Here is a 105,786-nt window from a genome sequence, read left to right on the forward strand (position 1 = left end):
TGCATTCACGCTTCCTCGTGAAGTCAATTATAATGAGCATGGGCGTTTACTATGCACACCAATTACTGAGCTAGAACAACTTAGATCAGATTATAATGCTTTGAAACCATTTTCACTAACCAATATGCGTGTAGGTTTAGCAACGCAATATCAAGAGTATAAAATCTCTTTTGATTTAGCTAAAAGCACTGCTGAACGATATGGGTTTACCATTGGAGATGGCGCAAAAATATTTATCGATTCACAATCTAAACGCCTCGTTCTAGAACGCTTAAGCACAGATTTAACGCTGAATACAGAGCGAAGCATTCCTTTGATTGCATGCTCAAAAATTAATTTGCATATTTTTGTTGATGCTTCTTCTATTGAGATCTTTGTGAATGATGGAGAATATACTTTAACCAGTAATTTCTATCCAAGTGCTGGAAATAATACAGTAACTTTTTATACAGAAAACGGTAAAGCTGTGGTCTCTAGTGTAGAATGTTGGAAACTTGCTAATATTTTTTCTAGCTGTTCAGAATAAATATAGATAATAAATAGCCCCTCTCTTTGATAAAACTTACAATAGAGAGAGGCTATTAATTATAATTTCAATTGAGTTTCCATATATCGTTTTACGAAGATTTAATAGCATCGTGTTTGCTTGAAAAAGAACCAAAATAAATCGTAAAAAACAAGCAAATAAAAATACAAAAAATACCAACCCATCCAAGCAAAGACACATGTTCATTAATCAACGTAATCGCCAAGAAAATAGCAACGACTGGTTTAAATAACGTTAAAGTGGTTGCAATACTTGCTTTCACTTTGCGAAGACCATAACCAAAACAAACATGTCCCAAAAACATAGGGATACATCCTATATAAAGCCCCGTAAATAGATTATGCCATGAAGTTAATAATGGTCTACCTGTTATGAATAACAATGGAAGCAATAAAATTCCTGAAATACCTACACAGCTTGCCACGACAACATTAGAGGGAATATTCTTTTGAATAAGATGCTGTGCAATCCATGAATACAGAGCATAAGCAAACCCTGCAAATATACCTAATACAACACCCACTATCAAATATGGATAGCTTTGCAAATCATGGACAGAATTTTTCGATATTGCCAATAAAATAATACCGATTACTCCTAATCCAGCACCAGCGATTTGATGGTACGTAATACGTAATCGACTTATAACGGCTTCAATAACAATGGACATAATCGGTGTAGAGCCAATTGTAACACTGTTCCCTATAGCAACCCCTGATAAATGCATAGATGTGTAAAATACCAATGGATAAACAGCCAAAGCGATACTGCTAACAAGAATTAAAAACCAATATTGCCGAATAATATTATAATTTTTTCGAATAGCATTATGGTTAAAAAGAAATTGCAATATTCCACTTAAAACCATAGCAACAGCACCAATAGCCAGGGGACTAACTTGTGGGGAAAAAGCCGCAGCCACCCCTGTCGTCCCCCATAAAGCAGATGCTATCAAAATACACAAAATTCCAGAAAATTGATATTTTTGATCAGAATTCATGATGTATAATCAGTATGTTGTTTATTTATGAATATCAGCTTTCATTTCTTCCAACATCAGCGTCATAGAGGCTTTGGCCCAGTTTAATGGCGTAATCGGACTTGGAGCTTCCCAAAGCTCTCCGTTATCTGCAATAAAATTATAGCTTTCTGGCAAAGCCATTGCTGCTACTGGTTTTGCATTTGCACCGATCATATTCGGCCCAGTAATTTGTGCCAAAGCATGATTCATAGAGCGAAATGCCAATGCTTTGTAATGGGGATTTTTATTTTCTTCATAAACCATCAAAGCAGCCTTTGCATACCAAGAATCAAAAAACCATTGTGCCTCGGTTCCTGGGACAAATTGTTTTTTTCGTTCTGCGTGACTAGCACTGTCCGTATCGGTTTTAATATTATGAAACCAGAAATTAGCAGACTGATAATTATCATTAAAATAACGACGAATACCAATATCGCCCATTAAAGGTGCCACGATATCTAACACTTGTTCTTTTTGTTTAATCGTTAAGCGATGCAAACGAGCAGGATAAATTAAATTCAATAATGCTGCATCAGCCTGACGATAACGGGGATCCGTTTTAGGATAATCAGGGGATTCCCCACCCATTGCTAATTGTTTATCAATTCGTAAATATCCCAAATCAACCAAACGCAATAAATTTTCAGAATTGATAAAATGTTCTAATTTAAGGGTTTTAGCACGGTCTTGCAAAGACTCAACAAAAGGCTTTTCAACATCTGATGGTTTGGCAATCATTTTTTGTAGGTTTTCTAGAGCAGATGTTACCAATGCTACAGAAGACGTATTTAACCGCGCGTCCTCTTCCCATGCACCAGAATCTTCCATTTGATCAAAACGCGCTTTATCCAAATACCCTACTAAATAAATTAATGCATCCAAACGCTTATCTTTATTCCATTCATCAGCTGTAATTTTATGATCTTTGACTTCTTGCAACGTCGTATCCAAGAATAGCCCCAAAGCATCATTTTGTTTATGAGTCCAGGGCTGCGGTTTACCCTTTTCTTGTACATCTTCAAATTGTGCGGATGCACTGTTAAAACGTATATGGGGCACATTCATTTGACCATCTTTATCATTAACCAACGCAGGATTAAGAATAATGGATTTCATTCTGTCAATTTGATGAGACGTTGCCATGTAATCCCACAAAGTTAACAAGACTTGATGTGCTTCAGATCTTGTGTCTGCTTGACTATCCAAGGCTAAATACCCCCAAACACTATCTCTTAACCAAATTGCATCATAATTGGTTTCAGATGCCATATCCTGAGAAGCAAAACTGGCCGCTTGTACAAATGTCCCCCAAGGATGTTTCGTCACGGCAATTTGACGTGTTTCTTGAGTCATTTTAATAATGGCATTTAATAATACCTCGTCGTACTGATTTTTTAAAAGGGGAATGACCGATGGAGAATGCACAAACAAAGAATAAGGCTGTACATCGCCTTGGCCTGCAAACATAATTACACTATGCGCTGATGATTTTTGCAATTGTTGTACGTATTTTGAATATACTAAATCTGATGAAACTTGATTAGATTTAGCCATTGCAAAAGAAACAGTTCCTATCAACCCAGAACAAGCCAAGCGTTTTACAAGGCAATAAAATTCTTTTATATTCCACCGTTTTTCCCTTTTAATATATTTATTTTATTGACAAAATTTACTTTAAATATGCTCTGCCTTTTTAGAAAACAAGTCAATATAAAAGCATGTTATGCCATGATTAATTCCTTGATCTGCCATAAAATTTTAAACTTAATTTAATCTATTATTCGTTATCATTCTTCAATTTTTAAGGGGAAAATCACAAAATATTTAACATGAAATAAAGACCTATCCTTATTTTATATGATAGTGTTAGCAATAAGGTCTTAATTTATAGACCATACATATATAACTAAGGAAAAGATCATGAGCTTTAATAATAAAACAATTATCATCACTGGTGGTGCCAGTGGTATTGGCAAAGCAACCGTCGAACAATTTTGCAAAAAAGGTGCCAATGTTGTTATCGCAGATTTAAATGATAAAGAAGGACAAACCCTATCCGATAACCTTAATAAATCTGGGCATAAAACCCTCTTTGTAAAAATAAACGTAACCAGCGAAGATGAAAACAAGGCATTAATTGAAAAAACTGTAAAACATTTTGGTGGTTTGGATATCGTGTTTGCTAATGCTGGCATTGCTAATGATGGCCCTATTGATAAACTCGATTTTAAACATTGGCAAAAAACAATTGATATTAACTTAACGGCTGTTTATTTATTAGACAAATATGCCATCGAATATTGGTTAAAACAGAATAAACCTGGCGTTATTGTCAATTGTGGCTCTATTCATTCATGGGTAGGAAAACAAGGCGTTACAGCCTATGCTGCCTCCAAAGGTGGTGTCAAATTATTAACTCAAACTTTGGCTATTGACTATGCCGCCAAAAATATCCGCGTTAATGCGGTTTGCCCTGGTTATATTGATACACCATTATTAAGTACACTACCTCCTGATATCAAACAATCCCTTGTAGATTTACACCCCATTGGTCGCTTGGGAAAACCAGAAGAAGTTGCCAATGTTGTTGTATTCCTTGCCAGCGACGAAGCAAGCTTTGTTAATGGAGCGGCCCTTCTTGTCGATGGCGGTTATGTCGCGCAATAAAATAATACATATTTGAATAATACTTCAATTAGGAACGGAAATAACTTATATTTTACTTTCTAATTGAATATAAATTCATCAATATTACTAATAAAACTCTAATTAAAATTACCTTTTTATATTTATCGATTACAATAATATGATTTTTTAAATTATTACTTACTCTTTATTATATATTTAATGCTTTAAGTATAATAAAGGAAACATACATGAAAAAAGCTTTTGGTGCCTCTATTTTCTCTATCACTATCTTGATGTCATTACATAATAATGTTGCCCTTGCAAATGTAGTACAACCACCAGAAACAAGACAAAGTGTTAAGGCTAATGCTGGGAATGGGTTCTACTATCCCGCCAACCGATGGGCATATCAACATATGCAACAACTCTATCCATCTGCCAACATAGATGGCCAACATTATTCAACTGGGTTACCAAAAACACCTCAAAACCTAGACGATCTGATCGTCAAAGACGGAAAAGGAAATCACGTCAAACTCACTCAATATTTGGCTGAAACTTATACAGATGCATTTATCGTAGTAAAAAATGATAAAATTATTTACGAAAAATACCTTAATGGACAAAATAACAGATCCCGTCATCAAATGATGTCTGTGACGAAATCCATCAGCTCCACCGCTATTCAACCTTTGATCGATGAAGGTAAAATAGATCCTAATGCAAAAGTCACCCAATATGTTCCAGAACTTGCAGATTCTGCTTGGGCAGATGCAACCGTTCAACAAGTCAGAGATATGTTGGTCAGCCTTGATTATACTGAAAATTATGACGATCCAAAATCAGGATTTAATAATTACCTAAGGGCAATGGGTTTTGCAGCCCCTGATGCTGAGCAAAATGATACAATCGGTATCCATAAATTCCTGCAAGGAATTAAAAAAGGCAAAGGTGAGCACGGAAAAATATTTAATTATGCAACCCCAAATACTGATGTTCTATGTTGGATCGCTCAAAAAGCCTCTGGGAAAAGTGCTGAAACCTTGATTGATCAAAATCTGTGGTCAAAACTATCAACGATACGGGACGCCTACATCCTTGTTGATCGTCAAGGACAAGCTTTCTGTGGTGCAGGATCTAATTCCACAGCAGTTGATTTAGCCAAATTTGGAATGATTATGGCAAATGATGGTAAATTAGGAAACCAACAAATTGTCAGCAAAAATTATGTTGATGAAGTTATCAAAGGTGGTTCTAAAGAAGCATTCGATAACAGCCATTACGCCCATTTTGAATCAACTAAAGGGTGGACATATAAAGATCAGTGGTGGATCAGAAATAACCCTAATCATGCTTTTGCCGCTGTAGGTATTTACGATCAAATCGTTTATGTTGATCCAACAGCAAAAGTCGTAGTCGTAAAACAAAGTTCCAGAAAAGTAGCTGAAAAAGACGATGACGATACCGCTGTATATACTGTTATTGATACAATTATTAGCAAATTAGATCATAAATAAGCTGTTAAAAGCAAAATACATATATATTATAGATTAATTTATTGTATCTTGATTTATATTTAGAGTGATAAAATATCAAATTTTTATCACTCTTTATTGATTATAAAATATATACAGTGCGTTTAATAAAAACTACAGAACATATTTGGTAAAATTATACGGGTGCAACTATTATGAAGACACCCATTACATCTATATTATTGATATTTTTGTTTCAAATATTTTTTACTGCTGCAGCTGTCTTATATTTATAGTAACGCTTAGGATTTTTATCATCATCCACGACACTATCCATTCCTGAAAAATTAGGATCAGCAGAAATATCTGTATCTATAACCAACTTTCCTTCTTTGTTTTTAGTATAAGCACGCATTTCATAAAAATCACAATAAATACCCAAATTACGAATTTCCCAATTTTGCATTACGAATATATAATTTTCCTTATGGATCTGAGAAAAAAACACTGAAGCAATCTCTACACAAGCTCCATTCTCCTCATATTCATCAACTTTTTCTTTTTAAAGTTTATTATCTTTTTTATATTCTAACATGAAGGCAACCGTCTGACAGCTATCATCAGGGGTTGCATCATTTTCTTTTTCAAAATAGATTTTACCCTCTGAGTATAAATTTGTTTTAAATGGGCCTTGAATAATCTCATTAGGTGAAACTTGAGCATAACCAAGAAAACTATAAATTAAACCAGCCAAAAAAAGTTGAATACACAATTTAACCGTTACAAATTTTATTCTCGCTTTTGACTATTTTTTTCCAAACAGTACAAAATGCAACACTATATTTTGTAAACATAAAAATATAGATCAAACCTTTATAAACAGTATTAAAACTGAAAAATTGTTTCTTATAATTTTTTTCACAACCTTAATAGTTTGATTGATCTATTACTTAAATAATTCATCTTCATCTGTATAAATAACAACTATTTATTCGCCTTATTTTAATCCTTACAAGACTCTCTTATGTCATGTCTATTTAAATCAAAATATCAGAAAACAATTCCTATTCATTCATCACAATTCGATTTATATTACCGCCATAAGTAATGTGAGTATCCATTGTGAATAATATTTTCAATTTCATTAATCAATTTTTTGCTTTATTAGCACCAATTACCGATGCCATTTGGGATTTTCCAACCAATATTGGTTGGTATAAAATGATCCCTATTTTAGGACAATTCTCCTTTCCTGTTCTTTTACTCATTGGTGTTGGAATTTACTTCACCATTCGCACTCGCTTTATTCAACGACACAGCTTTGGTCCTGCAATAAAAATAATGTTAGCCAGACAACCATCTCAACAAGGGGTCAGTGCTATCGGATCATTTATGCTTGGGTTGGCTATGCGTGCAGGACCAGGGAATATTGTTGGCATTACAGGAGCCATCTCCATTGGCGGGCCAGGCGCACTCTTTTGGATGTGGGTCGCGGCCTTTTTTGGAATGGCATCTGCGTTTACAGAATCAGTATTGGCGCAACTTTTCAAAGAGAAAAAAGGTGACGAGTTTGTGGGTGGCTTACCTTTTTATGGAAAACGTTTACTGGGAAATAAACGTTATGTTGGGTTATTTTTATCCTGTGCATTTATAACCTACGCACTGTTTAATATTCCAGCACAAACCTTTAATGTTTTCTCTGCCATCAGCAGTATAGCACAAGCAGCAACAGGTCAGCATTATAGCCATCAATCCACATTATATTATACGATTGCAGTCATCTTGGTCGTGGTATGCACCTTTATTATCTTTGGTGGCATTCGCCGTGTGGTTGCGTATTCTGATGTCCTCGTCCCTATCAAAGCTGTTATTTTTATTGGCATATCGATTATCATCATCGTGATTAATTTTCCTTTAATTCCTTACTTTTTCCGTGAAGTCGTGGTCGGAGCCTTTGCCCCTCATGCCATTTTTGGTGGAGCCATCGGTACTGCCCTTGCGCAAGGTGTAAAAAGAGGTCTGATGTCCAATGAAGCAGGTCAAGGAACCATCACGATGGCAGCAGCTATTGCCAATAACCGTCACCCTTGTGAGCAAGGATTAGTGCAAAGTTTTGGGGTCTTTTTTGACACGATGGTGATTTGTACAATGACGGGCTTTATCGTCATTATGGCACATGTATGGACTGGCTCTGTTGACGGTGTGATGTGGGAGTCCGTTAGAGCTTCAAAAATCACACTCTATTTGATTTCCGTTAAAACACTGGTGCCAACATCCCTCGCCAAGAGTGTTGAGATCATTATGTGTGCATGTTATGGATTATTTGCATTTACAACATTATTAGGCATGATCTCATTCGCCGAGATTTCAGCCAATTTCATTTCCAAGAAGCATGGCTTTATTATAGTCATTCGCATTTTGGGATCGTTGGTATTTGTTCCCTTTGGAATTTTAACCATCTTGGCTGGTCTAGAGCTGGGTAATTTATGGTATATCTCTGACCTCATGAATATCATTATGGTTTATATCAATATTCCTCTGTTACTCTTGGGATTACCGTTTGTATTAAAAGCATTAGCTGATTATCGCAAAAATAAAGTAACAGCATTTAACTCTGAAGAATATGGGTTTACGACTGAATGTTGGGATGGGAAAGATAATGGTACATAATAAAAAATTATGCTATAATTAGAGCATTATTAAAAAAATTGATTTCATACTATTTTACAATTTAAAATAAAACATTATATAAAGCGCATAAACATGAATATTTTGATACAAATAGCAAATAACCTGCTATACATATTACTACAAAGGAAAGGAGCTTACGATGTCCGAAACATTCTCTCATCACCCCATTCCTCATAACGGCCACGATGTGGCTGCAATTGCTAATGAATTTTTAAGATTAGCAAGAGAAGAAGGTATAACCTTAACCAATATGCAATTACAAAAATTGCCTTATATTGCACAAGGATGGAGCCTAGCCTTACGCAACAAGCCTCTTATTGAACAACCTGTAGAAGCTTGGCCTTATGGTCCTGTTTACCGTAAATTATACAACGCATTAGCACAGTACGGTTCTGGCCCTGTTAAGGATTTTATTCACGAAAATGATAGTAATCGAGATATCACAATAGAAACCAGAGGTCCTCGAATAACAGGTGATTTATGCGATGACGACCTTGCTTTAATTAAAGCTGTCTGGAATAATTATCGTGAATGCAATGCTTTTAAACTCTCTGCTTTAACTCATCAACCTGGTACACCTTGGAGTAAAACTCAAGAAAAAGGAAACAGAGAAATCCCCAAAGACCTTATCAAGGAACATTATGAGCAACTTTTAAATTGCGGTGCATAATAGAACGATGAACAATTCAACCTCTTCATCAAACAATCAAAAGAATAAGTATGAAGAGGCTATTGCCGAAGCACAAAAAAATGAAAATAAAACTCCAAGCCTAACGGAAAATCCAAAACATCAAAAAAGTGAAGAACTTTTTTATGATAATGCGGCAAAAGAATATGACAAATTTAAAAACATAAAAATATTATTTAAGAAAGTAGAAGAACTCCCTGAACTTATTAATCAAAGGTATAAAAGAAATACAAACCTCCGAAGCAAATGCGCTTTTTGGATGATTTTATATCTTTATCTATTTTCTCTTTCTTGTTTTGCTATTATCTTCCTACAAGCATTTCATTATAGAGGTTTTAATTTAGACAAAATCGCTATTACAACTTTAATTGGCGGCTTTGCAGCCAGTGTTATTGGGCTTGTACAAATCATCCTTAGAGGTTTGTTTTTATCAGAAGAGAAAAGTATCAACCAACAAATAAAAAACTCTAATAAAAAAGACAAATCATAAAATGCTTATCTATCTCTAAAAATAAGCACTTTAATACCAAACCTCTACACCCCCAACATCAGACGAATATTCTGTATCGCTGCACCAGAAGCACCTTTACCCAGATTATCAAAAATTGCTGTTAATACCACCATGTCTTGACGCGCATTACTATGTACACGTAATTCCATTTTATCAGTCAGTGCCAATTGATCGCCTGATAATTTTGCTGAATCTTCATCAATAAAAGCAACCGTTTCTGCATTTGTGTAATGCTGTTTTAAACACTGTCTAATATCACCAACACTGGCTTGCTTTGACAAAATATCCAAATGCAACGGAACAGAGACAATCATCCCTTGAGCAAAATTCCCTACAGAAGGAACAAATATAGGTTCACGGCTTAATCCTGCGTAATGCACAATCTCTGGCAAATGTTTATGTTGTAAATTTAAACCATACAACATAAAAGGCGGTGCATTTTTTTTCACTTCATACGAAGCAATCATTTGCTTGCCCCCTCCACTATACCCACTGATAGCATTGATCGTCACAGGATAGTTTTTATCCATGATCTCTGCTTGCACCAAAGGGTGCAGCAATGCAATCGCGCCACTGGAATAACAACCAGGATTAGCAACCAAAGGTGCTTTTTTAATTTTCGCTGCTTGATCTTGATCCAACTCTGCAAATCCATAAACCCAATCAGGATCAGTTCTGAACGCCGTGCTGGCATCTAAGACCTTGGGTTGATGTCCTGACAAAGATTGAACAGCAGCCACAGATTCTCGTGATGCATCATCAGGCAAGCATAAAACCACCAAATCCACTTGTGCCATCATGTCTAAACGGACATTCATATCATGTCGTTTCTCAACGGGAATAGAGCATACTTGCACAGGCAATTTTTCTAGTCGTTGACGAATGCCTAAACCCGTTGTTCCATATTCACCATCAATGAAAATCTTTGGCATTTTTGACATCATGCACCTTTGACTTTAAATAAATTGAATTTTAAATATACACAATAAAAAAGGCGGTGAAAAGTTTGACCCTTCCCCGCCCTTTTGAAATACAAAACTGTAAATCTTAACGTTTGCTGAACTGGAAAGAACGGCGAGCTTTTGCTTTACCGTATTTTTTACGTTCAACAACACGTGGATCACGTGTCAAGAATCCAGCAGCTTTCAATCCACCGCGTAATTCTGGCTCATAGTTACAAAGCGCACGGCTTAAACCATGGCGAACTGCACCAGCTTGACCAGAAAGACCACCACCGCTGACGGTACAATAAATATCGAATTGTCCAAGGCGATTTGCAACTTCGAAAGGTTGGTTAATCAACATGCGCAAAACTGGACGAGCAAAATATACATCAACAGCACGACCGTTTACAGTAATTTCACCTTTACCAGGCTTAATCCATACGCGAGCAACTGCGTCTTTACGACGACCTGTTGCATATGAACGACCAAATTGGTCACGTTTTGGTTCACGAATAACAGTTTCTTGTGCCAAAGGTGTATTTACAACAGCCTCTTTAAGATCTGCCAAACCACCAGTACGTTCTTGTGTTTCTGACATAATTCTTAGGCTCCAACAGCTTTGTTAATAGTGTTTTTGCGATTTAATGCAGCAACATCCAATTGTGTTGGTTGTTGTGCTTCATGAGGATGAGTTTCCCCAGCATAAACATATAAGTGTTTCATTTGTTTACGTTGTAACGGCCCACGGCTGATCATACGTTCAACAGCTTTTACCACAACGTGATCGGGATTTTTACCAGTCAAACGTTGAGTAATGCTACGTTCTTTAATTCCACCAGGAAAGTTGGTGTGATAATAGAACTTTTTTTGCTCAACTTTTTTACCAGTTAACGCAATTTTTTCTGCATTAATAACAATAACATGATCACCACAATCAACATGTGGTGTATATTGTGCTTTGTGCTTGCCACGAAGGCGATTAGCGATAATAACAGCAAGGCGACCTAATACGATGTCTTTTGCATCAATAAGGATCCAATTTTTTGTTACTTCCGCTGGTTTTATCGAAATGGTTGTTTTCATTAACTCTAAATTCCGTTAATTATCAGCATTATGAATTAGACCTTGTTTTAGCGTAAGAAAGGATTTCGTCAAGCAATTTTTAAAAAAATGTTAATTTTTATTGTTTTTCAGTGCTTTTTAGCGCGGTATCCTGATACCTTATCTTTAATTTTTCCTTATAAATCAATGTGAAACCCTTATGAATCTGTTCTTTTCCCTTCCACAAAAAATACATGTTATCGGTGCTTCTGGACGATCTGGTTTGGCTTTGATCAAAGAATTACAGAATCATGGCTGTACTGTCATCGCTTTGGTCAGATCTCCAGAAAAGTGGCAACAAACAAATATTGACTGCGAATTTAGGATAATTGATTTAAAAGGACCATTGAGCTTGTTAACAAGCGCTCTACAAGATGCCACACATATTGTTAGTACAGCTCATGCTCGTCATGCATCTATCATTATAAAAGCTGGCCCCAAAGAGGCAACTTATATCTTTTTAGGCAGCACTCGTAAATTTACTAAATGGCCAGATTCGCATGGCAATGGCGTGCTTGTTGGAGAGCACGCCTTTTTAAAAAGTGAGCGCACAGGCATTTTTTTACATCCCACAATGATTTATGGCAGCCAAGGGGAAAATAATGTGCAACGCCTAGCTAAGATCCTTAAGAAACTGCCTGTTATTCCTTTACCTGATGGTGGCAAAGCTCTTGTCCAGCCTATTCACCAATCTGATGTAACGAAAGCAATTTTATCAGCTTTATCCAAAGACTGGAAAGAAGCAAATAGCATTGTAATAGCTGGCGGGTCAGTCATCTCTTATAAAGAATTCATACAAATTATAATGTATCATGCCGGAATTAAGCCAAAAGCTTTTATTCCCTTACCTATTTCCTTGTTAAAAATAGCAGCATTTTTTACGAAATTTGTTCCATTTATTCCTACTATTGAACCTACAGAAATCCAAAGACTAGTCGAGGATAAAAATTTCGATATTACAGAAATGGAAAATAAGTTGAGCTTTACACCGATTCCTTTTTCAAAAGGAATAGAACAAACAAAGCTATAAAACTTTAAAGGGAAAAAAGATGGGGCGAACGACGGGGATCGAACCCGCGACCACTGGAACCACAAACCAGCGCTCTACCAACTGAGCTACGTCCGCCACAATCTGAGAAACCATTTACTATATTTCTCAGGTTGTCGTCAATTGTTTTTATTAAAAAAATATAAACTCAAGATAATTATCATGATAAAAGTTGTCTATCCGCTAAACAGATAGCCCTTATCATTAGATATTTAGCTAAATAACCTATGAAAATTTAAGTATTGTCACTTAAAATTTGTTGATAAGACTTACCACCAGCTAACTGATCTTTAACCATATTTAACCATATTTGACCATATTTAACCATGCGGTATCACTATCTGTAGCTGAACGTCCATAAATTTTTTGCAATAACTCTTTAGCCGCATAATCACCTAGAAAACCATGAGCTTCTTGTGATAAAAGCTGTTGATAGGTCATACCATTACCCAAACCATCTTTCATGGCATTCAACCATCCACTATCACCATCCGTAGCTGCACGACCTAATATACTGCTCATTAATTGCCTGGCCGCATAATCACCATGATACCCATGTGCGTGCTCATATCTTACCCACTGAGCATCTTTACCCTCAGCAAATCTGTCTTGTGACCAAGTAATATCTTGTTCCGAAGGATTAACACCCATATTCGTTAACATATTTACAACAGCTTCACGGACTGATGGACTAAAGGCAAAATCATTACGAATATCAGACATAGTTGATACCCGACTAACATACGCTGGGGACTTATCATATGTTATAAAATTAAACTGTGATAATTGAGACTGCTGATCTCTAATCGTCGATTCGCTTACATCGTGTCCCATTATTGCTTTATCCAACTGTGCAATTCGATTGTATGCTTCCTGAGAATAAACTACTTTATCAATCTCTGGCTTTAATTTACCTGTAAGAACAATTTTATTTGTATCAGCTTTTTTTATTTCTTGTTTAGTAGGCTCTCTTCCTAACACATCCTTGTAAATATCAGTTAATAAATTTTCATAAACGACTGACAATGGCTGCAGTTGTCCATCATAAAATCCCATCGGGGGGGGGAATAATTATAGGTTGACTCATTGGTGAGATTAACGTAAAATCTTTACCTTTAGCAGCAATATTTAAACTTTGGTTTTGTTCATTACTTGGTGTCAACGCAGTCGTATTCATTTCAGCACGCATCAGATTCGTTGTTATATGAGACAAATCTTTTTGGTACCAATCATTTCCTGATTGTAAAATTGTGATCTTTTGTGCTTCATTTACATCATTATGACCCATAATGAACGAATGCTCTTCAGATTGCTTGTTATCTACGTGAACAACAGATCCATCCATAGAATCTGATATTGATTGATGAGTTGGAAATAAAATAGATTCAGACATTATAAGCTCCTAGTTAATAAAAATTACCTCCATAATTTAAGATTACTTATGAATAATCAATCGAAATTATTGCATGTAAAATAATATTATAATATTAAAACAATTTGAGTTTTTTAAGCAACAACCCTATAATTTTCTATTAAATTGTACAGCTATTTATCATAAATAAACCGTAAAAGAATGGTCGTAACCTTTCCCTTACGGCTTAAACAATTCGTTTGATGATTATGAATAAATATTCTTTCTAAAAGTCGATCCGTGCGGTAACTTTGAAATAGCGTCCTGGTTGGCTGTAAAATTGTTGACGCATACCGCTTGCTGATTGTCCAATTGGTAAAGAGGTTGCATTATAATATTTTTTATCAAACATATTATACATCCCTGCTTGAATTTTCAGAGGCTTATAAAATGCAGGACGATACCAACCTGTCCAATCAAAAATTACATATCCTGGCGTATTCCACTGTTTGCTTGGAGTACCAGTACTGGTCATATATTTTGCATTGTCTCGTGCAATCGCAAACGTACTGGATAGATCACTTCCCCAATTTTCTTGTTTATAGCCAAAACCAACAATACCACGGAAAGGTGCAACGGAAGCCAGATTATAATCCATATCGGTATCTCTTCCCTTCGTATAAGCAAAAGATCCCCAGCTGTGCCAATGTTTATCAAATTCCCAATTAACATTCGCTTCTAATCCATAGATCCGCACAGATTTCAGGTTTGTATACCCAAAACATTGCATATAACTACATGGGGTAACCCCCATCATATCGATGAAGTTTTTATAATAATTGTCATAAAACGCAACATTAGCCCCACGTTTTGAATCACCATATTTTAAACCAACTTCCCATCCACGACCATTTTCTGCTTTTAGATTAGGATTGCCACTCGCAGAATAAAAAGGAGCAGTACTATAAGATAAATATTGCTCTGTTGCCGAAGGCGCACGATAAGATTGTGAATAAAGCGCATATGCCGTCAATTTCTTTGCCACTCTTGCCTCTGCCAAAAATTTTGGAGAATAACGAGAACCGCTGGCACCTGATGATGAGCCTGTATAACCTGGGTTATTTTGATAGTCTTTTGTATCGTGAGGATCTCTTTTATAATAATCAAACCGAACACCAGGGGTTAAGTGCAACCAATCATTTTTACCCAAAGAGATCCTATCTTGCAACATGGCACTTAAATCCGTACCATGAACATCTGGCATATCAGCATAATTATTATGTACAAATGGACTGGGGGTTGCACGCCAACCACGTTGCTTTTGACTTGTATCAGATAAATAAGCCTCTCCACCAAATGTAATCGCATGATGCACTGAACCCGTATAGGCATTCACGGTCGCAGAACCCAAAGCACCATAAGTTTGAGTATTCAGCTTCAAATCCTGCCATACATTACTTGCGGGGCGTTTAGAATTATAATTTGTTGTATTCGTCATGGTATTTTGATCTTGCCAATAGGCCGTAAAATGCCCTTCACCGAAAAGATCTTTTGGATTTTCAGCAATATAATCATAATTCGCACTAAACCGAGAGCGTTGGTTTTCTGTATTCGTATGATAATCTTGTCCAACAGCTGTTTGAGAGGTCAATGTATGTTCATGATTATTTAAATCATACCATTCCCCCGTAAGGTCTAAACGATGTCCACCAGAAAAATAATGCCTTATTTTACCCAAAAAGCTACCTTGGACATAATGTGCAGGATTTGCCTTGGTTCGGTTTTTCCCTTGCCCACCTGTTTCGCCTCTATTGCCAGTTTCGCTGCCATTTTGATAACCACCAGATAATAAGAATAACGTATTTTTATATCGTGCAGCAAAAGATTGATTTAAAATTGCAGCCTCTTTTTGCCCAGCATAAGTTGCTTTTGTAGAATTCCCGAATGTTTTTCCTGGTTTTAAAATATCCTCTGGGTTTAAAGTGCGAAACGCCAAAACACCACCCAAGGCCCCTGTTCCAAAAAAGCTGGAATCGGAACTTTTAATGATATCAATACCGCCCATACTATTAAAGTCGAAATAACCTACCCCACCTTGTTGAGTAGGCGAACCGCCTGCATAAGCACCATCATTCGAAAAAGGTTGTCTTATTCCATCAACGGTCACCAACACACGGTTGCGATCCAAACCACGCATATTTAAGCTGGAGCTATCCTCATTAAAATTAACAGAGGCATCAACACGTCGTGAGAAATCTTCCAAGTCATCAATTTGACGGTCAATTAACGTTTCTCTATTAATTGTTGTGGTTAAAACGCGTGATTTTCCAACATTTGTATAGTCTTTATCAGGATCGACTTTGGCTGCATCTAAGATAGGATCAGACTTTCCTTTGACCACAACTGGGCTAAGGTTAACATTGGTTGCTGTGTCGTCAGAACTTGATTGTTGCGTCGTTAAATCAGACGAACTTTGGGTTGTTTGCGCAAATGCACCAATTGATGTTAGGCATAGAAAACTAGATGCCATTAACCAGGATGCTTGTGTTTTTGCTAAGAAATGCGTTTTCATTTTAATCCACAGATTAGTTTATTTATTAATGAGAATGATTATTAGTATCAATGATTAGCTAAATTATATAAAATTGTCAAATTAAATGAGAATAATTATTAAATTCAATATATATTGCAAATCATTCGCATATACTATAAAGGTTATATGTAATTGCGAATCATTCTTATATTATTATGATTCAAACAAAAAAATTATTTACTTTCGGAAAGCTAAATATGTCAGAAGTTATGGAACCCTTATTAACCTCATCTTTACGCAATCGTACAAAAAGCGTTCATGGAAAATTGGACGAGCATCTTATGGGAATGGGCCTGTTTTCTGACAAAGAAAAATATAAGATTTTTTTAACCCTACAATATTATATTCATCGAGATGCTGATCACTTATATTCAAATTCTAACCTATCAGCAATTATTCCCAATTTGCACCTACGCAATCGTTTTGTAAAAGTCAAAGAGGACATGCAAGATTTAGGTGTGACCATTCCATCTCCTATCCAACCTCCTGTAATTACGAATACCTCTTCGGCGATTGGTTCATTATACGTTGTGGAAGGATCAAAATTAGGGGCAAAATATCTATTACACCATGTTGGAATGATTGGCCTTTCTGATGAATATGGTGCCCGACATTTGGGTGCAGATAGTGAAGGACGTGGTACGTCTTGGCGCAGTTTTCAATCCGCAATCGACAGCGCAAAAATAGATATTCCAGTAGCTGTAAAAGCTGCCGAACAAACATTTGAACGTGTTTTTTCTCATCTTCAAAACATCACTGGGTAAGTCTCAACTTTTACTTATCCGCATCAGGGATCTATGCCTCTTATCATAATGAAACTCACCCTGATGCGGTTTTTTATTAGCTTAATAAAGCCTTTAATTCCTTTACTGTTTATTGGAGAACATTCATGACGCCGATTTCTTTTTCACCATGGTCGATGTTTTTAGAAGCCAATATCGTTGTGCAAATCGTTATGGTCATTTTAAGTTTTGGCTGTTTATTAAGCTGGACTATTTGTATTGCTAAATCAATTGAGCTTTTTATTGTACATAGAAATCTTTATACAGAACAGGTAATCTTACAAAAATCTGGAAAACTAGAAGCAGAGCATATACAGAATAAAAAATGTGTTGTTGGTGCAATGATAATGGCAGTACTGGATGAATATCAGTCTTCCAAAGGAATTACCCATGATCTGACAGGGCTTAAAGAACGCATTGCCATGACTTTGGAACGCGTCGAAGCCAGCGAAGGACGCCGTTTATTAAAAGGCACAGGGTTGCTTGCTACTATTGGAGCAACTGCACCTTTTGTTGGATTATTTGGTACAGTTTGGGGAATTATGAATTCTTTTACAGGAATTGTTGCAGCCAAAGCCACCAGCTTAACCGTGGTAGCCCCTGGTATTGCAGAGGCTTTATTGGCCACTGCTTTGGGATTAGTTACAGCTATTCCAGCAGTGATCTTATATAATATATTCTCTCGGAATATTATGCATTGCAGAGCACACATCGCCGATCTCAGTACATTGATCATGCGTATTGTTTCTCGGGACGTCAGCCAAATGACTGCACAACAAGGCAAAGGGCAAGTTATTCAATTTGGTCTGCGTGCTGCAGGAGAATAATGATGATCCGTATGCGTCATAACGATGAAACTCCTAACGAAGTTAATGACATTAACGTAACACCCTTTATTGATGTTGTCCTGGTGTTACTGATTATCTTTATGGTTGCCGCACCATTAAGTACCGTGAATATTCCTGTTAACTTGCCAGGATCAACAGAAAAAACAACACCATCACCGACTAACCCTGTTTTTCTGACATTAAAAACAGATCAAACCTTATCTATAGGTGAAAATAAAATCAACAAAGATCAATTGGCCGCAGCTTTGGACACCGCAACAAAGGGCAATAAAAATGAGGCAATTTTCTTAAGAGCCGATAAAAAAGTTGATTATGAAAGCTTGATCTCTGTGATGGATCAATTACGCTCAGCAGGGTATTTAAAAGTTGCTTTGGTTAATCTGGCCAAAGAAGGAGCTACACCGTGAGCTCTTTTTTTTTAAATTTTTCTTTTTTTATCAATAAGGTGCCTGATTTGTCTTTTAATCAATGGCAAAGAGCATATCAACAATACCAACATAAACAAGACCGTTTACTTTGGGGAAGCTCCTTAATCGGCAGCTCTTTTTTTTTAATAGGGATTGCTTGGGTTGCGTTTCATATGCCTCATACGCATACGATTGCTTTACCCACAGACACGCCACCCGCAATCACACTTGATTTATCAACGGATCTTGCACCTGCATCTCCTCCTATGGCGGCAACACCAGAACCTCAACCCTTGGAAGAACAAACTTCTTCGATGGATGCACCCCCTGCCCCTTCTCCCGAAATTATTTTACCAAAAACTCAAAAACTCAAGAAAATTCAACCTGTCGAGCATAAACAAATTGCAAAAAAACAGGTTAAACCTATTCAACACCAACCTGTTGCACCTGTTTCCCAGACAACAAATACAACACCTTCAAACTCTCAGTTGCAATCAGCATCAACTGTGACATCCAGTAATGCAAATAGTGCGCATGCATCCTCTCATACAAAAGCATCAATGAGTCCTGCGTCATGGCAAGGCAGTGTATTAAAAAAACTTGAACGTTTAAAAAACTATCCTTCTGATGCACAAAATAATAGACAAGAAGGTGTTGCAACAATTAAAATCACCATTAATCGTCAAGGGAATGTTCTATCTTCTAAATTGGCAAAAAGCTCTGGATATTCTACATTAGACAAAGAGGCTGTTGCACTGGCTTATCGTGCCAGTCCTCTGCCTGCAGTGCCCGAAAGTATTAAAGGGAACAATATTACAATTAATGTGCCTGTTGATTTTCACATGTAAGTTGTTTTTTCTATTTTTAACTTACATATGTTATTTTTTATAATGATTAAATCTTCAGGATAAAGCTGAACTGGCTATAAATCACTTTGATCGTTTTTGTTATCATTCATAATTATATATTACGATCTGCGCCCCATAGCTATAACTGGCAAAATGACAATAGCTGGCAAACTACTTCAAACAATCTTCCTATTGGGAATATTATACCTACTATTGGTAACAAACCTTATCTTATAATAAAATAAATTAAAAAAACGGCGCTAGACTTACCTAACGCCGTATATTTTCAACTATCAAAGCTTTGATAAAACTTAATCAAAGATATAATGATTTACCAAGTTTTCTAAACGTTCTTGATCACCACTAACTGGTTGTGGACGAAGGTCATTACTTTCCACATGTTTAGCAATATCAGCCAATGTCATTTTACCAGCCAACATATCTTTACCAAATTGAGTATTCCATCCAGCATAACGTTTATCTGTATTGGCTTTTAATTGATCATCACTCATTATTTTAGCAGCACATTTCAATGATAATGCCATCGTGTCCATTCCACCAATATGACCATAGAAAATCGAATATTTATCAGTAGATTGACGTCTGACCTTAGAATCAAAATTCAATCCACCCGTTGTAAAGCCACCATTTTTAAGAATTTCATACATAATTAATGTATTTTCTTCGACACTATTTGGAAATTGATCAGTATCCCATCCCAATTGTGGATCACCACGGTTCGCATCCAAAGATCCAAAAATACCCAAAGAAAACGCCATTGCAACTTCATGCTGGAAAGAATGACCAGCAAGCGTTGCGTGATTGGCTTCAATATTAACTTTGATTTCTTTTTCTAAACCAAATTGTTTTAAGAACCCATAAATAGTTGCAACGTCATAATCATATTGATGTTTTGTTGGCTCTTGTGGTTTTGGTTCGATCAACAAGGTGCCTTTATAACCAATTTTATGCTTATTTTCCACAACCATTGACATAAAGCGACCCAGTTGCTCACGTTCTTTTTTAAGGTCAGTGTTTAGAAGACTTTCATATCCTTCACGCCCGCCCCAAAGAACATAATTTTCTCCACCAAGTTTATGAGTAACATTCATTGCATTCACAACTTGTGCTGCTGCATAAGCAAAGATTTCTGGATCAGGGTTTGTTGCAGCCCCACCCATATAACGAGGGTTGGTAAAACAATTTGCCGTACCCCATAAAGGTTTAATACCAGTGGCTGTTTGTTTTTCCAACATTATATCCGCAAGCACAGCAGAGTTATGTAAATATTCTTTAATATTTTTCCCTTCAGGAGCCACATCCACATCATGGAAAGCATAAAAAGGAACATTCATTTTTTGAAAAAATTCAAAGGCAACATCTGCTTTTGCTTTGGCATTGGTTAGTGGATCAGAACTTGCTTGCCAAGGATATTGAAAAGAACCCGTTCCAAACATATCCGTACCATTCCAGCAAAAAGTATGCCAGTAACAAATAGCAAAACGAAGATGTTCTGACATTTTCTTGCCCAAGACAATTTCATCAGGATTATAATGACGAAAGGCAAGTGGGTTTTTGCTTTGAGGACCTTCATATTGAACTTTTTGAACTTTGTCATAATAATTTTGCATAATCGATCTCCTAAATGATCAGTGTGCTTATTTTATAATTCACTATTCATGATGAATAATAAAATTATGAATTAACGATAAAGATAAATGGTTAAAGTTTATTTCCAGATAGCCTCTAGCTCTTCCAAAGATTTACCTTTGGTTTCAGGAACAAATTTAATCATAAAGATAGCTGCAGCAATGCTGATAACGCCATAAATCCAATAAGAGAAACCATGATTAAATGTTTGCACCAAATATGAATTTTTATCCATAATAGGAAACGTCCATGAAACCAGGTAATTAGCAACCCATTGAACGGCAACAGCTATAGAAAGTGCTTTACTACGAATAGAGTTAGGGAAGATTTCAGCCAATAGAACCCAGCAAACAGGACCCCATGAAATCGCAAAAGATGCAATGTAAAGAAGCATAGACATCAGGGCAAGAATTGGAGACATTTTTAAGAAAAATGCACATCCTAAAACAAGCATACCCAAAGCCATACCAAAGGCACCTATAATTTGCAAAGGTTTGCGACCAAATTTATCAACTGTAAAGATTGCAACTGTCGTAAAGGATAGATTAATAATCCCAACAATAATGGTTTGTAATAAAGCAGAGTCAGTACTCGCGCCCAGACTTTTAAAGACTTCTGGAGCATAATATAACACCACATTAATACCCATTAATTGTTGAAACGCAGATAATAAAATCCCAATAACAATAACCCCAGCCCCGTATTTAAATAATTTAGCTCCTGATTCTGACGTATTTGCCAAAGAAGTCATTATTTCTGATAATGCTGCCTTAGCACGTTCTGGATTTAAAATATTCGTCAACACAGATAGGGCGTGATCTTTACGTTGTTTTTCAACCAACCAACGTGGACTTTCTGGTACCGTAAATAACAGAATGAAAAACAAAGTTGCAGGAATAGCAAGTGATAAAAACATATACCGCCAACCAACCGTATGTAACCATGATTGATCACCAGAACTCGCGATAAAATAGTTCACACAATAAACCAATAATTGGCCAAAAATAATTGCAAATTGATTGAATGAAACTAGTTTTCCTCGAATTTCTGTTGGTGCAACTTCGGCAATATACATCGGGGACAACATGGATGCTAATCCCACCCCTATTCCACCAATAATACGGTAAATGACAAACTCAGGAATAAATCCTGATAAGTAAACAGGTAATTGTCCCGTTTCAACCTGGTGGAAACCAAACTCGGGATAGGCCGAACCAATAGCAGCAATAAAAAATAAAAATGCTGCAAATAACAAAGAGTTTCTGCGACCAAATTTATTACTTAAATAACCACCAATCAATCCCCCAATAATACACCCGATTAACGCACTGGCAATACAAAATCCCAAAAGGGAATTGGCTGCTGTTTCGCTGAGATGTTGAGGTTCAATAAAAACTCTGAAAATTGAATCAACGGTTCCAGAAACGACCGCTGTATCATAACCAAATAATAAACCACCCAGTGTTGCCACAAGAGTAATTCTGAACACATAAAGTGTATTATACTGCTTATTCATCGTTAATCCTTTTATTAGCCATGAATAAATCACCAAATAAGACATAAAAGCCTTTTCTAATGTTCAGAGTAAAAGATGTTATTATTTGAAAAGATGTAAATAAAATCAATTTATTACTGAACTAAATAAATTATACAGTGAAATAATTTATTTTCTCAATTATGAAATTTCATAAGTATTTTATGTTTTTTACTTATATATCGAGATTTTGATCAAATAAATGTGATCACAATTTTTAAATTGTAAATATTATAATAGAATTTATTACAACTTTACTTAAGCGAAAATTTCATCATCATGACCCTATCATTGGAAAAAGAAGCTCGCATTCTATTATTATTTAATGCAAACCAAGTTTATGATCGGCAAATTCTAAAGGGGATTGGCGATTTTCTACAAAACCATCACGTTAATTGGAATATGTATATTTCCGATAGCTTACGGTGGGATATAAATTATCACTCTGTTTTAAATTGTGATGGTATGATTGCTAATTATGATGACCATCATATTGAATCCATTGCCCATAACAGTGATTGCCCAATTATAGGTGTCGGTGCCTCTTTCCATAATAAAGCTGAATATCCTTCTATTCCTTATGTAGCATCTGATAATTATGCCCTTATCAAAACAGCCTTTGACCATTTATGCCATAAAGGGATTAAAAAATTCGCTCTTTACAGTTATCCTCCCAGTCGTCATGCACGTTTTGCCTATGAACGCGAGGTTGCATTTCAACAAATCATGCAACAACAAAGCTATCCTGGATGTGTTTATCAAGGTATAGAAATGAATTTAAATAATTGGCAAGAGGGATTACAAAACCTTGCTGAATGGGTTTCTTCTCTTCCACTGAATACAGGTATTATTGCTGTAAATGACTCACGCGCTCGCCATATTTTACAAGCTTGCAAACAATTAAATAAAAAAATCCCTGATGAATATTGTTTAATTGGAATCGATAATGAAGAGGTTATTAATTATCTTTCAAATAATTATATCTCTACCATTACCCAAGGTACCGAAGATATGGGATATCAAGCTGCCTCTTTGTTGCAACAAATGCTTGAAAATAAACCTGTTTCTGTAACACAAACCTTGATCGCACCTAAACAAATTATAGAGCGTCAATCCACAGACTATCGATCTATTGAAGACCCTTACGTCATTCAAGCAATGCATTATATACGTCAACATGCTTGTCAAAACATCAAAGTCGAACATGTAATCAGTGCCGTTAAATTATCAAGATCAAACCTAGAGACACGATTTAAACAAGAATTAAACCAAACAATGCACGCCATTATTTATGCTGAAAAACTCAAACGTGCTCGATATTTATTAAGTCACACTACGCTCTCTTTGACAAAAATATCAGAGCAATGTGGTTATCCGTCTTTACAATATTTTTATTTCTTATTTAACAAGGAATTTAAACAAACCCCCAAACAATACAGAGAAGATAAATCATATTCTTGGTCAGAAATAAGCTATTAAATAATAAAGATAATTTAATTATTGAAAATAATAAATTTAAAATTATTATAATTGAAGCGAATATTTTTATTATGAAAATTTAGGATCAAAATCATGGAAACAAACCCTGATTTCCAAACCACTTCTATAGATGCTTTTGATCCATATGAGATGGCAAGAAAAGCCGAAAAAATGATGGTGGCGAAAGTTCAAAAACCATTTTCAAAAGTATTTATTGCTTCCACTTATGGTGGTTTTTTTATTGGACTGGCCTTTATTTTTTTTACGTTAGTCACTACAGGATCCTCTACCATGCCTTATGGTATGGCAAAACTTGTCGGCGGATTATGCTTTAGTATGGGATTGATCCTCGTGATCGTATGTGGAGCCGATTTATTTACCTCAACGACACTGACCTTTATTGCCAAAGAAAGTAATAAAATCACATGGTTTCAGCTTTTTAGAAATTGGGGATTTGTTTATTTTGGTAATTTTATTGGCGCATTATTCTTAGTCTTCCTGGTTTACATGAGTGGACACCCATGGGATGCCGATGGACAAATTGCTTTAAATTATATGAATATTGTTGACCATAAACTACATCACACTTTTATAGAAGCCATTGCATTAGGGATCATGTGTAATGTGATGGTAAGCTTAGGCGTATGGCTGTGCTTCAGTTGCCGAACCAGTGCAGATAAAGTTTTGGTTTTGCTATTTCCTATTGCAATGTTCGTTGCTTGTGGATTTGAACATTGTGTTGCGAATATGTATGAAATCCCTATGGGAATTTTAATTAAAAGCACAACAGATTCTGAATTTTGGGTATCTCATGGGATTAATATTGCTAAATATGCAGATCTTACTTGGGGTAATTTTTTCTTACATAACTTAATTCCTGTGACCATTGGTAATATTATTGGCGGGGCATTACTCATAGGTTGGGGAAATTGGTTATTATTTCTACGTAGTTATACAACGAAAGCAGATAAATAATTCCTATTACAGTATTCTATTATCTCTTTCATGATCATGGTATATTATCATAACAAATGAACCAGTAATAGATAATAGATACCATCATGACAACTCAAGACGATCTTAATAAGACCTCAAAACCTATATCCATTACTATTCCAACGATGAATGGCGAGGATCTATCGATTGAGTTATCTGTTGGAAATGTATTCTTTATGCTAGGAGCCAATGGTTCTGGCAAATCATCATTATTATATAAATTACTGCATAATTTAGGAATCAAAAACTGTGTTTTAATGTCTGCCTATCGTCCAAACAATCTTGATGATAAAGCGTACAAGTATAATACACAACAGTACAACGAAGACAAAACGCACAAAAAAGCTTTTTATACACACACTACCATTCGATATAGTTTATATCCTGCTCAACAAGCTATCGAAAATCTTTTTTCCATTGAAACACTCATTCGTAATTCTTTGAATAATGCCACCAACCTTCAACAAAAAATAAAAATTGGTGAACAAGTTATCACTTCTGATGCCTTAACTGAAATAGATAGTCTTAACTCTATCTTTAAAAAAAGCGGTTTTGTCATTGAGCTTTTTCTTAGCAAAAAGCAAACATTAATGGCAAAAAATAATGCCTACTCTCCACCTAAAGAATACTCAATAGCAGAACTTTCTGACGGGGAACGTGCTGCACTTATGATCAGCAGTAATATCCTGTGTGCTAAATCTGGATCTTTTATTTATTTAGATGAACCTGAACGGCATTTACATCGGCGATTAGTCTCTTCATTACTATCAGAACTTATCCAGCTCCGTAAAGATTGTATATTTATTATTTCCACGCATGAAATTGCCTTACCAACATATGTGCATGATTCAAAAGTCCTATTAGTGCGTCAATGTGAATACGAAAATGATGAACCTATCCGTTGGGATGTTGATCTCATCAACCAACACGATGAACGATATTCAGCATTAGAAGAAACTTTAAAAGTCGACTTGCTGGGTTCCAGAAAAATCATGCTCTTTGTCGAGGGAACCTCTGCCAGTTTAGATATTCAATTGTACCAAACCCTCTTTCCCACTGTTTCGGTTATTTCAAAAGGGTCTTGTGAAATGGTGGAACAGTCTGTCAAAGGATTAAGAAATAATCAAGGAACCCATTGGGTTAAAGCATTTGGAATTATTGATAATGACAACAAAGCCCAAAAAGAAATCGAAAATCTAGCCAAAGCCTATATTTTCAGCCTTAATGTCTATTCCATTGAATCTATTTTTTATCATCCTAAAATCATTCAATGGGTATTAGAATATGCCAAAGAATTTAATGATATTAAAGATATAGAAATGACTTATGCAAAGATAACTCAGCTAATGCAAGACGAGCTATCCAAACAAAAAGATCATCTTTGCGGCCGATCTGTGAATATGAAAGTCAGATCAGAAATTATGGCCAGTCTGCCTAAACAAACAGATATTGAACAAAATATTATTTATGAAAAAACCGTCGATATTCCTTCGTTGCTTCATAAAGAATATCAACTATTTGATCATTATTTGGAAACTAAAAACTATGACGCGTTAATGACCCATTATCCGATTAGAGAGGCGAATTTATTAAATCCAATTGCCAAAAACTGTGGTTTTGCTGATCGACAACGTTATGAACATAATGTCATTTTAATGATTCAAAAAAACAACGATGCGCAAAAATTTATTCTCTCTTTATTAGGTGGAGCCTCCCAAGCAATTACTGCTGCCATTGTCAGAAATGACAATAACTTATAAAAAAAGCAGTATAAAATACTGCTTTTTACTCTTATTAATGTTGTTTTACACAGGCTTTTAAAATCAACTATTAATTTGATACGACAGAATTACCACCATTGATCGTATTTGCTTCAGGCCCACGAACCAATGTAACGGTTGAACTGTTCCCTGTGCCACTTTGTCCAGCACTTAGGAAGAATTCATTCAAAACTGAATAAGAATGATCAAAAATATCAGACTGAATTTCTTCATATTTTTTCCATACCACCGTATTACTAAAACAATAAATTTCTAGTGGAATCGCAGAAAAATCAGGTGCCATTTGACGAACCATACAGGTCATCCCACGATGAACAGAGGGATGCTGCTTTAAATATTCTTCTAAATAAGCACGATATAATCCAAAATTCGTTAAACGACGTCCATTTAACCGAGACACCTCAAGGTCATAATTCTTATCTTGGTTAAATTTATCAATTTCGGCAGCCCTTTGCACAATATAGGGTTTTAACAAAACACTTTTAGAAAGCGTTTCAATTTCTTCCTTGGTCAAAAATCTTATTGAATTCGCATCGATTAATACAGAACGTTTAATACGTCGACCACCGGATTCCTGCATGGCACGCCAATTAATAAATGAATCAGAAACAAGCGCATAAGTTGGAATCATAGTCATCGTATTATCAAAATTTTGAACTTTAACTGTCGTTAATCCAATATCAATAACAGTGCCATCAGCACCGTATTTTTCCATTGTTAACCAATCTCCAATCCTTAACATTTTATTCGCTGATAATTGAATTCCTGCTGCTAACCCTAAAATAGAATCTTTAAACACCAACATAATAACAGCAGCCATCGCACCCAAGCCACCAATTAATTTCCACGGTGACTGGTCAACCACTGTTGAAATCATCACAATACCAAAGAATAAAGACGCTAATAATTTAATTCCCTGAAAGATACCTCCCAAGGGTAAATTACTTGATATTCCTAATCTGTTTGAAAGATGATTAACAATGTTTAAAAATGAGAATATGGATAATAATATATATAATGATATCCATAATTTAGTACAAACAACTACGAAATACAAAATTGGAACGTGATATTGAACCCAAAATGTTGTTTGTGCCAACAGCACAACACCTTGAATAACAAACGCCAGACGATTAAAGAGCTGGTCTTCTGTTAAAACTTGTATCCAAACTTTAGAACTTTTTTTAGAAAACTGGTATAACTTTCTTAATACCAACCTATGTAAAATAAAATGTAAAACAACAGCTGTTATAATAATTATGGATACTGCAAGAATAAATAGCATGACACCACTTGATTGTATGCCAACTTTACTCAACAACCTCTCTATCCAATCCAACCCCTCTTGTTGAATATTATGTACTGCCCCACCTGTCGTTCGTGCATTATTAGCCAATGCTTTTACCATTTGCTCATCGGCCACTACTTTGCCTATTTGCTCGCCTATATTCGACATTAGAAATCCTTGTATCGTTTTATATATAAAGGCTCTTGAATAATCCCCAAAGAGCCATGCTTTTATACAGATTTATATTGTGAACAATAATGATTTCATTATCGTTATTGTAAATAATCGATCTCAATATTTGCTTTAAAGTAACTATGACAAAATAATATGGTGATATTTTGATGCTCTTAATATTATTTTATATTAAAATTGACGTCACGCCATCCACGAACACTATTTATAAAAGCAATTTTACTGCTTTCTTGAATATCTTTTTTATAAATAATGCGTTCTTTTATCTTGCCTTTTTGTAACAAATGTTGACGCATTGTGCCATTTAATAAACCACTCTGTAAAGGGGGGGTAAACCATTCACCATCGGAGTTTAAAACAAAATTGCCATTAACAAACTCTGTGACCTCCTCTTTTTCATTAAATAACAAATTCTCATGGTCTAAAGTAACTTTGGGATAGAAATCCCTTGTTGTCGTTTTATGATATAAAAAAACATTATCTGTTTGCATAGGTTGCGTGGCCCATGATGCAGTCAAAGAAGATGTTAAGGCCTTGATTGGTTGCGCTTCACAATCAAGCCTTCCTTTATTATCCAATAAAAGCCTTACTTTCCATAGCCCTTCTGAATGCTTTTGTTGTAATGCTTGTAGAGCAACAGCGATAGATACCTCATCAAAAATAAAATCGAAATATTGTGCCGATTCTTTGAGACGTTGAAGATGCTCTATGTATAAAAAATATTTTCCATCCCCTAATAATAACGATTCTAATAAATGCTCTGGAACTTTAGATTGATATAAAACCTGCACTTTGTGCAACACCTCTTCATATTCATTTTTTGGCGTAGAATCCCAAGTAATACCACCCCCAACACCATAAGTTGCTTGCCCATTTTGAATAACCATCGTGCGAATAGGCACTGAAAAAATTGCTTGTTGATTTGGTGTTATAACCCCCAAGGCGCCACAATAAACCCCTCTGGGACTTTTTTCTAACTGGTGTATGATGTTCATCGTATTTACTTTAGGGGCCCCCGTAATAGACCCACAAGGGAACAACGCTTTAAAAATATCTGTTAAAGCAATTTCTTTTTTTAATTGCGCTGTAATCGTAGAGGTTAATTGCCACACAGTTGGATATTTTTCTGCATCAAACAAAGAGGTTACTTTGACTGTACCTTGTTGTGCAATTTGTCCTAAATCATTTCTTAAAAGATCTGTGATCATCAAATTCTCGGCGTGATTTTTCTCATTATGTAAAACCTGCTGATTGATTTGATCTTGGATATTATTTACCCCTCGAGGAACTGTGCCTTTCATGGGTTTTGTCAGAATGATATCTTTGTTAATTTCAAAAAACAACTCTGGAGATGCAGAAAGAATTTGAAAAGTATCACTTTCCAAATAAGCACTGTAACGTGATTGTTGAGCTTGTAATAAATGCAAATAAAAACGATAAGGATTTTGTTGGAATTGGGCTTGCATTTGCAGTGTATAATTGACCTGATATGTATCGCCTTTGGCAATATGGTCTTTTACCGCATAAATAGCATTTTGATAGTCTTGCCATGAAATATTAGAGTGCCAGTTTGGATAAGAAAGAGCCTCTTTATGAGGCTCTGCTTTTCGCATCACATCAAAATCTTCAGGATGATCAAAAAGACCAAACCATAATAATGGTAACGAACCCGATCTGTACGTTGTTAAATAAGAGCAAAAAGCTGGAGCAGCCTCATAACTTATAAAACCTGCTGCATAATATCCTTTTTGTACGGCATTCTCAATAGCCTGCATGCAAGGAATAACATCATCCAGTTTATTTGCCTGAATAATTTGATGAGGGTTGGTAAAATAATAAGGACAATCTATAAAATCAAAGCGAAACTTCATTACACAACCAATGAGTAAAATAATCTTAGCAAAATAGGTAAGAACAATGTATTTCGTACGAACTACTTAATCCTTCTTACCTAACACATTAATATTGATTAAAAAGATTATTTTCTTTTAAAAGTAATAATAAAGCTGCTGTTTTATGATCTTTGGCAACTTGACCTACAACAACATTATTACTGTTATATACTTGGCCTTTTTTATCAACCTTACCAAGTAAAACATTATATTGCGTATAAATATTGCCTTTTTTATCTACTTTACCAACGGCATCATTTTTAGCATTATAAACAAAACCATTTTTATAAATTCTGCCTAAATTGGCATTGTTACCATTTAAAATATTACCATTTTTATCAATGGTTCCAATACAAATATCGCTACTATTAAATATATATCCGTATTTATCAACCTTGGTTAAATTCGTATTATATCCAGTTTGTGAACTCTTGGCAGAAGAATTACCAACATAGTTTTGTTGAGCAAAAGCATTATTGCTATTACTTGTACCAAGCATAACCCCAACAGATAAACATGTAACCACATATATTATTTTCATTCTTTAACCCTTTATCATACAATATATACTTATTAATCCGAGCAATAGAATAAATTCTTCTCATAGAGAACTGCAATATGAAGAATAATCAAATAAATTTATTATAATGATTTATTGATTTTCTATTGCAACAAAGATAATCCAGTCTCTTTGTGTTGCGGATCAACACGGCCTTTGTAATCACCATTACTATTATACACATTTCCACTTGAATCTATTCTACCACGATAGGTTCCAGAACTGTTATATACATTCCCACTTGAGTCCAAACGACCTTGATATGTCCCTGAACGATTGTACATTTGTCCGTTTGAATCTATCCGCCCTTGATAGCTACCAGAGTTATTATAAACCTGACTATTCGAACTCATACGCCCTTTATAAGCACCATTTTTATCATACATCTGGCCATTCGAATTCATACTTCCTTGATAAGCACCATTCTGATCGTATGCAGCTCCATTATTTTGAGCATACCCAGAATGAACCATCATCATGGAACTTAAAGCAAAACCAAAAGATAGCAATGTTAATTTCTTAAACATTTTAGAATTCTCCTTGTTTAATGCATATTCTTGTAATTTTAAATTATCTTATCAAATAATCTTTCAACATAGGATATGAAAATTCTGTTCTCGTTCCCTGTCAAACAATGATATAATTATTCTTCTTTGTATTTATCGAACCATGGGCGACTTATGACATTCATCTTTAATCCCTTAAGTATCATCAGCTGTGCACTAGGCCTTATAGTAGCCAGCCCTGCTTTTGCTCAAAGCGAACAGTGGCAACATCATACTACAAAAAACTATAGCACTTCTCCCGAAGGTCAACCCGCTTATTATAAAAACCCTGCATTGAAGACTGCAAAAAAGAATATGAATAACCCTTTGCGCCGTCAAGGATGGCATACAGCCCCTGATCCTTATATTGAAAAAGGGGGTGTTTACACCAATGAAACGCATCCAGCTGTTACTCAGCATGGCCAAAGCTTGCATCGTTACAGTAGTGGTTCACCCAACAGTTTTGTATCGCCACCATCCACAGTAACAAGCCCCTATCGCAATGGTTCCAGACAACAAGCGGTGCAAATTGAAAATCCCATACCTGGCAATGTTGCCCCAATTCCTTTGCCTCCTGTTAAACCCTAGAGCCAAACATCTTTAAAATCATTTTTAATCATGTTACATGCTTTGTTATTCCTTTATAGATTTTGTTGAGATTAAATCACCATGCATAAAAGCCCATTTTTACAAGAAGCCCAAGCCAGAGGGTTTATCTTTCAAATCACTGACCTCGAAGGGTTAGATGACATTCTCTTAAAAGGGCCTATTTCTGCCTATATTGGATTTGACCCAACCGCTGACAGCTTGCATGTTGGCTCATTAGTGCAATTAATGTTATTGCGTTTATTACAAAAACATGGACATCAAGTCATTGCTATGGTGGGTGGAGGCACAGCTCAAATTGGTGATCCTTCTTTCCGCGAAGAGGCCCGCAGCCTTATGACCCAAGAAGTCATTGATCATAATCTTGAAGGGATTGCTCAGAATATTCAGCAAGTCGTTAATTTTCAACAAGGCGGCAAAGATGCCATCATGGTTGATAATGCTGAATGGTTAAAAAAACTTTCATATATTGAGTTACTGCGCGACGTTGGTATCCACTTTTCTGTAAACAGAATGCTGTCTTTTGATTCTGTTAAAAGCCGTTTGGATCGTGAGCAAGGATTGTCTTTTCTTGAATTTAACTATTCTATTTTACAATCTTACGATTTCCGCGAACTCAATAAACGCTATGGCACGATTTTACAAATGGGTGGCTCTGATCAATGGGGAAACATCGTTTCTGGTGTTGAATTGGTGCGCCGTATGGAAGGCAAACAAGTTTTTGGTTTAACAGCACCTCTGTTAACCACCAGCTCTGGCGCTAAAATGGGCAAAACTGCCAAAGGTGCTGTTTGGTTAAATGCAGAAAAATGCCCTGTCTTTGATTTCTGGCAATTCTGGCGTAATACAGAAGATGCAGACGTTGGTAAATTCTTAAAATTATTTACTGATTTACCTGTTAAAGAATGCGAGCGTTTAGCAGCATTGCCTGGAGCTGAAATTAATGAAGCAAAAAAGATTTTAGCCACCGAAGTGACGACCATTTGTCATAGCAAAGAAGCCGCAGAGCAAGCCCAAAAAGCTGCTCAAGAAACTTTTGAACAAGGAAAACTGGTGCAAGTTGGGCTTCCAGAAGTGACTTTGTCAAACCAAGAATTAAAAGACGGTATTCCTGTATTTAAAATCTTTGCATCAAGCGGCCTAGTTGCCAGTAATGCCGAAGCAAGGCGTTTAATCCGTGGTGGTGGTGCCAAAATAAATGACGAAAAAATCGATGATGAAGGACTAATGATAACGACTGATCATTTAAAAAATGACGTAATTAAACTATCATCAGGTCGTAAGAATCATATCTTGGTTAAATTCGAATAAATATCATAAAGGAATTAAAAATGAAAATTAGCGCACGCAATGTTCTAGAAGGAAAAATTATAGCCATTAAAAAAGGGGCAACAACCGCTCATGTAAGCCTAGATGTCAATGGCACAACGGTGATGGCTGCTATTACTAATGAAGCAGTGGATGAATTAAAACTTGAGGTTGGCATGAAAGCTGCTGCTGTTGTTAAATCTTCTGATGTTATGATTGCAGTAGACGAGTAATTCTTTAAGTGATTAAAAATAAAAACCCCCTAAACAAAAAAGTTTGGGGGTTTTTATTTATAGTCTGAATTAAAAGTTAATATTACTAATCTTTATAGATTTTTCCATAATAAGCACATTTTAAAACTTCTTTTAGCTCTTCAACCAATGGATATCGTGGATTAGCTCCTGTGCATTGATCATCAAAAGCATCCAGTGCAAGTTGATCTAATTTCTCGACAAAATCTTTTTCAGGAACTCCAACATCTTTAAGACATTGTGCAATACCAATTTCTTTTTTTAAAGCATGTATCCATAATAACAGCTTTTCAACCTTAGTTTCATCTTTATCAGATGGCGCCGTTAACTCAAGATGATCTGCAATATAGGCATAACGAGTAATGGCTTGAGGATATCCATATTGACTGAATGTTGCCATCTTAGTTGGATTATTGGTTGCATTATAACGAATAACATTACTAATCAAAATCGCATTCGCAACCCCATGAGAAAGATTAAATGCAGCAGCAACTTTGTTTGTTAAAGATTGGCAAATCCCTAAGAAGGCTTGAGAAAAGGCAATACCTGACATGGTTGCCGCAATATGTACTTTTTCACGTGCAACAGGATCTTTTGCTCCGTCTTTATAGCTTCTAGGCAAGTATGTTTTTAACAAAGAAAGTGCGTGCAAAGCTTGACCATCTGAAAATTCATTTGCAAGCACGGAAACATATGCTTCTAGTGCATGAGTAAGTGCATGAAACCCACCTGACGCACATAAAGGTTTAGGCAAATCCATCACAAGATCTGCATCAACAATAGCCATATGTGGTGTTAATGCATAATCAGCAAGAGGATATTTCTGTCCAGTTTTATCATCTGTAACAATCGCAAAAGGTGTCACTTCTGAACCTGTTCCAGAAGTCGTAGGAACACAAACTAATTTCGCTTTTTTACCTAACTCAGGGAAATGACATACACGTTTTGTCATATCCATATAACGTAAAGCAAGTTCATCAAATTTTGTATCAGGGTACTCGTATAAAACCCACATCAGCTTGGCAGCATCCATCACCGATCCACCACCTAATGCAATAATTGTATCAGGTTGGAATTGGCGCATCGTTTTAGCACCTTTTTCCACAATGCTTAAAACTGGCTCTGCCTCAATATTGTAAAAAGGTTCACAAAGAACACCTTGGCGTTCTAATCTTCCCAAAATATGTTTTGCAAATCCATTCTCGAACAAAGACTTATCTGTTACAATAAAAGCTCTTTTTGCGCCTTGTTTAACAATATTATCCAAAGCAACGGGCAAAGAACCTCTACGGAAAATAATAGAGCTTGGGATATTTTGACACAGCATATTTTCTGCTCTCTTAGCGATGACTTTATGATTTAATAAATGTTTAGGGCCAACATTCTCTGATACAGAATTTTTTCCCCAAGAACCACATCCCAAAGTTAAAGATGGGGCAATATCAAAATTATAAATATCCCCAATCGCGCCATGTGCAGCAGGTTGGTTCACTAAGATACGACAGGTCTTAATAATGTTACTGAAATAAAGAATACGATCTGCATTTTGCTCTTGATTGGTATAAAGCACAGAAGTATGCCCCATCCCTCCCATTTCAACCAACTTTCTGGCTGTATTAACACCGTCTTCAAAATTCTTAGCTTTAAACATTGCTAAAACAGGAGAGAGCTTTTCATGAGCAAAAGGTTCGGATGAATCTGCATCTTCCACCTCTCCGATTAATATTTTCGTTTTAACGGGAACAGTAATTTTAGCAAGCTCTGCAATCTTATAAGCAGGTTGTCCAACAATATCAGGATTAATAGTTCCTTTTTCAGTTAAAATAATTTTACGAACAGCTTTAATTTCTTTGCTGTTTAAAACATGTGCGCCATACTCTTTAAATAATTGGCACACCTCATCATAAACTGACTTCTCAACAATCACCGCCTGCTCAGAAGCACAAATCATCCCATTATCAAATGTCTTGGACATCAAAATTGAAGCAACTGTTCGTTTTAAATCTGCTGTTTCATCAACCACCACAGGGGTGTTCCCAGCACCAACGCCAACCGCAGGGTTACCAGAGCTATAAGCCGCTTTGACCATACCTGTGCCACCTGTGGCAAGAATAATGGCAATATCCTCATGTTTCATTAACGTATTAGAAAGTTCGATAGAAGGTTCGTCAATCCACCCAATAATATCTTTTGGTGCGCCTGCCGCGACTGCTGCATCTCGAATAATTCGTGCTGCTTCTATGGTGCATGCTTTGGCACGAGGGTGTGCTGAAAAAATAATGGCATTACGGGTTTTAAGACAAATTAATGCTTTGAAAATTGCCGTAGATGTAGGGTTTGTTGTTGGAACAATCCCACAAACAATTCCCATTGGCTCTGCCATGGTAATTGTGCCAAACGATTTGTCTTGGGAGATAATACCACATGTTTTTTCATGTCGATATTTATTTAAAACATATTCTGAAGAATATAGATTTTTAATAACTTTGTCTTCGACAACACCCATTCCTGTTTCAAGAACGGCTTGTTGTGCCAAAGATATACGTGCTGTAGCAGCAGCTTTGGCCGCAGCAACAAAGATTTTATCGACTTGTTCTTGGGTATAAGTGGCGAAAACTGCTTGGGCTTTTTTAACCGTAGCAATTAGGTTATTGAGCTCAGACAAATTGGTTACTGACACAGAGAACCTCCTACCTGAAATATATAAAATATTTAATATTCGAATATTTATATTAGATTCGAATATTTATATGCATAGATAGTAATCGATTATTAGTATTTATCAATAGAATAAATCAATTAATATTGAGTTGATTTATTTGATTTTTTTATTTAATATAACTGTCTTTGACAATGTAAATTTAAACCCGAATTATATGTAAATAATTAAATTTTAGCTGTCGGATTTTACAAGCTCTCTACACTTTACGATGCAACATTAGAGCAAAATTTCAGAGCTTCTCCTTCTTAATAATCAATTTATTTTTAAGTGAAGTTATTATTTTAAATTCATTCGTGGGATAGCATTTATTTAACGATATATTACTTGTCTAATATTTTGATTACCTCAATATTAATTCTCCCACATTCATATTATGATGGCTTATGCATTATTGTAAGCCTGCTGAGAGTCACACCAACTAATACCAATAAGATACCTCACAAATTATCACGATATCAGTATAAGTCTGGTTTTATTCATTGCTCAAATCTAAAAATAGCCTTCTTTTAAAAAGAAACTTTACCTTTAAAGTTGCTCCATATTACAGCAAGCTGATCACCAACCCCTCGTTTTTCAAGTAATTGATCCCATTGATGATGCTTTTTCAAATCCCGTTTTGCCAATGCTGCTGGTAATGCGGCTGCAATCTTCTTTCGTCCTAGGGCTCTTGCATTACGTCCTGCTTTTAAATAATCCAGAGCTTTAGCTCTTAAAACTGTTCGAATAGCAACGATCGTCTCTGGCGATGCAGGAATACCATCATCCGTACGTTGTAACTGATGTTCATCAATTATATCTTGGGGTAACGGACAACGTCCAGAAGCTAAAACCTTAGGTAAGTTACGCGCTAGTCTGGTCACTTCGTATGCTACTCCCAAAGACGCTACACCTTGCAAATGTTCAGTCTCTTCAACCCCTAATATCTGTGCAATAGTTGCCTGTATTTTCCCAGAAGAACGCATCAAAAGGGATTCCCAATGTTCCCAATTTTTAATCCCATCCAATTCCTCTTCTTTTGCTTCGATTAGCTCTAGCAGCGACTGAGAAGATAATAACCCTTGAGATATAGCTTCACAAATAAAAGGAGCAATTTCATGTGTTCTATCTTTACCTTCGATCAATTCCCGCCACCATTGCAATCGAATAAAACCTGCCATTGGTCCAGCAACAGACCAAGATGAGGGCAAAGAAACAGCGCGTGTAATCTCGATATTAAACGCAAGCAGACGAAAAATCAGCTCTCGGTGAAATGAAGGAGCAAATAACGCACAGTAAAAATAATCTGGATCATATTTTTGAACATAAATCGCGCATAAAGAAAGTAAAGAAGATGTGTCTTTTTTTGTCATATAATCCTTATATAATAAATTTGAAAAAAATAAAATTTAAACAATTTTCGAATTTAACCTTTATAAAAAGTTCGATACATTTTATATATAAAGAATAATAAGAACCAAAATGGTCTTATATAATAAAAAATTGATATAAAGGAACAAAATAATGACTTTTGAACTTGGACAACTTCCATACCCTGAAAATGCTTTATCACGCGGTGGAATGAGCGAAGAAACATTGCAATATCATCATGGTAAACATCACCAAACCTATGTGAATACATTAAATGATTTGGTTGCAGCAAACCCAGCACTTCAAGGTAAAACCTTAGAAGAATTAATTGTTATGGCTGCTAAAGACGAGGCCTTAACTCCAGTTTTAAATAATGCTGGTCAACATTATAATCATACAATGTTTTGGAATTCTTTGAGCCCAACAGGCGGCCAAATGTCCGAAGCATTCGAAGCTCGTATCGTAAAAGATTTTGGATCTGTTGATAATTTCAAAGCAGAATTCAAAAAAGCTGCAACCACTCAATTTGGTTCAGGATGGGCTTGGTTAGTTCTTGATAAAAATGATAAATTGGTAATTACTAAAACACCAAATGCGAAAAGCCCTCTTTCCGAAGGTCAAGGCAAAGCATTATTAGTAGCTGACGTATGGGAACATGCTTACTACATTGATTTCCGTAATCGTCGCCCAGATTTTATTGACAATTTCTTGAATAAACTTGCTAATTATGATTTTGCTGAACAACAATTAAAAGCATAATTTTTCTATTAAAAAACCCGACTAAATGTCGGGTTTTTCTTTATTTTATTTCTCTTGAGTTTTATCTACAACTTCTGACTTATCTAGCTCAATTTCTTTTACAGGTTCTTCTTTTGCAGGTTCTGCTTTTACCGCAGCAGCTTCTTTTTTAGCAACGGGTTTTGCTTTTTTTACATTCTTATTTGCTTCAGTTGCTTGCAGTGCTTTGCTTTCCAAAACAGAACTAATTGTGCTGCGAAGAATTTTTACTCTGACATCATTAGAAAGATCGACTTCCATTTCATCAGAATCTTCTTGATTTTTCACAACGGTTGCAATAATTCCACCAGCGGTCAGAACCTTATCTCCTCTGCGCAAAGATTTCATGCTTTCACGTTGTTGCTTGGCTTTTTTTTGTTGTGGGCGAATAATCATAAAGTAAAAAATAAAAAAGATACCAACAAACGGTGCCAAGCTAATTAAAAAGTTTCCACTTCCGCCAGCACCACCAGCAGCCTGCGCATGAGCCGCAGGAATTAATAGTTCCAGTAAATTCGTCATAAGTTATTTCCTATTTTATCCAACGATGTATAATCACCAAAATCAACAATCTTTATTTCATATTACATATAGCGTCAAACGCCTACTAAAATTTATTGGAAAATAAAATGACAACGGATATTATCCCATTTTTAGAACGCATTGCTACGGCTTTGGAACAATTATCCCCTCCAAAACCACATATTGAAAATATAGAGCAAGCTAATGCGTTTATTTGGACAACACAGAGAAATACCCTGACCTCTGTGCCGGAAGTCAATTATGTTTCCATTAACTTACTCCAAGGTCTAGAATATCAAAAAGAACTTCTCTTTAATAACACGCTGCACTTTGCCAAGGGATTACCAGCCAATAATGTGATGTTATGGGGTGCCAGAGGTATGGGAAAATCTTCGTTGATTAAATCCGTGCATCAAGAAGCCAACCAAAAACTTGATGATCAACATCATCCTGTTAAAATTATCGAAATACCAAGGGATGATATACATTCTTTGCCTGTTTTATTACAGTTGTTAAAACCGCTTCCCCATCGTTTTATTGTTTTTTCTGACGATTTGTCATTTGAGAAAGAAGACAGAGATTACAAAGCACTTAAGTCCGTTTTGGATGGTGGTATTGCAGGGCGGCCAAATAATGTTTTATTTTATGCCACCAGCAATCGCCGTCATTTAATGCCACGTGATATGATAGAGAATGAAACATCTTCAGCCATCAACCCATCCGAAGCCATAGAGGAAAAAGTCTCTTTATCTGATCGCTTTGGATTATGGATTGGATTTCATAATTGCGACAAACCTCTTTATGATGCAATTATCCGCGCCTATGCCAAAGAACGAGCCCTGCCGATTGCTGATGAAGATCTGATTGCGCAAGGGAATGAATGGTCTGTTACCCGAGGTTCCAGAAATGGTCGTGTGGCATGGCAATTTATCGAGGATTTAACCGCTAGATTGGCCAAATAAATTTCAATATCAGACTTCATAACTAGAAATTATTGATCTTATTAGAGATAATTATTAATAGGTTAGTATCTTTGTAATTAATCTCTTCCGAAGCACAGTAAAAACTGTGCTTTTTTTATTTTGGCATACGTAAAATTAAATACTGCCAAAACTAACGCCATAACTGCGTTTACATTATCCAAATAACAATCCTGTTTTATATGAAAGAAGCGTCAAAATGCGCCAAAAGAAAACCTCTACTCAAGTCACAGCCAAAAATCTTATGAATGATTTATTATATATTATTTTTTAACCGTATAAATCATTATAGTAATTCTATAAGAGAAACACAGGTAATTTACTCAAATTTAAACCAAGTGCATTTAAGATAAAAGGAGTACAAGCTCCCCTTACCTCTGTTATCACACAGCAGATAAATGGGGAGCTTTTTTAAATTCTAGCCGATTTTCTCAATGCCACCCATATATGGACGCAACACTTCTGGAACGGTAATGCTGCCATCTGCGTTTTGGTAATTTTCCATCACAGCAACCAACGCACGCCCCACTGCAACGCCAGAGCCATTTAAGGTATGCACGAATTCAGGGGAAACTTTTTTACCTTCCTCTGCTTTTGGACGGAAACGGGCATTCATACGACGGGCTTGAAATGCGTTTGTATTCGAACACGAAGAAATCTCACGCCAAGCCTGTTGCCCTGGCAACCAAACCTCTAAATCCCAAGTTTTCGCTGCACCAAATCCTGTATCTCCAGAACAAAGCAAAATACGACGGTACGGCAATCCCAGCCTTTCCAACACTGTTTCCGCACAACGTGTCATGCGTTCGTGTTCGGCTTCACTTTCGTCTGGGGTCGTAATGCTGACCATTTCTACTTTGTAAAACTGATGCTGACGAATTAACCCACGCGTATCTTTTCCCGCAGCCCCAGCTTCACTTCTGAAACACGCAGACACAGCAGTCCTACGAATAGGCAGTTCTTCCACAGAAATCAATTCACCCGCTTGCATTGCCGTCAAAGGAACTTCCGCTGTGGGAATCAACCAGCGACCATCGGTTGTACAAAAAGACTGATCGCCAAATTTAGGCAATTTATCCGTATTATACATGGTTTGTTCATTGACCAACAAAGGAACAATATGCTCTTCATAGCCATGCTCACCCGTGTGTAAATCCAACATAAACTGACTTAACGCACGATCCAAACGTGCCAGTGCCCCTTTTAAAATACTAAACCGCGCGCCAGAAAGTTTAGAAGCCACAGTAAAATCCATCATGCCTAGTTTTTCACCAAGGTCAAAATGTTGTAGAGGCGTAAAGCCTAAATCTTTGGGCTCCCCCCACTGATGAATAACAATATTATCATTCTCATCCGCACCCACAGGAACTTCCTGTGCTAAACGGTTTGGAAGGCTGGCAAGAATTTCAAAAATTTTCGCATCCAACGCATCTGCTTTGCTTTGAATGATTTCCAACTCTGTGCGCAATGTGATTGCTTGGGCTTCTAGGTCAGCACTATCTTGTTTATCACGTTTTAACTGTCCAATTTGCTTGGATAAGTTGTTACGATCTGCTTGCTTAGTATGAAGCTCATTTAACAAAACACGGCGTTCTTCGTCATAAGAAAGCAATTCTTGACTGACGGGAGGTAACCCTCGACGTGCTAAATCCTGATCAAAAGCCGTTGGGTCAGCGCGCAGCGCACGAAAATCATGCATTATTCATCCTCCTCTGAGTGTTTTGGCTCTACTAAACGAGCGGAAAATATAGAAACTTCATATAAAATAATTAGCGGAATCGCCAATGAAACTTGAGTAATTACATCAGGCGGGGTCAAAACAGCCGCAATGATAAATGCAATCACATAGGCGTATCTTCTGAACTTTTTTAATTTTTGAGATGTAACAAATCCTACTTTAGCCATCAAGGTCAATAGTACAGGCAATTCAAATGCAATGCCAAAGGCCAAGATCAATCGTGTCACTAAACTAAGATACTCCGAGACTTTAGCTTGTAATTCAATATGCATTGCTGCATTCCCTGAACCACTTACTTGAAACGATAAAAAGAACTTCCAAGCCAAAGGAAAAACAAAGAAATAAGCAAGGCTAGCCCCAAGCAAGAATAAAATCGGCGTTGCAATTAAAAAAGGAGCAAAAACTTTCTTTTCTTTTTTATATAATCCTGGCGCAATATAAACCCATGCTTGAATAGCAATCATCGGAAAAGATAGAAAAGTAGCGCCAAAAAATGCGACTTTGATATAAGTAAAAAAAGCTTCATACAAAGCAGTATAAATCATTTGTGGTTGTTGGCCATCTGCACGCATTGCACTTTCTAAAGGATGTGCCAAAAACAAATAAATTTCTTGGGAAAAATGATAACAAATCGCAAAAGTCACTAAAAACGTCCCAATACACCACATCAAGCGACGGCGCAGTTCAACGAAATGCTCCATCAAAGGCATGGCTTTGTCGTTTAATCCTTCTGCTTGCTCTTGATCGCTCATAACCATCTCTGTTCTTTGTATTTGGAAATATGCGGTGGAATCATCGCAGGGGATGGTGGGGCTGCTCGCCTTACCTGTACTCTTTGTGCGACAGATGGGGGAAAGAATACTGGGGCTGGATCAGATTTTTCCAATGCTTCGTAATCAATATTTTCTTCTTTTTGCCAATCATCGTGAATGTCCTCAATCGTGCCTGGGATAGGTTTTATTTCCCCTTGAGCAACTTCTGAATAATCCGTGGCGGGAGAGCTCATCGCAGTTTCAGAAAAAGGAGAATCTCGTAATGTATTTTGCAAAGAACCATCCCGATCAATAGCGTTTAAAATGGCCCCTTTAACATTTAAATTTCGAAGTTGTAATAACTGATTTTTGGCTTCTTTTAAGTCAGGATCTTTAATAACCTCATCCACTTGGCTGTGAAATTCACTTGCCATTTTACGACATTTCTTGATCATATCAGAAAGCCACTTTAATATTTTGGGAAAATCTTTTGGGCCAATAAAAACCATACTGACCACACCAATCAATAAGATCTCTGCCCAGGAAAAACCAAACATCGTTTCTTTCGACCCCTTAACCCATCCATTTCATCGTGATGAAATCTCTTACCCTTATTCTTCTATACGGTTTCTGATCAGAAAATCCAAAAGAATTCGATCAATCTTGTGAAGTTTGATAGGGAATATCTGCAAATAGCTCTTCTTTCTTCGGTAAGTCACTCAATTCATTTAATCCTAAATAGCTCAAAAACTCTTGTGTTGTGCCCCACAAGGTTGGACGACCAGGCACTTGTTTGTGTCCACAGGGTTTAACCAAAGCACTTTCTAATAAACTATCCAAAATATTTTGACCCAAACTTACACCACGAATATGTTCTATGTCCGCACGCGTACATGGTTGATGATAAGCAATAATGGATAGAGTCTCCATTGCAGCTCTTGATAATCTCTTAGGTTTATTAATTACTTTTACCAAAAATGGCGCATATTCTTGGGCTGTACGAAACTGCCACCCTCCTGCTATCTGATATAACCGAAAACCTTTATTGGCATAATCTTGTTGTAAACGCCCCAACAATAGTCGCAGCTCAACTGAAAACTCTGTCATATCATCAGCAGAAATTCCATTTTTTTTCAAAAGCTCAATCATTATTTTCTCTGTTACTGGTTCTGATTGAGAAAAAATAAAAGCTTCAAGAATTTCTTTATATTGCGTAGGGATTAGGCTCATGATTCGTTTTCTTTTTCAATTATGGAATTTGTTTCATATTTCCTAAGTTGAATCCGACCAAATTGTTCCTGTTGATTCAATTGTATTTGTCCATCTTTTGCTAATTCTAACCCAGCCAATAACGTTCCACTCCAAGCAGCTTTAACTTGGCGAGAAACCATTTCTGGCGTCGTATCATTTTGTTGCAAAGATGTATAACTAGGCAAAAATGCATCCAATACATGCCAACCAGGCACATGACTTTGCCCCAAAAGCCGTTTTAACCGAGATAATGCATCACGCACTGTCCAAAAGTTAAAAGATCGCAATCGCCACGCTTTCTTTTTTGACTTTCTACGCGCAACCCCTACATAAGCACCCATAAAACGCGAAATATCTAAAACAACGCCAGAAGTATCAATTTCAGTATGGTTTTCATAAAACCCACGAACAAAAACTTCACTGCCCAACAAAGGGCGCTCACTCATCCATTTAGCTACCTGATTAATACGTTCAAGCTCTTCTAAACGTTCTTGCAAGATATCAACCGCTTGTTCTGTCTCCTCACCTTCGACAGGTTTTTCAGGAAGTAACAAACAAGATTTTAACCATGCCAACCAAGCCGCCATTACCAACCAATCTGCAGCCAATTCTAAACGAATTTTTCGTGCAGATTCAATAATTTCTAAATATTGCTCAACGAGTTGTAAAATAGAAATTTTCGCAAGATCGACTTTTTGTGTTCGCGCCAGTTGTAACAACAGATCCAAAGGCCCTTCAAAGCCATCTAGATGTACAACAAAGGATTCAGTTTCCTGAATCCTTTGTTCCAATTCGATATCAACCAATTCTGACATCAGCCAATAAAATCATTAATATGCAATAGTACAAGCAACACCTTTTGCTTTTAACTGAGCACAAACGCTGCTGACTTGTGCTTTTGAAGTCAATCCTTTAACACGCAAACGATAAACAGCACTTCCATTTACTTCGGCTTTTTGAATAGAAGGAGAATATTTTCCCAAGATTTCAGGTGCTTTTTTCTTCAATGTTTGCCATTGTTGTTGTGCTGCATCATGAGATTTCAAAGATGCTAATTGCAAGCCAAATTTACCAGATGAAGCCTGATGAGCCTCGGCTTTTTTGGTTGTTTTTTTAGGCTCTACTTTCTTAGGTTCAGCTTTTTTAGGCTCTGTTGCACGATGGGTTTGTTGATGTTTAGGATGCGCTGTATGCTTTGGAGTTTCCTCGGCCCCCTCATTACTTCCCCCTATATTAGATGAAGCTGATGGCACCGTTGTTGTATTATTGCTCGAATGCGTTTCAGATGGTGCTGTTGCGGTAGGTGGTGTAGGACGATTATACTGATCTGCCAATGCTTGAGGATTTGCTTGTTCTGGCCCCGATGCTAACCCTGGTTGTCCATTTGGTGCGCCACCATTATTTAAAGCATTCTCACCAATTCCCATACCAATAGTTTCAACATTTCCTGTGCTAACTGGTTTTACCTTGGCGACCTCTGCAGGAGGTTCAAAAACAGGAACTCCTTTATTTGATGAATTCAAGAACATCCACCCACCAATAAAGATCACCAATATTGCGCCAACGCCCCCAGCAGCATAAGCTAAACGGCGTGTTGCATTCCCATCGCTACTTCCACCACCAAAAGCATTCATAAATCCAAAACGTAATGGTTTTCTGCGATCATAATCTTGATCACCGTAGTCTTCTTCATCCTCATCATCATGATATCGGGACGTCATACGTTCACGATCATTATAAACACGTTGATCAGGATGAGGAGAGCGATTATTTCCCCCATCATCCAAAGAATCTTCATCAAAAAAAGACTTTCTTTTTGAAGGGTCTGGTGAATTTGGATCTATCATCTCATTTCCTCTACTGGTTCAACACCTAAAATCATCATTGCAGAACGAATAACACAAGCTGTAGCTTCTACCAACGCCAATCTTGCTTTTGTTCCTGACAAGTCATCTTCTTGAATAAATCGTAATGTAGCATCATCTCGTCCTGCATTCCACAGCGCATGAAAATCTGCTGCTACTTCCATTAAATAATAAGCTATACGGTGTGGCTCTCTAACCAAAGCTGCACTTTCAACAATTCTGGACCACTGAGCCAACCGACGCATTAATGATAGCTCTGCACTACTTTGTAAGTTCGTTAAAGCTTGCTGAGCCAACATAGCGGGCTTAACCGCATCTGCCCCAAGAGTTTCAACCGCTGAGCGCAATACAGAACGACAACGAGCATGCGCATATTGCACATAAAATACAGGATTATCCCGTGTTTGTGCAATCACTTGTTCAAGGTCAAAATTCATTTGTGCATCAGACTTACGGGTAAGCATTGTAAATCGCACAGCATCTTTGCCTACTTCATCAATCAAATCACGCAGCGTAATAAAAGTTCCAGCACGTTTTGACATCTTAACGACTTCGCCATTACGTACTACACGTACAATTTGACAAAGCACCACTTCAAAATCAACAGGATTTTGATCGGTTAACGCTTTAATCGCCGCACGCATTCGGGGTACATAGCCCCCATGATCTGCTCCCCAAATGTCGATTAAGATCTTGGCACCGCGTTCAATTTTATCGTAATGATAGCCAATATCATTGGCAAAATAAGTTGCTGTTCCATCGGACTTACGTAAAGGACGATCAACATCATCCCCATACTCTGTTGATTTAAATAAAGTTTGTGGGCGCTGTTCCCAGTCTTCAATGACTTTACCTTTGGGGGGTTCCAGAACACCCGTATAAAGCAAGCCTTTATCTGTTAAAATCTTTAATGCTTGATCTGCTTTACCTGAACTTAAAATAGAGCGCTCTGATACGAACACTTCCTGATGTACACCTAACGCGTCCAAATCTTGACGAATACTGCTCATCATTTGTTCAAGCACACATTCTTTCACAATATCAAACCAGGTGGGTAAAGGTTGTGCATCTGTACCTTGTAATAAAGCATCACCATGTTTTTTAACTAAAACCCGCCCTACTTCAACCAAATAGTCGCCTTGATATTGCAACCCTGATGCCATATAGGTTTTGAATTTTTCTTCGAATGCCTCGGCTGATAAATCCTGACCCAAAGCTTGTAAATAACGCCAATAAGCAGCCCAAGTTAGCGCCACCACTTGAGTGCCTGCATCATTAATGTAATATTCTTTGGTAACGTCGAACCCTGCTTTTGCCATTAAATTAGCCAAAACATCACCGACCACAGCTCCCCTGCAATGTCCAACATGCATTGGTCCTGTAGGATTGGCAGAAACATATTCAATATTTACCATTGTTCCTTGGCCAATTTGGCTAGCACCAAAAGATTCGCCAGTCTGTAATATCGTCGAAACTAAATTTTGAAAAACAGAAGCCGTAATCTTTAAATTAACAAACCCAGGACCCGCAGGCTCGGCATATTCTATTCCATCGACTTGTTTTAAATAATCCGCCAACTCCTGAGCAAGTTCCTGAGGGCGACGTTTAACCGCTTTGGCAATAATCAAAGCCGCGTTGGTCGCCATATCTCCATGAGCAGGATCTTTGGTCGGGGTCAGCTCAACACGTTCCAATAACGCTTCGGGTAAATCAGGCACGCTCTGCCGCAAGGCCTGTAATACATATTGGCGGAAGAAAACGTACAGATTATGGTCAATCATATAAAAACTATCTTTCTCACAAGCAAGGAAACTTTCTTATCTATTTACCGAACCCTCGGCAAAAAAGCCATTCTAACTTTTAATTTATCGCAGAAAAATTTTAAGCCAATATCGCAAGATCTGTCAGGCGTTGATATTCCTCCATAGCGTAACGATCTGTCATTCCTGCAATATAGTCAACAACAACACGCAATGCACCTGATTTTTGCTTTCTTTCCTGAGCTTTTTCTAATCGTCTTTGCCATTCTGTTGGCAATAAATCCATATTTTCAGATAATATTGTAAAAAGTTCGCAAACTAACTTTTGTCCCTTTCGGCTCATTCGATTGACGCGCCAATGATAATAGAGGTTTTTGTACAAAAATTGACGAATCTGTTGATTGGCTTGTCCTACCTCTGGACTGAATTGTACCACTCCCATTTGTGCATAGCGAATATCATCTGAATTTTTAGGATTAAGCTCTTTTAAATTTAATAATGTTTGTTTTTTTAAATCACTAACTAATAAGTCAATCACCCTCCTAATCATTTCATGACGCAACCGATTATCACGATGCTCTATTACCGTAATGTCTTGCATCACTTTTTGAGCCTTGTACAAGGCCTCACCAACTATGGGTAGATCTTTTAACTCATTAAATTGTAATAACCCTGCCCGCAAACCATCATCCAGATCATGACTATGATAGGCTATATCATCCGATATAGACGCAATTTGTGCTTCAATAGAGGCATAGCTGGTTATCTCCAAAGGATAATATTGATCATAAGCTTTTAAATAAGGATCAGGATTTAACACTGGGCCATTATGCTTTGCCAAACCTTCAAGGCTCTCCCATGTTAAATTAAGACCATCGAAAGCTACATAACGTTGTTCTAAACGTGTTACTTGACGCAACGATTGGTCGTTATGACTGAACCCATTATAGTCTTTCATACCCTCTTGTAAGGCATACTCGCCAGCATGACCAAAAGGCGGATGCCCCAAATCATGGGCCAGTGCCAAACATTCTGTTAAATCTTCATTTAATCGTAATGCTCTGGCAATTGAGCGTGCAATTTGTGCAACTTCCAAAGAGTGGGTTAAGCGTGTACGAAAAAAATCACCTTCATGATTTACAAAAACTTGCGTTTTATATTGCAACACACGAAATGCCGTTGAGTGAATAACGCGATCACGATCCCTTTGCCAAGGCGTACGCCCTGATGAAGATTCTGCCTCTGGATATAATCGTCCTCTGGCGGTTGCTTCTTGCACCGCATAAACAGCCAAATCCATGTTCATTACGCTTTCAGTTTTTTACATTATCAAGAAAAAATCATGATGTCATATAATAATCATGATATAATTCTTTGACATAGTAAAATTCTTTGTGCCTATTATTCAATCAAGAAACACTTTTATTTTAAGGTTCGTTTTAATGAAACTTGTTAGCTGGAATATCAACTCTATTCGGCAACGCCATGAACATGTTCAAGCATTTTTAACCAAAGAACAACCAGACTGGTTATTTTTACAAGAAATTAAATGCCAAAATGAACAATTTCCAAAAGAAACCTTTGAAGAAATGGGCTATCAAGTTATCGTACATGGACAAAAAGCCTATAATGGGGTCGCAATTTTAAGCCGACATCCTTATCAACTGAACCATGTTGTCTTGCCAGATCTGAATGAAGAAGAACCTCAAGCACGTTATCTTGAGATTGAATGCCAAGGTGTTATCTTATGCAATTTATACCTGCCTAATGGAAATTCTGGTGGAGAAGAAGGATTTCAAAGAAAATTACACTTTATCAATGCGTTAAGTAAACGTGCAGAGACCCTGTTAATAAACAAGCAAGATTTTATCTTTGCTGGGGATTTCAACATTTGCCCAACCGATCAAGATTTTGCACCCAAGACCTTATCCGAAAATGATGCCTTGATCCGCACCGAAAGTCGTAATGGCTTTTATCGTTTATTGTGGCTTGGACTTACCGATGCGTTACGTGCTTTATATCCCACAGAAACGCTTTATACTTTTTGGGATTACACCAGAGGAGCCTGGCAAAGAAATGCTGGCTTACGCATTGATCACGCATTGCTTTCGCCAAAAATGGCAGAGCAACTCAAAAGCTTTACAATTGAGAAATCAGAACGCGATAAAGAACAACCCTCTGATCATGTGCCTATTATTATCGAGTTCTAATAAAAAAAAGCGCTGTATCTACAGCGCCTTTTACTAATTAAGATGCCTGCCAGTGTGGCGTTGAATCTTTATAAGGCGTTTCAAAATCTGCAATGACGCTCCAAAACTTACGATCATTCAACAAAACAACAGATGGTTTTTTTGTTTCACCACGTAAAGAACGATAAAAAGTCCTATTTAAAGCGCGTCCAAAAATACCAGGGCCCGTTTTGTAAGCAATAAATAAACCTGTATGCAAATAACTATTACGATAAAGACTTAACATACAATCATTTAATATAGGACTATTTGGAACAGAACCGAAGAAATCATTATGAACTACATTATTATGAGTCAATAAAAACACATGCTCGTAACTAGAAGGAATAATAGAGCAGAATTTATCAATAGATTGAATCTTAATATCAGCATCAAGCCACCATCCACCATAATAATTAATGACATGGACGCGTAAAAAATCAGCAGCCTCTGCAGGATGACGCGCAGAAAGGAAGATTTGTCTAGCTTCTACACCATAGTTTTGATAAAGCCACTCTATTGCTTCTGCTTTGTCAAAAATTTTCAAATTAAAATGTGTTAATCCTTTATGATACTCGAAATTTTGAAGAATTTCAGCAGGTGGGTTTTGATCCCAATACATAAATAAATTATTGGGAATAACATTAAAGTCAGCTGCTCCAAAAGTCCTATCCTTGATACAAATCTCTGGATTAGGGTTAAACAAATCCATCATAATGGTTAAATAAATTGTATCTGCTTCTTCACCTGTATGGAACTCTTCAAAGCAATTTCCCATTAACCGAATTGCAGATAACGCATCGCCATTTTCTTTATATCGTTTCCATCCTTCTACAAAATTATATAAAGGAATACAAAGACCTTTCAGCTGGTTCATCTCATCTTCTTTGATAGGAAAATTTCCTTTCAACAGAGCAACAAGTCGAGCCATTAGTAAAAAGTGAGCCAAAGGAAACTGACCTGCACTTTTAGAATGCATATTAAAAGCAACTTTATAAAAAAAAGCTGCCTCAGCATAAAATTGATTAGTTCCTAGAATATTGGCTATATTAAAAGCATGTATTAATTCTGTAATACCGTGCTGTTGATAAAAATCTAATGCTTGAGAGCATATAGACAACATATCAGTATAATCAACATCTGGGTTAAGCTGGTTTTCTTCCATCACTTCTCACCTAAAATCAGAAAAGAACAAGTCCATACACTATTTAAATTGTTCAATAAAATATAGCAATCTAATATAAAAATATATTTGATAGTAATCTTTTATACAGCACTCCAAGTACCACCTTGCTTATATCCTACGGGGTATTGTTCTGTTACCTTATCAAACATTTTTTTATCCATTAATTTTAAAGAAGGGAAATCTTTACTGGCACCTTCCAAACAACGAAAATATGTACGGTTAACCGCACGCATAAACACACCAGGGCCTGTTTTGTAGGAGATGAAAAGCCCTCCATATTCATAACAGTTACGATAAATTGACAACAAACAATCTTTTAAAATCATATTATTAGCTGTTGCACCAAAAAAGTCGTTATGAATAAAATAACCATCAGTTAGCAACAATACATTATCGTAATTTCTAGGAATATATTTCTCTAAAATATCTTCTGAAACGATTTTAAGATCCGCATCAACCCAAAAACCCCCACATAAATCAATAATATGCACTCGCAAAATATCAGCAGCCTCTGCAGGATGACGTGCATTTAAGAAAATAGTACGCGCTTCTTTTCCATAATATTTGTATAACCACTCCACAGCTTTTTCTTTATCAAATACTTCAACAAAGTATTTTTGAAAATTTCTCTGGTGATATTCAATATTTTCTCGCACATCACCCGGCATATTTTGATCCCAGTAGAAAAATATTTTTCTAGGGATTTCTACTTTACGTACTCTACTAGGGAAATTACCTTGTATTAATCCATCATAAATCAAGTTTAAATAAATTGTATCAATTTCTTCACCCGTATGAAAATCCTCATACGTACAACCAATCTTTTTCAATGCCTCTACGACAGGAAAATTACCTAATCGATATTGTTTTACAGTAGTAATATATTCAAATAACGGTTCAGAGAGCTCTTTTAAATAGTTTAAATCTTCATCAGAAGGCTCTATATCCGCTTTTATTAAACATAATAATTTCACTTGTAGTAAAATTTCTACTCTTGGATGTCCTTGCGGATCTAGATTACGATATTGAATTGCCTCTTGATAAAATGCTGCTGCTTCTTTAAAAAAACTATGCATATGAAGATGATTTGCAATATTAAAAGCTGTCATTACATCATGACAGCCATGTTGATTAAATAATCCATTTGCGACAGGGCAATCTTTGACTAAGCTCTGCAAATCATCGTTATCTACCATCAAATCCAACCTTAATCCAATAATTTAATATTTTAATTTTTTAATTTTTTTTATAGTCTTATATTTCTAATTTTTAACAAATAAAAACAATCAACTATCAATTGAGAAAATTTATAAAACAAAACACATATAATAATCAAAGCTTTTTTGAAGTTATTTAGAATTAAGAATAAATTTAATACAGTCTTATCATAGTATAATCAGTTAAAGAACCTAGTAATAAAGAAAACCACTTTGCTTTCTTGTTATCTTTTCGTATTATACAGTGTTTTGACGAAATAAGGTATAAAATGCGAAAAAAATCTTTTCTTTGGGCTGCACCTGCTTTGATTAGCATGAGTTTGCTCACTTCTCATTTGTGTGTGGCACAACAACCTGTAACAACGACGTCCTCTTTACCTTTTCCAGTGCCAGCACTGTTACATGCAGATCACAGTTATAATGTTCAACATATTAACACTTATGGAAACTGGAGCATTATAGCAGGGCAACCTTATGCCAGTATATTATGGCAACAACCTAATAGCTCTATTAAACTATTTATTACGCCCTCAGATAATATGATTACTATTGATGTTGTTGCCAAGAAAAAAGAAAATAGAGCTTTTAAGCTACCCTTTATTACCTGGAACATCAAAAACGTCTCTGTAGCATTAAACAAAATCAGTGACCACAAAGGATGGGTTCAATTCTCAACTGCTGTTTATACACAAAATATTGATAAACTTGTTTCCGCTCTTGAAAGCGAGTCTCCTATGACTATTAGCCTTTCAACCTTGAGTACTATTCCAGTCAGCACCGATGGGTTACGCTCTACTATGGATGATTTTACCAGACTTATCCGTCAAAACAATCTGATCGCACCAAAGCCATTAGCAATCAATGAAATTAAAGATGATAATTTTGTGCCTTTAGATGGCATGTCCCCCGAGATTTTTCCACTTTATCAAGAAACCAAATATTACGTGCAACAATGTTTAACTATGACTAACCCTGGGCAGGAAAAAGCAAGAACAAATATCTGCATGAAACGTAATGATTTATTAAAACAAATGAAAAATAAAGGTTGGTGTTGGGGCAGCGGTGATTCTGACCAACATGACAAGGATAAAATCTGGAGAAAATGTATCATGAGCCCCAAAGGGGAAATCGAAAAGATTAAAGAAAATACAAAAGCAGATTTTGAAAAAGCCAAAGCGATGACAAATAATTAATTTTCATCTGTTGTATTATAACAGCATAATCGATATGATTAAACCAGTAAGAGGTAATTTATGATTCACTCCTTTATCAACCGTTGCAACATGGTCGGCCTGTTAACTGCCAGTTTAGTAACTTTTTCAGTTACTTCCTCTGCTGGTGCGATTATGCCGCAGCCATCTTCTGATACACAAATGACCAAATCTAATCCACTTTCATATCCTCAATATGGAGAGTGGCGCTATAATCCACAAAGCAATCCCCCAACATTGATGTGGTGGAATACGCGGATGGATAATGCGGTTCCAGTTTTATATATTTCATTCCTTCCAAATAGAATTATAATTGACGCAATTACACCTGTTTGGCCTGATACTGGAATTATTTTTTATATCAAGGACAAAACCGATAAATTAGGGTTAAACCTAACTTTACATAATAAAACAGAAAAAAATTGTTATTACAGGGCTATTATTTATGGGCCAGATCGTCAAAGTTTCTTAAATGATTTGGTTACCTCTCGTAAAGCAAGATTAATTACCCCATCTTCTTATTCTCAATCTTTATCTTTAAAGCAGGTCTATCAGGCAATGCACGATATGTTATCAATGCATCCCGATCTTCGCCTGACATTGCCTGAACCGACTAAATACTCAAGGTAAATATTTCTAACTAAAGCTTTACGATTTATATTTAAAATCTATTTTATACAGGATATTCATCATGACCGACCAAAAAAATACTCAGGCTACTTCCACAAATAAAACTCAAGAAATTATAGTTGCAGACATTGGTGGAACAAATGCACGCTTTGCAATTGCAAAAGTAGAAAATGGCAAAGTATTATCTATCGACAATGAAAATATTCTTAAAACCGCAGATTATGCAACCTTACAACTGGCATGGGATGCTTTTGGGCAAAAATTAGGGCGCCCTTTACCAAAAGCAGCTTCTATGGCAATCGCTTGTCCTATTCGTGGTGATATTTTAAAATTCTCTAATAGCCCATGGATTATTCGCCCAGCTTTATTAGCTGATCAATTACATTTAGACAAACTTATTTTAATTAATGATTTCGAAGCCGTCGCGCATGCTGCTGCACATTGTGGTAATGACTATCTAAAACATATTTGTGGGCCAAAACGCAAAGAAGCCCCAACAGGGGTCACTTCACTTGTTGGACCAGGCACAGGATTAGGCGTTGCATCTTTGATGTTTGTTGATGATACTTATCACGTTATCCCTAGCGAAGGAGGGCATATTACATATGCTCCTTGTGATAATATTGATATGAGCATTTTACGCTACCTCAAACAACATTACCGCCGAGTTTCTGCTGAACGTATTATTTCTGGCCCTGGCCTTGGCAATATTTACGACGCTCTTGCTGCCAGTGCAGGTTTACCTGTTAGTCATCATAGTGACAGTAATCTTTGGGATGCAGCCCTAAAAGGAACAGATCATCTTGCATCTGCTGCTTTAGAACGATTCTGTTTAAATTTTGGAACTTTCTGTGCTGATGCTGCGCTAATGCAGCTTTCAAATCGCGTTGTCATCAGTGGTGGTATCGGTCAATTAATTGCTGATTATCTTCCTCAGTCAGGGTTTGGTGAGCGTTTTGTTGATAAAGGACGTTTTGAGAGAATGTTAGCTCAAGTCCATGTTGAACTTTTAACCTATCCTCAACCTGGTTTACTGGGTGCTGCTGCAGCTTATGCTGTCAAACATACAAAATAAATATAGCTAGATCTCATGAACGACAATAAAAACGCACAAACAGAGAAAGAAGCAAAAATTAAACGCCGCGAAAAAGAAGCCGCGGCGTTACGCGAAAATCTCAGGAAACGCAAGGAACAACAACGCAATAAAAAAGAACAACAATCTTAAATTCTTTTTTAAAAATTACTTGTTGAAATATGCAAGGTCGTTTATTGAAAAAACTTATCTATTGCACAAAAAATCAAGAGGAATATCCTAAATGCCAATTATGCCTGACAGTTGGATTACTAAAATGGCAAAAGATCATAAAATGATTGAACCTTTTGCTGACAAACAACATCGTGAAGGCATAATTTCTTATGGTGTATCCTCTTATGGATATGATGCACGCGTTGCAGATGAGTTCAAAATCTTTACAGATATTGATAATGCAATCGTTGATCCCAAAAACTTTACACCCAATAGCTTTGTAACGCGCAAAACAGATGTTTGCATCATTCCGCCAAACAGTTTTGCTTTGGCACATACGATTGAGTATTTTCGTGTTCCTCGAGATATCCTAGTCGTTTGCTTGGGAAAATCCACTTATGCAAGATGTGGCATTATTGTTAATGTCACACCACTAGAGCCGGAATGGGAGGGTCAAGTTACAATTGAGATCAGTAATACGACCCCGCTTCCTGCTAAAATTTATGCCAATGAAGGGATTTGTCAATTCCTTTTTTTCCAAGGCAGTGCACCTTGTGATATCAGCTATGCTGATAAAAAAGGAAAATATATGCGCCAAATGGGCGTTTCCACTCCACGTTTATAATAGACTGAAAAGCTGAACATTATGGATCGATTTTTAATTCGTGGGGGAAAACCCCTGCATGGTGATATCGTTATTGGTGGTGCTAAAAATGCTGCTTTGGCGATTATGCCATGTGCATTATTAACCTCTGAAACGCTTTCTTTAAAAAATATGCCTCAAATTGTAGATATTAAAACCATGTGTGATTTAATTCATCAGCATGGACTTGATATCACCATTGATGACAAAGATCCTCATCATTATTCTTTCAAAGGGGATATTACCAATACTGAAGCCCCTTATAATATCGTATCTAAGATGCGTGCTTCTGTTTTGGTGTTGGGACCATTATTAGCACGCTGTGGTAAAGCCAAAGTTTCTTTACCAGGTGGATGTGCAATTGGAACCCGTCCTGTCAATCTTCACCTAGATGCTTTAACCGCATTAGGCGCAGAAATTGAGATTGATGGCGGATATATTAACGCCACTGCCCCCAAAGGCTTAACAGGCACCCGTTTTGTTTTTCCTTTTGTATCTGTTGGTGCAACTGAAAATACAGTTATGGCGGCCACCCTTGCCAAAGGCCGAACTGAGTTATTAAATGCTGCACGTGAACCTGAAATCTGTGATCTGGTTGATTGTTTAATAGCTATGGGTGCTAAAATCCAAGGTAGAGGCACCAGCCACCTGATTATCGATGGTGTAGATGCTTTACATGGTGCAGAGCACTCCATTCTTTTTGACCGTATTGAATGTGGAACTTATGCTTGTGCTGCTGGGATTACTGGTGGTGAATTACGCCTTATTGGGGCCAAAACTGAATATCTTGGCTCTGTAATGCATGCGTTAGAAGAGTGTGGCGTAGAAGTTTTTCAAGAGGAAAACGCCATTCGTGTTCGCCGCACAGGCAGCTTGCGTGGTATTGATATTATGACAGAGGCCTATCCTGGTTTTCCAACAGATATGCAAGCACAATTCATGGCGCTTCTTTCAATTTCAGAAGGTGCCAGCATGATTACAGAAACCATTTTTGAAAATCGTTTTATGCATGTGCCAGAATTAAACCGTATGGGTGCAAGAATTAATGTTCATGGTTCCTCTGCGATTATTCGCGGTGTTCATTCTTTATCAGGTGCACCTGTTATGGCAACAGATCTTCGCGCATCATTCTCTTTGATCTTGGCAGGGCTTGCCGCAGCTGGAGAAACCAGCCTTAACCGCGTATATCATTTAGATCGTGGTTATGAAGCAGTAGAGAAAAAACTGGCCGCTTGTGGAGCAAGTATTGAGCGTATTAAAAGTTAATTTCTTAATCAATTATAAATAAAAACAAGATTATATTGTTTTGCATCCATATTCTGATTATATTTAATAAACTATTTATTAAATATAATCAGTTTTTTATTATTTTTGATTGCTGGAATATCTATAACTGACATGAACAATAATTCTTTAATCTTGGCTCTTCCAAAAGGAAGAATCCTGAAGGCCTGTATTCCTTTGCTTGAAAAGGCAAACATTATTCCAGAACCTGCATTTTTTGATGCAGACAGCCGTTTGCTGCGCTTTAAAACCAATGATCCAGAGCTGGATATTATTCGTGTTAGATCTTTTGACGTTGCAACATTCGTTGCATTTGGCACAGCCTCGCTTGGTGTTTGTGGCTCTGACGTTTTGATGGAATTTGATTATCCTGATATTTATGCTCCACTGGATTTAAATATTGGACATTGCCGCCTTTCTGTAGCCCAACTGGCCAATACCAAAGACAAAAATTTGGGTGATCCTGCACGTTGGTCTCAAATCCGTGTTGCTACCAAATATCCTAATCTTACTCGTCGCTTCTTTGCCAAAAAAGGCGTTCAAGCTGACATCGTCAATTTACATGGTGCAATGGAACTGGCACCTGTTTTAAAACTTTCTCATTTAATTATTGATTTAGTGGATACGGGCTCTACATTAAAAGCTAATGGATTACAAGAAGTGGAAACAATTGTTGATGTTTCCAGTCGGTTAATTATTAACCGTACGGCCTTAAAAACACAATCTGTACGTATTAACGCTCTGACTGAACGTTTCCGCCAAATTTTATCCCCTCAATCTGCTGCCTAATTTTCTTGAGGTATTTCATGCAAGTTTTATTAACGACACAATCTGATTTCCAAACGATTTTCAACCGCTTATTGGCAACCAGAGCTATGGATACTTCCGCGGTTAAACAACCTGTCACTGAGATTTTAGAGAATATAAGAAAAAATGGGGATACAGCACTTTGTGATTATACAAAACGCTTTGATCGCCTTGATATAACGCCTCAAAAATTGCGCATTACCGATGAGGAAATTCAAGCTGCATGTAAACAAATCCCAGTCGAGCTTATGGATGCGTTAGATATAGCAGCGAAAAGAATTAAATCTTTTCATGAAAAGCAATTACCTTCTAATTTGCATTACGAAGATGAAAGTGGTTTTGAGCTGGGTTATCGTTGGCTTCCCATGGATTCTGCAGGACTTTATGTTCCAGGTGGAACAGCCGCTTATCCATCATCTGTATTGATGAATGCTATTCCTGCCAAAGTTGCGGGCGTAAAAAGATTGGCAATGTGCGTACCTACCCCTGATGGGCAACTTAATCCATTGGTGTTAGCAGCAGCACATAAAGCTGGCATTACCGAAATATACCGTATTGGTGGCGCACAAGCTGTCGCAGCTCTGGCCTATGGCACACAAACAATTGCGCCAGTAGATTATATTGTAGGCCCTGGCAATGCTTATGTTGCCGAAGCCAAGCGTCAGGTTTATGGATTGGTTGGCATTGACAGTGTTGCAGGCCCATCTGAAGTCGTTGTGGTTGCTGACAAGAATAATAATCCTACGCATATCGCCCTGGATTTATTGGCACAATCAGAACACGACAAAATGGCTCAGTCTATTTTTATTACTAATAATCAAGATTTTGCAGACCAAGTTATTCAAGCCGTGAATGAACAGCTTGATATTCTGGCACGCAAAGAAATCGCGCAAAGCAGCTGGGATCAACATGGTGCTGTTATTATTGTACAATCTTGGGATGAGGCTGCAACTATCGTTAACCAAATTGCACCTGAACATTTAGAGTTAATGGTTGAAGAGACTAATACTCTATTTGAGGATGTTCGTCATGCGGGTGCGATCTTTATTGGCAAATGGTGTCCGGAAGCCATAGGAGATTATGTTGGTGGTCCGAACCATGTTCTGCCAACCAGTGGCGCTGCACGTTTTTCCTCTGGATTATCAATATTTGATTTTATGAAACGCACAACATTTCTTAAATCCAATGAAAAGGGAATCCAAAATGTTGGACCAGCCGCGGTTGCAATTGCCAATACCGAGGGATTAACAGCACATGCGCTTAGTATTTCGCAACGTTTAAAGAGTTTAGGCAAATAAAAGCTAGACTTTTTAAAGAAATAGTCGTTATGTTGTGGCAGTTTTAAATAATTAACCAAAAAATAAGGCAAAATATTACCAAATGTCTAAAGAAGATATGATCGAATTTAATGGAACAGTAACTGAGCTGCTTCCGAATGCTATGTTTCGTGTAACGTTAGACAATGAGCATGTTATTTTGGCACACACCAGTGGTAAAATGCGTAAAAATCGTATTCGTGTTCTGGCTGGGGATCGTGTTAGCGTTGAAATGACCCCTTATGACCTCAGTAAAGGTCGTATTACTTTCCGCTTTAAATAAGTTATATGGGTATGATTTCATCTGCTCAACAGCTGTGTAAGCTGCCTGTTGCATTGGCTTCGGCATCCCCTAGACGTATAGAGTTATTACAGCAAATTAATATTGCACCTTGTACTGTTCTAGCAACTGATATTGATGAAACCCCATTAAAACAAGAACTTCCTCGTGTATATGTAGAGCGCTTGGCTCATGCCAAGTTAGAGGCTGCTAAAACGCAACTTAAGGAATCTGTGCCTTTCATACTGGCTGCGGATACTGTTGCAGCAGCAGGAAGTCGTATTTTAAATAAAACAACTGATCGTCACGTAGCAGAAAAGCATTTACGTTTACTGTCTGGGCGTAGACATAGAGTGCATACAAGTGTTGTTTTATCAGAAACCAAAACAGGGCGTGTTTCAACGCGTTCTGTATATACCGTCGTGCAGTTCTCACGCTTAACAGAAAAACAACTACAAACCTATTTAGATTCGAATGAATGGCAAAGCAAAGCAGGCTCGTATGCTGCTCAGGGAATCGCTGCCAGTTTTATCAAAGCAATTAATGGAAGCCACAGTAATGTGGTGGGTTTACCTTTATTCGAGACCGCACAATTATTTCGTGGATATGGATTAATTCCTTGATGTTTACTCATACATTATAAATGGATCTTGTGCTATTTAAAGTAGTTTATCAATGCAGCATTACAGCATCGCAAAAATAGAAGATTTGTTCGTTAAAATTGAGCAAGAAGACCTTTTAAATAAAGAGGGATATGCCGAGATCATGATGCAAGGAGAAGCTTTGCTTCCTGATCTTCATTATGCTTATGGAACGCGTGAGCAAATTCCTATACAACGGCCAATTGGAATGCCTGCACAATCTCCAGGAATTCCCAAATCAATTACTTATCCATCTATGACGATTACCCACATTAAAAATGCTATTCTTTTACCAGGTGGTATTATCATTGCTCAAAACAAAATTCTTATAGATAGTTTCGCTTCAAATTGGGATACGACTTATCACAACTTTCTTAAAAAAATAAATAATACCTGTTGGGGCGTAGAGAATGCTTCACCCAATAAAACCATTCAACATCCAGTATTCTTTTGTGACTATCAACACTCAAACTTCTATGGGCATTTTATGTTGGATAGCTTAACGAGATTATGGGGATTATTTTATCTCAAGAATTTTTATAATTTAAATAACATTCATATATTTCAAACGTTTAATAACCAATATATCAAAGAGTATTTAAATCTATATAATATTAATGATCAAGAAATACACACTTTAGCAGAACCTTTATTAGTTGAAGATCTATACGTAGCAACAAAATCCTTGCAAATCCAAGAATATTGCTCTCCAGCTCTTCCATTGTGTTGGAATACACTTAAACGACCAACCGCAAATAATCACAAAGCTCGATTATATATATCTCGTAGAACTCAAGAAAAAAGACGCTTACAAGAAGAAGATAAAATCGAAGAATTCTTTGCTGCACATAATTATATTATTATTTATCCTGAAACTTTAAGTGTATCACAGCAAATTATTTTATTTAGTAATGCCAGTCATATTATTGGAACATCTGGAACAAATATGTTTGGAATTGCTTTTTCCCCACCAGATTGCAAAATTATGATTTTGGCTTCTGAGGTTTTTGTGCATTACAGTGAATTTTTTCTAAGATATGGTTATGTTGAAAAAATAATTTTATTAACTGGAAAAAGTGAAGCACATACAAATCCCGACTATGCTGGAAATATTAATGCCCCTTGGTCAATAGATTTTGAGAAACTCAAAGAAATGTCTTTGACCTTTAATTTTTTATAAAAGCATAAAATATTAATTTTATTCAATATATCAATAAGTTATACATATTTAATGTATAAGATGAAAATAACTCATAGAATTTTCGGTATATTTTCTAAAAATCATCTTGTGCGTGCTTTAGCAACAGAAAAAAACAAGCGTTAAATCAAATCCATGATACTTACATTATCCTGAAATATTGTAGATTAATTAATGTGATATATTTCTTTTATCATCAAAAATATATTTATAATGTAAACCTTTTTATAATAAAAGAAAGATTTACAGATGAATATAAATGAATTTATTGCATATTGCCAAGAAGGCCATTCTATATCGCCTGAACAGCCTGAACTCTTAAACTTATTGCATCAATGTCATTGTAACACACAAAGATTTACGATGACACTCAATAATAATTTTCATACGCAGGATGAAATAGTTGATCTTTTCAGCCAATTAACAGGGAAACTCGTTGACCCTTATTTTGTCTGTTCCCCCCCCCCTTTTTTTATACAGATTTTGGTAAAAACATTCATATTGGAAAGAATGTATTTTTTATACAGGCTGTTCATTCCAAGATTGTGGCGGTATTTTTATTACTGCGCCAATATTGCCTCCACCCGTTAAGGTAGTCGTACCGGATATATGCACATCCAATCCCTCTTTGTCCGCATGTAGTCCAGACATAGTTTCCCCAGTGAATTAATAATCATTATGAATACCTTTATAACCAATATTAGGTTGTACATTCGTATAATTACCCCCATGTGCTTAATCCACCACTGACCGTTGTGCTGTCGTATTTCGATGTGTTTTGGGGAGATGTATAATCAAATTCCCCGTATTAATCGTTATAGATCCATCACTGATCGTGCCATCCGCTGTTTTATTGGTAATTTGCGCACCATTAAGGCTCAAGCTGCCTGTAACGCTGGCCTGTGGCGTTCCTTTATCCCAATAGACGCACTGGCACCCACACCAAAGTTATTATTTGAGGATATTGTTTTATAACCAGCATTAAAGATGACATCATTGCCACTGATATTGCTGCCCTTTGCATTAATATCATTCTTAGCAGTAATATTAACTTTCTCCCCAGCCTGAACCGTTGATCCAACATCTGTCATGGTTTCCTTGATTGTATGAGATTTGCTGGAAGAATGTCCAACCGTTACTGAAACTCCAAATAAATTACTATTTACATTTGTTAAAGAACCTTGACCTAATACTCCTGCCTCTCCTAAGCCTGTTTGAGGTAATGGTAGAGCCAACCTTAATGGTATAACCACTTTTATTTTCAAATGAGCTAGAGTTGAAGGAACCTGATTTATGCCCTTTAATATTACTAAAGCCACTATTGGCAACGCTGTTCAGACCAACATTCACCGCAGACGACAACGCAACATTCCCACTATGATTTAATGTGTTACCAAAAAGGCTGACATCCCCGATCGTCGAATGAAAAGACGCATCCTTTCCCATTAATATGCTAGCCAAAGCCCCATGCCACCAACGATGCCATCGCGATTATACTTGATCCTAACTTATCCAGATCGGTTGGATCATCATATTTTGACTTTTCGTTTGTAATTTTTAGATATAAAAAAACGGGAAAGTTACTTCCCGTTTCAAATAGTTATTGATTATCATTTGGGGCGTCTGTGACTTTGGTTGCTTCTGCATGGGTTTGACTAATCTGAAACACTCATTTTTTACCAAGTAAAGTTGGGTATTGATATAATACCGAATATACTAAATGACGTCCTATATAAGCTGGATCACGTGCATGCGTGTCCATCGTGCAATACCCCTCAAAGACCGTTTCATAAGTAGATGGATTGTCTTATGAATAAATACATAATTTTGCTGTTAAAAAAGAATTATTACAGATAAAAAGGGGATTATTGTTGCCAATAGGTCTGACGATTTTTATTTTATAATAGATGAGATTCATGGTCACGGTTTCCCCTTTGGTATCCCAGATAGTGGGTTCTCCAGTGCTGGGATTAGTCGGCGTTGGCACTTACCATGTATAGGTTTTATCATACGTCTTTAATATACCAGAATCCACCATGATAATTATATTGGAATGTGCTTCTGCACCACCATTAACACCAGTACCAACCAATTTATATCCTTGAGCGGTTAAAAATCATCTCTCTTAACTTTTGCAAAAATAGTATAATATGCGGATTTTCATCCTTTTAACCAATCAGATTTATTACCACATGCTTTAGCAACATATTGAGTAATTTTTTCTGGCACGATCACACGAATGGTATCATCAGTTTTAGAAAGTGGTTTTGCACTATCTAATTTATTATCGATGGGAATGTAAAATACATCAGGATCACAAGCGGTAAGTGTTAAACAAAAACTCAATACAATAATAAATTAATAGATTTTCATTTTTAAACCCTGTTTGTGCTGGAGTAGTTTTACTTAGTGCAGCCTTTGCATCTTCTTTTTTTTTGGCAAGAGATTTCATGGTTAAGCCTGTCAGATCACCTGTAGCAGTATCAATGACAATATTGCCCCCTGTTAATATACCAACCTGTTAAATACCCTCACAAGAACTTAGGAGAATGTTTTTATGTAGAAATGGTATTTAGGAACCTTTTTTAGGGGAATTGGGTTCGATGCGGACAACTTCGGGGTGTGGTTGACTGTAAAGGAAGACTTTGTGTTGTCCCATCATATTGGGGTAATCATGCCAAACCGCCGTCGTAATGTGGTCTAAAATGTAAGACGGAGAATTGGCATCTGTACTCATTGATCATGATCCTTGAAATATCAGTTCATAATTATCAGGATGCTCGGGGCAATACAAAAACCCGTACTAAAATTATTATCAGTCATACATTTGAATAAAGGATTATTTTTTCCATTGGGTCTAACCAAGGTGACTTTATAATCAATATGTTTCATCGTATAGGGCTCTGCCTTGGTATCCCACGCTCTTGGGTTGCCCATACTGTCGGTATAGCTGGGCTCTGTCCATGTCCGTATCACATATTGATTGACACATAATATTCACTTGGACTACAAGCCGTTAATGCTGAACATAACCCTAATTAGATAATAAATTTATTTTGTAGGTACATTTGGTCCTCCTAGTTTTAGTTGCTTATCTTTCGATTTTGTATCTATTTTTGATCTTTTGGTTTGTCTATTTTGGGTGCTACTTTTAAAGAGATTATTCCTCCAGCTGTTGCATATAAACCAACAATACCAGCAATCGCACCAAACCCACCAACAATTACATCATGCGTAATCCTAGAAACGACCTTGTTTATATACGTTATCTTATCGTAATTTTATTTAGTATCGCTTTTTTGTTCTACTTGCGAAGAGTTATCTGATGGTGTTAATTTACCACCTTGTTCAATATTTTCCTTACTTCAATCATTCGCATCATCTTTGTTTTTAGGATCTTGAGGATTTTTTTGAACTGCTTGATATGTGGTCGGTCGAATATGATCATTCTTTAAACGGACGTCCAAGCGATGGACATAACTCATTCTTTACTGCCGAAGGATCTATTCCACTAGGTCCATAGACATTCTTTGGGGGATGGTATCGCTATGATGATGTTTACAACTTAAATTATGATTGGCAAGGCAAAGCACGCTTTGATTTTACGCAAAAAAATTTCCATATTGGTGCCTCGCGCGTTGTTGCACGGAACTCCATTGGGATCACGACTTTACAAGCCACGTATGAGTTGAAATCATTTAATAGTTATCTTAACTATTCTCGTATTGATGCACAAAGTGCAACTCTTTCCTCTTTGAATTTCAATGCTAGTGAATCTATGCGCGTTTAAAGTGGAGTTTGGTATGTCAGTCTTGGTAAGAAAGTAGGTTTGGTGGTGCAATGGGCACCAAAACATGGATGGGAGAGATTACAGCGCCTAATAATCAGCATACCCAATATGTTAAACCAACCCTAGATATTGATGAGTATAAGCCCATTATCCAAGGTTTAATGTGGCATACTTCTATTCATGGGGAATATGCCAGTAAAAATCAATATGCCAATGAACAGTTACAAATCGGTGGTCCTTATACGGTTCGTGGATATTTAAAACAAACCATGTTAGGCAATGCAGGGATTTATATGCGCAATGATCTTGCGTGGATTTTACCTACTCAAGCCATGAAATGTGATGGTTACCAATTTTTCTGTGAAGCCCTTCCTTATTCAAGGCACTGAACTATACGGTATATTTGACGTAGGGATGACCAGAGGTGTGTTTACTTATGCCAATATGCCAAAAACAGAAAAAGGCGGAAATCTTGTTGGCGCTGGATTGGATATCAGAAAAACCACAGGAACACTCTTCTGGAATGCCTCCGCAACCCACACCCTTACAACCGCAGGGCTTCCTCCAGAAAGATGGATTGCTATGTTCAGTGTCGGCATCAGATTATAATACTATCAAACTTATCCACAATTTTGTGGGTAAGTCTGAGAGCAGATAATGTATTAATTATATACACTCTTCTATAATCAACATTTTATTATCTTCTAAAATCCAACAATATTCCTGAATAACTATCAGTTTATAAAAACTAATTATCGTAAAAAATCTGCAAACTCTTTTATTATAGCGTTTGCAGATAGCAATATTCTATTTCATCTAATAATAAATTGATATTTATTATTAAGCTATTTTTCTGTTATTATTTACACTTTCAATAATATAAGAGTGATCTGATACAATTGTTAAGGTAAGTCTGGTATGTATACTACAATGTTTTTTTATATTTAATGGTAAGAAGGCTTTTCCATTTGTCCAACGACAAGGAATGTTTTCTTTAACATCCCATCCTGACAAACAATCGGTTTTTGTGTGTGTTGTAATATCATATGTTTTACCATTTCTTTGCAAGGTAATATCTCCGACTAATACCCCTAAATAACGACGATCATCAATAAAAGATCCAATTACATCACAAGGTCTACTGGTTCTAGACATGATCCATACACCTTGTGTATCAGCAGGAAGAGTGAACGTTAATTTGTTATTTATTTGACTTGTCTTTTGGGTAATCACTTTACCTTTATCGGTAATTAAATATAAATCAGGGTCTTTTGTCATTATAGTTGTTTTAGTATTTAGCTGATCTTTTGAAATACGATTAAAAATATTTTGATAAATAGGTTCAACCACATCACGAGTAACAGTTAACAAAGCAGCAGCATCATCCTCCCAACTTTTAGGATGATTAAAAGAGGTATCAATCACATTCTGATCATGATTAAATATATGACGATTACCTGTGTCTAAATAACTTTCTGTTAATACACCATCAGCTATAATGACTGAATGATTTTCAGTCTCAATGTGATAATAATCATATTGAGTAAAAGAAGTATCGTAAAAAATCGAGTTGTCATTTACCAGCATTCTTACTGGTATAAATTTTCCATCAAAAAATAAGCAATGCTCAGGGGTTAATAATAAATCTTTGTTAGGAATATTCTCAGCCAAGGCACCTTTTAAAATTCGCACAGGATATTCAGATTCATCATAAGTAGATTTTTTCTCAACAATCTTTTTCTTATGCCCAACCCAAGTGACAGGACGTGGATTTTTAGTTTTAGTTCGATAATCATAAGTCATTACCAAATCACCAATTGTAATGTTTTCCACAGCACAGAACCCATCTGGTGTTTCAATCATCGTGCCCGCAAGGAAACAAACCTCAAATACGACATTTCCATTGGCATCCGAGCCCAGTTCATACCCATAATTACCAATACCAGCAACATTTAACGTAACGGTCGATCCATCTTTTAGGTTAAATATAACATGGTCATTATCTGGGTATGTAACCCCTGTAACATCATTTTGAGTAACACCATCTAAAACAATAGTATTGGAATCTTCTGGATTATTACCAGTAAATCCAGATATAACAGTTGTTGCACTACCTGTTCCTGAAATAACAATCCTTGCCATATCATTCGTAGAAATGAGATCTTGATAACTTCTCATTGTAGGAATACTTGCACTATTTAATAAATCAATAATTCCCCCTGCAGATGTGTTAATATAAATATATCCACCTTGTTTTAAGGTAACAACACCAGAAAGTTTACCGCCTTCACCAATAACGACACTAGCATTTGAATTAATCGTGGCATTCAATAATACGCCATGATAGCCAATAGATAAATTACCGTTTTCTATAATGGTCGTTTGATCAATAACCCCACCTGACACAACATTAATATTGGCACCAGAGCTGACAAAAGTCATATAGGCACTTCCATCATTAGAAATATTTAAAGTAGCCCCAGAATTAACAATTGTGCTGACAGTTAAGCCACTATTTACATTTAATATCCCGCCACTTAGAATGGTTGTGTCTGAAATATATGTATTATTGGCATTAAAGACCCCGCCATTACTAATAAATGTATTATAAACAATTGGAGTAACATTATAATTATAATTACTAATATTAAAAATACCGCCCGAATTAATTGTAGTACTCATGATTAAAGGATTAATGGCATTATCCGCATTAATAACGTCTAAAGTACCCCCATTATTAATGGTTATAAATTCACTATCATTATGTTGAGCATTTTTAATATTCAATAAATGAAGAACTGCATTTGAATTAATTTCCACACGCCGTAAAATCGTATTACTTGCATAAAAAGTATTTGTTGAGTTTATTTGAGCTGATCTTAGATAACCAGCAATTATATTGACAATACCATTATTAAAGATCATATTTTCAATATTAGCACTCGTTGTATTTAATACAGCACCGGAGTTAATTGTAATATTGCTAATATAAGCACCATTCTCTCTATCTTTAGTATAGATGACATTCATAGAACCATTATTTAAAATAATGTCATCCGCATATGCACTATTATATAAGTTAAAATTTCCACCGGAATTAATAGTAACATTGGAGGCACGACCATAATATAGATCAAAATGAGCACCAGTATTGATTGAAGTATTATAAACACTTGTATTTCCTCCTGATGCTGTAACATATTGTGAGGTAATATTTGTATTGTTTAACCCCCCACCCTTATAAGTTTCTTCTCCATTTACTAAAAAAAGATGTACATTAGAGTTCAACCCATTGAGTTGTGAAATTTCTCCACCATCCCAAACTCCTTGTTGCAGAATTAATGTCCCACCATTGCTGCCAAAAATCGTACCATATAAATTCGGCTTTCCACCATTATTCCAAGAACTGCTATAATTTATAATTAAAGACCCACCATTAATTATATTTTTAAATGAAGAACCATCAGTTCCAATCTTTAACGTCCCCGCGGATAAAATAGCGCCACTTAAAGTTGCTCCATTGGTAAGTTCTAATATTGCATTACTATTAAATTTATAATCTGATAATAGGTTTTGAGTTAATGAATAATTACCGTCAAATCCTAAGGTTCCACCTTTACTTCCAAAGGTAATATTTTGAAAAACCGTGGCAGAATTATTGAATAACACCCCACCATCAATCGTAATATTACTTGCTGCCCCTCCAGCACCAATAACAAATGATCCTTGATTAGACAAAACCATATCATGTAAAACAGCACCACTTTGTACAATAAATTTTGCTTTTGAATCTAATGTAATCAAAGAAAAATTATCTGTGCTCCAATTCGCATTACTGTTTAAAGTGATTGACCCATTCTCACCAACAGAGGTTACCCCGACAGATCCTCCAGAGTAAATATTAAGGGTTCCAGAACTATATATATAATTATTATTCGCAAAACCACCATTAGTTACACTTAGGCTTCCTCCTCCACTAATGTAGTTATGATCAGCAGAGCCTCCATTATAAATAATTAAGTCAGCAGAAGTATTGGTTGTATAACCACTAAAACCATATATAAAATTATTCTCAGCCAAAGCACCAGAGGAAACTTTTACAGTTCCACCCATACTGATGTGAGTATTATTTATAGAACCACCGTATACATTTAAATTACCTGAATTATAAATATAGTTATTGTTCGCAGAGCCACTGCTATTGACAGTTAAATTTCCACCAGCACTGATATAGTTATTATTAACTAACCCACCACTATTAATATTCAGCAAACCTTTACTATAAATATAATTATTTTTAGCTACACCTGTATTATTAACAGTCACAGTACCTGATGAAATATAGAGAAACTCACTCGATCCATCATTAATAATAACAGCACCTCGATTTAAAACTGTATTATAATAAGCACTACCCCCATCAGATATAGATACTGTTTGAGAGGTTATATTACTATTTTGTAAAATTTGCCCAGAGGATACGACAAGATCAACCATTTTACTTCCTTAAAAATTTCTTTAATCAAATTATTACATAAAATTATTAAAATTTGTTAGGCAATTCATTCTTGTCAAATAATATTTATTTTATACGACAACAAACATGAAACCCAGTTCCCCATAATCAAGCCATTTATCCTATTGAATTATTTAACATTATTAGTAACCAATGTTGTTTTTAATCTAACGATTGATAGCTTCATCTGTTAATTATAATTGGTGCCTTAACTGAGCATAATGACAAATATCTGGTGCATTTTAAGGAAATACTTCAAAGGGTATTAACAACTTGGCTCTTATATTCTTGAATACTTTTGCTATTTATAGAATTTTTAAGATTTTCAATCATATTTTCGCATGGCTAATTTTTGCGTTTTAATATTAAATTATAATCAATATTTATTATGATTTTTATAAGTTGCGGAGTTTGTCATTATAAATTATCAAATTACTTCTTCAGTTGAAAACAAGATATAGCAGTGAATGAAATCTTATTATAAATATATTGTTTCGAATGATAGTCATAATATTCATGCACACTATATAATGCATATTCCAAAAATGGATATAAAATTATATATTAACAGGTGTTTGCAAAAATTATAATTAACTTAGATTTCACATTATTAAATTAATGTCATAAAAGAATATATAATACTGAAAATATTAATGATAGAATTAAAGAAATCCACTAACATGTTATTTAATTATGTAGTGAGTTTTAATGTTTGGGGTAATAAAATAATAAAGCATTATATCGTTACTCAAATAAATACTTGAATATATTTTTATAAATATAAAATGAAATCTTAATATTAAATATGACAAAAATACAATTAATTTGCATGTCTGGTGTTGTTCGAATTGCTGTTATAAAAGAGCAAAACCTGCTTGATTTTGGCGTGTGGTATCCTGGACACTCTGATGGATTTGGCGATATTTATATGGGCCGTGTTGACAGCTGTTTAACTGCTTTGGGTGGGGCTTTTATAACTTTGGGTAAAAATCTCTCTGGTTTCTTACCTGAGAATGCAGGTGCCAAAGGGCTACATGAGGGAAACTGGATTATTGTACGTGTCACTCGCAGTCATCAAGGAGGGAAAGGATTACGTCTAGATGGACGAAATATCCCACCTTTAACCTTACCAAAAGATAAAACACCAGAGTTATTACAAGCTGGTCCTTCTTTATTTGAAGAATTGGCGCAAAGATGGCATAATGCAGATATTATCAGTGATGAACTCAACATCACCAACCTAATCCCTGCATCCTATAAATCAAGAGTGCACCTTGCCAAAGAGCCTATTGATCCAGAAATCATGGAACAAATTTACGCTTTGGAGACTAATGAAGTAGCCTTGCCCATGGGGATGAGAGCCAGTATTACCCCTACCCCTGCGTTGGTTGCCATTGATATGGATACTGCAACACAAAGCAATGATAATCAAAATAAATTACGTTCACAATTTAATGCCAATCAACTAGCATTGCCTCAATTATTGCATCAACTGAAACTACGCAACTTGTCTGGTGCTATTATTGTCGATTTGGCTGGGCTTCCTATTAAAAAGCGTCGTTTATTTCAAAGAGAATTTGAGCAAGCTTTGCAAAATGATCCCTTGCATCCTAAATTCTTAGGGTTTACCAATTTAGGCTTGGCCGAGATCACACGCCCTCGTAAACGCCCACCGCTACATGAAGTATTTTCATGTGATCATGGACAAGCGATACAAATTCTGGGCAACTTGGAGAGAAAATTTAAGAGCCTTGCCTCCCCCCATCAATACCAGCAAATTACGTTGATCTTAAGTATTCCCTTATATCAAGCATTGCAAAATGACCAATGGGCCGTTAATCATTTTGAAAAACGGTGTACAATTTCTTTGTCCATCGAATCAAACCCATCTTTTACCACTTGTCAATGGGAGTATCAGTATGCCTAAAACCTTAGAAAAATGTCCAATTTGTAAAAAAAAAACAACCTTAGAATACAAACCTTTCTGTTCTAAGCGTTGTGCTGATATTGACCTAAGTCGTTGGTTTTCCGAAGATTATCGTCTGAGCTCTGAACCACGCGATGAAGATGAAGCAGAAGAATTAGCAAATTCTTTAAAAGAAACACTTGATCAGAATCATGATGTAGGGTAAATGCTTTGTATACAGTGATTCACTGAAACCGAAACAGTGAATAATTATGAATGCCCAAGTAGCTCAGTCGGTAGAGCAAGCGACTGAAAATCGCTGTGTCGGTGGTTCGATTCCGCCCTTGGGCACCATTTCTAAATTAATCCTTTTAAAAATATTAATATTGTTAAGCTGATTATCTTATGCAGTAATAATCAATTTAATTATAATTACATCCTCAATTTGTTGATCTTTGAAATATATAAAGTCTTAATAAGAACATTATATTGACACTTATTGCTTTGACAAAACAGCTTAAACTTTCTTTAAAAGAATATTGTCAATATGCAGATCTGTTAAATATACATAATTTCACAAGGTAGATTACAAACTGCTGAAAAAACAGATAGCTACGTGAATATTTTAAAAGTTAAATAACCATTTTATGTAAAATAAATATTGCATTATATCAGATATTAATGGTTATAATTAAACCAATGGTTGAAATTAAAATTTGATTTTCTTAATTATACATGTATATAAGTAAACATGATAATGTGTACATGTATATATGGATATCTTGATAATTAATGTGCATTATTCACAATAAAATATGACATAATCTTTAAATGTGATTTGAAAAACATGACTGATAAAAAGGATTTTCTATCAGCAGAGAATACCTCAAGTGTTTCATCTGTCGATAATGGCGACTATAAACTGCAACAAAAGGTTGAAGCATCTTTACAACCCAAGAGCGATTTTTTATCAGACGATTCTGAATATCATTCTGATAAAAAAAATGCCTCGTTACGCCTGATGATCCCCACTTATCTAGATAATCAGTTAACACAAATTGCCGCAAGTAAACGCGTGACAAAACGATTTTTAATTCTAAAAGCACTGGCTCAAGCAGGATATCATCTTGAAAAAGAAGACTTAGTCACTGACAAAAGGCGAGTGAGGTAAAATATTAAAAAAACCAAGATATTTCAAAATATAGTAACCATTTGTGTCTGTATAAGTCAGTAACAGCCATATAATAGTCAACAATAAATAATTATTTAAAAGCTACAAAGTATCTAAAGGATTTTATATGAAACTTCTAAAGAAAAAACATAAACCCATGCACATTAACGATATTATTATTGTTGATGATGATAAATTAAAAAAAGCCATCACAGCAGCAGCTCTTGGCAATGCTATGGAATGGTTTGATTTTGGTGTTTACGGCTTCTTGGCAATTGTGTTGGGTAAAGTGTTTTTCCCAGGAGCTGACCCTAGTATCCAAATTATTGCTTCTTTGGCAACGTTTGCGGTTCCCTTCTTGGTAAGACCTATAGGAGGGATTTTCTTTGGTATTTTAGGTGATAAATATGGCCGACAAAAGATCTTGTCAATTACCATCGTTATCATGTCGATCAGTACCTTCGCAATCGGCTTAATCCCCAGCTATCAGACTATCGGAATATTGGCACCTATTCTTCTATTGATATGTAAGTTAGCCCAAGGATTTTCAGTGGGTGGTGAGTATTCTGGTGCTGCAATATTTGTTGCTGAATATGCCCCAGATCGCAGACGTGGCTTTTTAGGAAGTTGGCTTGATTTTGGCTCTATTGCTGGATTTGTATTAGGGGCTGGTATTGTCGTAATCATCTCAAGTATTATTGGAAATGAGAATATTATTGAATGGGGTTGGAGAGTGCCTTTCTTCTTGGCCTTACCTCTTGGTTTTGTTGGTATCTATCTAAGACACCAATTAGAAGAAACCCCTGCGTTTCAAAAATATGTTGAAAACATGGAAACCGATAACAAAAAAGAATTACAACAACCTCCAAAATTGTCATTTAAAGAGGTTGCCACCAAATATTCAAAAAGCTTTTTAACTTGTATCGGTTTAGTATTGGCAATGAACATTACCTATTATGTTCTATTAACCTATATGCCAAACTATCTTTCTGGGCGATTAGGATATTCTGAAGATCATGGATTATTAATTATTATTGCCATTATGGTTGGTATGTTATTCGTACAACCTTTTATTGGACTGATGAGTGATAAAATTGGCAGAAGACCATTTATTTTCGCCGGAAGCATTGGATTACTGTTATTATCATATCCAGCTTTTCACCTCATTCAAAGCAATGTTATTGGATTAATTTTTGTTGGATTATTAATCTTAACAATATCATTAAACTGTTTTGTAGGTGTTACAGCCTCTATCCTCCCTGCTCTTTTCCCAACAAATGTACGTTACAGTGCCCTTGCAATTTCCTTTAATGTTTCGATTATCATTGCTGGGTTTACACCTGCTTTTGTTGCTTGGTTAGTGACCATTACAAACAATTCATATATGCCAGCTTTTTACCTAATGGGAGTATCACTTATTGGTATATTTACTGCATTTACGATGCCTGAAACTGCGAATAAACCATTAAGAGGCGCAACCCCCACTGCTTCAGATAAAGAAGAAGCTAAAGAAATTCTAACCGCACATTTTGATACTATTGAACAAAAAGTTGACCAACTTGACGAGACGATCGCCGAGCTTGAAAAGAAACGTCAAACCTTAATTGATCAACATCCAAAACTAGATTAAATATTTTTACTTTTGAAAATTACTAGTCAAAATAGAAAAACAAGCTAAAATAGTACACGTATTCATTTTAGCTTGTTTTATCATCATCAGTCTTTTTTATAGAATTATTCAAAAGTGATAAAAAACGTAACAATAAGCATAAAAATATTATTGGTTTTATTCAATGAACTCTGTAGCATTAATTGTTACTTACAACCGACTAACAAAATTAAAAAAATGTTTAGAAGCAACTTTGCTTTTATCATTTGATCATATTGTTGTTGTCAACAATATGTCTACTGATGAGACTATGCAGTGGCTGACTACACAAACAGATCCTCGATTACATATTTTAACAACAAAGCAAAATTCAGGGGGGGCTGGCGGATTTAAATATGGATCACAGTATATAACTAGCAACTTACAAACCGACTGGGTGTTTTTCTTTGATGATGATGCCTATCCTACTTTAAATCTATTAAATCAATTTGAAGCATTCAATAAAAAAAATTATCAATTATTTTGCAGTAAAGTTTTATTACCTTCTGGCAAACTATGCAAAATGAATATTCCTTATAAAAAAGTTCCATATAGTGTATATCAAACTTTCTTATATAATATTTTTCCTAGAAAATTCCTTCCTAATTTCAAACAACAAGAAGAGGTAGAAACTTTTTCTTTTGTAGGAGCAATCGTTCACCAAAACATACTGAGACAATACTCAGATCAAATTGATGAAAAATTATTTATTTATTTCGATGATATTCTTTTTTCTTATTATTTAACTCGATCAAATTATAAAATTCATCTTTTACCACAATTAGTTTTTATCCACGATACCAATGTTAATACCAATATTTATAAAGAAAAAAAATTATATTACCTTGTAAGAAACCTAATTTATTTAAGAAAAAAACAATATTCCCCTTTTTCTAAATTAACAATCTTTCTTAGAGTAATAAATATTTTGATATTATGTATTTTCAAAGGAAGAAAAATTCGGTCTATTATATATTTTTTAAAAGGGATTAAAGATGGCCTCTTATTTAGATAACAAAATTAAATAATTTACTTATAAAATATGAACTGATAAAAACTAAACCCATATATTTATGTAACCATCATGAACAAAGCAAAATGAAAAATATATCTCTTTATGTTTCTTATCACAATAAATGTGATTTAATTAAAACACAGTATTATAAACCTATTCAAGTAGGTACAGAATATAACTCAGTTTTATTTCCTTCAGAGTTAAATGATGCAACTGGAGAGAATATTTCTATCAAAAATAAAAGTTTTTGTGAATTAACAGCACAATATTGGGTATGGAAAAATGATTTAACCAGTGATTTTATTGGATTTTGTCATTATAGACGCCATTTTATTTTCAATCCACAAAACAAAACACAAAGCGATATATATGGTGTCATTCCATTTGAAAAAATGAATGACGATTATCTAAAAGAAATTGGTTACTCTGATATCGCACTTGAAAAATTTCTTAAAAATGTAGACGTTGTCATTCCAGAAAAATGGGACGTACGTAATTTATATGCAAAAAACAATCTTGATCAATATAAACAAGGTCAAAACCTAGATATAAATGATTACTACACGTGCCTTGCAATTCTAAACGAAAAATATCCTGAATATAATGAAACTGTTAGCAGTTATAATAGATCTGTATATGGTTACTATACGAATATGTTTATTATGAAGCGAAATATTTTTCAGCATTATAGCCAATGGTTATTCGATATTTTATTTGAGCTAGAGAAAAGAATTGATTTAAGCAAAAGAGATTTACAAGAATACAGAGTGTTTGGATATATTTCTGAATGGTTATTTGGAATATATGTTACCCATTTGATGCAAAACAAAAAGCTAAATATCGTTGAATGTCGCCGTACATTTGTCCATAATACTCATACAGGGGCATATTCTTTGTCATCACAAGAACCTAATTTAATCATAAATCATGATAAAGATTTGTTAAAAAAAATTGATAAAGAATACAAAAAAATCATCCCTATTGTAACAACTTTTAACGAGAATTATGCTTTAACAGGTACAGCTTTAATACAATCTATTATTGAAAATAGTGACCCTACTTGTTTTTATGACATTTATATACTTGAAGGTGCTTTAACAGACACAACCAAGTTTAATTTTCAATTTATGTTTAGAAATCTAAAGAATTTTAAACTGAACATTGTAAACTTAGATCGTTATTTTGACGGTAAAGAATTATACCTACATGCACATTTTTCTAAAGAAATATGCTATAGAATACTAATCCCCACCATTTTACCTCAGTATAATAAAGTGATTTATTTAGACGCTGATATGGTCGTAAATAGAGATATTCAACATCTCTTTGATATTGATATAGGGCAAAAATCTATTGCTGCTGTCAAAGATTATGTCATGAAGGGTTTTATCAAATATAAAACTATGTGCAGAGATACCTGTGGTTCTTTAACCGCAGAGGAATATTTGAAACAATATCTTGGAATGAAAAATCCTGCTGACTATGTTCAGTCAGGCACATTAATCTTGAATACCGAGAAAATTAGAAAAACTGGTATAGATCAGTTAATTTTACAAGACCTAAGTAAAACAAGTTATTGGTTTCCTGACCAAGATCTTATCAATAAACATTTAGAAGGTGATGTATATTTTCTTGATACCAACTGGAATGTTTTACATGGCAATGGAAATTTGGATACATTCTTTAAAAAATTACCTTTAGAAGTGATGGAAAATTATTTTAAGGCTCGTAAAGATCCATGGATTATCCATTTTGCTGGTGAGCAAAAACCATGGATCAATCCTTCTACTGAATTTGCTGCAATATTTTATTATTATCTGCGCAACACTCCTTGGAGAAATTACAGAGCAAATGGAACGAATTCCTCAACTATCCCACAAAACATAGAACGCGAAATAGACCAAATTTACGTCAATCAAGCGATAACGATCAGACAAATTCTTAAACCTTTTGTAAACAGATTCCTTCCTGTTGGAACTAAGCGCAGAAATGTGATGTATAAATTATATTTGATGGCAAGCAAAAGGTTATAACTAAATATGATGAGATAAGGTTTATATTTAATATAAACTTTATCTTAACTTTATATTAAAAAAGACCGTATATGAATTTTTATAAAAAAAATGAAGCTTTAATTATGGGGCTTATTTTATGTATTCTATCTCTCCATGCTGCTCTTTGTGCTGTTAAACGTAAAATAGAAATTTGATATGGGTTTTCTTAACCTTTCTTTTCTTACCCTTTTTCTTTGTTATAGAATATTTACCTGAACAATTTGAAAAACAGTCAAAATGATAGCCTGCAAAGCATGTACCAAAGAAAATTCACCAGCCACTAAACTAGACATCCTAATTCTTTGTATAAACAAACCAAAATTTCAATTTATGAATGATTTATCGGCGGGTTAATTACCTGTATCAATGATTCAAGGTTTCCCAAGTTGTGATGATTCATTTAGTAAAAAATTTAACACAAGAAACTCTGAAACAAATACATCTTCTGAAGAGCGAAAATAAACTGCCTCTGCTAAATTAGGTAATGATACAGAACATTCAATTGCATACAAACTTTTTAAATAAAAAACGATAAGATTTATTTACAAGTTCAGTTGGTAGATTAACGCTGTCTTTAATAAAATAACGACAGAATTTTAAATCATAAATAGTTTATTTTAAAATATTCTTATATTTATGATATATGAAGTATTAACTTAATAATATAAACAAGGCTTTATCTATGAGTGTCACAAGACGTGATTTTTTGAATGGTGTAGCAATTAGTATTGTTGCGGGAATGGCTCCTTCTCAGATATTAAAGGCATCCGAAAGAACTGTAACGCAAACCTTTGATTATCCCCCTATTTTAACTGGACTTCGGGGAAATCATCCCGGCTCTTTCGAAGGAGCCCATGCTTTGGCGCGTGAAGGTAAAAAGTTTGATCCCAAGAGCTTACCTATCCAAGAAAATTACGACCTTGTTATCGTTGGTGCTGGGCTTAGTGGTTTAGGGGCGGCTTATTTCTGGCAACAACTTAATGGCAAAAATAGCAAAGTTCTCTTAATTGATAATCATGATGATTTTGGCGGCCATGCCAAACGCAATGAATTCCATACTGGCGATCGCATGATCTTGGGTTATGGTGGCAGTGAATCTTTCCAATCTCCTTATCATAATTTCAGCCCCGTCGTTATGGGATTAATCAAAGATTTAAATATTAATATTGAAAAAATGGGAAAAGATTTTGATAAAACTTTTTATCCAGATCTTAATCTAAGTCGTGGTGTTTATTTCGATAAAAAGAATTTCGGTGTTGATAAAATTGTCAGTGGTGATCCTGGTCGTGCTGTTTCTGATGATATTCCACCAGATCGTTTAAATGGGCGTAATATTGTTGATTTTATCAATGATTTTCCTTTAAGTGAAGAAGACCGTAAAGCGCTTATTGCGCTGCATACGGAAAATAATGATTATATGTCAGGAATGAGTACAGACGAGAAAACTGCCTGGCTTGATAAACACAGCTATTCACAGTTTTTAAAAGACAAAGTTAAACTAAACGATAGTGCTATTCGATATTTCCAACAAAGAACAAATGATTTCCAAGCTGTTGGTATTGATGCTGTATCTTGCAGTGATGCTCGAGTTTGTGCCTTACCAGGTTTTGATGGTCTTAATTTGCCCCCACTTGATGAGGAATCTCTTGCTGATTTAGAAGACCCCTATATCTATCACTTTCCTGATGGAAATGCTGGATTAGCACGCTCTATTGTTCGCCGTTTAATTCCTAATATAGCTCCTGGCGATACAATGGAAAGTATCGTTACTGCACAATTTGATTATAGCCAACTTGATAAACCTGAAAATCCCGTAAGGCTAAGATTAAGCAGTACAGGTGTTCACGCTGCCAACGTTGATGATGGTGTAGAAGTCACTTATTTAAAAGATGGCAAGTTGCACAAAGTCAAAGGGGGTCATGTTGTTATGGCTGGATATAATATGATGATCCCTTATATTGTTCCAGAAATCCCACAAGCTCAAAAAGAAGCTTTAAAGCAAAACGTTAAGGCACCTTTAGTTTATACCAAAGTCATCGTTAATAATTGGGAACCTTTTATAAAAAAAGGTGTGCATGAGATTTATGCTGTTGCTGCCCCTTATAGCCGTGTAAAATTAGATTATCCTGTAGATATGGGTGATTATAAACATCCCCGTGACCCTAAGACACCGATTTGTTTACATATGGTTTATGTACCAACTTTCCCTGGCAGTGGCCTCAGTATTCGTGAACAATCTCGCAAAGGGCGTGCATTCTTACTTGGTACACCATTTGATACACATGAACGTATGATTCGGGATCAATTACAAGGCATGTTCGGGGACGCAGGTTTCGATCATGAAAAAGATATCCAAGCAATTACAGTTAATCGTTGGGCACATGGTTATTCCTATACATATAGCGGGTTATCCGAAGCCGATGAAGACAGCGCACAAAAAATCATAGACATTGCACGGAAACCCGTTGGGCGCATTACCATTGCAAACTCTGATTCTGATTGGGCACCCTATGCACATGCTGCCATAGATCAAGGACATCGTGCGATCACCGAAATACAAAAGATGAAAGGGTAATCATGAAACGCTTATCATTTTTATTTTTGATGGCATTACCCAGTATTGTACATGCAAATCCAACGATGTCTCAAGGGGAATATATTTTCCGTGCCAGTGATTGTGCTGCGTGTCATACGGCTCCCAATGGGAAAGAGCTTGCTGGAGGCGTTCGTTTTCCAACACCTTTGGGATATATTTATTCAACGAATATCACCCCTGATAAGAAATATGGTATTGGAGATTGGAGTTATAACGATTTTGTTCGTGCAGTGCGTAAAGGTGTATCAAAAGATGGTCGCCATCTATACCCCGCCATGCCTTTTCCTTCTTATGTCAAATTAAGCGACGAGGATATGCGCGCTTTGTATGACTATTTAATGCAAGATGTCAAACCTCAAGAAGTTGCCAATCGCCCATCAGATATTTCTTGGCCTTTGTCCATACGCTGGCCAATTGGTGCTTGGAATAGAATGTATACTGAAACCAAGCGTTTTCAACCACGCCAAGATAAGAGTGAACAATGGAACAGAGGTGCTTATCTTGTCCAAGGGCCTGGGCATTGTGGAACTTGTCACACACCTCGTGGTTTTGGAATGCAAGAAAAAAGCTTTGACGAACAAAAGGGCAGCTATCTAAGTGGTGCGCAGCTTGCTGGTTGGTACGCCCCCTCTATTCGTAACACGGGGTTTTCAAAAGAAGAAACCATTGATTTGTTAAAAAAAGGCCGCAGCAAGAACAAAGCTATTGCTGGCCCTATGGATGAAGTCGTAAGCGAAAGCACTCAATATTTATCAGACAAAGATCTTGATGCAATTGCAACCTATCTTGCCGATATGGATGATCACAAAAGCTCGGCTACTTCTGGGGCAAAAAAAACCATTAGTATTCTTCAAACTGAATATAATAATGGTGAGTTTATGTATAAACGATATTGTTCTACATGCCATGGAACAGATGGTAAAGGAAACGATCATGTCATTCCACCACTTCAAGGCAATTTAACCGTTAACAGTGAAGATCCATTAACATTAATTCGCATTGTCTTAGAAGGTGGGGAAACCCCTGTCACTCATAATAACCTTCCTTATAAAATGCCAGGTTATCAATGGGTATTAACGGATAAAGATACTGCTGATGTGCTAAATTATATTCGCACTAACTGGGGCAATCATGCCGAATTGATTACACCAGAAGAAATAAAATCTACAAAAGAAACCATTAAAAAGAACTAGTTCAATAAACAACAGTGGGAATAAACACCACTGTTGTTTATTAATTAATTACACTTATAAAATATTTTTATTTCATATTCTGAGAAAGCTCAGTTCTTTTGAGCCAATAATGTCGCAAACCTTAGCTTAATTCGATTTCCATTTTGATCGGTTTTATGTAATAGCCCTGTATCTTCGTTATATTTTTTAATCGTCCATCCATCATAATATGAAGCTAATTCTTTTGGTTTAAAAAGGAATGTAAAAAAATCCAAAGTGCAAGGATAATCATCGGTATCCATTGCAGACACAATTAAATTATAGCCTCCTATTTTAGTCGCATTTTGCATATTTTTAATTATATTTGGAATAGAAGACGGCTGTAAAAACATTAAAACAACGGTTGATAAGATAAGGTCATATTGCCCAGAAAAATCCATACCATTAAAATCAACAATTTTAGTAGTAATGGTGTTAATAGATTCATTAACACAAATCATATCAAGTTTTTGTATAGAATCAGGATTATGATCCCAAGCATCAACCGTAAAACCTTGCTGTGCCAAATAGAGACTATTTCTGCCTCCTCCACATCCTAAATCAAGTGCTTTTCCCACTTTTAACTGAGGCATTGCCTCAACAATTTCAGAATGAGGATGCATTAAATTATATTTATTTGAAAAATAGTCTTTAGATAAATCCATTTGATTTCTCCCTTTCTTAATAATGCATTTATAATATAGCTTTATAAAAAACATTATAACAATAAAAATTACTTTTATTTTTTAAAGAATAATTTGAGATTACATGCAGCAAGATACCTAATAATAAAAAGAAAAAACTTTATAGATTTTAAAACAATTTAAGATTACAAAGAGGATCTCTCTTGATTATAAGATTAAAGATATTTTGATGAAAAAAACAAACCTTTTTCTATTATGCGTTATTTTTTGGATGACCGCGGCGGCAGGTTTTTCTGGTTTTATGGGAAAATGGAGCTTTCGTGATACAGAAGATCGTTTCGGCATAGTCGAAATGCTGGATGGGACTGCGACCAAGCCTTTTGTGTATAGGCAATTAGGACCTATCATTGCGGATGGTTTTGTCCAGATTACGCCATCCAAGCTCAAGGAAACTATTGCAAAAAAAATAAAGCCTGAAAAGACGTTTTCTAAAGTATCAACACAGCTCAATATCGATCACAAGTTTAAATATAATATTATCTATTATCTTTGCTTTTTATCGCTTTTCTTCAGCCTTTTTATATTAAGAAAAATATTACTTTACTTTAATTGCAGCCCAACGGCCTCTATTTTCGCCCCTGTCCTATTGATCCTTGCCTTTCCCTATATTCAAACATATGGGGGCTATTTTTATGATAGTATTGAAATCTTTTTTATGTCTGCGGCCTTTTTATGCGCACTGAGAAAAAGGTATATTCTTCTCTTTTGTTTAATTCTTCCTGCAACGCTCAATAAAGAAGTCTTTTTTTTCTTCTTACCGACTTTGTATCCATTAATTCGTAATCATTTAGATTTTAAGAAATCGATTGTGTTAACCTCTGCAATGGTTATTACAGCAGGGATTGTCAATATTATTGTAAAAAAGCTTTATGCAGCCAATCCTGGTGGTGTAGCGATTTTTCACTTGTTCGATAATTTAAAAAATTATATCAACCCTCTTACTTATATTAAATTCGAGACAACTTATGGCATTATTGGCCCTAAAAAAATGTCAATCCTCTCTGTAATTATTATTCTTACAGTTTTTGTTAACGCATGGAAATATTGCTCCGATCTCTTGAAAAAACATATTTTTTTCGTTATTTGTATCAATTTACCGTTATTCTTACTGTTTTGTGCTACTGGAGAGTTACGTAATTTAAGTCTATTTTTCGTATCATTTACGGTAATGATGGGCTATCTCATTGATAAAAAAAACTGTAGTGCGTAATATTTTGTTTAGTGCAATATGAATATACAAACTTGCAAAGATTTCATTCGACTATTTATACGCTATTTTGCAGTAGGGTTAATTAACACCTCGGTGCATTGGGCTGTTTTTTATACATGCTTTTATGGTTTTCATAAATCTCAGACCATAGCAAACTTTATTGCTTTTTGTTGCTCTACCAGTTGTAATTTTTTCTTAAATGCAAAATGGACTTTTAATTCATCTGTAACCGTTACTAAATATATTTTGCTTTTTATCTTTCTGGGCAGTTTATCTCTCATTATGGGTTATATTGCTGATCGCCTTCACCTTCCCAGCTTAATTACTTTAATTGGTTTTTCAGGAACTTGTCTTGTCTGTGGTTTCTTATTTTCTAAATATGTTATATTCAAAGATACCAACACAACAACTGCTACTTAACAAAGTCCACTTATGAATAATGCTGCACCAAAAAAAAATAACCTTATTGGGTTAATAAAACTTATTCGGCCAAAACAATGGGTTAAAAATATTTTTCTATTTGCACCCTTGGTTTTTTCCAAAGAATTTTTGCATCTTCATTCTGTATATCATGTGATCTTTGCAGCATTTTTATTTTGTATTGCAGCCTCGGCGGTTTATATCGTTAATGATTTAAATGATATGGAACGCGACAGAGCCCATCCTGAAAAACGTAAAAAACGTCCTTTGGCGTCTGGTGAACTCACCGTTCAAAGTGCCATTATTTTACTGGGGTTTCTATACGCAGCCTTGATTGCTGCATGGTTCATCACACCACATGTTATTTACGTTATAGCTGTTTATATTATCCTTAACCTTCTCTATAGTTTTAAGCTTAAAAATGAACCTGTAATAGAGATCTTTATCGTTGCTTTTGGCTTCGTCTTACGGGTATATGCAGGTGCTGTTGCGTTAAATGTTCCTGTATCAAACTGGATGTTTGTAACTACACTTAGTCTTTCTTTGTATTTAGCATCAATTAAGCGTAGACAAGAGCTTATTCAAAATGGTTCACAAAGCAGAGGGGTTTTAAGTCATTACTCGGTAACATTGATTAATCGCTTTGCTGAAATGTCCGCAACAACGGCAATTATATTTTACAGCCTCTATGTTATGACGGTGCAGTCTAAATTAATTATAACTATTCCTTTTGTTATGTTTGGTTTATTTCGATACTGGTTTATTGTTGAAACCTTAAAAGGTGGGGAATCTCCAACTGATGTCGTCATTTATGACAAACAAATCTTGTTAACGGTTTTACTCTGGGCTGGATTTTGTATATGGGCATTAATTCCACAAGGATAGTTTGGAGAAAATAATGAGTTTTTATAGTTACTTAATTACCCCATTTTTGGCTTGGCTGTGTACTGGATCTTTGAAATTCTTAATTAACTCTATCAAAGCAAAACAACTGGCTTTTAAGCTTATTGGATATGGAGGAATGCCCAGTAATCACAGTGCTATTGTGACAAGTATGGCATCCCTTATCGCTTTTAAGCAAAGTATCAATAGCCCTGCTTTTGGTGTGGCTGTGACGCTGGCTTTTATTGTCATTATGGATGCCAATGGATTGCGCCGAACTGTAGGTAAACATGCCATCGCCATTAATCAGGTAAATCTTAATAAAACAGAAATGCCTCCGTTAAGAGAGCGTGTTGGCCATTCAAAAGGAGAAATCTTGGCAGGGATCTGTGTTGGGATCTGCGTTGGTTATATTGCTCATTTAATTTAAATTCGCAATCAATATAAATTATCAGATTTCATAATATAGATTCGTTGAGAAAAAAATATACAAAACCCCTTTACTTTTAAAATATTTACAAAGCATAATGCAGAAACGTTTTTCATAAATTATTTCTCCCCTCAAAAACAAAATTTAATTTGTTTAGAATGATTTATAAATCATTTTTTTTGTTTCAACCTTATTTTAATAACATTTTATGATGAAAATTATTTTTATATTCTGAATGTTACCGGCTGATCATAATTTGTTTATTTTGAAACACACCCATACAAATGCTAAGCTACTCCAGTTTAAATGACTATATCGTTAAAGGAATCCTAAATGAGCGTAACAAAATTAAAACATTTTATTAATGGAAAATTTGTTGAAGCTAAGTCTTCTGAGTATTTTGATCTTATCAGCCCAGTAACTGGCAAGGTGATTGCCCAGTCCCCTATTGCTACTCAAGAAGAAGTAGACGCAGCATACGCAGCTGCCAAAGAGGCATTTAAAGTGTGGGGCAGAACAACCCCGTCTGAACGTCAAAAAGCTTTGTTAAAATTGGCTGATGCAATTGAAGCAAACAGCGATGCACTCGTTGACGCACAAAGCCGTAACACAGGACAAATCAAATCCTTAATCGCATCTGAAGAAGTTGCGGTTTCTGCGGATCAAGTTCGTTTCTTTGCTGGTGCTGCACGTTGTTTAGAAGGCAAAGCAACAGGTGAGTATATGCACGGATTAACCTCCAGCATTCGCCGTGAACCTTTGGGTGTTGTTGGCCAAGTTGCGCCTTGGAACTATCCTTTAATGATGGCTATTTGGAAAATTATTCCTGCATTGGCTGCGGGTAACACGGTTGTACTAAAACCGAGTGATACAACACCAGAAAGCACTTTGTTGCTTGCTGAAATCGCAGCACCTTTCTTCCCAGAAGGCGCAATTAACGTTCTTCTTGGTAAAGCTGCAACTGGATCACAAATCGTTTCTCATAAAACAGCAGCACTCGTTTCTATTACAGGTTCTGTTCGTGCTGGGATGGCTGTTGCTGAATCCGCTGCAAAAAACCTCACCCGTGCACATTTAGAATTAGGTGGCAAAGCGCCAGTTGTTGTGTTTGCTGATGCTGATCTTGAAAAAGCTGCTGCTCATATCGCCATGACTGGGTTCTTTAACGCAGGTCAAGATTGTACTGCAGCGACCCGCGTATTGGTTGAAGAATCTGTTCATGATAAATTCCTTGCTCTTCTTGCGAAAGAAGCAAAAGCAACTAAGTTTGGTTCTCCAGATGACAGTGATGCGCTTTATGGTGCATTAAATAATGAAAATCAATTAAAACATGTTCAAGGCTTTATTGATCGTCTGCCTCCTCATGCAAAAATCCAAGCTGGTGGTAAAGCAGGCAATCGTGAAGGCTTCTATTTCGAAGCAACCGTTATCAGTCATCTGAAACAAGATGATGAAGTTGTTCAAAAAGAAATCTTTGGCCCAGTGATTACTGTTCAAAGCTTCAAGGACGAAGCAGACGGCGTATTCAAAGCAAATGACGTAGAATTTGGATTAGCATCCAGCGTTTGGACTAAAAATCATGCACGTGCAACACGTCTTTCACGTGATCTAGACTTTGGAACCGTATGGATTAACACCCATATTCCTTTAGTTGGTGAAATGCCTCATGGTGGTTTCAAACATTCTGGTTATGGTAAAGATTTATCTTCATATGGTTTAGAAGAATATACACGCGTTAAACACGTTATGGCCTCTAACGAAGACTAGGATTTTTTGAATGTCGAAAGAACAAAATAAAGCGTTAGTGCTTAAAGCACATAATATGCTCTTTTCTGATAAAGATATCAAAGCGCTAGAGCTTTATTTCTCGTCAGATTTTATCGAGCATTCCCCTTTGGTTGCTGATGGTATTCCTGGTTTGAAAGAACTCGTCGCAAGCTGTCCTGACATGGACTATAAAGTCAGCCGTGTATTGGGTGATGATAATGGTCTTGTTGCACTGCATGGGCGCTTTGTCGGGCTTGATGAAAACCCATTGGTTGGATTTGATATTTATCGTGTAGAAAATGGTAAAATCGTCGAACATTGGGATGGTCTGGTTGCTGAAGCAGAAAAAAATATCAGTGGTCGTAGCCAACTTGATGGTCCTAGCGAAGTTGATTCAAACGCAGATAGTGAAGCCAACCGTCAATTGGTTAAAAAATTCTTTACTGAAACCTTAATTGGTGGCGATTACAGCGGTTTTGAACGCTATAGTGATGGTAAAACATTCTATCAACACAGCCCTGATATTGGCGATGGTGTCCAACCTGTTATTGATTTCCTTGAACAACTGAAGGCAGATGGAACCGCGTTACATTACGATAAAATTCACCGCACTGTTGCCGATGGTCAATTTGTTCTGACCCATTCCGAAGGATCTATTGCTGGTGCACGTCATGCTTATTTTGAGCTTTGGCGCGTAGAAAATGGTAAAATCATTGAGCTATGGGATTCTATTCCAGCAGTCCCAAGCGATGAAGATGCTGTTCATAATTATGGTATTTTTTAATATAATCGACATTAAAAAAACGATTCATATAACGAGAAAAAAATGAAAAACTCTGACTTGATGAAACGCAAAGAAAAAGCAATGCCAAAAGGCTTTGCCATTGGTTTTCCATTCTTTGCAGACCGTGCAAAAAATGCTGAGATTTGGGATGTAGAAGGCAACCGCTATATCGATTTTATTGGTGGTATTGGCGTATTAAATACGGGTCATACGCATCCAAAAATTACAGCTGCTGTCAAAGCACAAATTGATAAATTCTCTCATACTGCTACTCAAGTAGTTGGATTTGAAAACATCATTACTCTAGCAGAAAAAGTCTGTGAAAAAGCCCCTATTTCTGGCGATAAAAAAGCTGTATTTTTCTCAACAGGTGCAGAAGCCGTTGAAAACGCAGTAAAAATTGCTCGTGCTGCAACAAAACGCTTTGGTGTGATTGCGTTTGATGCTGGATATCATGGTCGTACCATTTACACATTGGCAATGACGGGTAAAGTTGCCCCTTATAAGCAAGATTTCGGAGTAATGCCTGGTGGTATTTTCCGCATTCCTTTCCCTGTTAAAAGCTTTGGTGTTACAGAAGAAGCAGCATTAATTGCTTTGGAAAAACTCTTCAAAACGGATATTGCACCAACGGATGTTGCAGCAATTATTTTTGAACCAATCCAAGGTGAAGGTGGCTTCCACTTTATGCCTCCTGCTTTTGCAAAGAAACTTCGCGAAATTGCTGATAAACACGGCATTAAAATCATTTGTGACGAAGTTCAATCTGGATACGGACGTTCTGGCACATTCTTTGCCACCGAACAACTTGGTATTGAACCAGACCTTATGACAACAGCCAAAAGCCTTGCTGGTGGATATCCTTTGTCTGGTGTTATTGGTAAAGCAGATATTATGGACAGCGTTTCCCCAGGTGGATTGGGTGGAACCTATGCTGGTAGCCCGGTAGCTGTTGCTGCGGCTTTGGCAGTTCTTGAAGTTTTTGAAGAAGAAAACCTTTTGCAACGTAGTAATGATATCGGTAAGAAAGTTTCCGCATTCTTGGACGGATTGAAATCAAAAGGTGGTGTCTTTGCCCGTATTGGCGAAATTCGTCATCGTGGTGCGATGCTTGCATTTGATATTCTTGATGCTCAGGGTAAACCAGATGCAGATACAACAAAAAGCCTTGCTGGTCATGCCAGAGATAATGGTCTGATGTTGGCTACTTGTGGTCTATTTGCGAACTCTATTCGTGTATTAGTTCCTTTAACTGTAGAAGAAAATATCTTGGATGAAGCATTAGGAATCCTTGAAAAATCCTTGGCTGCTGTTTTGAAATAATCTTTCACATAAGATATTAGTTATTAAAAAAGGCATTGTATTTTACAATGCCTTTTTCTTTTAATGTAATATTTTATAAAACTAAGGAAATAGTTTGCGTGTAATTAGATAGGCGATAAGGTAAAAACATAAATAGACAAACGGTACACAAAAAATTACCCACTCTAAATGACCACCCATTAATATTCTCCTTTTGAATCATTAGGATCTGATTGCGTATCAAATAAAATTGCCCCAGCAACAGAGATCAAAACAATCATAACTGTTCCAACCATCCAGGCAAAATACCAAGGTCCTTGATCCCCTACAAACACAGCAACCAACAAAGCTACTATTAAAATCATGCCTAGCCCAGCAAAGCGTAATAAAATCTTTATCATTTTCATGATGCTCCTTTAATAGCTGTGATGATCATTAACAATATCAGAGGTTTTGACTTTACCTCTCATGATATAAAAACACCATGATGTATAACAGATAATAAGAGGCACAAAAATACATGCTAAAATTGCCATGCAAGTCAATCCATAAGCACTGCCTGTACTATTCCAAATCGTTAAGCTTTGATTAGGAATGGTTGTTGAAGGCATAAAAAATGGGAACATCGCGCAAGCAACCGTACCAATCGTACCTGCCCATGAACCCATACCCAACCACCAAGCAAGATGGGGTTTATTTCTTCTTGCCACCGTGGATCCAACCAACATACAAATCATTCCAATCAAAGGAACCAACCATAAAATAGGATGAGCTACAAAATTATGTAACCAAGCCCCCACCTCTACAGAGACTTCTTGCCCATATAAAGGATTAGGCTGCATAGCAGGATTACCGCTTTTTAAAATAAAACCACTAATTTGCGTAATCCATACACCACCAATCGCAAATAAGAACGCAGCAACAACACCAGCAATACTGGCAAAACGTCTTGCTCGTTCATAAATAGGTGCTTCTGAACGCATCATCAACATAGCACTGCCTTGATAGACGCTAAGCGATACAGACATCAATCCACATAAAATTGCAAAAGGATTAATCAAATAACTCCAAAATGATTCATCTTGGAAATACTGACCATTCCAGATGAAGTGATATCCAACTCCTTGTAAAATATTCCCAAAAGCTGCGCCATACACAAACATTGGTAAAAAGCCAGAAATTAAAAAGGCCCAATCCCAACTGGCACGCCAAACTTTCGATTCAACTTTTGATCTATACTCAAAAGCAACAGGGCGTAAAATCATACTGAACAACAGTAAAATCATCACGACATAAAATACAGAGAAAGAAGTTGCATATAAAGTTGGAAAGGCTGCAAAAATAGCCCCACCACCCAAAATAAACCACACCTGATTTCCATCCCAGTGCGGGCCAATAATATTTAATGCAGTACGACGTTCTGCATCATTCTTACCCACAAAACGCAATAATGTTCCAACCCCCATATCCATACCAACCATCAAACCTAATCCGATCAGCAAAATACATAGGAGGCCAGCCCAGATCAATTTTAAAATAACATAATATTCCATGGTCTTCCTCCTTAACTTTTTTGTTCAGCCGCAATAATACGACTGGATTGATCATCATGACTGGTTTGAGGCCCTAGGCGTGCAAACTTGAACATCAAGTATAATTCTGCCGCGATAAAGATACTGTATAGTAATAAAAATCCGCATAACGAGAAAATCATATACCCAGTACTATGCGTAGAGGACGAAATAAAAGTTGGTAAGATCTCGAATACCGTCCAGGGTTGTCGACCAACCTCGGCTGTAATCCACCCGAATTCAGAAGCCACAAACGGTAAAGGAATAGACCACATCACTATTTTCAAAAAGAAAGGATATTTTTCCAACTGTCTTTTTAAGCTGAGATAAGATGCCATTGCAAAAACAATAAAGAAATACATGGCCAAGAACACCATAATTCTAAATGCCCAGAATGTAACAAACATATCAGGAAAAATATCAAGCTTAGTTTTCTCAACAACTTGAGGCAATTGCTCTGCAGTAATTTTATCAATATCTTGATCTGGAGCGTAACGAGTAGCTAAGAAACCATAACCCATGTCTTTTTCATGGTGTCTAAATTCTTCTAGATCACTTTGCAGGCGATGTTCTCCATAGCGTCTCAGTGCAGATACAGCCTTAATCCCATTTTCAATACGTGGGCCAGCCTGATCTTGCAGTTCATAAATGCCAGGAATAGGCTTGTCAAAAGTATGCGTTAACAAGGGAGTTAATACATAAGGAACACCAATTTCGAAATAATTCGTTTGTTTCTTATCATCAGGAATGGCAAAAAGTAACCAAGGCTCAGAAGGTGGTTTGCTGGTATGCCATAATCCTTCCATTGCAGCAACTTTGGTAGGTTGATGCATATAATCCAAACGCCCCAACACATCACCCAAAGTAATAACAGCAATTGTTGACATTATTCCAAACAAAGCCGCTATGCGAAAGGAATGTGCAGCAAAACTGCGATGTTGGCGTCTTAATAAGTAAAAAGCACTGATTCCCATGACAAACATAGAGGCTGTAACAAAACCAGCAACAGAAGTATGCACAAATTTTGCTTGTGCATCTGGATTGAAAATAAGTGCAACAAAACTATCGAAAGTCATCCTCATAGTTTCAGGATCAAAATAACCACCATGAGGCATATTCATACTGGCGTTCGCAACTAAAATCCATAAAGCAGACAGGTTAGATCCCAATGCCACCAAGTAAGTTACCGCCAAGTGAGCACCTTTGCTAAGACGATCCCAGCCAAAGAACATCAAACCCACAAAGGTTGATTCCATAAAGAATGCCATTAACCCTTCAATCGCCAAAGGGGTTCCAAACATGTCTCCAAAGAACCTTGAATACATGGACCAATTCGTTCCGAATTCAAATTCCATGGTCAGCCCTGTCGCAACGCCCAAGGCAAAGTTAATACCAAATAATTTTCCCCAAAACTGTGTCATATCTTTATAGATTTGTTTACCTGTTACGACGTAAACTGTTTCCATAGCAGCCAAGATAAATACCATTCCCAATGTCAAAGGAACGAACATAAAATGATATAAAGCAGTTAAAGCGAATTGAAATCGAGAGAGTTCAACAACCCAAGGCGATACGATATCCATTCTATACAACTTTCAGATTTTTACAGAAATTCATAGGTATATATAATGCTTTTATAATAAATAAAAAGCATTTCAATAATAAAAAAAACTATAATTTTAATAATTTATTAATAAATCTTTTTATATATGAAATAAATTATGTAAAGTATATACTATATATCAGAGTGGAATTTTCCATCTTGTAATAAAACAACCCTATTAAATAACGGTAATATTTCTTTTTTATGGGTTATTATCATAATTGTTTTGCTAGTATACTTATTTACTAATGCTTGTATTAACTCATACTCTGTTTTTTGGTCCAAGCCATCTGTGGGTTCATCTAAAATTAACCAAGGCGTATTACGCAACAATCCTTGGGCAATAGCCAATCTTCTGGCTTGTCCACCTGATAATCTAAGTCCTTCATTTCCTATAAAAGTATCGAGACCTAGAGATAAATTATGAACAAAATCTTCTAGCTGAACCACTTTTAAAGCTTCAGATATTTCTTCATCCTTAACATTTGGGTTAATTAATTTTAAATTTTCTTTGATTGTCCCAGAAAACAAGTGAAAATCTTGAGATATAACAGTTATAAACGTAGATAAGGTTGTGCTGCTTATTCTGTTAACATCTTTTCCACCAAAATAAATGCTTCCTGATTGCAAATTATAAAAAGAAAATAACATATTTATCACAGTACTCTTACCAATACCCGATGCTCCGATAAGAGCTACATGCTCCCCTTGCTTGATAGTCAAAGAGGCTTGGTCTAAAATAATTTGTGGTTGCGATGGATAACTAAAACTCACTTCATCTATCACCAAATCATATGACGGCTTGGGAAGTAATGATTTTTTAATATGTTCCTGAGGGTAATCACAACAAGCTTGTAATTGCTTTTGCGCAATATCTGCTTTGATCTTAGCATGGCATGCTGCTGGTAACGGTAAAACCACATCAAAAGCTGCCATAATACCTAACACAAGCATTGGAATTTCAGCTGCTGTTAGTGCATTATATTGATATACTTGAACAGAATATATTAATACAAACAGCACCGCCACCATCATAATCATAGTAATGAGGCTACGTGCAGCACTTTCAATAAAATCAAGTTTTAATTTACTATAATCTAAATCAAGTTGGTCTTGTTTGATTTTATGCATTGAAACCTCGGCAACATTCAGCGTTAATAATTCACCAAGATTCTGCAACGTCTCGGCTAAATTCGCCTGCATAACGCTTTTAGTTTGACGCATTTTTTCAAGAATATAATAAGAAAGATAATAGGTAATGACTGGTACTACAATGCCAGCTAATATCAAGGCAATCAGTAAAATTATTCCTGCAATAGGTAAAAAATAAAAAACCAAACCAATAAAGATAATTGCACAACAAAATGCACGACCAAAAGGGACGGCTGCATCTGTGTAATAAGCTGACGCACTTTCGGTATCCGACACAAATTGACCCAGAATATCCCCACCTCTTTTATCCATTAATCCAGAGGGCGTTTGAGGGATAAGAAAAGCATAAACAGCAGTTCTTAAAGCACTGGTTAGTCTAAATGCGCCATCATGAGTAATAATGCGCTCTAAATATCTTGATAAAATACGCGCCATTGCAAAGAAGCGTACTCCTGCTGCAGGCAACATAATATTAAAAGCTTGTGCTGCAGCAACCCCTGCCAAACCAGCAACAGCCGCACTGGTAATCAACCACCCCGATAAAAACAAAAGGCCAAAATTACTGAGTGCGGCAAGACAGGATAAAAATAATCCCAAAGTCAAGTGCCATTTAATGGGTTTGATAAAAGTAATCAATTTGAATTTTTCAGGAACTATAAATTTATTGTTCATTTTATACTTCCCCTTTGGCGGATTGGTTGACCAATCTGCCCTGATCAATTTCCAATAACACATCATTCTGCGCCGCTAGTTCCTTATTATGCGTCGCAACAATTACAACACGATCTTGTTTACATGTTCTGATTGTCTCAATAATTTGCAACGCATTTTCTTGATCTAAACCAGAAGTTGGTTCATCCAAAATTAAAACATCTGGATTTCTTAACAAAGCCCGTGCCAAAACAAAACGACGCAACTGTCCACCGGAAAATTGTTTTCCACCCTCCCCTACATGCGTATCAAACCCTTGAGGAAGTTGCTCTATAAAAGATAAAATACCTGCTTGTTGTGCAGCTATCTTAATTTGATCCAAACTTGCCTGCTCATAACCAAGACATAAATTATCTTTTATAGTGCCAAAAACCATCAAAGCTTTTTGTGGCACCCAGGCAAGCCGCATTTCTTCTGGTTTGATTTCTTGATGGCTTGTATTAAACACCTCCAATGTGCCACAAGAAACAGGTAAAAATCCCAATAATACATTAAGTAAAGTAGTTTTTCCTGCGCCACTTTTTCCAATAACAATAGTCAGTTGATCACGAAGAAAAGAACACGTGATTTGTTGCAATAAAGCCTGTCCTTCGACACTCTGGACGCTTATATCTTGCAACTTAACTTCTTGTACTAAATTGGTATTTTCAACATAAGCAGGTCGTGAAATTAATTTAGGTAACTCATATATTTTTTTAAGTTGCTCAATCGCTGCATTAGCATTTTGTCTGGCATGATAGCTGGCCGAAAAATTACGTAAAGGCATAAAATATTCAGGTGCAAGTAGCAAAACCAAGAATGCAGAACGAAAATCCACTGTGCCCGCCAGTAATCGAGTGCCAAAAATAACCGCAATAACGGCGATCGATAAGCTAGAAAAAAACTCAAGCACTGCAGAGGTAATAAAAGCAACCTTCATCACCGATAATGTCGTTTTACGATATTCATCAGAAAGCTTTTCGATATAAGCAAGACTATCCTGAGCTCTGCCAAATAAACGTAACGTTTTTAGCCCTTTGAGCATATCCAAAAAGCTGCCACTTAATATAGATAATTGGTGCCATTGCTTATCCATAATAACTTGAGCTGCATACCCCACGAACGCCATAAAAACGGGAATTAAAGGGCCAGTAATAGCCAGCACAATAAAACTCCAAATATCAACGCCAACAACAACTGCTAAAATAAAAATGGGTAAAATGACCATCATTGCTGCACTGGGGATATAACGTGCAAAATAAGGGATAAGATTATCAATCCCTTCGGTTAATGTATTTACCATTTCACCAATAGGCAGATTTTTATATGAAATTGGACCTGTTAATTGTAGTCGTGCATAGAGATCTTTACGAAGGGATGCTGCAATCTGAATCCCTGCTTTGGTGCCCGCAAGATCCGATGCAAGTCGAGCAATAGTTTGCAGCAAAAAGAATATAATAACTAGGAAAAAATTAAGTTTTTGGCTATCTAGGCTTGCATGATGAAAGATTAAGTTATCAATCATATGAGCCAAAGTAATAAATTGTAACACTATACATATGGCTGATACCCCCCCTAGTATAACAGAAAGAGCAAACCAGATAGAAGAGCGTTTAAGAAGGTCTTTCAGGCTTAATCCTGATTTTTGTATATCTTGCATAAAACTATAATATAACCTGTTAATTAAGCCTGAGATTTTAACTATCGTTATCTTATAATTGTTACAATTTATTAAATTATCAATCCATTAAACCAATTAAACCCAATATATTTCTTCTGTTTTCTGTGATTTAATCATTTTATTACAATATTATATATTAATTGACTAAATTATAATATCTTCTAAGTGAATTTAATTGGTTCTATATCAAGAAAAAACTAATTCATACAATTTCCGCCATCAACATTTAGTGTCTGACCCGTAATATAATCTGAATCTGAAGAAGCTAAAAACAGAGCCGTTCCAAGAAAGTCAGCAGCCACGCCCATTCTTCCCAAAGGCACAGCCTTGGCAACCTGACGTTTTTTCTCTCCTATTTCAAGATTTTCATATTTTGCAAATAATGCATCAACTTGATCCCACATTGGCGTATCAATAACACCAGGGGCAAGCGCATTTACATTAATTTTATATTCCGCCAGAGCCAAAGCCGCCGATTGTGTATAGCTGATAATAGCAGCTTTGGTTGCACAATAATGCGCAGACAAGGCTTCACCACGACGGCCTGCTTGCGAGGAAATATTAATGATTTTTCCGCCCTTTCCTTGCTTTACCATTTGTCTGGCAACGGCTTGCATCATCATAAAAGAGCCTTGAACATTCACCGCAAATAAACGCTTAAAATCATCCATAGAATCTTCTAAAAACGGGCGCATCCCATAGATACCTGCACCGTTAAATAAGATATTAATCTCACCAAATTCTTTGATTGCCGTTGTAACAATTTTTGCAATGTCTTCTTCTTTGCTGATATCCGCAATTACTGTTACAATTTTAATTTTATACTGCTCTTTTAAAGGTGTGAATTTTTCTTCTACAATTTTTAAATCTACCAGAACGCAATTAGCACCTTCTTCTAGATATTTCTTGGCAATTGCTTCGCTGATCCCACTGCCTGCACCTGTAATGATTGCTGTTTTACTTTTTAATCTCATTATAAATCTCCTTAACACTTCAATATGTTATAAGAAATCATAACAGGTATTTATAAGAGAGTTGTTCACATATATTTGACTAACAGCAAAGCTAGAGAAGAAATTCTAATTAAATATCTAAATTCACCTGACGAAACACTCATTATAGTCAACAAAATCTTAATGATCTTTGTTTCTATCAAGAAAAAAGTTACGAATCTGAGTTGAATCAGTCACTTTCCCCCAAGCATGCGTCGAATAACCAGTATAATACTTCCCTACAGTAATAAAACTTACAGATAACAAATCATTTTGTGGGGTTATTTTATAATAATCTACCGCAGTATCAAAGAGCATATTAAAATAATAGCTCTGAGAAAATCTGCCTACAAAGTCGTCATCAGGAAGATCAGAAAAACCATATTTAACGACCTTACCTTGATAAAGGAAAAGCGATAAATTTTTATTTCTGTGAAAAATAAAGTTAATCCCTGTAATTCTTTTAATATCTTGCCTTGTATACTCACTAGACAATGAAAAAAAATACGCTTTATCCCATCGAAACGGTGTAATTTCATGCAAATGAACTTTACACGTCTCTTGCCATGCACATTTTTCTTTAAGCTCCTTAGAAAGCTGTTCATCTAAAGATGGAAATATTGTTGTATATAAAGAAGGTAATTTAAATAAGAGAAAAATAACTAAAATTATACTAGTAAAAACTGATATTCTTATGGCTATATTTTTAATTCTATCTATTCTTATTACTGTAGCTAATGTAGAAAAAAATAAAAAAGTGCTCAATAAAAATACTATTATAATCACATATTTATATCCATCTATTTATATATGTTAATCAAAACATACTATAATCCCAACAAAAAATATGTCAGCTACAAAACTAACATATTTTCTTAACAAATGACTATTTATGACGCTTTCTCAAAAGCCGCCGCAATAGTTAAATCAACCTCATCCCCAACTTTTGGAAGATAGGTTTTAATTCCAAATTCTCCACGGTTAATTTTTCCTGTGATTTGAAAACCAACAGTATAAGCTTTGTTTAACGGATTAACCCCTGCCCCTATATAGGCAATATGCAAAGTTACAGGTTTCGTTATGCCGTGCAGGGTCAAGTTCCCTGTAACATCTGCTGTCTTTTCACCTGTTTTAACGATATGCGAAGAAACGAAATGTGCTGTTGGGTATTGTTTGGCATCAAACCAATCTGGATCTTTTAACTCTTGGGTTAATTTAGAACTGGTCGTTTGAATGCTGGCAATTGGAATTTGAATGTCTAATTTACTTTTTTCGATATTCTTAGGATTTAAAGCTAACACACCAGAAATATCGGAAAAATTACCCGAGTAATTCGTAAACCCAAAATGAGAAACTGAGAATAAAACTTGGGTATGATATGGATCAATTTTATAATGACCATTTTTTACATTTTGCACTGTGATGACAGTATCTGTTATTTGTTGAGGTGCAGCATGAGCACCTTCTGTTGCAAAAAATAATGCTGTTGCACCTAATAATCCAATAACCACTTTATTCATTTTATATTTTCCTTATATTAAATTTTGAAGAAAATTTTTTATCACTTGCAAACTATATTATCTATTTCTTATAACTTTATAATACATATTTTTATTAAAAGATTATAAACTATAGGTGTGAAATAAAATGCTTGATCGTGTTACCAGCATGCAAATCTTTATCAAAGTGGTCAATACAGGCAGTTTTTCTGCAGCTGGTCGGGCTTTTAACCTGTCTCCTACCATGGTCACCAAACATATTAATGCTTTGGAACAACGATTAAACTGCACCTTATTACATCGCACAACTCGCAAGATTTCACTAACTGAAGCTGGTACTCTATTTTATCAAGGCTGTGATAAAATCTTATCAGAAATGGAAGCCATAGAACAAACTATTACAGCACAACATGTAAGTCCCAAGGGACATTTAAAAATAAATGCGCCTCTTTCTTTAACTCTAAGACATTTCTCTCCTTTATTAATGCAGTTTTCCCAACAATATCCTGATATCTCTATTGAACTGGGACTAACTGACAGGATTGTAGACTTGGTTGAAGAAGGATGGGATTTATCCTTACGCATTGGCAAAATGATTTCCAGCACACTCAAAGCACGCAAGCTAGCCTCTATTGAATTTGTTTTATGTGCCTCCCCATCTTATTTAAAAGAAAACGGTACACCACAACGCATTCAAGAGCTCTCGAACCATCAATGTTTACGATATAGTCTGGGCACTTTAATGAACCGATCTTACTGGAAATTTGGTAAAAATGGTGAACACAATATTCGTGTTAATGGCTCCTTAACCGCAAATAATGGAGAATTTCTAAGAGATGCAGCAATTATGGGGCAAGGAATTGCCTATTTACCCAAATTCCTTTTAAATCAAGAGTTGATAAAAAAACAACTTGTACCAATTCAACTCGACTATCCTACAATTCAAGACGCTGCTTTATATATTATGTACCCTCCTTCAGATTACGTACCATTGAAAAGCAGAGTAATGATTGATTTTCTTGCTCAACAATTCTCTAAACAGGCCCCTTGGGATTAAAAATAATGACACAACACTCCTTTTTTCCAAAACAAGATCTCATTCTTACCAAAAACAATGTACGCCTCGAACCTTTAACATTACAACATATATCAGGATTACAAAAAATCACTGATGAAGAGGACTTGTGGAAATTACGGGTCACAGTTATTCCTCATCCCTCGAAAGTTAAAGATTATATCACTGAAGCACTTGAGGCAAAATCACGCAAAGAACGTTACCCTTTTGCTGTAATAGAAGATACAACAGGAAAAATCATTGGCACTACCAGCTTTTTTGAAATTACGCCCGATGTGCGGAGGCTTGAGATCGGCTATACGTGGTATGCAAAAAATATGCAAAGAACGCACGTAAACACAAATTGCAAATCTTTATTATTAGAATATGCTTTTGAACAACTTCGAACCAATATAGTTGTACTTCGCACCGATATTTTTAATTTTAAAAGTCAAAAAGCCATTGAAAGGCTTGGTGCCAAAAAAGATGGGGTTTTACGAGGACATATTTTAAGACAAGACGGCACCATTCGTGACACTATTGTCTATACAATTGCAGCGAGTGAATGGCCAAACATTAAAATTCACTTATCAGCATTACTAAATGGTTTATACTAAACAATTCTGCTTTAAAATATCTTGAATAAAGATATCCAAATTATCACCTTGAAATAAATAACCTGGGATATTGGCATTTTGCGCAGCCTGAATATCACTATCCCTATCACCAATTAAAAAAGAATGCGCACGATCAATAGGCCATTCTTGTATGGCTCGTTCTATCATTCCAGCCTCGGGTTTACGATCAGGATGCTCTTGACGATAAGCATCAATTACTGCGTCTGGATGATAAGGACACAAATAAAAACCATCTATATGGGCATTGTATTTTTCAAGCTCCTCGACGATATAACTGTGAAATTGATGAACATCAGCTTCGGTGAAATATCCTCTGGCCACCCCGGATTGATTCGTTACAACAATCACTAGAAATCCTAAACGATTCATCTTGGCAATTGCATGCCCTGCGCCATCAATTAATTTCAAATCCTCTTTGCGATAAGGATAGCCAGTATCAAGATTAATAATACCGTCTCGATCAAGGAAAACACATGGTTTCAATTTAGTTTGTGACATATTTAAAGTCCAATATTAATCAATGTTTGATGGCTTATTATAAAAATACAATCTATCTTTTAATTCTAGCAAAAGTATTTTTTACTTTATTGAAAAATTGGTTAAAAATACAAAAAAAAATGGTCTTTTTTTACTTTTTCAGAAAATATGATATGATTCACGCTTAATATAATTTATATAATTTTGATTTTATTCAAATTATAACATTAAAAGGCAGAATATTATTGGATGATAAATAAAATTACCAGCTACCCTCGCTCTATACTTTATTTAAGCACCTGTTTTATTATGACCTTGCATTGCGCCTCTGCCTTTGCAAAACCAGTGTTACATCAAAAGAAAAACAAACATTTTGATCATATCATTGATCACAGAGATAACTCTGATGAAGAAGTTTCTGATTTAAATAACCCTCAAGGGAACCCCGACAGCGATCCCACTCAACAATTGTTACTTGGAGGTGTTAATAAGTATCTTGATCAATATGGCATCCAACTAGGCCTAAGCTGGCTTTCTGAAACCGCAGGAATTATAAATGGCGGGAAAAGAAAAGGGGCTGATTATGCCCATCAAGTTGCTTTTTCTGTGGATATGGATTGGGAGAAAATCATCGGTTGGAAAGGATTTTCAACCCATATGATGATTCTAAATCTGGCTGGTCGAAATGCCAGTACCGATTATATTGGAGATACTCAAATCCAAGCACAAGAAATCCAAGGTGGCGGATATGGCCGTTTTTTTCATATGAACTATGTCTATGGCCTACAAAAACTTTGGGACGATCGTGTAGAAATCAGATTTGGACGTGATAGTGTTGGAAACAACTTTGCACTCAGCCCTTTTGCTTGTCAGTTCATGTTAATCGCCACTTGCGGACAACCACGAAGCATTCAATCACAGCAAGGCTTTACCCCTTGGCCTGGAACGAATTGGGGGGCAAAGATCCTTTATCGACCCACCAAAAATACTTATGTACAAGTTGGCGCTTATGAAAGTTCTCCTTGGGGAAAAGGAAAAGGTGGCCCTGCTGGGTTTAACTGGGGCGTTGGTGCTGCAACTGGCGCATTCGTTCCTGTGGAATTTGGGTATGACTCAAATTTTGGTAAAAAACATCTTAATGGTTATTTGCGCATAGGCGCAGGTCTAGACACCAGCCGTTTTGATACATGGTCCGCCAAAGCTACAGGGTCTGGTAAAAAAGATAATCGTGCTCAATATTGGATCATGATGGGACAAATGATTCATCGTAATGATGCTGTCAAAGATCATGGATTATATGTTATTGCAAACTGGGGGCATGACTCTCCTACGACGGCGAATTTCAAAGATTTGTATAATATCGGTATATTAGATCGTGGCTTTTGGCATGCCAGACCTTATGATCAGTTTGGCCTAATGATGACTTATTATACCGTTCCCAGAGGGTTAAGTCGCGCGCAACAATATCAAATCAATAATGGAATGGTCTCTGGAGGGAATGGAATCTATAGCGGCTTATTAAACGGTGCCCCAGGAATTCAATCAAATAGTATGTTATTCGAGGCGAACTATGGTATTTCTGTGTATCGTGGTATAATGGTTATGCCTGTGTTTGAATTTTTCCACAATGTGGCTGCTACACGTAATACATATAAAGATGCTGCTGTATTAGGCTTCAGAACGAATGTTGTTTTCTAACCAATTTAATTTTTAAAATATTAAATATTGCCATGATTTGATATTAACTTTTAAGGATAGAATCCTATATTTTCCTCTAAAAGAACTTGATAAGGATATTTATTCTTATGTTAAACATAAAATACTTTTTATATAGTTTCGCCTTGGGAATTATTGCTTTTGGAATGACAAGTAACCAACAAACCTATGCACGTAATCACCACAAAAATAGTCCGCCTCCCCCTGTAGTCGAAGTCCCCAAGGACCACCATCTTAATCCTCGACAAAGCTCTGATGACATTTCCCCTTTTGCAAAAAAAGCCGCTGAAAATGCTCGCCAACAACAAGCCGAATTACAACAACAAGACTTAAAAAATAAAAACGGCCCCGCAGCTCTTTTGCCAGGCCGTTATACTAAACGCTCGCAAAAAATTAACGGTACAGAAGGATGGGTCAACAGCAAACGCCAACGTGGTAAATATGATATGGGCCTTAATATGCCTGTTCCTCAAACAGCAGACCCAACACAAAATAAAACTAGAGGTGTTTTTCGCAGAGCTATGCCCGTTTACGAGCCTAATTACTGATTTTCTGTGGTAAGATACTTGCAATACGTTTCTTAGCCTCTTGTATCATTTCTGCAAGAGGCTGTTTATGACTGTATAAATCAACAATAGGCGCACCATTAAAAGTAATTTGATCAAAGGTGGCTATTTTTCTTTCCATTGAATGTAATCGATGATCAGGTTTACGTTGCATCGCAGTTTCAAGATCGACATTTAACCGAATAACCAAATCAGGTTTATGACTTACCATCCAATTATATAAACGACGCTCGCAACGAGTAAGGAAACGAGCTATTAAACTTTTAGGATAATCAACCGTTAAATCTGGCCCATCTAGCCCACCAATGACTGAAGTCTGAGGATAACGATCCGTAACAATTAAAAAGCCCTGTTTTTTTAACCGAAGCATTTTATAAAATCGATAAACACGCCTTAAAGATAATAAAAATATAACCAAAGCAACGCCTGCTTTTGGTCCTTGTTCAGCGCGTGCAGCATGAGATTTTCCAGAAATCTTTTTATCTAATTTTTTCCCTAATAAAGGAAGCTTGGCAATCTTACGTCCAATCGTTCCTGTTTGGCGCCCTAAATGACATGAACGCACAGGATAATCCCCCTTTAACCATTCACAAATTTCAGCCGTAACAGTCGATTTTCCCGAACCGTCAACACCAATAATCGCAATAATGGGCAAGTATGAATCTTTTTTCATAAATTATATTCTTTAAACCTTATTTAGCTGTCACTATATTACAATAAATTACGATAAAATGTGATTTGATTTATCAATATAAACTATTATAAGTCGCTCTATTATGCTATCACCTCTGTATAAACACAATAGTCTTAATCATGACTTGATGATAAACTATCACAGAAATGAGAGAATATTGATTAGTATATTATACACAATAAAAACGCTCACATCATTTGTGCCTAATAAATAGTTAAAGTTTTAGAAAATTATATATGTCGTACCAAAACCCTCCTAAACAATTAGCCCCTTTGATAGCTTTTATTGGGTGTGATGGCTCAGGAAAATCTACACTCAGTATTGATTTAACCAATTCATTATCAAAATTACGCCCAACTAAACGCTGTTACCTAGGACAAGGCTCTGGTAATATCGGTCGCAAAATAAAAGAAATAAAACTCATAGGCCCCTTCTTAGATCGTATTATCGATAAAAAAGCTTCTACAGCAAGGAAAAAAGGCAATAAAATCCCTGGCGTTTTAACCGCCATTGTTATTTTTATATTTTCTTGCGTCCGCTTTTATCATTTCAAACAAATGATGAATTTACGAAAAAAAGGGGTCACTATCATTACAGACCGCTATCCACAAACTGAGGTCAGTGGATTTTACGATGGTCCTGGGTTATCTGCTGCTCATACAAATAACTGGTTTATCTCTAAACTCGTCAAGTGCGAATATAAACTTTATGAGCAAATGGCCTCTGAGAAACCTGATCTTATTTTTCGTTTAAATATCGATGTTGACACGGCTTTTCAACGTAAACAAGATCACGACTATGATCTGTTGAAAGCCAAAGTGGAAGTTACCCCAAAGCTTTCATTTAAAAATGCACATATTGTTGATATTGATGCAACAATACCATACAAAGAGGTTTATCAAACTGTAACGGATATGGTAAAACAAGTTCTATAAGGTTTCTCTTTTATTGGGGTAGATTATTGTCTTTTCATTATAAATCGCTCTTTGTCAGTGGAATGGCTTTATTTTGTATTGCTATTCTAATTGCATTATTTACGACATGGGACGCTACGCTCAGTCATATTTTAGTATATTCTCCTTCTGATTATGATGTCCCCCTTGTTAAAGCCATTTCCAAAATAGGCTCTTTTACAATCATTACTCCGCTTACGCTGTTATTGGGGGGGTGGTTATGGTTCAAAAAACGTGCTTATGAAGCCATCTGGGTTTTAATTACAATGGGCTCATGTAGAATAGTATTTACATTATTAAAGCTTGCTGTCGGCAGAGCTCGCCCTATATTTGATGAGCCTTTAACTCATGCAATCAGCTATAGTTTCCCCAGTGGGCATTCTGTCAATTCACTTGCATTTTTATTTGTCTGTTATTTCATATTTGATCAAAAACGATCTATGTTAATTCTTTGCATACTTGGATCCCTGCTCATTGGATGGTCCAGATTAGCCTTGGGTGCACATTGGTGCAGCGATGTTCTTGCAGGATGGGGAGGTGGTTTAATGTGGATTTCTTTCGCCTATCAAGCAAAAGTATCTATCCCTTTACAAAATTACATTAATCAATATTTACCGCGCCAATAATATTTTTACAAAAATTTGATATATAAAAAGAGAATAAAATGATATTCAAAAAAAACGTTTCTATTCACGCTAAACAAATCGTTGATTTTGAACGTTTTCATTTCTCGGAAGAACAATGTCAGCAACTTTATGACATGATCTGTGTAGATGATAAAGTTGATTTACAAAGCAATCTACCCAGCCACATAAATTTTGATTATACACAAAAACAGCTTATCGAAGGTTTTATGATCAGCCGTCAACTTTGGTTAGAAGGCATATTAGATAAACGATTCCCAGAAATTGTTAAGCAACTTTGTTCTTCATATCATATATCTGAAGAAGACAAAGTCATATACAAAATGGTAAGAGCTAAATTTAAACATCTTTGTTATGCTTGCCGAGGCTTCGATGAACGCCACAAACCTCCATTTTTACTAGGGCGTACCACAGCATTATTAGGTATTATCCAAGACGGCTTTAAACATAAAAAAGCTAATATCGTCATTCCTAACGCCTTGCTCTTAAACGCACTTTGGAATAAAAAAGGGCAATCTTTACTGAAAAAAGAAGTCTATCGTTTTTTCCCTTGTGACGTTGAAAGTTTCACTTCTGCGGTTAATAAACGTGTAACATTTATACAAAACGAAACTCAACAAAATTCGACTGTTTCAGCGCATCAATTTCATACACTTAGAAAACAAATGAGTATGTTATCTGCTGTATATGGTACGTTTGATGTATTATTCCCCTCGTCTTACCATCATCAAACGTTTCAATATCTAGCAACGATTAATGGCCTTATGGGCGACTACCACGACATATTGATAGAGCGAAAAATAAATAAAACTCAAAATTACTTTTTTGATCATTTTATAATACCTGAAGAAATATCATCAAGATTAGCTAATTTCATTAAACATTTTACAACAAAGTAGAATTTACATTAATTCCCCTTAAATAATGAAAGAATTTCTATGTAATAATTTTCTGTCAAAGTTATTTCCCATCCATATTTCTGATCTACAGATAATATTCCATAAAGCCTCGGTTTGACAAACTTATATTCTTCTAGCTTAGTAAATCTCTTACTAAATTAAAAAAAAAGAATAAGGAATAAAACTTGTAACTTTAGAGCCAAAATAAAAAGATTTAGTTAAATCGGGCCTTTTTTTATAAGATCTACAATATTAAAATTAAACAAATAATCATCTGATCATTTATGACTTTATACACTTTTAAGTGATGCTAAGAGGCATCTGATTTACAACTTTAAGATGTGTGTTATCGTATAAGTTGTAATATTTAGATTATGATAAACTTG

Annotated in this window: 103 protein-coding genes, 2 tRNA genes and 1 pseudogene (1 of these 106 cut by a window edge); 57 read left to right on the forward strand and 49 right to left on the reverse strand. The window is 35.9% G+C overall.

What is annotated here, in order from left to right:
* Window positions 1-526 carry the 3' end of a glycoside hydrolase family 32 protein gene (locus tag COMX_RS06515; RefSeq protein ID WP_034338336.1) on the forward strand. Its footprint begins 929 nt before the window's first position, so 526 of the gene's 1,455 nt are visible here — the last part of the coding sequence; its start codon lies off the left edge, out of view; it ends in the stop codon at window positions 524-526.
* Between the two features lie 91 nt (window positions 527-617).
* On the opposite strand, the gene COMX_RS06520 is transcribed toward COMX_RS06515, so the two are convergent.
* Window positions 618-1,547: a DMT family transporter gene (locus COMX_RS06520; protein ID WP_034338339.1), complete on the reverse strand. Its 930-nt coding sequence runs from the start codon at window positions 1,545-1,547 to the stop codon at window positions 618-620.
* Between the two features lie 21 nt (window positions 1,548-1,568).
* A complete protein-coding gene (locus tag COMX_RS06525; protein WP_235176785.1) occupies window positions 1,569-3,122 on the reverse strand; it encodes a hypothetical protein in 1,554 nt (517 codons plus the stop codon).
* 366 nt (window positions 3,123-3,488) lie between these two features.
* Here COMX_RS06525 and COMX_RS06530 point away from each other — a divergent pair, with 366 nt between their 5' ends.
* Both COMX_RS06530 and COMX_RS06535 read left to right on the forward strand, forming a co-directional pair.
* Window positions 3,489-4,235, forward strand: coding sequence for an SDR family NAD(P)-dependent oxidoreductase (locus COMX_RS06530; protein WP_034338344.1), 747 nt, complete (start codon window positions 3,489-3,491; stop codon window positions 4,233-4,235).
* A 209-nt stretch (window positions 4,236-4,444) separates the two neighbouring features.
* Window positions 4,445-5,713 carry a serine hydrolase domain-containing protein gene (locus COMX_RS06535; RefSeq protein WP_051461932.1) on the forward strand — a complete coding sequence of 423 codons (1,269 nt, stop codon included), beginning with the start codon at window positions 4,445-4,447 and terminating at the stop codon, window positions 5,711-5,713.
* A gap of 214 nt (window positions 5,714-5,927) precedes the next feature.
* Here COMX_RS06535 and COMX_RS06540 read toward each other — a convergent pair whose 3' ends face one another.
* Window positions 5,928-6,179, reverse strand: coding sequence for a hypothetical protein (locus COMX_RS06540; protein ID WP_152534168.1), 252 nt, complete (start codon window positions 6,177-6,179; stop codon window positions 5,928-5,930).
* 54 nt (window positions 6,180-6,233) lie between these two features.
* Entirely contained in the window at window positions 6,234-6,443 is a 210-nt protein-coding gene (locus tag COMX_RS06545) for a hypothetical protein (RefSeq protein WP_034338350.1), read from the reverse strand.
* A gap of 350 nt (window positions 6,444-6,793) precedes the next feature.
* Between COMX_RS06545 and COMX_RS06550 the strand changes: the two genes are divergently transcribed.
* The 3 genes from COMX_RS06550 (at window position 6,794) to COMX_RS06560 (ending at window position 9,540) form a co-directional block, all read left to right on the forward strand.
* Window positions 6,794-8,341, forward strand: a complete 1,548-nt coding sequence (locus COMX_RS06550) for an alanine/glycine:cation symporter family protein (RefSeq protein WP_034338353.1) — start codon at window positions 6,794-6,796, stop codon at window positions 8,339-8,341.
* Window positions 8,342-8,501: 160 nt separating this feature from the next.
* Window positions 8,502-9,032 carry a Panacea domain-containing protein gene (locus tag COMX_RS06555; protein WP_051461933.1) on the forward strand — a complete coding sequence of 177 codons (531 nt, stop codon included), beginning with the start codon at window positions 8,502-8,504 and terminating at the stop codon, window positions 9,030-9,032.
* A 7-nt stretch (window positions 9,033-9,039) separates the two neighbouring features.
* Complete coding sequence (locus COMX_RS06560) at window positions 9,040-9,540, forward strand: hypothetical protein (RefSeq protein ID WP_152534169.1); 501 nt, start codon at window positions 9,040-9,042, stop codon at window positions 9,538-9,540.
* A 44-nt stretch (window positions 9,541-9,584) separates the two neighbouring features.
* Here the strand turns inward: COMX_RS06560 and argC are convergent, their stop codons facing one another.
* The 3 genes from argC to rplM form a co-directional block, all read right to left on the reverse strand.
* The gene (gene argC, locus COMX_RS06565; protein WP_084051532.1) at window positions 9,585-10,502 is read right to left on the reverse strand and encodes an N-acetyl-gamma-glutamyl-phosphate reductase; all 918 of its coding nucleotides are present in this window, start codon (window positions 10,500-10,502) and stop codon (window positions 9,585-9,587) included.
* A gap of 106 nt (window positions 10,503-10,608) precedes the next feature.
* The gene (gene rpsI / locus COMX_RS06570; RefSeq protein ID WP_034338361.1) at window positions 10,609-11,103 is read right to left on the reverse strand and encodes a 30S ribosomal protein S9; all 495 of its coding nucleotides are present in this window, start codon (window positions 11,101-11,103) and stop codon (window positions 10,609-10,611) included.
* A 5-nt stretch (window positions 11,104-11,108) separates the two neighbouring features.
* Window positions 11,109-11,588, reverse strand: a complete 480-nt coding sequence (gene rplM / locus COMX_RS06575; RefSeq protein ID WP_034338364.1) for a 50S ribosomal protein L13 — start codon at window positions 11,586-11,588, stop codon at window positions 11,109-11,111.
* A 178-nt stretch (window positions 11,589-11,766) separates the two neighbouring features.
* Between rplM and COMX_RS06580 the strand changes: the two genes are divergently transcribed.
* Window positions 11,767-12,636 (forward strand): SDR family oxidoreductase, encoded by an 870-nt coding sequence (locus COMX_RS06580; protein ID WP_034338367.1) that lies wholly within the window; start codon window positions 11,767-11,769, stop codon window positions 12,634-12,636.
* 20 nt (window positions 12,637-12,656) lie between these two features.
* On the opposite strand, the gene COMX_RS06585 is transcribed toward COMX_RS06580, so the two are convergent.
* The 4 genes from COMX_RS06585 to COMX_RS06600 form a co-directional block, all read right to left on the reverse strand.
* A tRNA-His gene (locus COMX_RS06585) sits at window positions 12,657-12,732 on the reverse strand.
* 222 nt (window positions 12,733-12,954) lie between these two features.
* Window positions 12,955-13,680 carry a hypothetical protein gene (locus tag COMX_RS06590; RefSeq protein WP_152534170.1) on the reverse strand — a complete coding sequence of 242 codons (726 nt, stop codon included), beginning with the start codon at window positions 13,678-13,680 and terminating at the stop codon, window positions 12,955-12,957.
* 16 nt (window positions 13,681-13,696) lie between these two features.
* Window positions 13,697-14,047: a hypothetical protein gene (locus COMX_RS06595; protein ID WP_034338373.1), complete on the reverse strand. Its 351-nt coding sequence runs from the start codon at window positions 14,045-14,047 to the stop codon at window positions 13,697-13,699.
* A 244-nt stretch (window positions 14,048-14,291) separates the two neighbouring features.
* A complete protein-coding gene (locus COMX_RS06600; protein WP_034338376.1) occupies window positions 14,292-16,577 on the reverse strand; it encodes a TonB-dependent hemoglobin/transferrin/lactoferrin family receptor in 2,286 nt (761 codons plus the stop codon).
* A 218-nt stretch (window positions 16,578-16,795) separates the two neighbouring features.
* Between COMX_RS06600 and COMX_RS06605 the strand changes: the two genes are divergently transcribed.
* From COMX_RS06605 to COMX_RS06620, 4 genes are all read left to right on the forward strand, one after another.
* A complete protein-coding gene (locus COMX_RS06605) occupies window positions 16,796-17,362 on the forward strand; it encodes a biliverdin-producing heme oxygenase (protein ID WP_034339181.1) in 567 nt (188 codons plus the stop codon).
* 125 nt (window positions 17,363-17,487) lie between these two features.
* Window positions 17,488-18,207: a tonB-system energizer ExbB gene (gene exbB, locus COMX_RS06610; RefSeq protein ID WP_034338379.1), complete on the forward strand. Its 720-nt coding sequence runs from the start codon at window positions 17,488-17,490 to the stop codon at window positions 18,205-18,207.
* A gap of 2 nt (window positions 18,208-18,209) precedes the next feature.
* Window positions 18,210-18,635: a TonB system transport protein ExbD gene (gene exbD / locus COMX_RS06615; RefSeq protein ID WP_034338382.1), complete on the forward strand. Its 426-nt coding sequence runs from the start codon at window positions 18,210-18,212 to the stop codon at window positions 18,633-18,635.
* Window positions 18,632-19,483, forward strand: coding sequence for a TonB family protein (locus tag COMX_RS06620; RefSeq protein ID WP_051461934.1), 852 nt, complete (start codon window positions 18,632-18,634; stop codon window positions 19,481-19,483). The genes exbD and COMX_RS06620 overlap by 4 nt, the downstream gene beginning before the upstream one ends.
* A gap of 311 nt (window positions 19,484-19,794) precedes the next feature.
* Here the strand turns inward: COMX_RS06620 and xylA are convergent, their stop codons facing one another.
* Window positions 19,795-21,114, reverse strand: coding sequence for a xylose isomerase (gene xylA, locus COMX_RS06625; RefSeq protein WP_034338385.1), 1,320 nt, complete (start codon window positions 21,112-21,114; stop codon window positions 19,795-19,797).
* 98 nt (window positions 21,115-21,212) lie between these two features.
* Entirely contained in the window at window positions 21,213-22,649 is a 1,437-nt protein-coding gene (gene xylE, locus COMX_RS06630; protein WP_034338388.1) for a D-xylose transporter XylE, read from the reverse strand.
* Window positions 22,650-22,946: 297 nt separating this feature from the next.
* Between xylE and COMX_RS06635 the strand changes: the two genes are divergently transcribed.
* The 3 genes from COMX_RS06635 (at window position 22,947) to COMX_RS06645 (ending at window position 26,902) form a co-directional block, all read left to right on the forward strand.
* Window positions 22,947-24,146 (forward strand): XylR family transcriptional regulator, encoded by a 1,200-nt coding sequence (locus COMX_RS06635; RefSeq protein WP_034338390.1) that lies wholly within the window; start codon window positions 22,947-22,949, stop codon window positions 24,144-24,146.
* 93 nt (window positions 24,147-24,239) lie between these two features.
* A complete protein-coding gene (focA, locus tag COMX_RS06640; RefSeq protein ID WP_051461935.1) occupies window positions 24,240-25,121 on the forward strand; it encodes a formate transporter FocA in 882 nt (293 codons plus the stop codon).
* Between the two features lie 86 nt (window positions 25,122-25,207).
* A complete protein-coding gene (locus COMX_RS06645) occupies window positions 25,208-26,902 on the forward strand; it encodes an AAA family ATPase (RefSeq protein ID WP_051461936.1) in 1,695 nt (564 codons plus the stop codon).
* Window positions 26,903-26,972: 70 nt separating this feature from the next.
* Here the strand turns inward: COMX_RS06645 and COMX_RS06650 are convergent, their stop codons facing one another.
* From COMX_RS06650 to COMX_RS06665, 4 genes are all read right to left on the reverse strand, one after another.
* Entirely contained in the window at window positions 26,973-28,379 is a 1,407-nt protein-coding gene (locus tag COMX_RS06650; RefSeq protein ID WP_235176787.1) for a mechanosensitive ion channel family protein, read from the reverse strand.
* A gap of 185 nt (window positions 28,380-28,564) precedes the next feature.
* Window positions 28,565-30,274 (reverse strand): aminodeoxychorismate synthase component I, encoded by a 1,710-nt coding sequence (gene pabB, locus COMX_RS06655; RefSeq protein WP_034338392.1) that lies wholly within the window; start codon window positions 30,272-30,274, stop codon window positions 28,565-28,567.
* An 88-nt stretch (window positions 30,275-30,362) separates the two neighbouring features.
* Window positions 30,363-30,836, reverse strand: a complete 474-nt coding sequence (locus COMX_RS06660) for a 5-fold beta-flower protein (protein ID WP_034338394.1) — start codon at window positions 30,834-30,836, stop codon at window positions 30,363-30,365.
* A 122-nt stretch (window positions 30,837-30,958) separates the two neighbouring features.
* Window positions 30,959-31,381 (reverse strand): 5-fold beta-flower protein, encoded by a 423-nt coding sequence (locus COMX_RS06665; RefSeq protein WP_051461937.1) that lies wholly within the window; start codon window positions 31,379-31,381, stop codon window positions 30,959-30,961.
* A gap of 153 nt (window positions 31,382-31,534) precedes the next feature.
* On the opposite strand from COMX_RS06665, the gene COMX_RS06670 reads away from it, so the two are divergent.
* The 3 genes from COMX_RS06670 to COMX_RS06680 all read left to right on the forward strand — a co-directional run bounded on the left by COMX_RS06670 (window position 31,535) and on the right by COMX_RS06680 (window position 33,546).
* The gene (locus COMX_RS06670; protein ID WP_034338398.1) at window positions 31,535-31,987 is read left to right on the forward strand and encodes a hypothetical protein; all 453 of its coding nucleotides are present in this window, start codon (window positions 31,535-31,537) and stop codon (window positions 31,985-31,987) included.
* A gap of 81 nt (window positions 31,988-32,068) precedes the next feature.
* Entirely contained in the window at window positions 32,069-33,316 is a 1,248-nt protein-coding gene (tyrS, locus tag COMX_RS06675) for a tyrosine--tRNA ligase (protein ID WP_034338400.1), read from the forward strand.
* Between the two features lie 20 nt (window positions 33,317-33,336).
* Complete coding sequence (locus tag COMX_RS06680) at window positions 33,337-33,546, forward strand: TOBE domain-containing protein (protein WP_034338403.1); 210 nt, start codon at window positions 33,337-33,339, stop codon at window positions 33,544-33,546.
* Window positions 33,547-33,631: 85 nt separating this feature from the next.
* Here COMX_RS06680 and adhE read toward each other — a convergent pair whose 3' ends face one another.
* Window positions 33,632-36,244, reverse strand: coding sequence for a bifunctional acetaldehyde-CoA/alcohol dehydrogenase (gene adhE, locus COMX_RS06685; RefSeq protein ID WP_034338406.1), 2,613 nt, complete (start codon window positions 36,242-36,244; stop codon window positions 33,632-33,634).
* A gap of 548 nt (window positions 36,245-36,792) precedes the next feature.
* On the reverse strand, window positions 36,793-37,635 hold the full coding sequence (locus COMX_RS06690; protein ID WP_051461938.1) for a squalene/phytoene synthase family protein: 843 nt from the start codon (window positions 37,633-37,635) through the stop codon (window positions 36,793-36,795).
* 151 nt (window positions 37,636-37,786) lie between these two features.
* Between COMX_RS06690 and COMX_RS06695 the strand changes: the two genes are divergently transcribed.
* A complete protein-coding gene (locus COMX_RS06695) occupies window positions 37,787-38,392 on the forward strand; it encodes a superoxide dismutase (RefSeq protein WP_034338409.1) in 606 nt (201 codons plus the stop codon).
* Window positions 38,393-38,437: 45 nt separating this feature from the next.
* Here COMX_RS06695 and yajC read toward each other — a convergent pair whose 3' ends face one another.
* The gene (gene yajC / locus COMX_RS06700; RefSeq protein ID WP_084051534.1) at window positions 38,438-38,932 is read right to left on the reverse strand and encodes a preprotein translocase subunit YajC; all 495 of its coding nucleotides are present in this window, start codon (window positions 38,930-38,932) and stop codon (window positions 38,438-38,440) included.
* Window positions 38,933-39,039: 107 nt separating this feature from the next.
* Here yajC and COMX_RS06705 point away from each other — a divergent pair, with 107 nt between their 5' ends.
* On the forward strand, window positions 39,040-39,894 hold the full coding sequence (locus COMX_RS06705; protein WP_034338411.1) for an ATP-binding protein: 855 nt from the start codon (window positions 39,040-39,042) through the stop codon (window positions 39,892-39,894).
* 436 nt (window positions 39,895-40,330) lie between these two features.
* On the opposite strand, the gene serS is transcribed toward COMX_RS06705, so the two are convergent.
* The 8 genes from serS to COMX_RS06745 all read right to left on the reverse strand — a co-directional run bounded on the left by serS (window position 40,331) and on the right by COMX_RS06745 (window position 48,578).
* Window positions 40,331-41,611, reverse strand: coding sequence for a serine--tRNA ligase (gene serS / locus COMX_RS06710; protein WP_034338413.1), 1,281 nt, complete (start codon window positions 41,609-41,611; stop codon window positions 40,331-40,333).
* A complete protein-coding gene (tatC, locus tag COMX_RS06715) occupies window positions 41,611-42,408 on the reverse strand; it encodes a twin-arginine translocase subunit TatC (RefSeq protein WP_034338416.1) in 798 nt (265 codons plus the stop codon). The genes serS and tatC overlap by 1 nt, the downstream gene beginning before the upstream one ends.
* Complete coding sequence (gene tatB, locus COMX_RS10705; protein ID WP_051461939.1) at window positions 42,399-42,959, reverse strand: Sec-independent protein translocase protein TatB; 561 nt, start codon at window positions 42,957-42,959, stop codon at window positions 42,399-42,401. Before tatB ends, tatC begins: the two co-directional genes overlap by 10 nt.
* Before the next feature lie 100 nt (window positions 42,960-43,059).
* Window positions 43,060-43,632: an SMC-Scp complex subunit ScpB gene (gene scpB, locus COMX_RS06725; RefSeq protein WP_034338417.1), complete on the reverse strand. Its 573-nt coding sequence runs from the start codon at window positions 43,630-43,632 to the stop codon at window positions 43,060-43,062.
* Window positions 43,629-44,468 (reverse strand): segregation and condensation protein A, encoded by an 840-nt coding sequence (locus COMX_RS06730; protein WP_034338419.1) that lies wholly within the window; start codon window positions 44,466-44,468, stop codon window positions 43,629-43,631. The genes scpB and COMX_RS06730 overlap by 4 nt, the downstream gene beginning before the upstream one ends.
* Before the next feature lie 15 nt (window positions 44,469-44,483).
* Window positions 44,484-45,500: an SPOR domain-containing protein gene (locus COMX_RS06735; protein WP_034338422.1), complete on the reverse strand. Its 1,017-nt coding sequence runs from the start codon at window positions 45,498-45,500 to the stop codon at window positions 44,484-44,486.
* Entirely contained in the window at window positions 45,497-47,299 is a 1,803-nt protein-coding gene (gene argS / locus COMX_RS06740) for an arginine--tRNA ligase (protein WP_034338423.1), read from the reverse strand. Before argS ends, COMX_RS06735 begins: the two co-directional genes overlap by 4 nt.
* A 100-nt stretch (window positions 47,300-47,399) precedes the next feature.
* A complete protein-coding gene (locus COMX_RS06745) occupies window positions 47,400-48,578 on the reverse strand; it encodes a deoxyguanosinetriphosphate triphosphohydrolase (RefSeq protein ID WP_034338425.1) in 1,179 nt (392 codons plus the stop codon).
* Window positions 48,579-48,720: 142 nt separating this feature from the next.
* On the opposite strand from COMX_RS06745, the gene xth reads away from it, so the two are divergent.
* Entirely contained in the window at window positions 48,721-49,488 is a 768-nt protein-coding gene (gene xth, locus COMX_RS06750) for an exodeoxyribonuclease III (RefSeq protein WP_034338427.1), read from the forward strand.
* A gap of 37 nt (window positions 49,489-49,525) precedes the next feature.
* On the opposite strand, the gene COMX_RS06755 is transcribed toward xth, so the two are convergent.
* The gene (locus COMX_RS06755; protein WP_051461940.1) at window positions 49,526-50,671 is read right to left on the reverse strand and encodes a glycosyltransferase family 32 protein; all 1,146 of its coding nucleotides are present in this window, start codon (window positions 50,669-50,671) and stop codon (window positions 49,526-49,528) included.
* 101 nt (window positions 50,672-50,772) lie between these two features.
* Window positions 50,773-51,888 carry a capsular polysaccharide synthesis protein gene (locus tag COMX_RS06760; protein ID WP_051461941.1) on the reverse strand — a complete coding sequence of 372 codons (1,116 nt, stop codon included), beginning with the start codon at window positions 51,886-51,888 and terminating at the stop codon, window positions 50,773-50,775.
* A 290-nt stretch (window positions 51,889-52,178) separates the two neighbouring features.
* On the opposite strand from COMX_RS06760, the gene COMX_RS06765 reads away from it, so the two are divergent.
* The 11 genes from COMX_RS06765 (at window position 52,179) to COMX_RS06810 (ending at window position 61,147) form a co-directional block, all read left to right on the forward strand.
* A complete protein-coding gene (locus tag COMX_RS06765; protein WP_034338430.1) occupies window positions 52,179-53,102 on the forward strand; it encodes a hypothetical protein in 924 nt (307 codons plus the stop codon).
* A 60-nt stretch (window positions 53,103-53,162) separates the two neighbouring features.
* Window positions 53,163-53,750 (forward strand): hypothetical protein, encoded by a 588-nt coding sequence (locus tag COMX_RS06770; RefSeq protein ID WP_034338432.1) that lies wholly within the window; start codon window positions 53,163-53,165, stop codon window positions 53,748-53,750.
* A gap of 61 nt (window positions 53,751-53,811) precedes the next feature.
* Window positions 53,812-54,825: a glucokinase gene (gene glk, locus COMX_RS06775; protein WP_051461942.1), complete on the forward strand. Its 1,014-nt coding sequence runs from the start codon at window positions 53,812-53,814 to the stop codon at window positions 54,823-54,825.
* Between the two features lie 15 nt (window positions 54,826-54,840).
* A complete protein-coding gene (locus COMX_RS11370) occupies window positions 54,841-54,975 on the forward strand; it encodes a hypothetical protein (RefSeq protein ID WP_255343276.1) in 135 nt (44 codons plus the stop codon).
* Between the two features lie 91 nt (window positions 54,976-55,066).
* Window positions 55,067-55,621, forward strand: a complete 555-nt coding sequence (gene dcd / locus COMX_RS06780; RefSeq protein WP_034338435.1) for a dCTP deaminase — start codon at window positions 55,067-55,069, stop codon at window positions 55,619-55,621.
* A gap of 21 nt (window positions 55,622-55,642) precedes the next feature.
* Complete coding sequence (murA, locus tag COMX_RS06785; RefSeq protein WP_034338438.1) at window positions 55,643-56,905, forward strand: UDP-N-acetylglucosamine 1-carboxyvinyltransferase; 1,263 nt, start codon at window positions 55,643-55,645, stop codon at window positions 56,903-56,905.
* 132 nt (window positions 56,906-57,037) lie between these two features.
* Window positions 57,038-57,712, forward strand: coding sequence for an ATP phosphoribosyltransferase (hisG, locus tag COMX_RS06790; protein ID WP_034338440.1), 675 nt, complete (start codon window positions 57,038-57,040; stop codon window positions 57,710-57,712).
* A 17-nt stretch (window positions 57,713-57,729) separates the two neighbouring features.
* Window positions 57,730-59,028: a histidinol dehydrogenase gene (gene hisD / locus COMX_RS06795; RefSeq protein WP_034338442.1), complete on the forward strand. Its 1,299-nt coding sequence runs from the start codon at window positions 57,730-57,732 to the stop codon at window positions 59,026-59,028.
* Between the two features lie 82 nt (window positions 59,029-59,110).
* Window positions 59,111-59,329, forward strand: a complete 219-nt coding sequence (gene infA, locus COMX_RS06800) for a translation initiation factor IF-1 (protein ID WP_034338445.1) — start codon at window positions 59,111-59,113, stop codon at window positions 59,327-59,329.
* An 11-nt stretch (window positions 59,330-59,340) separates the two neighbouring features.
* The gene (locus tag COMX_RS06805; RefSeq protein ID WP_034339214.1) at window positions 59,341-59,949 is read left to right on the forward strand and encodes a Maf family protein; all 609 of its coding nucleotides are present in this window, start codon (window positions 59,341-59,343) and stop codon (window positions 59,947-59,949) included.
* 52 nt (window positions 59,950-60,001) lie between these two features.
* On the forward strand, window positions 60,002-61,147 hold the full coding sequence (locus tag COMX_RS06810; protein ID WP_034338448.1) for a glycosyltransferase family 61 protein: 1,146 nt from the start codon (window positions 60,002-60,004) through the stop codon (window positions 61,145-61,147).
* Window positions 61,148-61,684: 537 nt separating this feature from the next.
* Here the strand turns inward: COMX_RS06810 and COMX_RS11375 are convergent.
* From COMX_RS11375 to COMX_RS11220, 7 genes are all read right to left on the reverse strand, one after another.
* Window positions 61,685-61,816, reverse strand: a complete 132-nt coding sequence (locus tag COMX_RS11375) for a hypothetical protein (protein ID WP_255343277.1) — start codon at window positions 61,814-61,816, stop codon at window positions 61,685-61,687.
* A gap of 84 nt (window positions 61,817-61,900) precedes the next feature.
* Window positions 61,901-62,047 carry a hypothetical protein gene (locus COMX_RS11100; protein WP_161631855.1) on the reverse strand — a complete coding sequence of 49 codons (147 nt, stop codon included), beginning with the start codon at window positions 62,045-62,047 and terminating at the stop codon, window positions 61,901-61,903.
* Complete coding sequence (locus tag COMX_RS06815) at window positions 62,044-62,418, reverse strand: hemagglutinin repeat-containing protein (protein ID WP_161631856.1); 375 nt, start codon at window positions 62,416-62,418, stop codon at window positions 62,044-62,046. Before COMX_RS06815 ends, COMX_RS11100 begins: the two co-directional genes overlap by 4 nt.
* A gap of 907 nt (window positions 62,419-63,325) precedes the next feature.
* On the reverse strand, window positions 63,326-63,511 hold the full coding sequence (locus COMX_RS06820; RefSeq protein ID WP_034338453.1) for a hypothetical protein: 186 nt from the start codon (window positions 63,509-63,511) through the stop codon (window positions 63,326-63,328).
* The gene (locus tag COMX_RS11105; RefSeq protein ID WP_161631857.1) at window positions 63,480-63,617 is read right to left on the reverse strand and encodes a hypothetical protein; all 138 of its coding nucleotides are present in this window, start codon (window positions 63,615-63,617) and stop codon (window positions 63,480-63,482) included. Before COMX_RS11105 ends, COMX_RS06820 begins: the two co-directional genes overlap by 32 nt.
* Before the next feature lie 120 nt (window positions 63,618-63,737).
* The gene (locus tag COMX_RS11215) at window positions 63,738-63,902 is read right to left on the reverse strand and encodes a hypothetical protein (RefSeq protein WP_200867611.1); all 165 of its coding nucleotides are present in this window, start codon (window positions 63,900-63,902) and stop codon (window positions 63,738-63,740) included.
* Between the two features lie 20 nt (window positions 63,903-63,922).
* Window positions 63,923-64,141 (reverse strand): hypothetical protein, encoded by a 219-nt coding sequence (locus tag COMX_RS11220; protein WP_200867612.1) that lies wholly within the window; start codon window positions 64,139-64,141, stop codon window positions 63,923-63,925.
* A 574-nt stretch (window positions 64,142-64,715) separates the two neighbouring features.
* On the opposite strand from COMX_RS11220, the pseudogene COMX_RS11380 reads away from it, so the two are divergent.
* From COMX_RS11380 to COMX_RS10715, 3 genes and pseudogenes are all read left to right on the forward strand, one after another.
* A pseudogene (locus COMX_RS11380) lies at window positions 64,716-64,955 on the forward strand (ShlB/FhaC/HecB family hemolysin secretion/activation protein); the annotation flags it as partial.
* 50 nt (window positions 64,956-65,005) lie between these two features.
* Entirely contained in the window at window positions 65,006-65,344 is a 339-nt protein-coding gene (locus tag COMX_RS11385) for a ShlB/FhaC/HecB family hemolysin secretion/activation protein (protein ID WP_051461944.1), read from the forward strand.
* The gene (locus COMX_RS10715; RefSeq protein ID WP_152534174.1) at window positions 65,316-65,564 is read left to right on the forward strand and encodes a hypothetical protein; all 249 of its coding nucleotides are present in this window, start codon (window positions 65,316-65,318) and stop codon (window positions 65,562-65,564) included. Before COMX_RS11385 ends, COMX_RS10715 begins: the two co-directional genes overlap by 29 nt.
* A 231-nt stretch (window positions 65,565-65,795) precedes the next feature.
* Here the strand turns inward: COMX_RS10715 and COMX_RS11030 are convergent, their stop codons facing one another.
* The gene (locus COMX_RS11030; RefSeq protein ID WP_034338456.1) at window positions 65,796-69,452 is read right to left on the reverse strand and encodes a Hint domain-containing protein; all 3,657 of its coding nucleotides are present in this window, start codon (window positions 69,450-69,452) and stop codon (window positions 65,796-65,798) included.
* Window positions 69,453-70,276: 824 nt separating this feature from the next.
* On the opposite strand from COMX_RS11030, the gene COMX_RS06835 reads away from it, so the two are divergent.
* The 9 genes from COMX_RS06835 (at window position 70,277) to COMX_RS06875 (ending at window position 81,054) form a co-directional block, all read left to right on the forward strand.
* Window positions 70,277-71,398: a ribonuclease E/G gene (locus COMX_RS06835; protein WP_051461946.1), complete on the forward strand. Its 1,122-nt coding sequence runs from the start codon at window positions 70,277-70,279 to the stop codon at window positions 71,396-71,398.
* Window positions 71,391-71,603, forward strand: a complete 213-nt coding sequence (locus COMX_RS06840) for a DNA gyrase inhibitor YacG (RefSeq protein WP_034338459.1) — start codon at window positions 71,391-71,393, stop codon at window positions 71,601-71,603. The genes COMX_RS06835 and COMX_RS06840 overlap by 8 nt, the downstream gene beginning before the upstream one ends.
* A gap of 52 nt (window positions 71,604-71,655) precedes the next feature.
* Window positions 71,656-71,731: transfer RNA gene (locus tag COMX_RS06845), tRNA-Phe, on the forward strand.
* A 493-nt stretch (window positions 71,732-72,224) separates the two neighbouring features.
* On the forward strand, window positions 72,225-72,548 hold the full coding sequence (locus COMX_RS06850; RefSeq protein WP_034338462.1) for a hypothetical protein: 324 nt from the start codon (window positions 72,225-72,227) through the stop codon (window positions 72,546-72,548).
* A 127-nt stretch (window positions 72,549-72,675) separates the two neighbouring features.
* Window positions 72,676-74,178, forward strand: coding sequence for a glycine betaine/L-proline transporter ProP (gene proP, locus COMX_RS06855; protein ID WP_034338465.1), 1,503 nt, complete (start codon window positions 72,676-72,678; stop codon window positions 74,176-74,178).
* A 163-nt stretch (window positions 74,179-74,341) separates the two neighbouring features.
* Window positions 74,342-75,211, forward strand: a complete 870-nt coding sequence (locus tag COMX_RS06860) for a glycosyltransferase (RefSeq protein ID WP_034338468.1) — start codon at window positions 74,342-74,344, stop codon at window positions 75,209-75,211.
* 83 nt (window positions 75,212-75,294) lie between these two features.
* Complete coding sequence (locus COMX_RS06865; protein ID WP_034338471.1) at window positions 75,295-77,244, forward strand: DUF4422 domain-containing protein; 1,950 nt, start codon at window positions 75,295-75,297, stop codon at window positions 77,242-77,244.
* Window positions 77,245-77,947: 703 nt separating this feature from the next.
* Window positions 77,948-79,840, forward strand: coding sequence for an NAD(P)-binding protein (locus tag COMX_RS06870; protein ID WP_034338474.1), 1,893 nt, complete (start codon window positions 77,948-77,950; stop codon window positions 79,838-79,840).
* A 2-nt stretch (window positions 79,841-79,842) separates the two neighbouring features.
* Window positions 79,843-81,054: a c-type cytochrome gene (locus COMX_RS06875; RefSeq protein ID WP_034338477.1), complete on the forward strand. Its 1,212-nt coding sequence runs from the start codon at window positions 79,843-79,845 to the stop codon at window positions 81,052-81,054.
* An 89-nt stretch (window positions 81,055-81,143) separates the two neighbouring features.
* Here the strand turns inward: COMX_RS06875 and tehB are convergent, their stop codons facing one another.
* Entirely contained in the window at window positions 81,144-81,737 is a 594-nt protein-coding gene (gene tehB, locus COMX_RS06880) for a tellurite resistance methyltransferase TehB (protein ID WP_034338480.1), read from the reverse strand.
* Between the two features lie 208 nt (window positions 81,738-81,945).
* Here tehB and COMX_RS06885 point away from each other — a divergent pair, with 208 nt between their 5' ends.
* The 7 genes from COMX_RS06885 (at window position 81,946) to COMX_RS06915 (ending at window position 88,592) form a co-directional block, all read left to right on the forward strand.
* On the forward strand, window positions 81,946-82,986 hold the full coding sequence (locus tag COMX_RS06885; RefSeq protein ID WP_034338484.1) for a hypothetical protein: 1,041 nt from the start codon (window positions 81,946-81,948) through the stop codon (window positions 82,984-82,986).
* A gap of 18 nt (window positions 82,987-83,004) precedes the next feature.
* Window positions 83,005-83,406, forward strand: a complete 402-nt coding sequence (locus tag COMX_RS10900) for a GtrA family protein (RefSeq protein ID WP_034338486.1) — start codon at window positions 83,005-83,007, stop codon at window positions 83,404-83,406.
* Between the two features lie 12 nt (window positions 83,407-83,418).
* Window positions 83,419-84,291 carry a decaprenyl-phosphate phosphoribosyltransferase gene (locus COMX_RS06895; protein ID WP_034338488.1) on the forward strand — a complete coding sequence of 291 codons (873 nt, stop codon included), beginning with the start codon at window positions 83,419-83,421 and terminating at the stop codon, window positions 84,289-84,291.
* Window positions 84,292-84,304: 13 nt separating this feature from the next.
* On the forward strand, window positions 84,305-84,718 hold the full coding sequence (locus COMX_RS06900; RefSeq protein WP_034338491.1) for a divergent PAP2 family protein: 414 nt from the start codon (window positions 84,305-84,307) through the stop codon (window positions 84,716-84,718).
* Between the two features lie 333 nt (window positions 84,719-85,051).
* On the forward strand, window positions 85,052-86,485 hold the full coding sequence (locus COMX_RS06905; RefSeq protein ID WP_034338494.1) for a gamma-aminobutyraldehyde dehydrogenase: 1,434 nt from the start codon (window positions 85,052-85,054) through the stop codon (window positions 86,483-86,485).
* Between the two features lie 10 nt (window positions 86,486-86,495).
* Complete coding sequence (locus tag COMX_RS06910) at window positions 86,496-87,269, forward strand: nuclear transport factor 2 family protein (protein ID WP_034338497.1); 774 nt, start codon at window positions 86,496-86,498, stop codon at window positions 87,267-87,269.
* A gap of 42 nt (window positions 87,270-87,311) precedes the next feature.
* Complete coding sequence (locus tag COMX_RS06915) at window positions 87,312-88,592, forward strand: aspartate aminotransferase family protein (protein WP_034338500.1); 1,281 nt, start codon at window positions 87,312-87,314, stop codon at window positions 88,590-88,592.
* Between the two features lie 179 nt (window positions 88,593-88,771).
* Here the strand turns inward: COMX_RS06915 and COMX_RS06920 are convergent, their stop codons facing one another.
* The 8 genes from COMX_RS06920 to COMX_RS06955 form a co-directional block, all read right to left on the reverse strand.
* Window positions 88,772-88,972: a hypothetical protein gene (locus COMX_RS06920; RefSeq protein WP_034339220.1), complete on the reverse strand. Its 201-nt coding sequence runs from the start codon at window positions 88,970-88,972 to the stop codon at window positions 88,772-88,774.
* 15 nt (window positions 88,973-88,987) lie between these two features.
* Entirely contained in the window at window positions 88,988-90,124 is a 1,137-nt protein-coding gene (gene cydB, locus COMX_RS06925) for a cytochrome d ubiquinol oxidase subunit II (protein WP_034338503.1), read from the reverse strand.
* An 11-nt stretch (window positions 90,125-90,135) separates the two neighbouring features.
* Window positions 90,136-91,725, reverse strand: a complete 1,590-nt coding sequence (locus COMX_RS06930) for a cytochrome ubiquinol oxidase subunit I (RefSeq protein ID WP_034338506.1) — start codon at window positions 91,723-91,725, stop codon at window positions 90,136-90,138.
* Between the two features lie 152 nt (window positions 91,726-91,877).
* Window positions 91,878-93,569 (reverse strand): thiol reductant ABC exporter subunit CydC, encoded by a 1,692-nt coding sequence (cydC, locus tag COMX_RS06935; protein ID WP_034338509.1) that lies wholly within the window; start codon window positions 93,567-93,569, stop codon window positions 91,878-91,880.
* A gap of 1 nt (window position 93,570) precedes the next feature.
* Entirely contained in the window at window positions 93,571-95,247 is a 1,677-nt protein-coding gene (cydD, locus tag COMX_RS06940; RefSeq protein WP_051461947.1) for a thiol reductant ABC exporter subunit CydD, read from the reverse strand.
* A 218-nt stretch (window positions 95,248-95,465) separates the two neighbouring features.
* Window positions 95,466-96,242, reverse strand: coding sequence for an L-iditol 2-dehydrogenase (locus tag COMX_RS06945; RefSeq protein WP_034338511.1), 777 nt, complete (start codon window positions 96,240-96,242; stop codon window positions 95,466-95,468).
* A gap of 159 nt (window positions 96,243-96,401) precedes the next feature.
* The gene (locus COMX_RS06950; RefSeq protein ID WP_034338514.1) at window positions 96,402-97,046 is read right to left on the reverse strand and encodes a hypothetical protein; all 645 of its coding nucleotides are present in this window, start codon (window positions 97,044-97,046) and stop codon (window positions 96,402-96,404) included.
* A 104-nt stretch (window positions 97,047-97,150) separates the two neighbouring features.
* The gene (locus COMX_RS06955) at window positions 97,151-97,780 is read right to left on the reverse strand and encodes a YceI family protein (RefSeq protein WP_034338516.1); all 630 of its coding nucleotides are present in this window, start codon (window positions 97,778-97,780) and stop codon (window positions 97,151-97,153) included.
* A 127-nt stretch (window positions 97,781-97,907) separates the two neighbouring features.
* Here COMX_RS06955 and COMX_RS06960 point away from each other — a divergent pair, with 127 nt between their 5' ends.
* Both COMX_RS06960 and COMX_RS06965 read left to right on the forward strand, forming a co-directional pair.
* Window positions 97,908-98,816 (forward strand): LysR family transcriptional regulator, encoded by a 909-nt coding sequence (locus COMX_RS06960; RefSeq protein ID WP_034338518.1) that lies wholly within the window; start codon window positions 97,908-97,910, stop codon window positions 98,814-98,816.
* Window positions 98,817-98,821: 5 nt separating this feature from the next.
* Entirely contained in the window at window positions 98,822-99,430 is a 609-nt protein-coding gene (locus COMX_RS06965) for a GNAT family N-acetyltransferase (protein WP_034338521.1), read from the forward strand.
* Here the strand turns inward: COMX_RS06965 and COMX_RS06970 are convergent.
* A complete protein-coding gene (locus COMX_RS06970) occupies window positions 99,422-99,949 on the reverse strand; it encodes a D-glycero-alpha-D-manno-heptose-1,7-bisphosphate 7-phosphatase (protein WP_034338524.1) in 528 nt (175 codons plus the stop codon). The two genes, COMX_RS06965 and COMX_RS06970, sit on opposite strands and share 9 nt — an antisense overlap.
* A gap of 288 nt (window positions 99,950-100,237) precedes the next feature.
* Here COMX_RS06970 and COMX_RS06975 point away from each other — a divergent pair, with 288 nt between their 5' ends.
* Both COMX_RS06975 and COMX_RS06980 read left to right on the forward strand, forming a co-directional pair.
* Window positions 100,238-101,626, forward strand: coding sequence for a carbohydrate porin (locus tag COMX_RS06975; RefSeq protein WP_235176790.1), 1,389 nt, complete (start codon window positions 100,238-100,240; stop codon window positions 101,624-101,626).
* Between the two features lie 107 nt (window positions 101,627-101,733).
* Entirely contained in the window at window positions 101,734-102,192 is a 459-nt protein-coding gene (locus COMX_RS06980; protein WP_034338530.1) for a hypothetical protein, read from the forward strand.
* Here the strand turns inward: COMX_RS06980 and COMX_RS06985 are convergent.
* A complete protein-coding gene (locus COMX_RS06985) occupies window positions 102,182-102,883 on the reverse strand; it encodes a nucleoside/nucleotide kinase family protein (RefSeq protein WP_034338533.1) in 702 nt (233 codons plus the stop codon). The two genes, COMX_RS06980 and COMX_RS06985, sit on opposite strands and share 11 nt — an antisense overlap.
* 257 nt (window positions 102,884-103,140) lie before the next feature.
* Here COMX_RS06985 and COMX_RS06990 point away from each other — a divergent pair, with 257 nt between their 5' ends.
* From COMX_RS06990 to COMX_RS07000, 3 genes are read left to right on the forward strand one after another with little or no spacing between them, the layout of a single operon-like run.
* The gene (locus tag COMX_RS06990) at window positions 103,141-103,839 is read left to right on the forward strand and encodes a nucleoside/nucleotide kinase family protein (protein WP_051461948.1); all 699 of its coding nucleotides are present in this window, start codon (window positions 103,141-103,143) and stop codon (window positions 103,837-103,839) included.
* A 26-nt stretch (window positions 103,840-103,865) separates the two neighbouring features.
* A complete protein-coding gene (locus tag COMX_RS06995) occupies window positions 103,866-104,483 on the forward strand; it encodes a phosphatase PAP2 family protein (protein WP_051461949.1) in 618 nt (205 codons plus the stop codon).
* 38 nt (window positions 104,484-104,521) lie between these two features.
* On the forward strand, window positions 104,522-105,400 hold the full coding sequence (locus COMX_RS07000) for a hypothetical protein (RefSeq protein ID WP_034338535.1): 879 nt from the start codon (window positions 104,522-104,524) through the stop codon (window positions 105,398-105,400).
* Window positions 105,401-105,786: the final 386 nt, after the last annotated feature.

This window comes from Commensalibacter papalotli (ex Servin-Garciduenas et al. 2014) (assembly GCF_000527695.1).
Lineage (GTDB): Bacteria > Pseudomonadota > Alphaproteobacteria > Acetobacterales > Acetobacteraceae > Commensalibacter > Commensalibacter papalotli.

Bases quoted from the DNA above. Each gene is read 5' to 3' on its own strand.
- COMX_RS06520 (WP_034338339.1), bottom strand. From the start codon at position 1,547: ATGAATTCTGATCAAAAATATCAATTTTCTGGAATTTTGTGTATTTTG.
- COMX_RS06525 (WP_235176785.1), bottom strand. From the start codon at position 3,122: ATGGCTAAATCTAATCAAGTTTCATCAGATTTAGTATATTCAAAATAC.
- COMX_RS06530 (WP_034338344.1), top strand. From the start codon at position 3,489: ATGAGCTTTAATAATAAAACAATTATCATCACTGGTGGTGCCAGTGGT.
- COMX_RS06535 (WP_051461932.1), top strand. From the start codon at position 4,445: ATGAAAAAAGCTTTTGGTGCCTCTATTTTCTCTATCACTATCTTGATG.
- COMX_RS06555 (WP_051461933.1), top strand. From the start codon at position 8,502: ATGTCCGAAACATTCTCTCATCACCCCATTCCTCATAACGGCCACGAT.
- COMX_RS06560 (WP_152534169.1), top strand. From the start codon at position 9,040: ATGAACAATTCAACCTCTTCATCAAACAATCAAAAGAATAAGTATGAA.
- argC (WP_084051532.1), bottom strand. From the start codon at position 10,502: ATGTCAAAAATGCCAAAGATTTTCATTGATGGTGAATATGGAACAACG.
- rpsI (WP_034338361.1), bottom strand. From the start codon at position 11,103: ATGTCAGAAACACAAGAACGTACTGGTGGTTTGGCAGATCTTAAAGAG.
- rplM (WP_034338364.1), bottom strand. From the start codon at position 11,588: ATGAAAACAACCATTTCGATAAAACCAGCGGAAGTAACAAAAAATTGG.
- COMX_RS06580 (WP_034338367.1), top strand. From the start codon at position 11,767: ATGAATCTGTTCTTTTCCCTTCCACAAAAAATACATGTTATCGGTGCT.
- COMX_RS06595 (WP_034338373.1), bottom strand. From the start codon at position 14,047: ATGTCTGAATCTATTTTATTTCCAACTCATCAATCAATATCAGATTCT.
- COMX_RS06600 (WP_034338376.1), bottom strand. From the start codon at position 16,577: ATGAAAACGCATTTCTTAGCAAAAACACAAGCATCCTGGTTAATGGCA.
- COMX_RS06605 (WP_034339181.1), top strand. From the start codon at position 16,796: ATGTCAGAAGTTATGGAACCCTTATTAACCTCATCTTTACGCAATCGT.
- exbB (WP_034338379.1), top strand. From the start codon at position 17,488: ATGACGCCGATTTCTTTTTCACCATGGTCGATGTTTTTAGAAGCCAAT.
- exbD (WP_034338382.1), top strand. From the start codon at position 18,210: ATGATCCGTATGCGTCATAACGATGAAACTCCTAACGAAGTTAATGAC.
- xylA (WP_034338385.1), bottom strand. From the start codon at position 21,114: ATGCAAAATTATTATGACAAAGTTCAAAAAGTTCAATATGAAGGTCCT.
- xylE (WP_034338388.1), bottom strand. From the start codon at position 22,649: ATGAATAAGCAGTATAATACACTTTATGTGTTCAGAATTACTCTTGTG.
- COMX_RS06635 (WP_034338390.1), top strand. From the start codon at position 22,947: ATGACCCTATCATTGGAAAAAGAAGCTCGCATTCTATTATTATTTAAT.
- focA (WP_051461935.1), top strand. From the start codon at position 24,240: ATGGAAACAAACCCTGATTTCCAAACCACTTCTATAGATGCTTTTGAT.
- COMX_RS06645 (WP_051461936.1), top strand. From the start codon at position 25,208: ATGACAACTCAAGACGATCTTAATAAGACCTCAAAACCTATATCCATT.
- COMX_RS06650 (WP_235176787.1), bottom strand. From the start codon at position 28,379: ATGTCGAATATAGGCGAGCAAATAGGCAAAGTAGTGGCCGATGAGCAA.
- pabB (WP_034338392.1), bottom strand. From the start codon at position 30,274: ATGAAGTTTCGCTTTGATTTTATAGATTGTCCTTATTATTTTACCAAC.
- COMX_RS06660 (WP_034338394.1), bottom strand. From the start codon at position 30,836: ATGAAAATAATATATGTGGTTACATGTTTATCTGTTGGGGTTATGCTT.
- COMX_RS06665 (WP_051461937.1), bottom strand. From the start codon at position 31,381: ATGTTTAAGAAATTAACATTGCTATCTTTTGGTTTTGCTTTAAGTTCC.
- COMX_RS06670 (WP_034338398.1), top strand. From the start codon at position 31,535: ATGACATTCATCTTTAATCCCTTAAGTATCATCAGCTGTGCACTAGGC.
- tyrS (WP_034338400.1), top strand. From the start codon at position 32,069: ATGCATAAAAGCCCATTTTTACAAGAAGCCCAAGCCAGAGGGTTTATC.
- COMX_RS06680 (WP_034338403.1), top strand. From the start codon at position 33,337: ATGAAAATTAGCGCACGCAATGTTCTAGAAGGAAAAATTATAGCCATT.
- COMX_RS06690 (WP_051461938.1), bottom strand. From the start codon at position 37,635: ATGACAAAAAAAGACACATCTTCTTTACTTTCTTTATGCGCGATTTAT.
- COMX_RS06695 (WP_034338409.1), top strand. From the start codon at position 37,787: ATGACTTTTGAACTTGGACAACTTCCATACCCTGAAAATGCTTTATCA.
- yajC (WP_084051534.1), bottom strand. From the start codon at position 38,932: ATGACGAATTTACTGGAACTATTAATTCCTGCGGCTCATGCGCAGGCT.
- COMX_RS06705 (WP_034338411.1), top strand. From the start codon at position 39,040: ATGACAACGGATATTATCCCATTTTTAGAACGCATTGCTACGGCTTTG.
- serS (WP_034338413.1), bottom strand. From the start codon at position 41,611: ATGCATGATTTTCGTGCGCTGCGCGCTGACCCAACGGCTTTTGATCAG.
- tatC (WP_034338416.1), bottom strand. From the start codon at position 42,408: ATGGTTATGAGCGATCAAGAGCAAGCAGAAGGATTAAACGACAAAGCC.
- tatB (WP_051461939.1), bottom strand. From the start codon at position 42,959: ATGTTTGGTTTTTCCTGGGCAGAGATCTTATTGATTGGTGTGGTCAGT.
- scpB (WP_034338417.1), bottom strand. From the start codon at position 43,632: ATGAGCCTAATCCCTACGCAATATAAAGAAATTCTTGAAGCTTTTATT.
- COMX_RS06730 (WP_034338419.1), bottom strand. From the start codon at position 44,468: ATGTCAGAATTGGTTGATATCGAATTGGAACAAAGGATTCAGGAAACT.
- COMX_RS06735 (WP_034338422.1), bottom strand. From the start codon at position 45,500: ATGATAGATCCAAATTCACCAGACCCTTCAAAAAGAAAGTCTTTTTTT.
- argS (WP_034338423.1), bottom strand. From the start codon at position 47,299: ATGATTGACCATAATCTGTACGTTTTCTTCCGCCAATATGTATTACAG.
- COMX_RS06745 (WP_034338425.1), bottom strand. From the start codon at position 48,578: ATGGATTTGGCTGTTTATGCGGTGCAAGAAGCAACCGCCAGAGGACGA.
- xth (WP_034338427.1), top strand. From the start codon at position 48,721: ATGAAACTTGTTAGCTGGAATATCAACTCTATTCGGCAACGCCATGAA.
- COMX_RS06755 (WP_051461940.1), bottom strand. From the start codon at position 50,671: ATGGAAGAAAACCAGCTTAACCCAGATGTTGATTATACTGATATGTTG.
- COMX_RS06760 (WP_051461941.1), bottom strand. From the start codon at position 51,888: ATGGTAGATAACGATGATTTGCAGAGCTTAGTCAAAGATTGCCCTGTC.
- COMX_RS06765 (WP_034338430.1), top strand. From the start codon at position 52,179: ATGCGAAAAAAATCTTTTCTTTGGGCTGCACCTGCTTTGATTAGCATG.
- COMX_RS06770 (WP_034338432.1), top strand. From the start codon at position 53,163: ATGATTCACTCCTTTATCAACCGTTGCAACATGGTCGGCCTGTTAACT.
- glk (WP_051461942.1), top strand. From the start codon at position 53,812: ATGACCGACCAAAAAAATACTCAGGCTACTTCCACAAATAAAACTCAA.
- COMX_RS11370 (WP_255343276.1), top strand. From the start codon at position 54,841: ATGAACGACAATAAAAACGCACAAACAGAGAAAGAAGCAAAAATTAAA.
- dcd (WP_034338435.1), top strand. From the start codon at position 55,067: ATGCCAATTATGCCTGACAGTTGGATTACTAAAATGGCAAAAGATCAT.
- murA (WP_034338438.1), top strand. From the start codon at position 55,643: ATGGATCGATTTTTAATTCGTGGGGGAAAACCCCTGCATGGTGATATC.
- hisG (WP_034338440.1), top strand. From the start codon at position 57,038: ATGAACAATAATTCTTTAATCTTGGCTCTTCCAAAAGGAAGAATCCTG.
- hisD (WP_034338442.1), top strand. From the start codon at position 57,730: ATGCAAGTTTTATTAACGACACAATCTGATTTCCAAACGATTTTCAAC.
- infA (WP_034338445.1), top strand. From the start codon at position 59,111: ATGTCTAAAGAAGATATGATCGAATTTAATGGAACAGTAACTGAGCTG.
- COMX_RS06805 (WP_034339214.1), top strand. From the start codon at position 59,341: ATGATTTCATCTGCTCAACAGCTGTGTAAGCTGCCTGTTGCATTGGCT.
- COMX_RS06810 (WP_034338448.1), top strand. From the start codon at position 60,002: ATGCAGCATTACAGCATCGCAAAAATAGAAGATTTGTTCGTTAAAATT.
- COMX_RS11375 (WP_255343277.1), bottom strand. From the start codon at position 61,816: ATGTCTGGACTACATGCGGACAAAGAGGGATTGGATGTGCATATATCC.
- COMX_RS11105 (WP_161631857.1), bottom strand. From the start codon at position 63,617: ATGAAATCTCTTGCCAAAAAAAAAGAAGATGCAAAGGCTGCACTAAGT.
- COMX_RS11215 (WP_200867611.1), bottom strand. From the start codon at position 63,902: ATGAGTACAGATGCCAATTCTCCGTCTTACATTTTAGACCACATTACG.
- COMX_RS11385 (WP_051461944.1), top strand. From the start codon at position 65,006: ATGGGCACCAAAACATGGATGGGAGAGATTACAGCGCCTAATAATCAG.
- COMX_RS11030 (WP_034338456.1), bottom strand. From the start codon at position 69,452: ATGGTTGATCTTGTCGTATCCTCTGGGCAAATTTTACAAAATAGTAAT.
- COMX_RS06835 (WP_051461946.1), top strand. From the start codon at position 70,277: ATGACAAAAATACAATTAATTTGCATGTCTGGTGTTGTTCGAATTGCT.
- COMX_RS06840 (WP_034338459.1), top strand. From the start codon at position 71,391: ATGCCTAAAACCTTAGAAAAATGTCCAATTTGTAAAAAAAAAACAACC.
- COMX_RS06850 (WP_034338462.1), top strand. From the start codon at position 72,225: ATGACTGATAAAAAGGATTTTCTATCAGCAGAGAATACCTCAAGTGTT.
- proP (WP_034338465.1), top strand. From the start codon at position 72,676: ATGAAACTTCTAAAGAAAAAACATAAACCCATGCACATTAACGATATT.
- COMX_RS06860 (WP_034338468.1), top strand. From the start codon at position 74,342: ATGAACTCTGTAGCATTAATTGTTACTTACAACCGACTAACAAAATTA.
- COMX_RS06865 (WP_034338471.1), top strand. From the start codon at position 75,295: ATGAAAAATATATCTCTTTATGTTTCTTATCACAATAAATGTGATTTA.
- COMX_RS06870 (WP_034338474.1), top strand. From the start codon at position 77,948: ATGAGTGTCACAAGACGTGATTTTTTGAATGGTGTAGCAATTAGTATT.
- COMX_RS06875 (WP_034338477.1), top strand. From the start codon at position 79,843: ATGAAACGCTTATCATTTTTATTTTTGATGGCATTACCCAGTATTGTA.
- tehB (WP_034338480.1), bottom strand. From the start codon at position 81,737: ATGGATTTATCTAAAGACTATTTTTCAAATAAATATAATTTAATGCAT.
- COMX_RS06885 (WP_034338484.1), top strand. From the start codon at position 81,946: ATGAAAAAAACAAACCTTTTTCTATTATGCGTTATTTTTTGGATGACC.
- COMX_RS10900 (WP_034338486.1), top strand. From the start codon at position 83,005: ATGAATATACAAACTTGCAAAGATTTCATTCGACTATTTATACGCTAT.
- COMX_RS06895 (WP_034338488.1), top strand. From the start codon at position 83,419: ATGAATAATGCTGCACCAAAAAAAAATAACCTTATTGGGTTAATAAAA.
- COMX_RS06900 (WP_034338491.1), top strand. From the start codon at position 84,305: ATGAGTTTTTATAGTTACTTAATTACCCCATTTTTGGCTTGGCTGTGT.
- COMX_RS06905 (WP_034338494.1), top strand. From the start codon at position 85,052: ATGAGCGTAACAAAATTAAAACATTTTATTAATGGAAAATTTGTTGAA.
- COMX_RS06910 (WP_034338497.1), top strand. From the start codon at position 86,496: ATGTCGAAAGAACAAAATAAAGCGTTAGTGCTTAAAGCACATAATATG.
- COMX_RS06915 (WP_034338500.1), top strand. From the start codon at position 87,312: ATGAAAAACTCTGACTTGATGAAACGCAAAGAAAAAGCAATGCCAAAA.
- COMX_RS06920 (WP_034339220.1), bottom strand. From the start codon at position 88,972: ATGATAAAGATTTTATTACGCTTTGCTGGGCTAGGCATGATTTTAATA.
- cydB (WP_034338503.1), bottom strand. From the start codon at position 90,124: ATGGAATATTATGTTATTTTAAAATTGATCTGGGCTGGCCTCCTATGT.
- COMX_RS06930 (WP_034338506.1), bottom strand. From the start codon at position 91,725: ATGGATATCGTATCGCCTTGGGTTGTTGAACTCTCTCGATTTCAATTC.
- cydC (WP_034338509.1), bottom strand. From the start codon at position 93,569: ATGAACAATAAATTTATAGTTCCTGAAAAATTCAAATTGATTACTTTT.
- cydD (WP_051461947.1), bottom strand. From the start codon at position 95,247: ATGCAAGATATACAAAAATCAGGATTAAGCCTGAAAGACCTTCTTAAA.
- COMX_RS06945 (WP_034338511.1), bottom strand. From the start codon at position 96,242: ATGAGATTAAAAAGTAAAACAGCAATCATTACAGGTGCAGGCAGTGGG.
- COMX_RS06955 (WP_034338516.1), bottom strand. From the start codon at position 97,780: ATGAATAAAGTGGTTATTGGATTATTAGGTGCAACAGCATTATTTTTT.
- COMX_RS06960 (WP_034338518.1), top strand. From the start codon at position 97,908: ATGCTTGATCGTGTTACCAGCATGCAAATCTTTATCAAAGTGGTCAAT.
- COMX_RS06965 (WP_034338521.1), top strand. From the start codon at position 98,822: ATGACACAACACTCCTTTTTTCCAAAACAAGATCTCATTCTTACCAAA.
- COMX_RS06970 (WP_034338524.1), bottom strand. From the start codon at position 99,949: ATGTCACAAACTAAATTGAAACCATGTGTTTTCCTTGATCGAGACGGT.
- COMX_RS06975 (WP_235176790.1), top strand. From the start codon at position 100,238: ATGACCTTGCATTGCGCCTCTGCCTTTGCAAAACCAGTGTTACATCAA.
- COMX_RS06980 (WP_034338530.1), top strand. From the start codon at position 101,734: ATGTTAAACATAAAATACTTTTTATATAGTTTCGCCTTGGGAATTATT.
- COMX_RS06985 (WP_034338533.1), bottom strand. From the start codon at position 102,883: ATGAAAAAAGATTCATACTTGCCCATTATTGCGATTATTGGTGTTGAC.
- COMX_RS06990 (WP_051461948.1), top strand. From the start codon at position 103,141: ATGTCGTACCAAAACCCTCCTAAACAATTAGCCCCTTTGATAGCTTTT.
- COMX_RS07000 (WP_034338535.1), top strand. From the start codon at position 104,522: ATGATATTCAAAAAAAACGTTTCTATTCACGCTAAACAAATCGTTGAT.